Source organism: Brachybacterium timonense (assembly GCF_900258505.1).
Lineage (GTDB): Bacteria > Actinomycetota > Actinomycetes > Actinomycetales > Dermabacteraceae > Brachybacterium > Brachybacterium timonense.
Window position 1 is genome coordinate 2,754,004 of sequence record NZ_LT984895.1, and the last position, 115,343, is coordinate 2,869,346.

The following is a 115,343-nucleotide window of genomic DNA, read 5'->3' on the forward strand; positions in this document are numbered from 1 at the left end:
GGCCGCTGAACGAACGCATCGCCTCCGCGGTGGTGGGGCGCCTTGCCGGTGACCCGTCCGAGGTTGGTCTGCCGGCGCCGACGGTGCCGCTCACGCAGGATCGCGTGATCGTCTCCGACACCGTGCTGGATCGAGTGCGTGAAGGCCGGATCACCCCGATCGGTGAGGTCACCGGCATCACCGCCGACGGCGCGATCACGGGCAGCGGCGACGGCTACCGTCCCGACCTCATCATTCTGGCCACCGGTTATCGCTCCGGTGCGGACTATCTGCCGGACGATGTGGTGCCGTCCACCGAGTCGGGAGCCCCGGACCTGTTCCTCGGCGCATTCCCGCGTCATCGCGATGATCTGGTGATCCTGGGTCAGGTACGCGTCTCCGGTGGCATCCTGCCGGTGCTCGTGGAGCAAGCAGACATCGCGGCCTATCTGATGCGCGCCGTGATCGACGAGTCCGGCCCGCTGGAGGAGTTCCGACGAATCCGTGCAGGCGGCGACGCGTCGGTGCACGCCGCTGCCGAGAGCCCGGGGCGGCTGGCCCGACTGTGGGCACGCCGACGAGCAGCGAAGACCGCCGCGTCGACTCAGGTCGAACCGTACGTGCCGTTCACGGACCGGGAGCAGCTGCTGGGTCGTCTGCGGACGGTCCGCGGCCTGTTCGCCTGAGCACGATCGCGGCCGCCGCAGCGACCAGCACGGTTCCGCCGACGAGGGCTATGCCGCCGGTGCGCTGATCCGCCAGCGCGTCGGCGAGCCAGGGACGCCCGGTCGCACCGAACCAGCTGGCCGCGAGCAGTCTGTCGCCGACGGCGAGCGTGATGGCGGCGGCGAGCAGCACCGCCGCAGCTGCCGCAAGGCCGGGCCACGGCGAGCGAGCGCAGCGCACCGCCTGCACGGTGAGCACACCCGCCACGACGGCGAGGAGCATCAGCATGATGTGAGCTGCGTGCGAGGTCAGTGCCAGGCGCAGCGTGAATGGCTGCGCGTAGACGCCGATGAGCAGGAGGGGCCCCGCGGCGGCGAGAGCAGCGGCCAGCCAGGGCCGCGTCGGCAGCAGGTCACGCAGCCACGTGGAGCGCTGCACCGCGGCCCCCAGCAGCAGGCCCACCGCCAGCAGCAGCGCATGCAGCACAACATGGGCGCTGACCAGCACCTTGCTGTAGACCGCGAGCGGACCGCTGGTGACAAGCACGAGCAGCGCCACTCCCCCGACAGCGGCGAGGACATCAGCGCGGCGCCGGAGTGGTGCGGCGGGCCGCCAGAACCACAGCAGAACAGCGGCGGCTGCGGCGAGCCCTGCCGGGTCGGGACGCCACTGGCCCAGCACCGTGAGAAGAGTCGGTTCGGGCGGCAGCGGATAGCCGGACAGACGCGAGGCGGCGTCCACCGGCGGCGGCACTTCCACGGCGGGCGGCGGTGACGAGCTCATGGCTGCGGCAAGCGCGATCGCAAGTCCCATCAGCAGCAGCTCCATCACGGCGAGCCGCCGGTACGCGGTGATCGCGTGTCCCACTGGGGCGTCCGGGTCGACGCGGGCAGCGAGCTGCTGCCGCTGGGCGTATCCGAGCACCGCGAGCGTCAGCAGGAGCAGCGCCTTGACCACGCCGAGCTGCACGTACGGGCTGCTCAGGACATCCGCGGGTGCGGTCATCCGCACGCCGAGCGCCCACAGCCCGCTCACGCCCACCGCGATCCAGGCCACGAGTGCAAGGCGGGAGAAGCCACGCAGCACGGCGGCATCATCGCGCTGCGCGGGAGGCAGCACCTGCAGCACAAGCAGTCCACCCACCCAGACGCCGACGCCGAGCAGATGCACCGCCAGGGTCGAGGTCGCGGTCTCATGCGAGCTGCCACCGGCGGCATGGCCCGTCATGGCGGTCGCACATGCGGCTGCCCCCAGCAGGATCGCCACAGCACGGGCATGGGTCCGCGAGGTGCCGACGAGAGCGGCGGTGGTGGAGCCTGCCAGCAGCACCAGGCCGGTGAGCAGCCAGGACCCCAGGTCGGTCGCGACGAACACCGGCAGGTCGGAGCCGAAACGGTCCGAGGCCAGCGACTGGCCGGTCGCGAGCGCGTAGGAGGTGAGCAGACCGAGCAGCCGGGCGATCGTGGCGATCCCTGCGGCGACGGCAACGGTTCCCATCGCGCGCGTGCGGTCAGCGTCGGCCCTCAGCAGCCATCCGCCGATCACCGCGCCGCCCAGTGCGACGGCTGCCGCAAGATCAGCCACCATGGCGGCGATGGGTCCGGCGGTCCGCACCACGGGGCCGGCGTCAGCAAGCACGATGTTGTCCCCGGCGGCTCCGGCAGCCGCCAGCACGGCCACGACGGCCAACACCACCAGGGCGATCACACCGACGGCGCCGAGCCGGACGCGGCCTGCGGTCATGAGGCGATCACCACCCCGAGCCACAGCCCGGCCATGCACAGGCCGATCGTCAGCAGCGTGTACCCGGTGGCGAGCACGGACGAGCCACCGCGCGCGAGCTGTGCGGCATCGAGGGCGGCAGTCGAGAGCGTGGAGAGTCCGCCGCAGAAGCCGACGGCAAGCAGCAGGTAGGCGAGGGCGGCGGCGCCGTCGGCCGATCCGAGGTTCACCACCACCAGCCCCAGGAGGAAGCAGGCGAGCACGTTCGCGATCATCGTGGGCCACGGAATCGGCGGGGAGTCCGTGCGGCGCTGCCCCTGGGGAGCGCGCCGGGCCTGCAGAGTGCTGTACATGTCACCGATCCACCAGCGCAGTGCGGCACCGGCGCCGCCACCGATCCCCACCATGAGCACGCTCAGCAGTGCCGTCATGCTGTGCCCTCCTGGTCTGGATCCGTTGCGGACGTGATCGCTGCCTCCACGCGCGGGCGCAACGTCTCGTAGGTGCGCAGGGCGCGGCCGATCCGCGTGCCGAGCGCGAGCCCCAGCGCTGTCGCGGCGAAGCTGAGGATGAGCGTGACCATCCCGTAGATCGCGGCGAGCATCGAGAAGCCCGCCCCCACCATCGCCGATCCCTCCAGGACAAGGGTCGACATGGTGGTGAACCCGCCACAGAGGCCGGGGCCGGCGAAGGGCCGGACCCAGGCGCGCACGGGGCCGCGCACTTCGATCTCGCCGGTGAGCACGCCGAGCAGGAGGCAACCAACGACGTTCACCGCCAGGGTCGCGAGCGGCAGCTCGATCAGGGTCGGGGTCGTGGTGGAGGGCTCGATCAGCCCCAGCACCCACCGGGCGATGGCTCCGATCGCGCCACCGGCGGCGACCAGCAGTGCGATCCGCCAGCGGGCGAGCTGCTCGGGAACGGGGCCAGAACCGAGCACGTCATGCTCATCCTCCGGTTCCACCACGAGCGCGGCCATCTCCACGGTGTGCATGCGCACGTCCTCGCGGCGCGCACGGGCGCGAGCGGAACCGCTCGAGGGACTCGACGCGGAGTGATCGTCGTGGGAGCTCGCCTCCACCGGGCAGGCCCTCAGCCCCAGACGAGGCCCAGCGCGGGCTGCTCGAGCACGGCGGAGACGTCCCGCAGCAGCTCAGCGCCGAGGGCGCCGTCGATCAGGCGATGGTCGAAGCTTGCGGCGAGCTGGACCACCTTGCGTGGCACGACCTGTCCGTCGATCACGCGCGGCACGTCCTTGATGGCGCCGACGCCCAGGATCACGGACTCCCCCGGGTTGAGGATCGGGGTGCCGGAGTCGATGCCGAACACACCGAAGTTCGTGATGGTGATGGTGCCGTCGCGAGTGTCAGACACCGTGGTGCGACCGGCGCGGGCGGTGCGGGCGAGTTCGTCGATCGCGTCGGCCAGCTCGCGCAGCGTCATCAGGTGCGCATCCTTGATGTTCGGCACGATGAGGCCGCGCGGGGTGGCGGCGGCGATGCCCAGATTGACGTAGTGCTTATAGACGATCTCCTGGGCGTCTTCATCCCAGGAGGCGTTGACCTCGGGGTTGCGGCGGATCGCGACCAGCAGTGCTTTCGCCACCAGGGTGAGTGGGGAGAGCTTGACGTCCTTCCACTCGCGCGAGGCCTTCAGCTGCGCGAGCAGCTGCATACCGTCGGTGATGTCGACCTCGTTGAACACGGTCACGTGCGGGGCAGTGAAGGCGCTGGCCACCATGGCTTCGGCGGTGCGTTTGCGCACGGAGCGGATGGGCACGCGGGTGGTGCGCTCATCGGTGGTGACGCCGGGGAACGGCTGGTGGCGGCTGGACTTCATGGCGCCACCCAGGTCCTCGGGGGCCTGCGGGGACTCGTCGGGGAAGTATTCGCCGTCACGCACGGTGACGGTGTCGCCACTGAGGGAACGCTGCTGTGCACTGAGCACGTCCTCGCGGGTGACGGTGCCGTCGGGCCCGGTGGCGAGCACGTCGGCGAGCGCGATCCCCAGGTCTTTGGCGAGCTTGCGCACAGGTGGTTTGGCGAGGATGCGGTCAACGGGGACCTGCTGGTGCTGATCCGCGTCGTGGCCGTGGGTCGCGGCCGTGTTCGCACCGGGGGCGCGGCGACGTCGGCGGGTCGGTGCGGAGCTGCCGTACCCGACGAGCGTGCGCGGCTCCTCCTGGCTCTGCTGTGCTGGGCCGGACGGGGGAACAGGTGAGGATCCGCCCGCGGTGTCGATCTCCAGCAGTGGGGTGCCCACGGGCACCTCATCGCCGACGGCCACGAGCACCTTCACCACGGTGCCAGCCACATGGCTGGGCAGCTCGACAGCGCTCTTGGCGGTCTCCACTTCGACCACGGGGTCGTTGATGGCCACGGTGTCGCCCACAGCAACCTTGATCTCGAGGATCTCCGCCTCAGTGAGTCCCTCACCGGGGTCGGTCAGGGTGATCGGAACGATCGTCGCAGAAGCCATGGGGGAATCCTCTCACGCAGGCGGGGGCTGCTCAGGGCCGACGCTGCAGGGTGTGATCGAGCAGGGGCGTCAGTGGGCCAGGGCGCGGTCCACGCCGTCCAGCACACGGTCGAGGTCGGGCAGGTAGGCGTCCTCGACCCGCGCTGGCGGGTACGGGGTGTGGTAGCCGCCCACGCGGATCACAGGCGACTCCAGGTGGTAGAAGCACTCTTCGGTGATGCGGGCGGCGATCTCGGCGCTGAGCCCACCGGAGACCGGGGCCTCGTGCACGATCACGAGCCTGCCCGTGCGGCGCACGGAGTCGGAAATCGTGGGGATGTCCAGCGGGGCGAGGGAGCGGGCATCGATCACCTCGAGGTCCACACCGTCGGCGGCGGCTTCCTCGGCGCTCTCGAGCGCGAGCTGCACGCTGGGTCCCCAGGCGAGCAGTGTCGCGTCACGGCCCGAACGGCGCACCTGGGCGTTCCATGGCGAGAGGTCGGGCCGCTGGTCCGGGTCGACGTCGCCCTTGACCCAGTACCGGCGCTTGGGCTCGAGCATGATCACGGGGTCGTCGCACTCGATGGCCTGGCGGGTCATCCAGTAGGCGTCCTGCGCGGTGGCCGGGGCAAGGATCCGCAGGCCCGCGGTGTGGGCGAAGAGCGCTTCGGGGCTCTCAGAGTGGTGCTCGACCGCGCCGATACCCCCACCGTGCGGGATTCGGATCACGAGCGGCAGGCTGACGCGGCCGCCGGTGCGGTAGTGCATTTTCGCGACCTGGGTGGTGATCTGGTTGAAGGCGGGGAAGACGAAGCCATCGAACTGGATCTCGACAACGGGCCGGTAGCCGCGGAAGCACAGGCCGACGGCAGTGCCGACGATCCCGGCCTCTGCAAGCGGAGTGTCAACCACGCGCTGGGAGCCGAACTCGGCGTGCAGACCATCGGTGACGCGGAAGACGCCGCCGAGCACACCGATGTCCTCGCCCATCAGCATCACTTTTTCGTCGGCGCGCATGGCGTCGCGCAGTCCGGCGGTGATGGCCTTGGCGATCGGCAACGTGGTGGTGCTCATCGTGTGGCCTCCTGATCGGTGGCGTCCTGCTGCCCGTCGGCCCCAGCGGGGTCAGTGGCCTCGTCGTCGGCGAACTGCGCGGCGTACTCGAGGTAGGCGGCACGCTCGGCCTCCACGAGCGGATGGGGTTCGGCGTAGACGTGGTCGAAGATCGTGGCCGGGTCGGGGTCGGCCATGCCGTGGATGTGGTGGTGCAGCCGCATTGCGAGATCGTGGCCCTCCTCCTCGCAGGCATCCACGAAGGACTGGTCGATCTCGTCTATGCGCTCGAGGTGCCGACGAAGCCGCAGGATCGGGTCCTTGCGGGCCCACTGCTGCTCCTCGTCACCGGAACGGTAACGGGAGGGGTCGTCGCTCGTGGTGTGTGCGGCCATGCGGTAGGTGACGGCTTCGACGAAGCGCGGGCCCCCACCGTCGCGGGCGGAGTCGAGCGCGATACGCACTGCGGCGAGCGTGGCGAGCACATCGTTGCCGTCCACGCGCACCGAGGGAATGCCCCAGCCGCGTGAGCGCTGTGCAAGCGGCACACGAGTCTGCACGGCCGTGGGCACAGAGATGGCCCACTGGTTGTTCTGGGAGAAGAACACGACGGGCGCCTGTGTGGAGGCGGCGAAAGTGAAGGACTCAGAGACCTCACCCTCGCTCGAGGCGCCGTCGCCGAACAGGGCGAGAACAGCGGTGTCCGTGGTCGCATCGCCGGTGCCCACAAGGCCGTCGCGCTGCAGTCCCATGGCGTAGCCCACGGCGTGCGGGGCTTGGGAGCCGAGCACGATCATGTAGGGATGGGTGCGCAGGGCGACAGGGTCCCAGCCGCAGTGGGAGATGCCGCGGAACAGCTCCAGCAGTGTCATCGGCTCGATGCCGCGAGCCCAGGCCACGCCGTGTTCGCGGTAGGTGGGCACCAGGTAGTCCTGGGTGCGGGCGGCATGGCCGGCACCGATCTGGGCACCCTCCTGGCCAAGTGCGCTCGCCCACAGGCCCAGCTGGCCCTGGCGCTGCAGGCTGGTGGCTTCCAGGTCGGCGGCGCGGATCATCACCATGTCGCGGTAATAGCCGCGCAGGCGCTGCGGGGAATCCAGCGGCTCGGGGTCGTCGGGACTCGTGCCGGCGGCGAGCACCGCGTCCAGCTCATCGAGCGGGCTGCGGGCGCCGTCGGGGTCCAGGAGCTGGATCATCGGCTCCGTATCAGCCGGTGACGGGATCGAGGTTGAGAACACGCTCACCCGCCCCACCATAACCTACGGTCCCGTAGGGAGGAAGGAGGGGAAGAGGGAAGATCAGGTCGAGCGACGGAGATCAGTACCCGTGCGTCGGCCCCCACTGCGGCCTGGGCGTGTCCGGCCCGCGGTAGGGCTCGTCCTGGAACTCGGCCTGCAGGCGCGCGAGTTCGGCGCGCATCTCGGCGAGCACGTCGGCGTAGGCGGGGTCATCCACGACGTTGGTGAGCTCGGCGGGGTCCTTCTCCATGTCGTACAGCTCGTACTCGGCGGGGAGGATCTCATCAGAGGAGCCGGGCGCCCCCATGCCATCGCCGTAGTAGTGCACGTACTTGTAGCGCCGGGTGCGCACGCCGTAGTGGGCGGGAGCCCTGTGGTCGACGTCCAGGTGCTCCCAATAGCGGTAGTACATCGACTCGGGCCAGTCCGCTGGGTGTTCGCCGCGCATGATCGGCAGGAGTGAGCGACCCTGCTGCTGCGGCATGGCGGTATCGGCCTCTATGCCGGCGGCTTCGAGGAAGGTCGCGGCGAAGGACACATTGGTGCCGATCGCCTCGCACACGGAACCGGCCGGGATCTGGTCGGGCCAGCGCACCAGCATCGGCATCCGCAGGGACTCGTCGAACATCAGGCGTTTGTCGTACCAACCGTGGTCGCCAAGGAAGAAGCCCTGATCCGAGGTGTAGACGACGATGGTGTTCTCCGCGATGCCGAGCTCATCGAGCGTATCGAGCACCGTGCCCACACCGTCGTCGATCGCTTGCACGGTGCGGAGGTAATCCGCCATGTACCGCTGGTATGCCCATCGGGTGCGCTCGATGCGTTTCTCTTCGCCGCGCAGTTCCTCGGGGATCTCCTGCTTGAGGTCATGGGCGGTGAGGTGATCGGCGATCGACATGTGCAGGTCTTTGATCACCTGCGAGCGACCCGCGTGGTCATCGAACAGGGTCTCCGGCTCGGGAATGGCGCCCTCCGTGTACAACGACTCATGCCGAGGATGCGGCACCCAGGGACGGTGAGGCGCTTTGTGATGGATCAACAGGCAGAACGGATCCTCGGGGTGGTCGGCGCGACTGCGGCGCATCCAGTCCACAGACAGGTCGGTGATGATGTCGGTGGCGTACCCCTCGACGGTTCCTCGCCAGTCATCGGAATACATGACCGGGTCGCGGTATTCGCCCTGGTTCGGGAAGATCAGCCAGTCGTCGAAACCACGCGGATTGGACTGCTCGGACACCCCCAGATGCCATTTACCGAACAGCGCCGTGCGGTAGCCCGTGGCCTGCAGGGCTTCGGGGAACGACGGCAGCCGGTGGTCGATCTCCGTGCGGATGGTGGCACAGCCATTCACGTGACTGTACGTGCCGGTGAGGATCGAGGCGCGACTGGGCGAGCAGATCGAGTTGGTGCAGAACACCGCGTTCATGCGCACGCCCTCACGCGCGATCCGATCCAGGTGCGGCGTCGAGTTCAATCCGGCACCGTATGCGGAGATCGCATGCGCGGCGTGATCGTCGGACATGATGAAGACGATGTTCGGGCGGAACGGCGCAGCCATGGCTCTCCTTGCTCAGTCAGCAGCCCGCTCTCGCGTCGGCGCCGACGGGCCGGGCGGCGCATCCACTCTATGCGGATGCGTGGCGCCAGCCTCTGCACTACACCGCCGACCCACCACACGCGCGGCGCCAACGATCATGCAGCACGTGTCGGCACGCTGCATGATGCAACCCGCCACACACTCGCCGTCAACGCCACATTGACGCGTCATTGCTCCATTGACAGACTGGAGTCATGACGCGACCCGCTTCTGCCGTTGCCCACCCGAACTCCCCCGCAGTCATCCCGTCGTCGGCAGCAGGGGCCGAACAGCCCGATTGGCGTTCCATCGGGATCTTCTTCGCCGTCGCTCTGGCCGGGCTCACCGCAGCCTCATTGCCGTTCTGGTTCCTGGAAGGCGGGATCAGTCACCCGCTGTACGTGTGGCTGATCGCGCTCGGAATGTGCTCCCCTGCCCTGGGAACAGTTGTGGCAGTCGCCGACGCGCGCCGACGCGGACGCGCTGAGCGCTGGCGGGATGCCGTCGGGCTCCGCTTCCGCGGGCGCTGGCGAGCGATCATCGTGTGGAGCGTGGTCGGCGTGCTCACAGTCAGCGCCATCACTTTCGCAGGCGCCGCCGTCATGGTGCTGCGCGGCGTGCCCGGCGACCTGACCTTCCAGCACTTCCTTCAGACCACGACGGCCGCGGCGCAGGAAGCCGGCGCCGCGATCCCGCCCGCCGCGATGCTCGCCATCGTCCTCGGCGCCGTCGCGGTCAACATCCTCCTCTCCGCGATCCCGGCGCTGGGCGAGGAGGTCGGCTGGCGCGGCTGGCTCCATCGACAGCTCCTCAGCCTGGGCAGCTGGACGGCCATCGGCGTGGGCGGCACGATCTGGGCGCTGTGGCACCTTCCCATCCTCCTGCTGGGGCACAACTACCCTGGAGCCCCGCGCCCCTACGCGATCGGGATGTTCATCGTGTTCTGCTGCGCCGCGAACTACATGCTGGTCGCGATCACCGAGCGAGCGGGCGGCAACCCGATCCCCGCAGCCCTCACACACTCAGCACTGAACGTCACCTTCGCGCAGTTCACGATCATGGTCTCGGTGCCCCAGACAGCGGAGCATGCCTCGTGGTGGTTCGACGGCGTGACGGGAGTGGTGGGCATCGTCCTGCTCACGCTCGCGGGGCTTGTGCTCATGCCCCGCGCGCAGCGCACCGCTGCCAGCACCGGTGCCGTGTGAGCGAGCATCGAATGCCCTGACCTCGGGTGACGAGCTCTCGTAGACTCATGCAATGTCTCTCTCCCCGCAGGAGCACGTCATCCACGAGTTGATCGCCGCCCAGGCGCTCGTCATCGATGCGCTCTCCGACCGGCGGGGCGACGCAGGCAGTGCAGGCGATGCGGATGATGGCGTCCGGGACGCAGTTACCCCCGAGGGCAGTGCGTCCGCAGCGTCTTCCCCCGCTGCGGCGCCGCCGGCGGCTTCCCTTGCCGCTGCCGCACAGCTGATGGACACTGCCGAACGGGCGCTGCACCTGCTCGTCCAGGACAGCCGACGGCACGGGCTGACATGGGCGCAGATCGGCGAGAGCCTGGGCATCAGCCGGCAGGCAGCTCAACGCCGCTTCAGCGCCCAGGTGCCCGCGAAGATCACCGCTCCACGGCACGAGGTCCCGACCCAGGCGATCAAGCAGGCACGTGACCTGATGACGGATGCCGCGACCGGTCGCTTCGACCGGATCGACGCGTGCGCCTCCCCGAGCCTGCGCTCATCCATGCAGGGACTGAGTTGGCAGAGCGTCTTCGAACCGGCGCGCACCATCTTCGGAGACGTCGTCCGGCGCGACGAGCCCACAGCGCAGGTGATCGCCGGACTCTACCGCATCACTGCCCGGGAGGAACGCACGCTACGCGCCGTGGAGGCCGAGGTGCTGATGTCCGCTTCCGGGGCGCTCCTGGGCATGCACTACAACCCTGTGGACGCCGATGCCGCGGAGCCGACGCCCTAGGGGCTGGCCCCGCCCCGGCTCCGTCAGCTCTGCTCAGCCTTCGCCTGCTCCTGCGCCTCATACAGCGCATCGAGGTCCACCGGTTCCTGGTCCGCGTCAAGATCCTGCACCGGCAGGGGGCAGTCACCCAGGTCGTTGATCGGCAGGCGCTCGCCGCCGCGCTGCATCGACTCGTGGGCGATCACACCGGGCAGCGTGTAGCGGGCGGCCTGCCAGGCGTTGACCATCGGCTGCATGCCGTCGACCACGGCGCGGGCGAAGTCGTCGACCAGGAAGTGGTGTGCGCCCTCGTGACCGTTGGGCATGCCGCGGAACTCCTCGGGCAGCCGCTCCTGATGATGGGAGCGAGCAGCACCCGCGACGAAGGCATCGCGCAGCGTCGGCGAGAGGTCCGCGAGCCGGGGATCATCCAGGCTCATCGTGGCGTCGGTGCGGATCAGCTCCGTGACGTCCACAACCCGTTCTTTGTCATGCCAGTAGGTGACGTCGATGGTCTCCTCGAAGGAGGAGTCGGTGCCGAAGAAGCGGAAGCGGGACTCGCGCTTGTGGCTGGGGTAGCCCACGCGGCGCAGCTCATTGGTGCGGAAGGCGCCACCGCTGGCGGTGCCGAACAGGGCGAAGGCGTTGGAGACGTCGTTGCCGAACATGGAGACGTTCTTGTCGAACACGCCATCGCCGCGGGTGTCCGGGCGTCCGAGCGCGGAGACGGACACGGCATAGTCATCGATCGCCCCCATGATGCCGCCGAGCGAATGCGTGGGGTACAGCAGCGGCGGGTAGGACGCGGTGGCCTTCCAGCCCTCGCCACCGGAGTACTTGTAGGCGTCGTAGAAGCCCAGATCCATGTCGTGCACGTAGTCGCCCTCGGCGTAGAACACCTGGCCGAACACACCCTGGCGGTGCAGGCGGCGTGCGAGCACCACAGCAGCGTTGTACTGGCTGGTCTCACCCATCATGTAGACGAGTCCGGTGCGCTGCACCTCCTCGGTGATCGCACGGATCTCATCTTCCGTGATGGCCATCGGCACGGAGGAGTAGACGTGCTTGCCGGCGCGCAGCGCCGCCAGGGCATGTTCGCCGTGCGTCCAGCGCTGCGTGAAGATCGCGACGGCCTCCACGTCGGAGGCGAGCAGATCCTCGATGGTGTCGAAACGGCCGGCGATCTGCACGCCGCGATCCTGCAGGGCGTCGATCCGTTCAGGTCGCTCGTCCACGGCGTAGATGCCGTCGATCTCGGGGTGGGCGGCGAAGAGCTCCGCGAAGTGGGTGCCGAACTGGCCGATGCCGATGATGCCGAGGCGGAAGGACACGAGAGATCTCCTCGCTGAGAATAGGGCGGTCGTGGGACCAGCGTAGTTGCAGGTCGGCGCGGATTCGACCGCGGCAGTCCCGACGGGCAATGTCACGAGCGGAACTCGATAGCGGTGCGCTGCCCGCCTCGTTCAGATCTGCCGCCAGCGGCCCGAGCGCCAGACGTCGCGCCACGGCGGCACGGTGGTGCCGTGCCTCGCCATGAGAGCGCGCAACCGCCGGCGACTGCGCTGCATGCCGATGATGCCCAGCAGGAGCATCGGGATCTGCACTGCGAGAGCACGACGGAACGCCACCAGGTCGTAGGCACCGTCCGGGCACATCAGGTCCAACGCCAGTCCGATCAGCTGAATCGCGATGAGCGCACCCACGAAGCCGCCCATGATCACCACACCGGTGGCGGTGCCCAGGCGATGCTTGGCCAGGTCCGTGCGCGGGAAGTCGAAGCCGATACCTGACCCCGGCCCGCCGATCGAGAAACCGACGACGAGCACGACCAGCAGCCAGAGGGGCGCGGGTCCCGGCCACAGCACGGTGGCGGTCAGCGGGACGACGATCGAGATCACGACCAGGTACACCAGAGTCGAGCGGCGCAGCGGATGGCGCTGGGTGAGCGCACCGATCACAGGACCAGCCACGATCGAAGCGACCACCAGGACCGTCATGATCGCTGAGGCGGTGGTGCGCGGCAGCCCCTCCCCCGCGGTGAGATACGGGTAGCCCCACATCATCGCGAACACGATCCCGGGAAAGCCCGCCGTGTAGTGGGACCAGAATCCAAGTTGCGTGGCGGGATGGCGCAGGATCCGCCAGATTTGCGCCGGGATCCGTGTGACTTGCTGGCTGTGCTTCGGCCGACTGAGCGGCTGCGGTGAGGGGCGAACGAACAGCAGCGCAAGCACACCGGCAGCTGCGGCCACCACCGCGGTGGCGCGGAAGGCGGCGGACCAGCCGACGCTTCCCAGCAGAGCAACGAAGGGGACGGCGGAGGCGATCTGCCCGAACTGTCCAAGGATGCCGGTCAGCTGCGTGAACAGCGGCGCTCGACGGGGTGGGAACCAGGCCGGCACGAGACGAATCGCGGAGCCGAAGGTCAACGCGTCGCCGGCGCCCACCACGATCCGGGCGAGCATCGCCTCGGGCACAGTCTCCGCGCCGGACAGCAGCAGCTGGCCGCAGGTCATCAGGGCGGCGCCTGTGGTCAGCGTGGCCCGAGCGCCGAAACGGTCCAGCAGCAGCCCGGCCGGGATCTGTGCGAGCGCATAGACCGTCAGCTGCAGCACCACGAAGGTCGAGACGATGGAAGCCGAGGTCTGGAAGCGGTCCACCGCATCCAGGCCAGCGACACCCATGGTGGTGCGCTGCAGAACCGCCGAGGCGTAGGCGATCAGCGCGGTGCCCCAGACGACAGCGGTGCGCATCGGCGTGGACCCCGCGGGGGCATCAGCCCAACCGCCGGCGGCCGGCACGTCGTCCGCTGCCGAGGGGGTCTGATCGAGCCTGCTCATCGCATCTTTCTCACCACGTCGAATCGTTCACTATCCGGGGGCTCCGCATGGCTGCGACCAGCAGTCTCACATAGACGGCAGCTCGGATGGTGAGTCCTGCCCGGTGAGACGGACAACCTGGCGCTCCGACGGCCCGTCGACTCCTGACCATCCCGCACTCAGGCCTGCGAGCGCCACTGGCGGCAGATCTCCAGCAGCAGGTCGTTGGCCTCCGGCTCGGCGATGGTGACCCGCACCCCATCGGTCCCGTAGGGGCGGACCACCAGGCCATGCTCGTCGCAGAAGGCGGCGAACTGCCCGGTGTGCTCCCCGAGCGGGAAGAACACGAAGTTGCCCTGGGAGCGCGGCAGGTCCCACCCGTCGGCGGCCAGGGCGTCCTGCACCCGGTCCCGTTCGGCGCGCAGGGCGGCGGCCCGTCGGTCGAGTTCTTCGCACACGTCCGGCTGCAGGGAGGCGAGGGCTGCGGCCTGCGCGGGGGCGCTGGCGCCGAAGGGGATGGTCACGGCGGTGAGGGCTCGCGCCAGCCGCGGGTGGGCAATGCCGTAGCCGATCCGCAGACCAGCCAGGCCCTGCAGCTTCGAGAAGGTGCGCAGCAGAATCACATTCGCGTGATCGCGGAACAGCGCGGTGGTGTCGGCGACGGTGGCGGGCTCATGGAACTCCCGGTACGCCTCGTCGATGGCGACCACGACGTCTTGTGGCACCTGACGCAGGAAGCCGGCGATCGCCTCGTCGCTCAGTGCCGTGCCCGTGGGGTTGTTCGGGGTGCACAGCAGCACGAGCCGGGTCCGGTCAGTGATCGCCGCAGCCATCGCCGACAGGTCGTGCTCGTGCCTCGCGGTCAGAGGGACGCGGATGCTGGTGCCGCCCTGGGCGCCGACGATGATCGGGTACGCCTCGAAGGAGCGCCATGGGTAGACCACCTCGTCGCCCGGGTCGACGACGGCCCGCACCAGGTCGGCGATGACGGCGGTGGAGCCGGTCGAAACGCAGATCTGCTCGGGGGTGACGTCGTGACGGGCGGCGAGCGCCTCGCGCAGGGCGCGCACGCCCATGTCCGGGTAGCGGTTCGCGGCGGTCAGCGCCGCGGTCGCCGCCTCGAGCACGGCGGGGATGGGCGCGTAGGGCGATTCATTGGAAGAGACCTTATAGCGGCGTCGGCCGTCATCCACCGGTGGTTTCCCGGCCACATACGCGGGCAGGGCCTCGAGACAGGCGCGGGTACGGATGCGCTCGACGGGGGCCGACGGGCTGTCGCTGCGGTCGCTCTGACTGGGGGTGCTGGTCTCATTCATGCTGTCAGCGTAGGACGGTTGTGAGGGCGCGGGTCTGACGCGTCTCCCCGCAGCGGGCCTCACGCATGATCTGAGACCCGCACTCACAGTCGCCGAAGGGCAGCGTTCATTGTCATCTCCGACAATGGGGAGCGTTCCCCATCAGTCAGCCCAGGAGGAGCCATGCATGGATCCCTCACCCGCGCCGCGCACCGCTGCGCCGCTGTCAGCGCCACACTGGTTCTGCTGACCGCCTGCGCAGGCTCCGAGGAACCGATCCGCGCCGCCGATGCAGTGGCCCACTATGACGAGGTCGCCACCGCTATCGCCGCCACGGCGGCTCCCGACGCTGCGTGGACCTTCGCCGACTCCACGCGCCATGTCGCCGCCGATGGTTCCGGCACCTGCCTGTACACGCCCGGCGACTGGTCGATGGACAGCCCCCTGATCTCCGCTGACGCTCGGAGCTGGGACGACGTCCTCGGTGCGCTCGGCCCCTCTCTGGAGGGGTACGGTTTCGAACCGGTGGACTCGACCACCGAGCAGCAATCACGGCGCGTCCTCGAGACGACTGATGAGCACGGGGCGACCCTGCAGATCACGGAGGACGGAACTCTACGGATCCACAGCGCCCTGGTGGATGCCGACACATGCACCGACGCCACGCTCGGCCTCAGCTGATACTTCCGTCCCGACGCCCCGGGGCTTGCTAGTAATTCCGTCCCGACGCCCCGTGACCTGCTGACATGTCTCCCTCTACTGGGCATCACCGGAGTGCACCTGATGGAATGGCCCCATGCGCTTCCTTGGCTCCGTTGTGGTCACCGCTCTCGCTCTATGGCTCACCGCCCTCGTGCTGCCCGGCATGCAGCTCGGCACCGGCCAGGGTGATCCACTGGCCCGTGTACTGACCGTGCTGGCGATCGCCCTGATCCTGGGGCTCGTCAACGCGATCGTCCGGCCCGTGCTGTCGCTGCTGACGCTACCGATCACGTGCCTCACGCTGGGCCTGTTCCAGCTCGTCATCAACACGTTGATGCTGCTGCTGACCAGCTGGATCTCCGAGCAGCTAGGGCTCGCGCTGCACTTCGATTCCTTCTGGTGGGCGTTGCTGGCTGGCCTGATCATCGGCCTGCTGCAGGCGATCCTCAGCGGGGTGACCGGTCTGGGCCGCGAGTCCGATCGGGCTGAGCGGCGACGGCGTCAGCGGCGTCGGGAGCAGAGGCGGCAGGCCGACTGACCCATCGGCGCCCCTGACGGCACAGTGCGCGAGTGGAACAATGAGCCCATGCCGCATTCCTTCGCCGACATCACGCCGCCGATCGCCCTGACTCCGCTGGATGGCCGCTACCGGGCCCAGGTAGCGCCACTGGTGGACCACCTCTCCGAGGCTGCCCTGAATCGGGCACGCCTGGTGGTGGAGACCGAGTGGATGATCCACCTGCTCTCCCGCAGCGTGATCCCGCAGCTGCGGGCGCTCACCGCCGATGAGATCGCGCTGCTGAGGTCGATCCCGGAGGAGTTCGACGCCGACGGCATCGCCGAGCACGCCGCGATCGAGCGGGAGACCGTGCATGACGTCAAGGCCGTGGAGTACTACATCAAGCGTCGCCTGCAGGGCACGTCACTGGAGCCCCTGGCTGAGGTGGTGCATATCTACTGCACCAGCGAGGACGTGAACAATCTGGCGTATGCGCTGATGATCAAAGGGGCGGTGGATGACGTGTGGCTGCCGGCGCTGCACGAGCTGATCGGCGACCTCGCCTCTCTCGCACGCGAGACGGCCAGCGTGCCGATGCTGTCCCGCACCCACGGGCAAGCGGCGACCCCCACCACGCTCGGCAAGGAGCTCGCGGTGTTCGCGCACCGGCTGGCTCGGCAGGCGCGCCGCCTCGTGCACACCCACGCACTCGGCAAGATCAACGGTGCGACCGGCACGTACGCCGCGCACCAGGTGTCGGTGCCCACGGCCGACTGGCAGGAGATCTCGCGCAGCTTTGTCGAGCACCTGGGGCTGACCTGGAATCCGTTGACCACGCAGATCGAGTCGCATGACTGGCAGGCCGAGCTGTACGCCGATATGGCGCGCACAGGCCGGATCCTGCACAACCTCGCCACCGACATGTGGACGTACATCTCGCTGGGCTATTTCCGCCAGCGGCTGTCCGCCCAGGGCGGCACCGGCTCTTCGACGATGCCGCACAAGGTGAACCCGATTCGCTTCGAGAACGCGGAGGCGAACCTCGAGATCTCCGGGGCGCTGCTGGATGTGCTGTCCCAGACTCTGGTGACGTCCCGATTGCAGCGCGACCTCACCGACTCCACCACGCAGCGCAATATCGGGCCGGCCGTCGGGCATTCGCTGCTGGCGATCTCCAACATCCGCAAGGGCCTTTCCGGCCTGGACGTCGACGCCGACGCGATGGCACGCGATCTCGACGCCAACTGGGAGGTGCTCGGTGAGGCGGTGCAGTCGGTGATGCGCACCCTGGGTGTGCAGGGCACGCCCGGCATGGAGAACCCGTACGAACGCCTCAAGGAGCTCACCCGCGGCCATCGCGTGGACGGTGAGGCGATGCGCGACTTCATCCGTGATCTGGGTCTGCCGTCGGCCGAGCAGGAACGGCTGCTCGCCCTGACCCCCGCGACCTATATCGGGCTCGCGGAGCAGCTCGTGGACCAGTTGGACGTGTCAGAGCTGCCGGTCAGTCTAGGTGCACCCCGCATCCCTGAGGTATCGCCGACGAGTCGAGAGGGGCAGGCGTGAGCGAGGCGCAGGAGCCCGGCTACCACGACACCAAAACCGCCTATCTGCGGCGGCTACGGCTGATCGAGGGGCAGGTGCGGGGCCTGCAGCGCATGGTCGAGGAAGATACCTACTGCATCGACGTGCTCACGCAGGTTGCCGCGACCACGCGTGCGCTGCAGTCGGTGGCAACGGAGCTCGTGAACGACCATGTGCACCACTGCGTGCACCACGCTGCCGCGTCCGGGGATCCCGAGGAGCTGACCGCGAAGATCGACGAAGTGATGGTGGCCATCAAGCGGCTGCTGAAGTGAACGGGCCGCTCAGGAGAGTAGGACCTTAGCGGGGCCGCACAGAGACCACGTCGATGCTGGCCTCCTCACTGGCGGTGAGGACCAGACGCACGGCTGCTGCCACGGAGCCGGGCCGCAGATAGCGCTCGGCGTCGTACTGCCCACCTTCGAAGGCCACCAGTTCGTGCTGCATGTCCGTGTCGACTCGGCCAGGGTGCACGGAGCTGACTCGCACGCCGTGCTCCCGCTCCTCCTCGCGTAGCGCATCGGTGAGTGCCCGCAGCGCGAACTTGGACGCCGCGTACGCGCCGCCCGCCGCACCAGCGTTCCAGCCCGCACCGGAGTTCAGGGTCACCACGGTGCCACGCGCGGCACGCAGCGCCGGCAGCAGGGCGCGCGTCAGGGTCGCAACCGCGACAACGTTCAGGGCGAAAGACCGGGTCCACTCCCCCGCGGTGAGCTCCTCAATCGTGCCGGGCACGAGAACGCCCGCGGAATGCACGACGGCATCCAGCCGGGCATCGGGGGCGAGCAGCCCCGCCTGCTCGAGCGCGGCGCCGACAGCCTGCTCGTCGGTGAGGTCTGCGACCAGCGCCCGAGCGTCGGGCAGTTCGCGGGCGAGCTCCTCCAGGGCTGCGCTATCGCGGCCGGCGAGCAGCAGATCGTGATCGGGGGCGAGGTCCTCGGCAATAGCACGACCGATGCCGCGGGTGGCGCCGGTGATGAGGACGAGGGGGCGTGAGGTGGTGCTGTGGCTCATGCCCGTGAGTCTGTCACGCCACAGCAGGCGAGGCCACGGCACACGACCCCGCCCTGACCCACTACTCACCGCCGCGTCGGCCAGGACGTTCTCGGCGCTCTGGGGACGACGCTGAATCCGTCGCCGCCCCCACAGTGCTTTCGACGGGTTCTCCCCCGCGCTCGGTGGGACGATGGCGCCACAACAGTGGAAACTCAACGAGCAGACAGTTTCTCCCCCGCGCTCGGTGGGACGATGGCGCCATGGAACAGTCGCACGCCATGACAGCGCCCACGCGGCCGGGGGTGGGATGGAGTGGTCCGCAGCCGTGGCGGTGGTTCATCGGGGCAGAGATCCTCATCGTGCTGGGGCTGTCGCTAGGCCGCAGCGGGTACTACGCGGTGCTCGAACTGGTGGACGCACTCACTCGCGGGCCGCTGCGCGACCAGAGCACATCGTTGAACCCGTCGGTCTCGCCGCGGCCGTGGTTCGACCTGCTATACCAGCTCTCCGGCATCGTCTTCACGCTCGTGCCCGTTGTTCTCGTGCTCTTCCTGCTGCACATCACCGGGTCACAGGCGCTGCGAGCACTCGGCCTGGATCTGCTGCGCCCGATCGCAGACCTGCTGTGGGGGCTGGGGCTTGCCGCCGCGATCGGGATCCCAGGGCTGGGCGTGTACTGGCTCGGGCGCGTGCTGGGCGCCACCATGGAAGTGGTGCCCGCAGCCTTGGATCAGCACTGGTGGGCGATCCCCGTGCTCGTGCTGCAGGCGGTGAAGAACGCGCTCATCGAGGAAGTGGTGGTGGCCGGGTACCTGGTGGTGCGTCTGGAGCAGATCGGGTGGTCGCCCGCGGCGGTGCTCGCCGTCTCCGCGTTGCTGCGCGGCTCCTATCACCTGTATCAGGGCATCGGTGCGGGTATCGCGAACGTGGTGATGGGGCTCGTGTTTGCAGAGTTCTTCCGGCGCACGCGGCGCACCGGGCCGCTGATTGTGGCCCACACGGTGATGGACGTGGTGGTGTTCGTCGGCTACGCGCTGCTGGGGCCCGCACTCGGGCTGTGAGCATCCGGGCCGACGGGCGCAGCAACGGTGGCCGTCCGCGCCGGATGTACGCAGGGCGCTGCCGGCGTTCGGGTGAGGGCCGACGGTCGGGCGAGGGGCTGGTCCCTTCCCGCGCACGTCATTGCGTCAGATGATGCGCGGCTCCCCGGGGCCGTCGGTGACGATCGGCAGACCTGACTCGAGCCACTGGTCCATGCCGCCGCGCACGTCGATCGCCTCGAAACCGTTGAGGTTCAGCCACTGGGTGACCTGGCGGGAGCGGCCGCCGCTGCGGCACACCACATAGACCTCGCCGTCCTCAGGCAGCTGGTCCAGGTTCTCCAGGAGGGTGCTCGCCGGAAGGTGGCGGGCATTCGGGGCGTGCCCAGCGTCCCACTCGTTCTGCTCGCGCACGTCCAGCAGATGAGCATCCTGCGGCACCTCGGCGGGGGTGACTGCATCCAGATCCATGGTCGCAACCCTACGCGGCACGACGCCGGCCGGCACCTCCTCCACAGGGTGCCGGCCGGTCGTCGCCGTGAGGGCTGTTGCCCTCAGCCCTGCAGTGCGCCTCGGCGCACAAGCGGCGCCGCCACCAGAATCGAGCCGAGCACCATCGCATAGGCGGCGACGATGCCGAGCACGTACTGGATCAGAACACCCGGCTGGCTGAGCGCCGTGGACATGACGCTGGCGAGCACCAGCGCCACCATGCCGAATGCGAGCACGGAGCTCATCAGCAGCGGGATCATGATCTCCGCGAGCCGAGCGCGGTGCAGTTGGGCGACCTGCGCACCGGCCACATACTGGGCGCGCAGCACCGGCGCCTGGTCGATCACGCGGGCCGTCTGCGGCACTCCTGTCGCCACGGCCGCGAGCACCGCAGCGATCACCAGCGTGAGCATCCCGCCTGTGCGCAGCGCCGTGATCAACATGACGTCCTCAGCGGAGCTTGGCTCATTCAGTGTGGCCAACACCGACAGGAACCCGGCGATGATCATCGCGAAGGTCACCCCGGCCACAGCACGCCATCCCGCCCGCGGATCGGCCGCGAGCCGACGCGCACCCACCAACACTGCGGCGCTCCGGGCGAGGCGAGCAACGATCTTCGCGGTGATCCAGACGAGGAAGGGGCCAGCCACATTCACCGCAGCCACCATGGCCCCGAGAAGCACGATCATGAACGCCATGACCATCATCGCTCCGCCTTCCTCCGAGGCGAAGAGGGAACCCACCTGTGACAGCGCCACGAAAGCGATGGCGAGCACCGCCAGCAGCACCAGACGCAGCACGGACATCCGCACCACGCGCGCGTCACGGGCAACACCCAGCGGGCTGAGCACCACACCGGACAGGGCGATCCCCGCAGAGATCGCGGCCAGCAGCACCAGGCCGCCGATCAGCAGCGGATAGGACCACCAGGGCAGGAGCAGCTCCGCCACGGTGAACGCGGTGATACCGAAGTCCAGACCCGTCAGCGGCAGGGCGAGCAGCAGGTGCGCCACGAGCCCGATCACCGAACCGAGCAGGCACTGCACAACAACGTCCAGCACCGCCACAGAGCCGACCTGAGCCGACGTACCGCCCACCAGCCGCAAGGAGGCAAGGTCCTTCTCGCGGCGAGCAAGCGATAGACGCGCTGCAGAACCACCGAGGCCCACAGCGCTCGGCACCAGCAAGACAGTGGCGATCACGGCGCACATCACCAGGAATCCGGCCACCGATTGTTCGTCGCTGAGCTCATCGAGCGCCGCACCAGAATCCGGCAGACGGCCGATGAACGCACCCAAGCCACCGAGCACCGTGAGGGTGATCGCCGTGGAGACCGCGAAGGCGATGACGGGCAGCAGATCAGCAAGGGCACCACGGCGGCGCAGCAACAGCGGCAGCGCCTCACGCACAGCGCTGAGGCGGCTCCCCTGCTCAGTCACGGCCGTGCGGGAGGTCGCAGAAACAGAGGGCATGACGTCGGTGCTCATCGGGCACCCCCCTGAGTGCGATGGAACTCCTGGGCGATACGGCCATCACGCATGGCAACGGTCCGAGAGCAGGCAGACGCGACACTCGGATCGTGCGTGACCATCACCAGGCTCGCGCCGCTGATCTGGCAGGCGTCCACGAGCACCTGCAGCACAGACTGACCAGTCGCCTGATCCAGAGCACCGGTGGGCTCATCGGCGAAGACCACCGACGGCTGGCCGGCAAGCGCTCGGGCGATGGCCACGCGCTGCGCCTGACCGCCGGAGATCTGACCCGGGCGCCGATCCGCGAGGTCAGCGATGCCCAGGCGATCCAGCCAGGCGCGTGCCTCCGCGGTGGCGGCCCGGCGAGGTGTGCCCCCGAGCATGCGCGGCAGGATCACGTTCTCCAGTGCGCTCAGCTCCGGCAGAAGGCGTCCGTCCTGGAAGACGAATCCGAAGGCAGAGCGGCGCAACCGGGTGCGCTCGGCGTCGGAGAGCGTGGCAAGGTCGCGGCCGTCGTAGTGCACGCTGCCGGTGGTGGGCTGCAGGATCCCCGCCAGCACGTGCAGCAGGGTTGTCTTGCCGCAGCCGGAGGGTCCCATCACGGCGAGCGAATCGGCACGGGCAATCTGGAGGTCCACGCCGTTCAGGGCGCGCACGCCCTGGGAGCGGTCACCATAGGACTTGGTCAGGGCCGAGGCGGTGAGCACGGCACTGGGGCCGCTGTGGATCGAGCCCTGGGGGTGCGGGGCATGCGGGTGCGGGGCATGGGCGTGTGGGACATGAGGATGCGGGGCGGTCGCTGTGGTCATGCATCCAGGGTGCTCGGCCGCTCCCGGATGCGCGTCGGCCCCGAGGATGCATCCTCGGGGCCGACGTCAGACCGTGGGAGGAGTCAGCTCTCCTCCTGGTGGCACCGAATCATCCGAACTTGCCGGAGATGTAGTTCTCGGTCTGCTCATTCTCCGGATTGGTGAACATCTTCTCGGTGTCGTCAATCTCGATGAGGTGACCGGGTTTGCCGGTGCCAGCGATGTTGAAGAAACCGGTACGGTCCGAGACACGCGACGCCTGCTGCATGTTGTGCGTCACGATCACGATCGTGTAGTCCTTCTTCAGCTCGTGGATCAGATCCTCGATAGCGAGGGTCGAGATCGGGTCGAGCGCGGAGCACGGCTCGTCCATGAGCACCACCTCGGGCTTGACCGCGATAGTGCGGGCGATGCACAGACGCTGCTGCTGACCGCCTGAGAGGCCCAGGCCCGGCTTGTCGAGACGGTCCTTGACCTCCTCCCAGAGGTTCGCGCCGCGCAGCGAGCGCTCGACGAGTTCGTCGGCCTCACGACGCGGCAGGCGACGGTTGTTCAGCTTCGCGCCGGCCAGCACGTTGTCGCGGATCGACATGGTGGGAAACGGGTTCGCCTTCTGGAACACCATGCCGACGCGGCGCCGCACGTTCACGGGGTCGATGCCCGGTCCGTAGATGTTCTGGCCGTCGATCTCCACCGTGCCCTCGGCGTGGGCTCCGGGGATGACCTCGTGCATGCGGTTCAGGGTGCGCAGGAAGGTGGACTTTCCGCAGCCGGACGGGCCGATGAGCGCGGTCACCGAGCGCGGCTGGATTGTGACGTTGACGTCCTCCACGGCAAGGAAGTCGCCGTAGTAGATGTTGAGGTCCTCCACCTTGATGGGCTGAGGCATCGGGATTCCTTTCCAGGGGCGCCGAGCTGGGCTCAGCGGCTGAGCTTCGGCGAGAAGTAGTAGCTGATGACGCGGGCGATGATGTTGAGCACCATCACGATGATGATGAGGGTCAGGGCCGCAGCCCACGCATTGTCGAAGTTGACCGTCTCCGAGCAGGCGTGTTCGAGCCCCGTGGAGGGGTTCTTCATCGTGTCATTCGGGCAGGGCGCGGTGCCCTGCTTGTACATCGTGTTGATGTAGGTGGGCAGGGTCTGCATGCGTCCGTCGAACAGGTCCGCGTTCAGCGTGCGGACCGCACCGACCGTGAGCAGCAGCGGAGCCGTCTCACCGATGACGCGAGCGATCGCGAGGGTGACCGACGTGGCCAGGCCAGCGATCGCAGTGCGCAGCACCACGTTGACGATCGTGAGCCACTTCGGGGTGCCCAAGGCGTAGGCCGCCTCGCGCAGATCCAGCGGCACCAGTCGCAGCATCTCTTCACTGGAGCGCACAACAGTCGGGATCATCAGCACGGACAGTGCCACGGAACCCATCAGGCCCGTGCGCATGCCCGGGTCGCCGGAGATGATCGTGAACAGCGCCAGTCCGAACAGGCCAGCAACGATCGACGGGATACCCGTCATAACGTCCACCAGGAAGGTGATGCCGCGCGAGAGCAGCTTGAGCGGCCCCTGCGAGGCGTACTCCACCAGGAAGATCGAGGTGAAGAACCCGATCGGCACAGAGATCAGGGTGGCGCCCAGCGTCACCATCAGGGTGCCGACGATCGCGTGCATGATGCCGCCGTCGACCATACCGCCGTACACGCCCAGCTGATCCGAGGTGAGGAAGCCCGGTGAGAAGAACCGCTTGGCGCCGCGCCGCGCGACCTCCCACAGCAGTGAGACCAGCGGGAACATCGCCAGCACGAAAGCGCCGGTGATGACCAGGGTCATCAGTCGGTCCATCGCCCAGCGTCGGCCTTCACGCACCCGCGAGTAGACGTATGCGACCACCAGGTGGATCAGGAAGCCGACGAACACGAGCGCGAACAGCGAGAAGGCGTCCAAGACGAACAGCACGAGTGCACCGAGTATCGCGGACGCAACGCCGGTGAACAGCAGGTGATAGGTGGGCAGACGACGCTCGGAGTACTGAGCGCTGTCAGGCCGCGCCTTCTCGTGCTCCTCGCCCTGCCTCTGGGGACTGTGCGGAGTCTGAGTCGTAGCAGTCATCGGGCTCATCCCTTCTTTCGAGCGCTGACGATCGCCCGAGCGAGCGCATTGATGATGAAGGTGATGACGAACAGCACCAGGCCTGCGAACACCAGGCGAGCCATGTCCACACCGGTGGACTCACCCTGATGGGAGGCGATGAAGGCGGCGATCGTGGAGTGGCGGCCGGGCTCGAAGATGTGCCACGAGAAGGATCCGCCGGGCGAGAGGATCATGAGCACGGCCATCGTCTCGCCGAGCGCGCGACCCAGGCCCAGCATCGATGCGGCAATAACGCCGGAGGCACCGAAGGGGAAGACGACCGTGCGGATCATCTCCCAGCGTGTTGCGCCGAGCGCGAGCGCGGCTTCCTCCTGAAGGCGCGGAGTCTGCAGGAAGATCTCACGGGACACGGCCGTGATGATCGGCAGGATCATCACAGCGAGCACAACGGCAGCGGTGGCCAGGTTGCGCATCGGTGCCTGCGGCTCGCCGGCAAAGACCGCGAAGACCGGCTCTCCGCCCACGAGCGGGAGGAACCCAGGCCACGTCGGTTTGCTTCCGATCGTGTGGTTGATCAGGAAGTACAGCGGCTCGAGCTTGGGAACGAGCCACACACCGCCCCACAGGCCGAAGACCACGGACGGCACAGCGGCCAGCAGGTCGATCATGAAGCCCAGCGGTGTGGCGAGCTTGCGGGGGGCGAAGTGTGAGATGAACACCGCGATGCCCACCGCGATCGGCACAGCCAACAGCAGTGCCAGCAACGCCACGTACACCGTGCCGAAGACGAGTGGCGCGGTGTATTGGACGAGCGAGACCGCATCGGCGTTGCCCGTAAGCTCCTTCGACTCGCGGATGGCGGGCATCGCCTGCCAGACGAGGAAGAACGCCACGAGGAAAAGCGTGACAAAGATGAGGAGACCCGAGCCGATACTCAGGCCTTTGAAGACGGTGTCACCGGGGCGGGCACGACCGGAGAAGGTAGGAGCCTTCTCGGCGTCGGCGCTGGCCTCTGAAGCGGTCACGGGGAACCTTCCGGATGGGGGGAATGGAGACTGGGTGCTCTCACCATGACGGCGCCACCGCGGCCGCTCCCGCCGACCTCACAGGTCAACAGGGCGGCCGCGGTGGCGTCAGTGCCAGAAGTGGGTCACTTGGCCTTGATGGCGTCGACAGCCTTCTGCGCGTCCTCGGACAGGCCACTGGTGAGCGGGGCCGAGCCAGCGGCCTCTGCAGACTCGTTCTGGCCCTCATCCGACACGATGTAGCCGGCGTAGGCCTTCACCAGGTCAGCGGTCTCAGCATCCTCGTAGGTGTCGCAGACGACCAGATAGGAGATGAGCACCAGCGGGTAGGCGCCGGACTCGGTGGTCTTGCGGTCCAGCTGCACCACGTAGTCGAGCTCGGAGCGCCCCTCCTCGCGGGGGGAGACCTCAACGGCCTTCGCGGCACCCTCGGGGGTGAACGCGGTCCACTCCTCGCCCACCTTGATCTTGGCGGTGCCCAGGTCGCCAGCCTTGGAGGCGTCGGCGTAGCCGATCGCGCCGTCAGCGCCCTTGACAACCTCGATCAGGCCGGTGGTGCCATCGCCGGACTGGGTGCCGTCGATCGGCCACTCCTCGACGGGGCCGTGGGTCCACACGTCACCGGCGGTCTCGGAGAGGTACTCAGTGAAGTTCTCGGTGGTGCCGGACTTGTCCTGGCGGTTCACCGGAACGATCGGGGTGGAGGGGAGCTCGACGTCCGGGTTGTCGGCCTTGATCTTCTCGTCATCCCAGGTCTTGATCTCGCCCATGAAGATGCCGGCGATGGTCGCGGGAGCGAGGTTCAGCTCGTCCACGCCCTCGAGGTTGAACACAACGGCGATCGGGGAGATGTAGACGGGGATGTCCATGGCCTCGCCGCCGGCGCAGACGGACTCCTTGGCCTTCTTGAGCTCCTCCTCGTCCAGCGCGGCATCGGAGCCGGCGAACTTGAAGCCGCCCGCAAGGAACTGCTCGCGACCCTTGCCGGAGCCGGTCTCTTCGTAGGTCACGTTGGCCTCGGGGTTCTGGCCCATGAAGCCAGCGGTCCACGCACCCTGAGCGGAGCCCATGGAGGAGGCGCCGCCACCGGCGAGCTCGCCAGAGAGGTCGCCACCGCCAGCAGCCGCGCCACCGTTGTCCGAGCCGTTGCCGCCGCCGTTGCCGCCGTCGCCGCGATTGCCGCCGTCGCCGCCGCAGGCGGAGAGGGCGAGGCCACCCACGAGACCGAGAGTGGCGAGTCCGACGAGCTTGTTCTTGCGAACGTTCACTGCGTGTCCTTTCGGGGCCGGAGCCCAGTGACAGGAGGTTCTCGTGACGAGGGGACGTCGCCCGAGGTCCTTCTTCGACGTTTGTCGGGTGCGACGCTAAGGACCACAGATGACCGGTCGCCCCATTCGATATGAACGACGGGTTAACACGCTGCGCGACTCTGTGAACGAGCAGGTCAGAGTCTCTTTTTTAGAGATGTAGCGTGCATAACTATCCGATCACGAGGGTGCGCCCCTCCCGCATGCGGTGGTGGGCATCACAGCCGCTGGTGATGACCGCGGCGGAACGGGGTACGACCAGCCACCATCAGCCGCCGCAGCATCGCCATGCGCACGCGTAAACCCGCCGAGGTTCCCTCAGCCGATGTTTGGCAGGTGCCGTTCCACCGCCACACCACGGCCGCTCGGCGTGGTGTGCAGCACGAGTGCTTCACCGGCCGCCAGATACGGGTTCTCGCGCGGCAGCTCGAGGGCGACAGATCGGGTTGATGCCTGCGCGATCGCGCGGATCACGGTGGGGAGCACCGGGCGATGCGTGCAGATCAGTACGGGGCGCGCCTGCTCCAGCACCCGCTCGACCACCGCCGCGGTGCGCGAGGGACTCTTCTCGTGGCTCGCCTCTGTCAGCTCCGGCTTCTGCACGATCCGCAGCCCTTCTGCCTTGGCGAGCGGCCGCACGGTCTCCAGGCAGCGCGCCCAGGGGCTCGTCACCAGGGAGCGTGGGTCGAAGGCGTCGATCAGCGGCGGCAGCGCGACCGCCTGCTTGCGCCCCTTCGTGTTCAGCGGTCGCGTCTTCTCGCCCTTGCGCCACTTGGCGCGGGCACGCGCCGCCGCGTGCCGTTGAATGACGATCGGGGACGTCACGAGTTCATCCGCCTCGTGGTAGCGGCGCAGCGCCTGCAGTGGCACCAGGTCGGTCTGGCGTGTCATCACGGACTCGGCGTCGTCCACGGGGACCCAGCGCACCTGGTCGATCTCGCGGGCGTTCTGCGGGCCGGCGGCGGTCTGTGCCCGCACTGTCGCCGTCCAGTATTGGACGATCTTCGTGCGCCCATCGGGAAGCATGTACACCGACGCTGGCAGCGGACGGTGCAACCGCACGCGATGGCCGGTCTCTTCCTCCACTTCGCGCACCGCGGCAGCAGGGAACGTCTCTCGCTTGTCGAGCTTGCCCTTCGGGATCGACCAGTCGTCGTAGCGGGGTCGATGCACGAGCATCACTTCCAGCCCTGTTTTCCCTTCACGCCAGGTGAGCGCGCCGGCGGCAAGCACCGGTGCCGGGGCGCCTGCGTTCACCTTCATGCGGCACCACCAGGCCGCAGCTGCACATGGCGCCCGGAGACCTCAAAGCCCCAGCTCTCATACAGCGCCACCGCACCACCAGCCGAGCCTTCCACATACAGCGTCACCGCGGACTCACCGGCCTGCTCCAGCTGACGCAGCGCCGCGCCCAGCAGATGGGCCGCCACGCCGCGGCGCTGCGCCTGCGGGGCCGTTCCCACGGCGTAGATCTCCGCCTCCTGGCCGGGGACACGCTTGACCCACACGAAACCCAGCAGGTCTGCGCCGTCGTCGGGGCGGGCAACCAGCAGATCCTCGGCGCGGAACCATTCCTGTTCCATCCGTCGGCGCAGGTCCTCGAGACCCAGCGACCCCTGTTCGGGATGGTCCTGGAAGGCTGCTGCGTTGACGCGGACCCACGCCTCGGCATCGTGCTGCGGGTCGAAGATGTCCAGATGGGCGCCTGTTCCGTGCTCGTCGGCACGGATCGGTGGCGGATCGGGCACGGGCTGCTGCGCCCCCAGGGGCCGACGCATCGTCAGCAGGGTCCGAATCGGCTGCAGACCACGCGCTTCGAGGAAGGCCATCGAGGCCGGCAGCGCTCCGTGCGACCAGACCCGGGCGTCCGGGTGGTCGGCCAGGGCACGGTCGAGCAGTGCCTGCCCGTGGCCTCTCCGACGCTCGGCCGGGTCCACCATGCCCTGCACGGTGCCATCGGCCAGCACGCTCGTATAGCCGATCAGGCGGAGCGCCCCGTCGGCCGATCGCCCGCCAGCGGTCTCAGCATCGGCGGCTTCACCGTCGGGCTCTTCGACCAGCAGGTGCCGCGCGGTCGTGCCGTCCAGTGCGAGGACAGCGGCCTCGTCCAGTGCGGAGACACCGTCATGCATTCGCGTGCGATCCAGCAGGTCGGCCACAGCACGGCGACGGCGACTCGACAGACGGTCCGTCGAGATCATCAGGGTCCTTCCGGTCGGCGGTGCGCCGACCTGGGGCGGGTGCTCGTAGACTGCAACTCTAGCGCCGTCGGCACGGGCTCTTCGCCGCCCGCGGCACCGGCATGCGACCACGATGACCCGAGGCAGAGGGAGGCGCCATGACCTCGCCCGAAAGGGCTCCACTCGGCGCCGCTCTGGCCATCCTGCTCGCGCTCGCCACGCTCACCGGAGCGCCGTCGCCGATTCTCGTGGCCGCGGTCGCGGCATTCGGTTCCATCCTGGTGGGGTTCGGCTGGCCGGCGCTGCTGGAAATCCCCTCTGCGTTCGGGACGCGACTGATCGTGTGTGCGACCGGCGTCGCAGGAGCAGCGCTCGCACTGATCAGCGGCACTCGAGTCGACCCCTTGAGCGCCGTGGTGATGGTGACAGCATGCGGGGTGCTGGGCTCATTCGTTCACCAGATGCTGCGTCGCGACCGGCATGACCTGACGCATTCCCTCACCGGCACCGTAGCCGGGGTGATGCTCACGGGCCTCGGGAGCTGCTGGGTGTTGGCGCAGGCTACAGCCGTTGATCTGGGGCACGCAGGGATTGTGACCGCGATCGCCGCCGGCCTGGCTGGCGCCTTGCTGCTGGATACGACCGCTGTGCCGGCGCGGGCTCGGCTGCTGCTCTCTGTGCTGGCGGGAAGCTCCATTACCGCCGTCCTGGCCATGTCACTCGCCGCCGTGGGGGTGTGGGCCGCTCTCGCGCTCGGTGCGGTGACGACGGTCGCCGCCGTCGGCGCGCATCAATTGCTGGCTTCTCTCATCGTCTCCCGTGAGCCCGGTGCTTCCCTCGCGGTGGAGTCCTCCCCCGTGGTGACCGCCGGCGTCATCGCTCTTGTGGCGGCGACGCTGCTGGGCTGAGCACGCCCTGTCGACCGTCGGTACACTGGGCGCCATGTCTGCACTTTCCCTGTTCTTCCTGGCCCTTGTCGGTCTGGTCGGTCTGGGCACCGCCGCCTTCGCCGTGCTGGTCGTGGCCCGCCTGTTCGGCCGCTGACCCCATGCCGCTCCCGCTGGACCCCTCGCTTCCGCGTTCCCTCTACCCGCTCGCCTGGCTGATCGGTTCATGGGATGGGCACGGCGCTCTTCCCCTGCACGATCCTGACGGCCAGCGCAGTGAGCGTCTGCTCGAGCAGTCGCTGCAGTGCGTCGCGCAGGACGACGGCACGATGGCGTGGACGTGTCTCAGCCACGCGGTGGACGCCCCGGCACCACTGCCGCCCACGAGCGCTTTCGCTCGGCCAGAGACCACACCGTCGCCCCACCCAGGCACAGGGGAGCGGACGCTGCTGTTGCGCGAGCGCGGCGTGTGGACTGTGGGCGACCCGCTGCCCGGACAGGATCTCGAGGCGGCCCGGGCGGCGAAGCCCGGCGAGGCCGCCGGAGTCATTTCTTTCGGCGTTCAGGCTCGTTTCGAGGCCGACGGCGTGAGGACCGTGTGGGACGGCGAGGCCCGCGGGCCACGCATCCGCCTGGTGCTGCGCGATGAGACGGGCCGCGTCGAGGCGACCCGTCTGTTCGGCACCGTCGCCGGACGACTCATGTGGCTGTGGGAGCGTCGTGCGCTGGATGCACCCGACGTCGAGAGCAGCGGAGAGGCCACCGACGAGAACGATCTCGTCCCCTACATGTCTGTGGAGCTGGATCGTGCCTGAGCCATTGCTGCGCACGGGGGCCGTACTTGAGACCGAGGGGCCGGATGCTGGTGTTGCCGCCCACTACGGCTCCCCCACCCGGGAGCAACGCCGCCTGCTGATGGGGCGGGCGCTCGTGGATCTGGGCCAGTTCGAGATGCTCGAGGTGAGCGGACCGGATGCCCGCCGCTGGCTGACCACTGTAACCTCCCAGGTTCTCGAGGGCACTGAGGTGGGGTCCAGTGCACGCCTGGCGGTGCTGACGCCGAAGGGGCGCGTCGAGCATCTGGCTGATGCCGTCATCACCGCCGACGACGCGGTGCTGCTGATCCTCGACCACGGCTGCCGCGCACCCCTGCGCAGCTACCTCGAATCGATGCTGTTCGCGGCTCGTGTGGAGCTGGCTGACCGGAACGACCTGCGCGTGCTCGGCGGTGTTCATCCCGCTGCGCAGATCCGGCCCGAGCTTGAAGCGGTGACGGTCTTCCGCGATGACTGGCCGCAGGTCGCCGCCGGCGGCGTCCCCTACGGACCGGATCCTGAGGACCCCGTCGGTGTTGTGCTGAGCGTCGTGGATGATGCCGCAGCCCGGGCGCTGCCGTGGGAGCCGGATCAGCTGGCCGGCATGCTCGCCTGGGAGGCGTTGCGCATCGCAGACCATCGCCCCCGCGCCACAGCAGAGGTGGATGAGCGCACGATTCCTCATGAGCTGGACCTGCTGCGCCAGTGGGTGCACACCGCCAAGGGCTGCTACCGCGGGCAGGAGACCGTGGCGAAGGTGCTGAACCTGGGGCAGCCGCCACGACGCCTCGTGATGCTGCACCTGGACGGGTCACAGGATGTACCGCTGCGGGCGGGCGGCGCTGTGCTGCTCGGTGGTGCCGATGGGAAGAACGTCGGCCGTGTGACCTCAGTGGGCACACATGCCGATCTGGGACCGATTGCCCTGGCCGTGATCAAACGCGCGGTGCCTGTGGATGCGCCACTGAGCGTGCAGATGTCCCTGGGCACCGACGGCGGCGAGGAACAGATCGCTGTCGTGGATGCGGCCCAGGAACCGGTTGTCCTTCCTCGCGACCACGGTGAGCGACCGGCCACCGCGCGCCTGTGACGGAGCCTGCCGGCGCCGCACCCGTGCTGAGCGCCGTGCCATGGCCGGTTCCTCTGGGCTTCCGATTGGTGGAGAACACGGGTGTGCATCGGCGCCGCCTGGCATGATGGCCGCCATGGGCGCGGATACTGAACACTCGGGCACGGAGGATGCCGACAGATCAGCGGATCGCGTTGCGGCCGAGTCCCAGCATCGGGCGGAGGTGATCGCCGCGCAGGAGCAGGCGCTCCACCGGGCACGGCAGGCCGAGCATGAGAAGGCGACAGTGAAGATCCGCACCGCCATCGAGAAGTTCCGCGCAGCCGGCATCGAGCCGATCCCGCTGCGCGCCCGCCCCTACACCGGTTCCGGCACGATCCGCACCGCTCTGCGCGGCTGGTATCTGAAGACCGATCAGTCGCTGGGCATTGACGAGGATGGCCGATTTTACGTGCTGCGTGTCGACGGCGGTATTCTCTCGCGTCTGCGTGGAGCCACCCCGGAACCATCGCTCGCCCCACTGGTGGTGGGTCGTGGCGCGCGCGACGGCGAGACCTTCGATATCGACGAGCTGCTGCAGATGCGGCTCGAGGATCCGGTGCGGCCATGACCTCGACATCGCGAACAGGTGGCACATCGCGGCGGCCCTCATGGCGCACCACTATCGGCAGTGCGCTGGACTCCTGGTGGCGCACCGGCGCGCGCCGCGGCCGCAGCGACGCGCTGAACATCGCCCGTGCGGCTCTTGCGGCCGCTCTCGCCTACGCACTCAGTCATCTGCTGTGGGGCCACCAGTACCCGTTCTTCTCCTCGATCGTCGCGTTCATCGTCCTTGGCGTCGGTATCGACCGGAAGATGCGCAAGACCCTGGAGATGGGCCTGGGCGTGATGATGGGCGTGCTGCTCGGTGAACTCGCCCGCTCCACGATCGGCCCGGGGACCTGGCAGATCGCGGTGGTGATCTTCACCGCCGGAATGCTTGCGCGCCTTCTGGACCCCGGCATCACCTTCGCGTTCCAGATGGCGATCCAGTCTCTGCTGGTGATGCTCATGCCCGTCACCCCAGGCATGACGCCCGGTGCGCGTGTCCTGGACGCCATCACCGGACTCGTCGTTGCATTGGTGATCCATCTCCTCCTGTCCGGCGACCCACGGCGGCTCCAGCGCCGCGCAGCCGACTCATTCTTCGAGGAGCTGGAGGACGCCCTCGCTGCTCTTGCGGGCGCTGCCCGCAGCGGTGACACGACCGTGGTGCGCGCCACGCTTGTGACGCTGCGTGAGCGCTCACAGAAACACACCGATGCCTGGCGCTTGGCCAATGAGGCCGCGAATGAGATGGCGACCTTCGCCCCGGGAGCGGTGCGCCATGCGCAGGATGTGGAGCGTCTACAGCACCTGCTCGTGGGCTCGGACCGCGCGATGCGGAATATGAGGGTCATCGCGCGACGCCAGGCGGAGTTTCTGGAAGCTGTGCAGGGCGGCGCGCACACGACACTGTCGGACGCGCTGATGCTGGCCCGCGACGCTGTCACGGCGCTGCGCTCGAGCATGGGTGAGCGGGGCGACACAGACTTCACGGAGGTGCGCCGCGAGTTGCGTCTGTTCTGCTCCTATCTCACCCCGGAGATGCTGCTGAAGAGCGACGACGGGGAACGTCTCGGACGCGTAGGCCATTTCGAAGGTGTGGCGCTGGTGATGCAGCTGCGGTCGCTCGCGATCGATCTTCTGCAGGCCACCGGGCTGGATTCGGCCGCCGCGAACCGTTTCCTGCCCAGCCTGCTGGTGGCGGCCGATGGTGACGCGATGGGACCCAAGCCGCTGACCCGCGAGATGCGGGCCGTGGAACCGCCTGCCACCACGGCGGCGCTCGAGCTGTTGATCACGGATCGATCGGATCCGGATCGTCGGCACTGAACCCGTGCCCGGGCGATCAACGGTCAGCCGGTTGCGCTCGTTATTCTTGCCTGATGGTCGCCCTGATTCAGACGTGGATCTTCGCCGCCCTCGCCGTTGTGCTGTTCGCGGTGCAGGTGTGGGCGTTCGTTAACGCCCTGCGGTTCCGGCCGGACGCCTATGTGGCCGCGGGCAAGCGCACAAAGGGTTTCTGGCTGCTGCTCACCGGGCTGTCGATGCTGCTCGGTTTCCTGTCACTGCCGTCCCCGATCGGGGGGAGCAGCGCCACCCCGCTGCTGATGATCATCGGGATTGTGATCGCGGGCGTGTTCCTCACCGATGTCCTGCCGGCACTGCGCACCGTGATGGAGAACTCGCGCCGCAACCGCTGGTGACCTCTCGCGCGCCACACTCTCACAGCATGGCGCCCGCCCCGATCACTCGGGGCGGGCGCCATCTACCGTTCAGGTGCCGACGCGAGCTCCTCGACGGCCCCGCCTCGGCGCCGGATCAGGCCTGGTGAGAACCAGCGGAACGCAGGTTCTCGCATGCCTCCACGACACGCGCAGCCATGCCGGCCTCGGCCTTCTTGCCCCAGGAGCGGGGGTCGTAGGTCTTCTTGTTGCCCACCTCGCCGTCGATCTTCAGCACGCCGTCGTAGTTCTGCATCACGTGCGCAGCAACGGGGCGGGTGAAGGCGTACTGGGTGTCGGTGTCGATGTTCATCTTGATGACGCCATTGTCGACGGCCTCGCGAATCTCTTCGAGAGTCGAGCCGGAGCCACCGTGCATCACCAGGTCGAACGGCATGTCCTTGCCGTACTTCTCGCCCACAGCCTTCTGGATGTCCAGCAGGATCGAGGGGGTGAGCTTCACGTTGCCCGGCTTGTACACGCCGTGCACGTTGCCGAAGGTCAGCGCCGTGATGTAGCGGCCCTTCTCACCCAGGCCAAGGGCCTCGACCGTCTTCATGCCGTCCTCGACGGTGGAGAAGAGCTTGTCGTTGGAGACGTTGGCCTCGTAGCCGTCTTCCTCACCGCCGACGACGCCGACCTCGATCTCGAGAATCTTCTTGGCCTCGGTGGTCTTGGCCAGCAGACGCTGCGCGATCTCGAGGTTCTCATCGACCGGCACGGCCGAGCCGTCCCACATGTGCGACTGGAACAGCGGATCCAGGCCCTTCTTCACACGGTTCTCGAGGTCCCACTCGATGAGGGGCTCGACCCAGGTGGGGAGGTTCTCCTTGGCGCAGTGGTCAGTGTGCAGCGCGACGGTGACCGGGTAGTTCTTCGCGACGGCGTGCACGAACTCGGCAAGCGCCAGGGAGCCGGCGACACGGTCCTTCACGGTGGAGCCGGAGAGGTACTCCGCACCGCCGACGGACACCTGGATGATGCCGTCCGAGTTCGCCTCGGTGAATCCCTGCAGCGCCGCGATCGCGGTCTGCGAGCTGGAGACGTTCACCGCGGGGTAGGCGAACTTGCCGGCCTTGGCGCGGTCGATCATCTCGGCATACTGGTCAGGGGTTGCGATGGCCATTCGGCTGCTCCTTCGTTCATCAGGGGAACGCTCGACGAGCCGGCGGCGCAGGACTTCCCGCGCAGGCCCGTCCGTGCTCCCTCATCATCCCACAGCCGAGCTCGCGACGAGCGGGACTGCGGTGATGAAAGCGAGGGAGTGACAGGGCGCGTGCGTTGATGCTGGTCTGCTGCCGGTTCGCCGTGGACCTGCTGCCTACCCCGCTGGTTTCTGTACCAGCTCGTCTGTGTCAGCTCGAGACCGGTTCGCACCGCTCCGGTCGCGGCCTGCTACTGCTGAGGGCTGTGCTGACCCACCCAGGTGTGCATAGCGATCGCTGCGGCGGCGGCAACGTTCAGCGAGCGGGTCGAGCCGTACTGGGTGATCGCGACCGTGAGGTCAGCGATCTCGAGCAGTTCCTGGCTGAGTCCCGGGCCTTCCTGCCCGAAGACGAGCACGCTGCGTTCAGGCAACGGCGTGTTCTCCAGCGGGAGCGCTCCGGGCACAAGGTCGACGGCGACGATGCTGCGCTGTTCCGCGTGCGCCCAGTCGCGCAGGTGAACGGCGTCGGGGTGGTGGATTTCGTGCTGGTAGCGGTCGGTCACCATGGCGCCGCGTCGATTCCAGCGGCGTCGCCCGACGATGTGGAAGGCCTCTACGGCGAAGGCGTTCGCGGTGCGGACGATGGAGCCGATGTTGGCGTCGTGCTCGAGGTTCTCGATCGCCACGTGGAGGACGTGCCGATGCTGGTCAAGATCCGCCACGATCGCTTCACGGCGCCAGTAGCGGTAGCGGTCGACCACGTTGCGGCGATCGCCGTGCTCGAGAAGGTCGGGGTCAAGCCGCGGATCATCAGGCCAGGGCAACGGGTGAGGGCCAACACCGACCTCGCGTTCCTCCGTGCCGTTCACGCGATCGTTCACGCGCGCGGCTCCCCTGGATGCTCCGGCTCGCTCCGCTGGTCATTCGGCTCGGCGCACTGGCCGTCGCGCGTCCCTGCCTGGTCGCCCCGCCCCGTCGGCGCCAACGGGCTGCTTTCCTGCGCGCCGGCGTTCTCCCTGCGTGCTTTCTCCCGATCCAGGCGAGCGTTCTCCTCGGCATCTGGGTCAGGCAGGCCCAGCTGCCGTCGGCGCTTCTCGCGGCGGATCAGCGAGATGAACCACCACAGCAGGAGCAGCAGAATGATCACGTACACGACCTTGGATAGGACGTTCGTGTACGGCTCGATCACGTGCCAGTTGTGGCCCAGGGTGTAGCCGAAGGTCACGAAGATCGCGTTCCAGATGCCGCTGCCGAGCGCCGTCAGCAGCGTGAACTTTCCCAGAGGCATGGCGTACAGGCCGGCTGGAATGGAGACCAGTGAGCGGATTCCAGGGACCATACGGCCGAAGAAGATGCCCTTCATGCCGTGTTTGTCCATCCACTCGACCGTGCGGTCGTAGTCCTCGACGTGGATCAGCGGGAGGCGGATGAAGACGTTTCGCAGCCGCTCCGGGCCCAGCAAGCGCCCCAGGCCGTACAGCAGCCAGGCACCGGTCACCGACCCGACGATCGACCACAGCAGGATGCCAATGAAGGTGTTGTCCGGTCCGGCTGCAGTGACGCCCGCCAGTGGCAGGATCACCTCCGAGGGGATCGGCGGGAACACGTTCTCGAGGAAGATGAGCAGCGCGACGCCGAAGCCGCCCAGGTCGTTCATCGTGTTCACGGCCCAGTCGACGATGTTCATGCATCCTCCGCAGGTCGAGTCTCAGCTGCCTCGCCGTCGGCTGCGCGGATGCGCGGGCGGGCCGCAGACCATGCTAGAGCCCCGCCACTGGCTACTCTCTGCACATGACCTTCAACCCGAATGCGGAGATCCGCTCCGACAACGTCAGCCGCGGTGGCTCGGGCGGTGGTTTCCGACCCGGTGGTCGCGGCGGTATCGCGATCGGCGGCGGCGCCGGTGGCTGTCTCCTGCTCGTGCTGGTGCTCGTGTACGCCCTGATGGGCGGCAACCCACTGGACCTGCTCGGTGGTGGCGGCGCAGCGCCGCAACAGCAGGAGCCGGTGGCGGAGGGCGGACGTCTGCAGGAGTGCGAGACCGGCGCGGATGCCAATGAGCGCGATGACTGCCTGGTCCAGGCCACGGTCGAATCGGCGGATTCGCTGTGGTCGCAGCTCGCTCCGGACAGCGGGATTCGTTTCCAGGAGCCGCGCGGCCGGGTGTTCTCCGGTCAGGCGCAGACGGGGTGTGGGGCTGCCTCGGCGGACGTCGGCCCCTTCTACTGCCCGGCTGACAGCACGATCTATGTCGACGTCAGCTTCTACCAGCAGCTGGAGCAACATTTCGGGGCCGACGGCGGCCAGTTGGCGAAGGCGTATGTGGTGGCGCATGAGTACGGCCATCACATCCAGAACCTCGAGGGCACGCTCACGCGGGTCGACCACAACGACACCGGCCCGCAGGGCGCCATGGTGCGGCTCGAGCTGCAGGCCGACTGCTATGCGGGGGTGTGGGCGCATCATGCGTCCGACACCGTCGACGATGAGGGCGTGCCGATGCTGGAACCGCTGACGCGCGAGGACGTCGCCTCAGCGCTGTCTGCGGCGTCTGCTGTGGGTGATGACCACATTCAGGGTGAGGTCGCCGGTGGTCAGGTGATCCCCGATACGTGGACGCATGGTTCCTCGGAGCAGCGCCAGGGCTGGTTCATGCGCGGGTACGAGAAGGGCACTGTGGCCGCATGCGACACGTTCGCGGCGGATCAGGTCTGAGCAGCTGCCGGCCGAGCGCCCTGCCGTCGGCCTGGATCCCCAGCGCCGTTCGGGCGCGCGGTCGAGCGGGGCTCAGATCTCCAGTTCGGCGATGTCGTAGGCGGCGAGGTAGCGGTATCCGGCCTGTTCAACAGCGCGCCGGGAGTCCTCACTGCGGTGCACGATCACGGCGACTGCGGCGATCTCGGCTCCGGCGTCGGCGAGCGCTGAGCAGGCGGTGAGCACGCTGCCGCCGGTGGTGGAGGTGTCCTCGACGGCGACGACACGCCTGCCTGCGACGTCGGGCCCCTCGATCCGGCGCTGGAGACCATACTCTTTCGTGGTCTTACGTACGACGAACGCGTCGATCGGGCCGGTGCGTTCCGGGTCCGCTGCGGCGGCGTGCATGATCGCGGTGCCGACGGGGTCGGCGCCCAGAGTGAGTCCGCCGACGGCCTCGATGCCGGGCACGACTCCCTCGCGGCGCAGCAGATCCAACATGACCCGGCCGACGAGTGGCGCGGCCTCATGGTGCAGGGTGATGCGGCGCAGGTCAACGTAATGATCGGCCTCCTGCCCGGAGGACAGCACGACGTGGCCGCGCACAACGGCAAGGTCGCGAATCAGGCAGCGCAGGCGCTCACGGTCCTCTGCCGCACCGGGGCGCTCCTGGTCGGGATTGCCTGCACCGAGGCCGGTCGTGGACGGATCGGGGGCGAGGGTGGAGCGCTCAGGCTGCGGGTCAGCGAGGTTCGACATGCCGCCAGCGTACTGCCGGACCGCGAGACCGCAGGGCTGTCAGACGTGTGCCGGGCAGCGAATCAGTCGGGAATCCCGCGCACTGCAGGGTCAGGAGTCGTCGCACTGCCAGGGGGCGTGCAGGTCGCGGGCGCTCGCGCGGCGCCGTGACCGGCGCAGCGCACGACGCCCGAGGCGGGCGGACCAGGCCGGGCCGGTCAGCAACCGCATCAGGCGGCGCGGAGCGATGCGGGAGACCTCCCCTGCGGTGCGGTACGTGATCGAGGGAATGGACAGCACCTGGCCTTTCGCAGCGTCCTTGAGTCCCTGTTCCACAACGAATGGCGCTTTCAACCAGCCCACGCGCGGCAGCCCGTCCATGCTGATGGCGGCGCGCTCATGGAACTCCGTCTGCACGAATCCGGGCAGCAGTGCGGTGGCGGTGACGCCGGTGCCCTTCAGCTCCACCGCAAGGGACTCTGTGAAGACGGTGACCCAGCTCTTGGAGGCGGCGTAGGGCCCGGCAGCGGTGTAACCGGCGAGCGAGGACACATTGATGATGGCGCCTCGTCGGCGCTGCACCATGGTGCGGGCGGCGGCGTGGGAAAGCACGAGCACGGCACGCATCAGGGTGTCCATCTGCTTTTCGTGGTCCTGGATGCCGACCTCGAGGAATCCGCCGCGCAACCCGTACCCGGCGTTATTGACGAGCAGGTCGATGGGGGCGACGGGATCGGTGAGCCGCAGCGCGACTTTCTCGAGCCGAGCCCGGTCGGAGAGATCGGCGGGCAACACCTCGATCTGCACGTCGTGGGCGTCGGTGATCTGGGCGGCGACAGCTCGCATCCGTGCCTCGTCACGGGAGACGAGGACCAGGTCGTGGCCGGTGCCCGCGAGCTGCCAGGCGAACTCGAGCCCGAGCCCGGAGGTCGAGCCGGTCACCAGTGCGCGGGTCATGCCTCTCAGCGTAGTGCGCGGCGGTCCGCACGGGCAGCGGTGCGACACAACCGGGCAAAGCCGCAGCAGGGACGTGGCAGGGACGTGCGCTGCGGGCTGCGGGGAGGGCCCGTAGGATCGATCGCATGCGCATCGCCACCTGGAATATCAATTCATTGCGTGCCCGCACGGATCGTGTGCTCGCCTTCCTGGAGCGCCATCAGGTCGACGTGCTCGCCCTGCAAGAGATCAAGGCGAAGCCCGCGCAGCTGGACCTGTCGGTGTTCGAAAGTGCCGGTTACGAGACGGCGGCACACGGACTGAACCAGTGGAACGGCGTGGCGATCCTGTCCCGGGTGGGGCTCACCGATGTGCAGACTGAGCTGCCGGCGCTGCCGGTGTGGCCCGCGGATGATTCCGGCGTGGTGGAAGCACGCTCACTGGGTGCAACCGTGGGCGAAGGGTTGCGGATCTGGTCGCTGTATGTGCCCAATGGCCGGGAAATCGATCATCCGCACTACCAGTACAAGTTGCAGTGGCTGGAGGCGTTGCGCGCCGAGGGAGCACGCGCATTGGCGGAGGATTCGCAGGCGCGGATCGCGCTCGTGGGTGACTTCAACGTGGCGCCGCAGGATGAGGATGTGTGGTCGATGGAGTACTTCGAGGGCCGCACGCATGTGACCGAGCCGGAGCGGGCTGCGTTCCGCGCCGTAGTGGAGGCCGGTTTTGCCGACGTCGTGCGCCCTGAGCATCCGGGACCGGGTGTGTATACGTACTGGGACTATCAGCAGCTGCGCTTCCCGAAGAAGGAGGGCATGCGGATCGACTTCGTGCTGGGCTCCCCCGCGCTGCAGTCGGCTGTGCGCGGCTCTTTCATCGATCGGGAGGAGCGCAAGGGCAAGGGGGCGTCCGATCATGCGCCCGTGGTGGTCGATCTGGAGTTCTGAGCCGAGGCCGACGACCGACGGGTCGACACGAGAAGAGCGGCGTCGCAGTGGCTGCGGCGCCGCTCCCAACGAGCGCGGATGCGGGATCAGGCGTGTTTCGTCGTCACGGTCCGCTGTCGGCTTCTCCGTGACCGGTCCGTTACGGGGACCAGTCGCACGTGGGTTCCGGATCCGCTGTCTCGTCGTTGTGGGAAGAACACTACTCCTGTGACGCATACCACGCAAGCCCTCGGTGACCTGCGCGCTCACTCGCCGTTCCTCCCCAAGACCGCTTGTCCCCGATCCGTCGGCGGGAGCTGAATCGGGTCGTCGAATCCGCGACGGTGGCTGCATGACCAGCACAGCTGCACCGTCCTCCCGCCGGGATCGCACCACACTCAGGCGGGATGGCGCCCCACCTTCACCGCCCGGGGACCATCGTCCTGATCGGACGATCTCGCACGTCCGGCCTGCTCGCTCATTTCCTTCGGTGCTGACGGCAAGTCCCCGCGCGGGCGGTCGTCCAGACAGCAGTCGCGATGCCGACGTGCCGCCCACGGTGCTCTGGTGCGGAACCGACGCGCAACTAGGTGCTGCAGTGCGGGATCACGCGATGGCTGCAGGCGTATCCCTGCGCACGAGCGTAGGTGAACCCACGATGGGGTCCGGCACTGAGGGCACGACCCTGCTCATCACCGATGCGCAGAGCCTGGACAGGATGCCGCGCGCCGAGGGAACCCGCCCCCGCCTGGCTGTCCTCATCCCCGACGGCGCACATGATGTGGGCGTGTGGCGCGCAGCGCTCACCCGCGGCGCACGCGCCGTGGTGTCTTTACCCTCGCAGTCCGATGAGCTGCTGGCTCTGCTCACCGAGCATGCGCGCCCGCGCCGCAGCACCCGCATCATCGGCATCGTGGCAGGCTGCGGCGGGGCAGGGGCCTCAAGCTTCGCCGCCCGCCCCGCCGCGGCCGCCCGTGCCCACGGGCCGGTGGTGCTCGTGGACGCTGATCCCACTGGCGGCGGTCTCGACACCCTGATCGAGGCGCCTCCGTTGCGCGGAGTGAGCTGGATGGACATCGCCGCTACGGGCAGCACGGACACCGATGCGCTGCGGGAGTCGCTGCCGCAGATCGACGACGTACGTCTGCTGTGCACGCATGAGAACGGCCCCGCCGTCGATGAAGCCTCCCTGGATCGTGCCCTTGCCGCGCTGAGCTTTACCGGCGGAACTGTGGTAGTCGACCTCGCCCCCACTCTGGTGCCCGCGGCGGCAACGCATCTGGACGAGCTGATGCTGCTCAGCCCGTGCTCGGACCATGCCGTGCGGGCTGCGCAGCGCCGCCAGGCGAGCTGGCGAAACAGCCCGCTGCGCGGCGGGCTGGTGGCGCGACGCCGTGGTGACCTTCACCCGCACGATGTGGCCGCGGAACTGCGCCTACCCCTGCTGGGGACCTTCCGTGACTCCCCCGGTGCTGTCCCGCTACTGGATGTACGACGCGGCGGGGCGGACCGCCTGTGCCGGCAACTACTGAAGGACGCCCGATGAGCGCCCGCGAGCTAGCCAGCATCGACCTGGACTCCCTGCTCGATGCTGTGCGCGAAGACCTCGTGAGGAGCCCCGGCGCGATCGACGTGGCCCGCGTGGCTCGTCTGCTGCGCGCTGGGGACCAGGTGCTCGGTGCGGCCGACGTGCTCACCGCAGCCGAGCTCGTACGCGATCACCTCGACGGACTCGGCCCACTGCAGGATCTGATCAGCCCCGGCGTCACAGATCTACTGGTCAACGGTGATGGCTCTGTGTGGATCGACGGACGCGACGGCCTGCAGCGCACCGATCGCGTCATGACGGCGCAGCAGGCTCGCGACCTGGCTGTGCGTCTGGCCGTTAGTGGTGGTCGCCGGCTGGATGACGCAATGCCGTGGGCGGATGCCCACCTGCCCTCCGGCATCCGTTTCCATGCACTCCTGCCGCCGCTGTCCCCCACCGGCCCGGTGCTGTCATTGCGCCTGCCCGCCGCCGAACCACTGCGGATGGATGACCTCGAATCCCTGGGGGCCTTTCCCGCGGTGATCGGTGATCTGCTACGGCGCATCGTCGCGGCGCGCGTGCCGTTTCTCGTCACCGGCGGCACGGGGACGGGGAAGTCGACGTTGCTGGGCGCCATGCTCGCCGCCGTTGATGCGAATGAACGGATCGTCATCGTGGAGGACGCCCTGGAGCTGCAGGTCGATCATCCGCACGTGGTGAGCCTGCAGTCACGTCACGCGAATAGTGAGGGCGCTGGCCTGGTCGACCTCTCCGAGCTGGTGCGACAGTGTCTGCGCATGCGCCCAGATCGCATCGTGCTGGGCGAATGCCGCGGAGCCGAGATCCGGGACCTGCTCCAGGCGCTCAACACGGGACACGAGGGCGGCTGCGGAACCATCCATGCGAACACCGCAGCCGATGTACCAGCACGCCTCGAAGCCCTCGGTGCCCTGGCTGGGCTCGACCGTGAGGCACTCGCCGCGCAGGCTGCGAGCGCCCTGGATCTCGTGATCCACCTGGGCCGTACGGCGGCAGGGCGCTGCCTCCAGGAGATCGCCGTGCTGCACCGGGCCACATCCGGTGCCCTCACCTGTACGAGCGCCCTCACCGTTCACGAGGGCGAGATTCGTCAGGGTCCCGCGGCTGCGCAGTTACAGCACCTGCTCACGACGGGCTCAGGCATTGGGCCAACAATGCGGCTCGCCCGGACCGGGCGGAGGGCAGCATGACGGTGTTGCTCTGCGTGGCTGTCGCGACCGGTCTGCTCGCCACATGGGTCACCGCCCCTGGGCACAGGCCACCGGTCGCAGCGGCCGGCCCGCGGCGTGCGCGGCGGCAGGTGAGCAGCCCGCTGGATGTGGCACGCATGGTCGAAAGTCTTGCGACCGTGATCGGCTCTGGCACCGCCCCGCGCACTGCCTGGGCGGCGGTCTCCCGGACACTACCCGTCGGCCCGCTGCGCGACCTCGCCCAGACGATCGCGGCCGGGGCACACCCGGCACACGCCATCGCCGGCCCGGTGTCACAGATAGGTGGTGTGCGTTCCCTCGCAGCGGCCCTCGCGGTATGTGAACGCAGCGGCGCCCCCGCAGCCGACGTGCTGCACACTCTCGCCGATGCTCTGCGCGACCTGCACGATGCGGCGCTTGCCCGGCGCAGCGCCTTCGCCGGTCCGCGCTCCACCGCCAGGATCCTACTGGTGCTGCCCGTAGCTGGCGTGGGCCTGGGCATGCTCCTCGGCGCCGATCCGCTGCAGTTGCTGACGTCCTCAATGACAGGGCATCTGCTGGCCATCACCGGTGGTGCGCTCACACTCATGGGGTGGTGGTGGATGCATCGGTTACTCCGGCGCGCCGATCCACCTGACCGCAGCGGAATCGACGCTTCGGTACTGCTCGAGCTGATTGCCGGTGCGCTGCGTGCCGGGCTGCCTGCCGCGCATGCCGTCCGATCCGTTGGGGACGTACTCGATCACGCCGATGGCGAGCATCTGCGGGCCTATGCCGCTGCCCTGACCGCCGGAGTGCCCCCGCAGACGGCCGGGACGCGTCTACCGGATCATCTCGCCCCCTTGACCACAGCCATGGTGCTCAGCAGCGAAGCCGGGTCTGATCTGTCCCGGGTTTTGCGCAGCGCCGCGGTCGATTCCCGTCGCGGCCGTGCCCGCGATGCCGAGGCACGTGCAGCCCGCCTCGCCGTGCAGCTTGTGCTGCCCACCGGTCTCACGCTGCTGCCCGCCTTCATTGCCCTCGGGATCGTGCCCACCGTGATCTCGCTGCTGGGCGGTTCGCTGTCGACCTCATTCCCCGGGGCGTCCTGATGATGACCGCGCCTGATCGTTGCCCGCTGACCCCCGCCCCCGGCGGTGGTCATTCGACGCGGCATCCCGAAGCGGTCCACAAGCTGCCGGGATCCTCCCGGCATCGGCGCCCTGGGCGCCTCGTGGGTGGTGCTGCCGCCCGCCCCGGCCAGCACCCGCTGGCCGGCCACCGGGTGCATGCCGCCACTGTGGCGGATCACCCTGATCGAAGGAGAAAAGTGATGACCCTGACCATGACCCGCTGGCGCCGCGCTCTGCATCAGCGCCTGCTCGACGAACGCGGTGCCAGTACCGCGGAGTACGCGATCACGGTGCTCGCAGCCTGCGGATTCGCTGCCGTGCTGGTGGCGCTGCTTGCCTCCGGCGAGGTGCGCGAACTGCTGATGAGCATCATCACGGCCGCCTTGTCCAAGGGGCAGTGATGCGTGCGCGGACCCGGTCGTCGCGTCTGTGCGACGACCGGGGGTCCGCCACCGCGGAGACGGCAGTCGTGCTGCCCGTGGTGGTGATGATGGTCGCACTGCTGATCCTCACGGGTCTCGGCATCGGTGCCCACGTTCGACTCGAGTCCGCCGCCCGCGCGGCCGCGCGGGAGATGGCGCGCGGGGAAAGCGAGCAGTCCGCTGTCGCCACGGCCCGACGCATCAGCGGCGACGACGTCTCGGTGACCATCAGCGCAGACGGCGTCTGGGTGAGCGTGCAGGTGCGTCGTGAGCTGCGGGCACCCGCGGGTCTGCTCGCCGGCGCGGCCTGGTCCATCGATGCCGATGCACAGGCACGGCGCGAGCCCCACCTGGTCGGTGACGGGGGTGCCTCATGAGCATGTCCGCAGCCGCCACCACCGCCTGGATCGGCACGGCAACCACCGCCGTCCTGGGGCTCGCCCTGCTGGGCTCCGGGGTGACAGCCCAGGCACGGGCCGCAACCGCCGCGGATCTCGCCGCACTGGCCGGCGCTGATGCACTCGCTGCCGCCCACCCCATGCCCTGCGTCATCTCCCAGGAGGCTGCTGCCCGCAACAGCGCACAGCTCATCTCCTGCCACGTGCACGGCCGCGACGTCGTGGTGACGGTCGCCGTTGAGACTGACGCCCTGCCGCCGCAGACGGCACGCGCCCGCGCCGGGCCCGGCCCAACCGACCTGCCCACCGGACCAGATGAGCCGTAACTGTCCGTCGGGCCGTCACGGCATCGCGGGGCTTGGCCACATCAGGGCTGCATGAGGCCTAAGAGTCTCTGCGCCTCAGCCTTGGAAAGTGGCTCGTTGCCGTTGCCGCACTTCGGGGAGACGATGCAGGCCGGGCAGCCGTCCGCGCACGGGCACGCCTGGATCATGTCGGCCGTGGCCCGCAGCCAGGCTCCGGCGTCATCGACGCCGCGTCGTGCAAAGCCCGCTCCGCCCGGCGCACCGTCGTACACGAAGATCGTCGCCTCACCGGTGTCCTCGTGCAGGGCGGTGGAGACTCCACCAATGTCCCAGCGGTCGCAGGTGGCCAGCAGCGGCAGTAAGGAGATCGCTGCATGCTCCGCGGCGTGCAGCGCCCCGGGCAGCTCACCGCCGGGCAGGCCAGCGCGTTCGGTGAGGTCCCGCGGGATCACCCACCACACGGCCTTCGTGGTCAGCGTGCGCACCGGCAAGTCGAGCGGATGGTTGGCGAGCACTGCCTGCGTGTACACGTCACGCACCTGGTAGCCGGTGACTTGTTCGCTCACGTCCACGGTGCCGAAGCACAGCTCGACCCCGTCGGCCCACGCTGTGTGCTCATCGACCTGTCGAATCCGGATTGAGGAGGTGGACTGCGGATGCGTCGTGTGCAGCGGGTCTTCCCGGTGCACGAACGCCACGGCTCGTTCCACGTCGAGCTCGTCGACCACATAGCTGCGGCCCTGGTGCACATGCACCGCGCCGGTGTGCACCTGGGTGTGGGCGCTCGCGGCATCGACCGTGCCCAGCAGAGTGCCGTCGCCGCGCTCGACGATACGCACGGGTTCGCCGCCGCTGCCCCGCAGGTCGGTGAGCTCATGGGCTGAGTCGAGCATCGTCCAATACCAACCGGTGGGGCGGGCACGCAGCACACCGCGGGCCACCAGGGTGTCCAGCAGCTCACGGCTCGTCGGACCGAAGATCTCCTCCTGACCAGAACGGATCGGCAGCTCGGAGGCGGCCGCGCACAAGTGTGGGGTCATCACATACGGGTTCGCCGGATCGAACACGGCGGCTTCCACGGGCGCGCCAAAGACTGACTCCGGATGGTGCACCACGTAGGTGTCCAGCGGATCCTCACGCGCGATGAACACAGCGAGCGCCCCGCCGTTGCCATCGTGACGTCTGCCAGCGCGGCCGAACTGCTGCCACAGCGACGCTCGGGTGCCGGGCCAGCCCGCCACGAGCACTGCGTCCAGGCCAGCGATGTCGATGCCGAGCTCCAGCGCGTTCGTGGAGGCGAGTGCCAGCAGATCACCGCTGCGCAGCGCGGCCTCGAGTGCACGCCGCTCAGCGGCGAGATACCCGCCGCGGTACGCCGCCACCGCCTGCGCCCGCTCGGCGAGCCCCGCGCTGGATCGGGCCCGAGCCAGCTCATTCAGTCGCCGCCGCGCGGCGGACGCCACCAGCTCGGCGCCACGACGCGAGCGCGCGAACACCAGCGTGCGCACGTCCTGCGCCACCAGGTCCGCCAGCAGCGCCGCCGATTCCGTCGTCGCCGAGCGCCGCAGCACCCGCTCACCGGCCCCGGACTGCCCCGCCGGAACACGCTCACCGGCCCCGGGCTGACCCGTCCGAACCGGCTCCCCGGCCACGTCCTGGCCGTCGGCCGCGGACGACGCGCGCGAACCTGCGGCACTGCTTGGCTCAGCCCTGCCACCATCGCGCTCTCGCGTGCCGGGCTCCCACAAGCCGACGGTGAGGCCCGCACGCGGAGAGCCGTCCTCCGTGACCGCGGTGACGGGTCGGCCGATCAGGCGCGACGCCGACAGCTCCGGGTTCGCCGTCGTCGCCGAGGCAAGCAGAAACGCAGGCTCCGCGTGATAGTGCTCCGCGATGCGTCGCAGGCGCCGCAGCACCATCGCCACGTGGCTGCCGAACACGCCGCGGTAGGTGTGGCACTCATCGACGATCACGAAATGCAGCGCACGGAAGAAACTCGCCCACTGCTCGTGGCCGGGCAGGATCCCGAAATGGAGCATGTCGGGATTGGTCAGCACGATCGAGCCGTGGCGACGCACCCAGCGCCGCTCCTCGGTGGGGGTATCGCCGTCATAGACCGCCACACGGGCATCGCGGATGCACGCCCCGTGGGCCATGGCGGTGATGGTGGTGAGCTGATCGGCGGCGAGCGCTTTCGTGGGCGCCAGGTAGAGGGCGGTCGCACGCCGCGAGGACGAGTCGAGTTCACGCGCACCCACGGCAGTGAGAGTGGGCATCAGGTAGGCGAGCGACTTCCCGGAGGCGGTGCCGGTCGACAGCACGACGTCTTGCCCGCCATGGAGCAGATCGGCGGCGGCGACCTGGTGAGTCCAGGGGGCGGTGATGCCGCTGGCCTCGAGCTGGTCCCGCAGCCGCGGATCAAGCCATGCGGGAAACGGCGCCGTGCGGCCAGGCCGCGCCGGCATCTGCTCCACATGCGTGAGGCAGCCGGTGCGATCAACCGGAAGGGTGAGGCCCTCGAGCAGGGATCGTGCACGGTGCGACTGCATCCCCGCCTCCTTCCGGGCACTGCACAGAACCGTCGAACGGCACCCTGACCTGCACGGTCATCACGGCTCATCGGCCGTTGGCGCCTGGTGCACAATCGTAGACATGACCTCTGACATGCCAGCGCCACCACAGCTGGATGCACCGCTGATCCGTGCGCTGCGCCAGGATCTTCAGGCTGCTTCGTACACCGTTGAACGCGTCGAAGACCTCATGGGGCCGGTCGCTGCCGCGGCGCTGCGCCGCGATGATCCGGCGCCGGCTCGACGTGCGCTGCGTCCCCTGGCGGACCCGGCAGCGCTCCTGCTGCGCCTGCTCACCCTCGGGGACGTGCTCACCACGGCTCAGGTGGATCAGGCACTGCCCGCCCTCGGTGCTCAGGGCGCGGCACGCCTGGGTCTCGTCGGCCCGCATGACGCGGACACGTGGGTGGCGCAGATCGACCTGTCCGCATACTCGGCACAGGACGACATCGGCGAGATCCACTGGTGGATCGCCTCGGACCGCGCTGAGCTCGCCACCGGCGAAGCGCTTGGATCCGAGCATGTGCTGGGGGTGGGCGGCGCCTCGCTCACCCTGGCGCGGATCACGCCGCGTGACCGCGTGGGCACCGTGCTGGACCTGGGCTGCGGCAGCGGTATCCAGGCGCTGCACGCTTCCCGTCATGCCGATCGGGTGGTCGCCACCGACCTTTCGCAGCGGGCGCTCGCCTTCGCGGCGTTCACCGCCGAGGTGAACGAGATCGAGCTCGACCTGCGCCACGGTTCCCTGTTCGAGCCGGTGGCCGGTGAGACCTTCGACCTGATCGTCTCGAATCCGCCGTTCGTCATCACGCCGCGCAGCGCCGACATCGAGCAGTGGACATACCGCGATGGCGGCCGACCGGGTGACGTACTCCTTGCTGAGATCCTTCACGCCCTGCCCAACCACCTCACCGCTGAGGGCCGCGCCGTGATGCTCGGCAACTGGGAAGTGTCCGCAGGGGCGCCGTGGAGCCAGCACCCGCGCACCTGGCTCAAGCCGGTCACCGCCGCAGGCATTGACGCACTGGTGATTCAGCGTGAGAGCGAGGATCCCGCGCAGTACGCCACGACCTGGGCGCGCGATGGCGGTGTGACGCCGCGCGATGCCGCTTGGCAGCCGATGATCGAGGCGTGGCTGAATGACTTCGCCGCCCGGGACGTCGAGCAGATCGGCTTCGGGTACCTGCTCTTAGGCCGACGCCCCGATACCGCATCCGGCGCAATGCGCGTGATCGAGCGCCCGGGAACCGGGTCCGGCACCCTCGCGCAGCATCTGCAGATGGCCTTACGCATGACGGGGACGCTCGCCGAGCTGAGCGATGAGGACCTGCTGGCGAGCCGGCCGGTGCGCGCCCAGGACGTGGTGGAGCGACGCCACCTGCAGCCGGGTGCCGCGGATCCGATGCTGATCGAGCTCGTGCAGGGCGCAGCTTTCGCTCACACCGTCGCTGCGGATCAGGTGCTCGCGGCCGTGGTGGGGGCTCTTGACGACGGTTCCCTGACTCTCGCGCAAACACTCGGTGCTGTGTGCGCGCTCACGGATCTGCCACTGCAGGAGACGCAGCCGCGGGTCCTGGAGGCCATCCGTGATCTGCTGGCTGAGGGCATGATGCGACTGTGAACACCCGCAGAGTCCTGAATCGAGCGTGTACCGTGTGGCACCATCGAGCCGACACCCCATAAGTACGGGATCCCGGACAATCCGCCGGGAGGCATCGCGCACGCCGCGATGAGGAAGGAACAGATCTGGTGACTGGTCAGAGGCATCTGGTGATCGTGGAGTCGCCCGCGAAGGCGCGGACCATCGGTCGCTATCTCGGGGATGACTTCGCGGTGGCCGCCTCCGTGGGCCACATCCGTGACATCCCGGTGCCACGCGACCTTCCCGCCGAGATGAAGAAGGGCCCGTACGCGAAGTTCGGGGTCGACGTCGACAACGGCTTCGAGCCGTACTACATCGTCAGCGCGGACAAGAAGAAAACCGTCACCGATCTCAAGAAACTCCTCAAGGACGCCGACGTTCTCTACCTCGCAACCGATGAGGACCGTGAAGGCGAGGCGATCGCCTGGCACCTATTGGAGACCCTGAAGCCCAAGAAGTCGCTGCCGGTCAAGCGCATGGTGTTCCACGAGATCACACGGGATGCGATCCAGGAGGCGCTGACCACCACGCGTGACATCGACCAGCACCTGGTCGACGCGCAGGAGACTCGCCGCATTCTCGATCGGCTGGTGGGATTCGAGCTGTCACCCGTGCTGTGGCGGAAGATCAAGCCGTCGCTGTCTGCCGGACGTGTCCAGTCGGTGGCTACCCGTCTGGTGGTCCAGCGAGAGCGGGAGCGGATGGCATTCATCGCCGCCGACTACTGGGATGTGACCGGGAGCTTCACTGCTGAGGCCCCGGCAGAGGACACCACCGGCTTCACGGCACGGATCGCCACGGTGGATGGTTCCCGCGTGGCCTTCGGATCTGATTTCACGGACGCTGGTGAGCTGAAGCCGAAGTCTGCCGGCGCGGTGGTGCTCACGGAGTCGTCGGCCGCAGAGCTGGTGGCGGCACTGGATGGTGCCCCAGCCACGGTGAGTTCGCTGGAGTCGAAACCGTACACGCGCCGCCCCGCCGCACCGTTCACCACCAGTTCGCTGCAGCAGGAAGCGAGCCGCAAGCTGCGCCTGGGGGCGCGTCAGGCGATGCGGGTGGCGCAGTCGCTGTATGAGAACGGCTACATCACCTACATGCGAACCGACTCGGTGGCGCTGTCCACCGAGGCGATCCGCGCATCGCGGACGCAGGCCGCGGAGCTGTACGGATCGCAGTTCGTGCCCGACAAACCGCGCTACTACCAGACGAAGTCACAGAACGCGCAGGAGGCGCATGAGGCGATCCGCCCGGCTGGCGACTCGTTCCGCACGCCCGCGCAGGTGGCTGGTCAGCTCAGCGGCGATGAGTTCCGCCTGTACGAGCTGATCTGGAAGCGCACCATCGCCTCGCAGATGGCCGACGCGAAGGGCACCACCTCCACCGTGGAGCTCGCTGTCGAGCAGGGGGGCCGCGCCGCCACGTTCCGCGCCTCCGGCACAGTGATCACCTTCCGCGGCTTCCTCGCGGCCTACGAAGAGGGCCGGGATGCCTCCCGCTATGAGGACAGCGGCTCCGATAAGCGCCTGCCGCAGATGCAGGAGGGGCAGCAGCTGCGTACAACAGCACTGGAGACCGAGGGGCACACCACCACGCCTCCGCCGCGATACACGGAGGCTTCGCTCGTGCGTGCACTGGAGGAGCGCGGCATCGGCCGTCCTTCGACCTACGCGTCGACGGTCGCGACCGTGCAGGATCGCGGCTATGTGTTGCGCCGCGGCTCCGCCCTGGTGCCCAGCTGGACGGCGTTCTCCGTGGTGCGGCTGCTGGAGGAGCATTTCGGTGAGTTCGTCGACTATGACTTCACCGCGCAGATGGAGCAGCAGTTGGACCGCATGGCCCGCGGTGACCTGGGACGTGCCCAGTATCTCGAGGAGTTCTACCGCGGCGATGGCGAGGATGGGCCGCTAGGCCTGAAGGTCATGGTGGACCATCTGGGTGACATCGACGCCCGGGAGATCAACTCGATCCCCGTCGGTGAGGGCATCACGCTGCGCGTGGGCCGCTATGGCGCGTACGTCGAACGCCCCGCCCTGGACGATGCCGGGAACCCAATCGACGGGGTGGATCCGCAGCGCGCTTCCGTGCCTGATGACATCGCTCCCGATGAACTGACTGCCCAGAAGGCGCGCGAGCTGCTCGAGCGCGCCAAGGATGATGGCCGCGTACTGGGTCAGGATCCCGAGACCGGCCACGACATCGTCGCCAAGGACGGCCGCTACGGCCCCTACGTGACCGAGGTACTGCCTGAGGTCGAGGGCACGCCGAAGTCGAAGCGGCCCAAGCCCCGCACGGCCAGCCTGTTCAAGACCATGGACCTGGCCACCATCACGATCGAGGATGCACTCACGCTCCTGAGCCTGCCGCGAGTGGTGGGCACCGGCGAGGACGGCACCGAGATCACCGCGCAGAACGGCCGCTACGGCCCGTACCTGAAGAAGGGCACGGACTCCCGCTCGCTCGAGAGCGAGGAGCAGTTGCTGACGATCACGGAGGAGCAGGCCCGTGCGATCTACGCCCAGCCGAAGACACGTGGACGCGCCGCCGCGAAGCCGCCGTTGAAGGAGCTCGGCACGGATCCGACCAGCGAGAAGCCGATCGTGGTCAAGGACGGCCGATTCGGTCCGTACATCACCGACGGCACCACGAACGTGACGCTGCGCCGGGATGACTCCCTGGAGTCACTCACCCATGAGATCGCGGTCGAACGCCTGGCGGAGAAACGCGCCAAGGGCCCGGCTAAGCGGTCTACCCGCAAGGCGCCAGCGAAGCGAAGCACGACCCGGAAGTCCGCCTCGAAAAAGTGAGCGCCCGGGGCGTGGACGAACGTCCCGACACGAGCACATGACCGCCGTGACGCCGGTTAGGCAGATCACCGTTCGGTGATCTGACGGACCTTACTGTGTGTCAGCGGGCCCATAAGGGCTTATGGTGGGCGCGAGTCTCTCAATGACGAAGGCCTACGAAGGAGTCAACATGAATTCTCGTCTCACTCGCCGCAGCCTCTTCGCTGGCGCTGCCACTACCACCGCAGCCGTCGGCCTCACGGGGTGTCTCGCCTCGGGCGATAGCGGCGACAAGGGAGGCGGCGGTGCTGCCGGCGGCGGCACCGACGGTCCGGTCACAATCCTGGGCGCTTTCGGCGGTCAGGAAGAGGCCGGGTTCAAGGAGTCGCTGAAAGCGTTCCAGGAAGAAACTGGCATCGAGATCCAGTACACGCCGGATCAGGACTTCACCACGACCGTGCGCCAGCGCATCTCTGCCGGCGACGCCCCGGACATCGCGATGTTCCCGCAGCCGGGCGGTCTGCTCGAGCAGGCCGAAGCCGGTACCGCGGTGCCGCTGGATGACGTGCTCGACCTGGGCAAGCTGAAGGAGACCCTGATCCCGGGCTTCCTTGAGTCCGCCACGGCGGAGGACGGCAAGGTCTACGGCGCCCCGATGCGCATGGCCTGCAAGTCCCTGATCTGGTACCCGAAGAAGGCCTACGAGGCCGGCGGCTACTCCACTGAGCCGAAGACGATGGAGGAGCTCGCGCAGATCACGCAGAAGATCAAAGACGATCTGGGCATCGCCCCGTGGTCGGACGCGTGGAACGCCGATCAGGCCACCGGATGGGTGGGGACCGACTGGCTGGAGGAGATCATGCTCCGCCTGCATGGCCCCGACGTGTACGACCAGTGGACCAAGCATGAGATCCCCTTCAACGACCCGCAGGTGCTGGAGGCCTTCGCGGAGCTCGAGAAGATCCTGCTGGCCGACGGCAACGTGTTGGGCGGCGCCACCACCATCGTGAACACCCCGTTCTCCGAGGCCCCGCTGCCGCTGTTCGAGGACCCGGCGCGCGCCATGCTGGTGCGCCAGGGCAACTTCGTGACCGGCTTCTTCCCGGAGGAGATCCTCTCCGCGATGGACGAGGAGGTGGGCGTGTTCGCCATGCCGACCTACGAGGGTGGCTTCGACGGCCAGCCGATCCTCGGTGGCGGTGACCTGGTGGCGCTGTTCAACAAGGAGAAGGAGGACGCCAAAAAGGTCCTCGAGTTCCTCACCTCGCCCGACTTCGGTGGCCCGTGGGCGAAGGCCGGTGGCTGGCTGAGCCCCCACAAGACCTTCGACGAATCCAACTATGCGGATGAGACCACCCGTCGGATCGCGAAGATCGCTGGCGACGCTAAGATGTTCCGCTACGACGGATCCGATCTCATGCCCAACGCCGTCGGCGGCGGCACCTTCTGGACCGGCATGGTCGAGTGGGTAGAGGGCACCAAGACTGCTGAGCAGGTCGCCCAGGAGATCGAAGACTCGTGGCCGCAGTGACGAAGGACGATTCGCCGACGGGGGACGCGCCCGCTCCCCCGTCGGCGCTGGCTGAGCGCGCGCCCTCGCGCAGTGGAGCCAGGCCCCTCAAGATCCTGATCGGCGTCGTCGGGCTCGTGGTCACCGTCTGGGCGATGGCCAACCTGTTCCTGGCGATGGCACTGTACAAGCAGTGGTTCCTCAATTCCACCGTGCTGATCGGCATCCTGGGCCTCGTGGTCGGGATCGGCGGCGCCATGCTGCTGTTCCGCTTCCTGAACATGACGATCGAGGGGCTGCCGTCGCGGCTGGGTGAAGGCCTGATCCCCTACGCCTTCCTGCTGCCGGGCTTCTCCTTCATCGGTCTCATGCTGATCTACCCGACGATCCAGACCATCGTGTATTCGTTCGCGAACGCGAATTCCACGGACTGGGTCGGGTTCAAGAACTACAAAGACATCTTCCAGGACGCTTACTTCCGCAGCGCCCTGTTCAACAACCTGCTGTGGATCCTGATCGTTCCGATCATCACAGTCGGCTTCGGTCTGGCGGTGGCGGTTCTCGCAGACAAGCTCTCCGCCACAGGCGAGAAGGTCTCCAAGTCGATGGTCTTCTTGCCGATGTCGATCAGCTTCGTGGGCGCTTCGACGATCTGGGGTCTGGTCTATGCGGTCAACTCCCCCGGCGCTGCGCAGACGGGTCTGCTCAACGCCGTGGTGGTGGCTCTCGGCGGCGATCCACAGCCGTGGCTGCAGATCGACACGGCGCGGCTGAACTCACTGCTGCTGATGGTGATCCTGATCTGGCTGCAGACGGGCTTCGCCATGGTGCTGCTGAGCTCGGCCATCAAGGCGGTGCCTGAGGACACGGTCGAAGCGGGGCGCATCGACGGCGCCTCGGAGTTCCGGATCTTCTGGTCGATCGTGTTCCCGCAGGTGCGCGCCACGTTGCTGGCCGTGTTCATCACGGTGCTGATCCTGGTGCTGAAGGTCTTCGACATCATCTACGTGATGACGAACGGCCGGAACAACACCGATGTGATCGCGAACCTGTTCTTCCGCCGTCTGTTCGTGGACGGCAATGCCGGGCATGCCTCCGCGATCGTTGTGGTGCTGCTGATCCTGATCATCCCGATCCTGATCTACCAGGTGCGGGCGTACAAGGCGCAGGAGGCGAACCGATGATGGGACGCATGAAGGATGGGCGCCCCCGCTCGCTGGTCGCGATCATCACCATGGTGGTGCTGTCGATCCTGTGGACGGTGCCGACGGTGGGACTGCTGGTCACGTCCTTCCGTGATCGTGTGTCGGTGGCCCGCACCGGATGGTGGACGGCGCTCGTCGACCCGCTCGGCGCGGGATGGACGATGGACAACTACGCCCGCGTGTTCCAGAGCACCTCGCTCGGTAGCTCACTGGTGAACTCGATCGCGGTGGCGATCCCCGGAACGGTTCTGCCGATCATGTTCGCGGCGTTCGCCGCCTACGCGTTCACGTTCATGAAGTTCCCCGGGCGGGAGCTGCTGTTCGTGATCATCGTGGCGCTGATGGTGGTGCCGATCCAGGTCGCCTTCCAGCCGATGCTGAACCTGCTCGGACCGCGCGGTCTGGGCATCTCCGGCGAGTTCGTGGCCGTCTGGCTGCTGCACACCGGTTTCGGTATGCCGCTGGCGATCTACACGCTGCGCAACTACATGTCGAGTCTGCCGAGCTCCGTGGTGGAGAGCGCGAAGATCGACGGTGCCTCGCATTTCCAGACGTTCTGGCGACTCGTGGCACCGATGTCTATGCCGGCTATCGCTGCGTTCGCCACGCTCCAGTTCATCTGGGTGTGGAACGACCTGCTGATCGCGAAGCTGTTCCTCTCGGGCAGCACGGCCACGGTGATCGTGGATCTGCAGCAGATGCTGGGCACGCAGGGTCAGGGCCAGGAGCTGTTGACCGCCGGCGCCTTCGTCTCGATGGTGATCCCGATGATCGTGTTCTTCTCCCTGCAGCGTTTCCTGGTGCGCGGTATGACGGCCGGCTCTGTGAAGGGCTGACCGCCTCTGCTGTATTCGGGCGTGACTCGTGACGGCCTCCGGCGCTGAGCCGGGGGCCGTCGCAGTCTGTATCGCGCCGTGCGGGACGCGCGGCGTTGAGGAGAGTCGTTGCTCTGCTGGGGGGCGGGATCGGTTCCTCACGGGACGCGCGCCGTCCCGTTCGTCAGGGGGCACCGCTAGATTGGACGTATGTCCGCGCAGACCCTGTCCCTGCCCCCGCACGGCGTGCTCGACCCTGCAACTGCTCCGCCGCTGCGTTGGGGCGTCATCTCTCCTGGCTCCATCGCTGAACAGTTCACTGCCACGATGCATCGCGCAACGGCGTCGCGCGTGGTCGCGGTCGCCTCTCGCTCCCAGGACCGTGCCGACGCGTTCGCCGCGAAACACGGCATCGAGGCGGCCTTCGCAGGCCCTGAGGCCATGCTCGCCGCGGGCGGTCTCGACGCGGTGTACATCGCCTCGCCGCATGCGCAGCATCACGAGCTCGCCCGCCCCGTGCTGGAGGCTGGGGTGCCGGTGCTGGTGGAGAAGGCGTTCACACTCAACGAGTCGCAGGCTCGTGACCTGCTTGATCTGGCGCAGCAGCGCGGCGTGTTCGCGATGGAGGCCATGTGGGCCCGTTTCCTGCCGCAGTACGGGCTGCTGCGTGCAGTGATCAGCGAGGGACTGATCGGTGAGGTGATCCAGGTCGAGGCGGATCACGGGCAGGCGTTCCCGGAGGCTCCGGCTCACCGTCTGTACGCGCCGGAACTGGGTGGCGGTGCCCTGCTGGACCTAGGTGTGTATCCGCTGTCTCTCGCGCAGATGCTGCTGGGTGACCTGCAGGATCCGGCGATCCGTGGGGAGCTGACCGCGACGGGTGTGGATGCGTTCGCGGGGGTGGTGGCGCGCGGTGAGCGCGGCGGCTGGGCGGTCGTGTCCACGACGCTGCGGGCACGCACGGCAAACCGTGCGGTCATTGCGGGCACGCGTGGCCGCGTCGTGCTGCCGTCACCGTTCTATGCGCCCGGCGATGTCGAGGTGGTGCTCGATGATGGCCGCACGGCCTCGTGGTCCCATCCCGGGGACGTGGACGACGGTATGGCGTTCGAGATAGCGGAGGCCGCGCGCTGCATCACGGCAGGCGAGTCGCAGTCTGCGCTGATGACGTGGAAGGACACGCTCAGCGTCATGCACACGATGGATGCGGTGCGCTCGGCGCTCGGCGTCACCTACCCGGGGGAGGCACACTGATGAATGCCGTTCCAGCGCTGCCTTTCGACGCGGACCGTCTGCAGCTGGATGTTCCCACGCCGCGCACGCCGCGCCGCGGCATGTTCCTCTCCTTCGAGGGCGGGGATGGGGCTGGCAAGTCCACTCAGATGGCGATGCTGCGCCGGCATCTGATCGAGGAGCGCATGGTCTCTGAAGATCTGGTGCTGTCCACGCGTGAGCCCGGCGGCACCGAACTGGGAGAGCAGATCCGTTCTCTGCTGCTGCATGGTGGTCACGTCGATGAGCGCGCGGAGGCGCTGCTGTACGCGGCTGATCGGGCCCATCACATCGCCACGGTGGTGCGTCCTCATCTGGCGCGCGGTGGGCTGGTGCTCGCGGATCGCTATATCGACTCATCCATCGCCTATCAGGGGGCGGGCCGCCTGTTGGAGCCGTCGCAGATCGCGGCGCTGTCACTGTGGGCCACTGACGGCCTCATGCCGCATCGCACGATCCTGCTGGACCTTGACCCGTCGGTGCTGAACGAGCGGCGGGAGGCGAACAGCCAGGATCGTCTCGAACAGGCCGGTTTCTCCTTCCATGACGCTGTGCGTCAGCAGTTCCTCGCGCTCGCTGAGGCCGATCCTGAGCGGTTCACCGTGATCGATGGTTCCCTGCCGCGCGAGGAGGTTCACCGCCGCGTGCTGGAGTCGATCGATGATCTCCTCGAGACCGTGGATCCCACCTTCGAGCCGCCCACGCCGGTGTCTCATCGGGACGAGCTGTGAGTGTGTGGGCTGAGGTCGTCGGCCAAGAGCCGGCGGTCCAGCAGTTTCGCCGTGCGGCCTCTCCGGAAGGATCCCTTGCGCAGGCGTGGCTGGTGACGGGTCCGCCCGGTTCTGGGCGCTCCACGGCTGCTCGGGCGTTCGCTGCCACTCTGCAGTGCGAGGAGGGCACAGGCTGCGGCCAGTGCCAGGCGTGTCGAACCGTGACTGCTGGCACGCATCCCGACGTCACGGTGGTGACCACGGACAAGCTGTCGATCTCCAAGGAGGAGGTGCGGGGCCTTGTGCTCACGGCGCAGCAGGCGCCGGCCACGGGGCATCGTCGCGTGGTGATCGTCGAGGATGCGGATCGGATGAGCCCGGGCACCTTCAATGTGCTGCTGAAGGCCATCGAGGAGCCGCCGCCGCTGACAGTGTGGATGCTGTGCGCGCCGTCCGCGCAAGATCTGGCGCCGACGATCCGCTCACGCTGCCGTGTGGTGACGCTGTCTCTTCCCTCGCCACAGGTGGTAGCTGACCTGCTGGTGCGCCGTGATGGGGTGGATCCTGACCGAGCTGAGCGGGCTGCGCGCGCAGCGCAGGGGCATATCGGGCTCGCCTTGCGATACGCGACGCAGGACGGTGCGCTGGCTGCTCGCGAGGACTCGGCGCGAGAGCTGCTCGGGCTCCGCGGTGTCGGGCAGGCAGTGCTGGCGGCGCAGGCTCTCGTGGAGCGCGCCACGGCGGAGGCGAAGGAGCATGCCGACGCGGTAGCAGCCGAGGAACGTGAGCATTTCCTCCGTTCGGCAGGGATCGACGACGGCCGGGTGCCGCCCGCTCTGCGTTCGCAGGTCAAGCAGCTGGAAGAGGATGCGAAGCGTCGGCAGACCCGGCTTGTGCGTGATGTGCTGGACCGCTACCTGCTGGATGCCCACTCGGTGCTGCGCGATGTGCTGATGCTGCAGCTCAACGCGGGGCGGGAGCTGGTGAATCCGGGGGTTCGCCAGGACATCGAGGCGACGGCAGGGCGCGGATCGGCGCTCGTGACGGTGGAACTGCTCGATGCTGTGCAGACCAGTCGCAGGCGCATCGCCGGAAATGTGCCTCCGTTGCTCGCTGTCGAGGCGCTGCTGGCGCGCGTCGCGATCAGTCTTCGCTGACCTGCGTGCCCTCGGCGTTGGCATCAGCATCGTCCGACGGTGCGCCGTCGGCGTTGGCCTCGTAGGCGACGTCAAGCTCATCCACAACGACGCCCGTCGCGCGGGGGATCTCCCGGTCCCTGTCCTCCTGGCCGGTTTCCGAGTGCGCGCCGCAGCCGTAGCCCAGGTGCACCACGCGACCGTCGGCCGGGGACCATTCGTTCGTGCACACGCCGAACTCGCTGCGCAGCGATCCGGACAGCAGCATGAGGAAACCGCAGCTGGAGCACGGTGCAGGGATCGTTCCGCGGCGGCGACGCTTCGAGACGGGACGGGGCCCGAAATCGCTGTTGACCCACCGATCGGCGGCGTCGGTGCGACCTTCGCGGGACAGCACGCGCACGCGCCCTAAGCCGAGCTCCCACTGCGCGAGCCGGTCGGCGTCCTCGTCACCGGTGGCCTCATAGCCCTGTTCGAGTCGATCGTCCTGCTCCCGGTAGGGCAGCAGATCGTCGGCGCCGACGTCCTCCGGCTTCAGCCGCTCCGCCCACGGCTGCCATGCGGGTGCGAGCAGCGCATCCTCGCCTGGCAGCAGCGCGGTCTCGGAGACGGTCGCTGTCTTGGCCCGCGGTGCACGAGAGAGCACAACGATCCACGACCAGCCGTGGTAGCCGGGCATGGTGCACTCGAAAACATGCGTGACCAGGCGATCGCTGCCGGCCTCCACGCGCAGATGCTCGCCGACCTGGCCGGGCTCGGTGACCTCCTCAAGGGCCTCGCGCGCCAGGTCGACAGCGGCAGCGCCGATCGCGTCGAGCTTCGGCTTCGCCGTGCGCGGGCGACGCGGAGCGGTCGGTACGGCGGAAGAGTCCGTCATCGGGTCAGGCCTCGAAGTTGTCGGCGACAGCGCGCATCACCGTGGCGATCTTCTGGGAATGGCCGCGGTCGGGGTAGCGGCCCTGACGCAGCCCATTGGATGCGTCATCGAGCAAGCGAATCAGGTCCTCGACCATGCCGGCCATGTCCTGCGGCTTCGGACGCCGGGCGCGCATCACCGACGGCGCAGGGTCGACCAGTTGCAGCGTCAGAACCTGCGGGCCGCGTCGACCGTCCACCATGTCGAAGTCGACCTTGGTGCCGGGACGCAGCGTCGTCACACCGCCCGGGAGGTTCGAGGCATGCACGTACACGCTCTGACCGTCCTCGTCGTCGAGGACGAAGCCGAAGCCCTTGTCGGCGTCGTAGAACTTCACCTTGCCACGTGGCACTCGGATCCCGTCCTTGTCTGGTGCTCTGACATCCGCTGGATATGGGGCACGGCGCCTCGACGGCGTACGTGGAACCTGCGGTGTGTGCTGCTTGTTGTCTGTGTGCTCTGTGCGGGCGCCACGCGGGCACCAGCGACGGTCCAGTCTAATCGACCCGTGCTGGGAGGACCAGACGATGGCGGTGTCACATCAGCGTCGCAGATGCGCGGGGATCTCCTGCGGGGCACGCAGCACTCTCCCGCCTCGGGGAGCCGGCGCGTCGGCATCCTGCGGTGTGGGGGTGAGCTGTGCCCATCCTGGCAGGCCGACGCCAGCGAGCACGGCATCGAGGATGAATGCGGTGAGCCCCCACACCAGCACGTCGTCGGGAAGATCGAAGAGGGGGCCGACGCTGCGACCGTCGAGCAGCCCGCCACCGCGTCGGCCGAGTTCGCTGAGCGAGCCTTCGCCCACGAGCGGCACCCACACCACACGCTCCACCTCAATGGGATCCACCACACTCACCGGCGGCTGCTGCGACGCCCAGGCGAGCACGGGTGTGACCAGACGGCCGCGATGCGGCATCGGCACCGGGGCGAAGGCCCCGAGAACCTGCACCTGCTCGGGGTCAAGCCCGACCTCCTCACGGGCCTCGCGCAGTGCTGTGGCCATCGCATCGGCATCCTGGGGCTCGACCCCGCCGCCGGGCAGCGCGAACTGTCCGGGCTGCGAACGCAGCGTGCGCCCCCGCTCATGCAGGAGCACGCGCGCCTGCACCAGGGACGTGCCGGTGATGAGCACGAGCACGGCACTGTGCCGCATTGACGGCGCATCAACCAGTGCAGCCTCGTCGCGGTGCAGCAGTTCCTGCATGCCATCCGTCGCCGAGCCGTCAGCACGCGCAGCCAGATCGGCAAGGAAGGCCGGCACGGATAGGGCCTGAGGCGCATCCGGCTCCTGGGCTGCGGGGCACAGGTCAGCGAGCACGCAGCGGCCGCACTGCGGCGCACGGGCGGTGCAGACCCGTCGGCCGTGCAGGATCAGTCGCAGCGACAGGTCAGCACCGTCCGTGTACGGCACGGCGCTGTCGGTCGTCTCCCGCTCACGCTGCGCGAGCACGTCCTTTTCGACTCGCTGCGCATCGCGCGAGGACGTCCATCCGAGGCGAGCGGCCAGCCGCATGACATGGGTGTCGACCGCCAGCGCGTCCTGCCCGAACCACACGCCCCGCACCACCAGAGCGGTTTTACGCCCCACCCCGCTGAGCGCCTCGAGCGCCTGCTGGTCCTCGGGGACCTCGCCACTGTGCCGCTCGAGCAGCTGCGCGGCGAGCGAACGGATCCGATGCGCACGGGTGGGACCCATGCCGAGCGGCCGCAGGAGAGCAGCCAGGCCGTCCTCATCGGCGCTGGCGAGCGCGGAGGCATCCGGCCAGCGGGAGAAGAGCTCACCGGTCACCGCGTTCACGCGCTGGTCGGTGGTCTGGGCGGAGAGGACCGTCGCCACCAGCAGTTCGAAGGCGCTACTGTACTCAAGCTCGGTGCGGGCGATCGGATAGGCGGCGGCCAGGCGCGCGGCGACCTGACGCAGCGGCGCGCTCGGGCACCCGGACGCTGGTGCAGCTGCAGTGGTAGGCATCCTCTGACTCCTCCCCTGGGGCTCTCAGGCGCCAGTCGGCGGGACCACACGGGCTCGTCCTCGCCTATACGCCGCCGCGGCGCGATAGTCTGCACTCATCGTGTGATTGCGACCACCGTGTCGGTCGTCGTGTCACCGGCACGCGAAACTGGTCCCGACCGACGGGACCCGAACCCCAGGAGGACCCGTGGACGAGAACATCGTACGGTCAGCGCCGCTGTTCGCGGCCCTTGATGAGGACGGCAAGCAGGCTGTGCTGGCTTCCATGACCCAGGAGGATTTCCACCGCGGCGCGGTGATCTTCCGCGAGGGAGATCCCGGCGATCGGCTATTCATCCTGGGGTCAGGCAAGGTGAAGGTGGGGCACGCCTCGGGCGATGGCCGCGAGAATCTGCTGGCCGTGCTCGGCCCCGGGGAGACGCTCGGTGAGCTGTCGATGTTCGATCCGGGGCCGCGCAACGCAACCGCCACCGCGGTGGCGGAAACCACGCTGTATTCGCTGTCCCAGCAGGACCTCTACCGGGTTCTCGCGCAGCGTCCCGAGGTGGGGCGTCATCTGCTGGCCTCGCTTGCGCGTCGCCTGCGCAAGACCAACGAGTCCCTGGCAGACCTGGTGTTCGCTGACGTCCCCGGGCGCGTGGCGAAGAACCTTCTGGATCTCGCTCAGCGCTTCGGTCGCCAGACCGACGACGGCATCATGGTTGCTCACGGGCTGACCCAGGAGGAGCTCGCGCAGCTGGTGGGCGCTTCCCGTGAGACTGTCAACAAGGCGCTTGCCGACTTCGCCTCCCGCGGCTGGATCCGGCTGGAGGCACGCGCCGTGCTGCTGGTGGACATGGAGCGTCTGCACCGCCGCGCACGCTGAGCACCCTCGCGCAACCGCGCTTTCTGAGGAACGAGCCCGCTCCCCCGCCCCGGGGTGCGGGCTCGTTCATGTGCGGGGGCTGAGGTGGTCGAGCGCCGCACGGATGTTCCAGCGCGCCGCCTTCTCCTTCTCCGGAGGCAGATCCGGCCCGTACACGGCGCGCAGCAGCCTGTCCATCGTGAGGATGCCCGCGGTGCGGGCGCGACGCACCTGCTCCAGACGCTCTTCTCGGTGGGCAATGGCCTCGTCGATCACGGTCAGCGCGTCCAACGGGGAACTGCTCTGCGGGCCGTGGCCGGGATGCAAGCTGCCGATGCGGCCATCAAGTGCCATGGCCCGCAGGATCGCGAGGGACTGGAGGTATTCGGCAAGCACACCACCGTCGTCGGGCACGACCACGGTGGAGGAACCACCCAGCAGGGTGTCACCGGTGAGCATACGGCCGCCCTCAAGCAGCACACCGATCGAGTCACCTGTGTGGCCCGGCAGGTGCACCACATGCCCCACGGTGCCGTGGTCGCTCGTAAGTTCCGATGGCACCGGTCGGGCTCCGTGGACGAGCGCAGGGTCCGCTGCCCACAGCGGTACCTCGCAGCCGCTGCGGGCTGCCAGCTGCCGAGCAAGCGTAGCCGCGCCGGCGGCATGATCGGCGTGGTGGTGGGTTACCAACACACCCATGGGCCGTCCGGGACGCGGCATCGCCAGGAGAACGTCGGCCAGATGCTCGGGATCCCGCGGACCAGGGTCAACGACCCACGCCTGGTCGCCGTCTCGAATCACATAGGTGTTGGTGCCCTCGAGCGTCATCGGGCCGGGGTTCGGAGCCGTCAGCTGGATGAGGTCGACGCTCGGCGCCCCGGGCAGACGAGGAGGCAGCTCATCCATCCGTGCTCACCTTTCTACGAGCGCTCACGGTCACGCGTACGCCCGCACTGTTCAGGCCGCTGCTGCGGCAGCGCCCGCCTCGTGCGGGGCGACCTCGACGGTCAGCTCGAGCTCAACGGGGGCATCCAGCGGCAGCACAGCCACGCCCACGGCGCTGCGCACATGCTCCCCGGCGGCAGCGAATACCTCCCCGAGCAGGTCGCTGGCCCCATTGACCACGGCGGGCTGGCCGGTGAACGCGGGATCCGAGGCGACGTACCCCACCACCTTCACCACCCGCACAATGCGGTCAAGATCGCCGATCACGGACTCGATGGCAGCCAGGGCGTTCAGGCAGCAGATGCGGGCCAGGTCCTGCGCCTGCTCGGCTGTGACGTCGGCGCCCACCTTTCCAGTGCGCGGCAGCGCTCCGTCGACAAGAGGCAGTTGGCCGGACGTGGTCACCTGATTCCCGACCTGCAGGGCCGGGACATAGGAGGCCACGGGCACAGCGACCGAGGGAAGCGTGTGGCCGAGATCGGTCAGACGGGAACGGATGCGGGAGATCGTCATCGCTCAGACCTCCTCGAGAGGCCGCTTGAGGTAGGCGACCAGGGATTCAGGGTTGGGTCCGGGCACAACCTGCACCAGCTCCCAGCCCTCGTCACCGTAGTTGTCGAGGATCTGCTTGGTGGCGTGGATCAGCAGCGGGACGGTCAAATACTCCCAGCGGGTTCGTGTAGTCATGGCACGAGCCTACCGGCGCAACCTCAACCGCCGACGGCCTCGACGCGCACCCGCTCGAGCACGGCACGCCAGTCACGCACGTGAGGGTGGCGCCGCAGCAGTCGCCGGCGTTCACGCTCGGTCATTCCTCCCCACACGCCGAAGTTGATCCGGTTGTCGAGTGCGTCCGCCAGGCATTCGGTGAGCACTGGGCAGTCGGCGCAGGCGCTTTTGGCGGCATGCTGCTCCGACCCCTCGACGAAGAAACCCTCTGGGTCGCCATTCGCGCAGTTCCCTCGTGCGGCCCAACTGCGGTCCTCGGTCCTCGGGATGCTCCCGATCGTCATGGACGTCCCCCTTGTGAATCGTCGTCGATCCGTGCGTTCCGGCCACATGCTAGGAAAGGCGACCGCGACCTGCAACGCGATGACGCGCTTGGGGACAACTGCCAGGCGGTCTCGCCGCGCGGATTCGGTGAAGATATTCGCGGCCGTGGCGCGTTTCATGGAGGACATGGCCTCGACCTCGTACGCTGTCGGCATGTCCCAGACCGCTTCCGGCAGCCCCGCCCACCGCTCGCTGCCTGCCGCCCTCGCGCAGACCGTGTACCTGCTGCTCGGTCTCTTGGCCGTCGCCGGACTCGGCGGCGTGCTTATGGCCGCGTTCTTCCTGCCTGCAGTGTCGGTCACCTCTGCGGCTGCGGAAGATGGAGTCGCCCTGTTCGAGTCGTATCCGGCCGAACTGGACGTCGCTCCCCTGAACGAGGCCAGCCGCATTGAAGCGGCCGACGGTTCACTCCTGGCCACGTTCTACTCCGAGAACCGGATCATGGTGCCGCTGGAGGAGATCTCCCCGCACATGCAGCATGCGGTGATCGCGGTCGAGGACCGACGTTTCTACGAGCACGGCGGTATCGACCCACGCGGCATGCTCCGCGCTCTGGCGAACAACGCGGCGGGCAGCGGTGGCACCCAGGGCGGTTCAACCCTCACCCAGCAGTACGTGAAGAACGCGCTGTTGATGGACGCGGTGCAGCGCGGCGATCAGGAAGACATCAAACGCGCCACCGAGCAGACCTATGGCCGCAAGCTGCGTGAGGCAAAGCTGGCGATCGCGCTGGAGTCGGACCCTGAATGGTCCAAGGAGAGGATTCTCAACTCTTATCTGAACGTGGCTCAGTTCGGCCCGTCGCAGTACGGCGTCGAGACCGGTTCACTCCACTATTTCTCCAAGAGCGCGAAGGACCTCAATCCGGGTGAGGCGGCCCTGCTGGCAGGCATCACCAACGGCCCCAACCAGTACGACCCGGTCAAACACCCTGAGGCGGGGCAGAGGCGCCGCAATGAAGTGCTGGCCGATATGAAGCGCGATAAATACATCACGGAGGAGGAGTACACGAAGTACTCCCAGCAACCCGTCGAGGAGATGCTGAAGATCCAGAATGTGCGCGCCGGCTGCAGCGATGCAGGCGCCGACGGGTTCTTCTGTGACTACGTCACCCGAACTCTGCTGAATGACCCGTCGTTCGCACCGACGTACGACGAGCGCCGCAAGCTGCTGTACGGCGGCGGTCTGACGATCAAAACCACGCTGGACCGCGGCAAGCAGAAGAAGGCGGTCGACATTCTCAACCGGAAGGTTCCCGCCGATTCGGAGAGCGGCTTCGGCCACTCGATCGTCACGGTCGAACCGGGGACCGGCAAGGTGCTGGTGATGGCGCAGAACCGCACCTTCAACCCGCATCAGGAGACGAAGCCAGGCGATACGGCCGTCAACTACAACGTGCCGAAGGCGCTCGGCGGCGGCAATGGTTTCCCCGTCGGCTCGACGTTCAAGCCGTTCGTGTTGCAGAACTGGCTCGAGTCCGGGAAGTCCATCTACGACAGAGTCGGCACAAAGCGTGAGGCAATGCCGTCGTTCCCCGCGAAGTGCCTGCCCCGCGGAGCCTGGCGTGAACGCCCCGGATATAACCCGGACAACGCGGTGTCCGTATCCCTCGCACCGATGGAGACGGTGCTGAACTCCACCAAGTTCTCCGTCAACACGTCGTATGCCAACATGGCGCGGCAGCTCGACCTGTGCGACATCGCCGAAGGCGCGCGGAAGATCGGCGCCGTGCCCGCATCGTTCAACCCGTACTCGGAGAACACGTGGAAGATGCCGATCGAGGAGATGTACAAAACGGAGCTGGCCCCGTCAGTGGTGGTGCTGGGCGAGCTGCGTATCTCTGCACTGGACATGGCCAGCGCTTACGCGACCTACGCCGCGGAGGGCAAGTACTGCAAGCCCACCCCGATCACTGAGGTGATCGATCGCGACGGAAAGCCGCTACCGGTCAAGAGTGAGAACTGCGAGCAGGCCATGAGCAAAGAGGACGCCGACCAGATGGCGTGGGTCCTGCAACAGGATCTTGAGGATCCTCGCGCAACCGGCCGCGGTCGCACCATCCCTGGCCATCCGGCAGGCGGTAAGACCGGGACGTCCGGCCACCAGTTCCACACCTGGTACGTCGGCTTCACTCGTCAGATGTCCACCGCTGTGTGGTTCGGCCACCCGCAGGCGAACATCCGGCCAGGTGGCTGGTCGGTCGACGGCGAGTACCTGCGGTCAGGCCACGTCTGGGGGAACACGGTGTCCCTCCCCACGTGGCAGGAGTACATGACCGCAGCCAGCGAAGGGTTGCCGTCGGAACCGTTCCCCGCCGCACCCTCGACGGATAGGACGCCCCCTGGCGACTCGGTGCAGAAGGGTGTCGTGCCCGACGTCGCCGGAATGGTGCTGTCGGAGGCGCAGGGCGCCCTGACGGCCGCCGGATACAGCCACAAGGTCGAGAAGGTTCCCAGCGACACGGTGGAGAAGCACCGCGTGATCGGCACCGAGCCGGCACCCGGCACGAAACTGCCGGAGGGCCAGTCTGTGGTGATCCGACAGTCGACGGGGCCGTGATGCGTGCACGAACAGCTCTCGCCCTCGGGACGGGTGGCGGCGCCCTGGCTCTCGCGGCCGGAGCCCACATATGGGCGTGGCATGTAGAGATCAACCGGTTCACGCTGCGCGAGGTGGCACTGCCGATCCTGCCGCCGGGCACGCGCACGATACGGGTTCTGCACATCAGCGACATCCACCTGATGCCGGATCAGGAGCGCAAGCTCGCGTTCCTGCGCCACCTGAGTTCACTCAAGCCGCATCTGGTGATCGACACCGGCGACAACATCGCCTCCGCTGCGTCGATCCCACCGCTGCTGGATGCCCTGGACCCGCTGCTGCACCGTCCAGGCGCTTTCGTGATGGGCTCGAACGACATGTTCGAGCCGGTCCCGAAGAACCCGTTGCGCTACCTCCTGCCGGATGCACGTCCAAAGGGGCTCTCCGAGCGCACGGACTTCTCGCTACCTGTGGAGCGTCTGGCTGAGGGCTTGTCCGCTCACGGCTGGAAGAACCTCACGAACACGCGTGCCCGGATTCACCTGGATGGGCTCGAGGTACAGCTCGTGGGCGTGGATGATCCGCATCTGGATCGCGACACCATGCCGCCCCCCGACGGTGCTTCGAGCGCGGTCGGCGGCCCCGCAGTGCTGCGGTTAGGCGTCGCTCATGCGCCATACCAGCGCGTCCTCAACGCCTTCGTGGCCGATGGCAGCGACCTGATCCTCGCGGGTCACACCCATGGCGGCCAGCTGGGCATCCCGGGCGTGGGCGCGATCGTCACGAACTGCGATCTGCCACGCCAGCAGGCCAAGGGACTGTCCGACTGGCGCGGCGTTCCGCTCCATGTGAGCGCGGGCCTGGGAGCAAGCCCCTATTCGAACGTCCGCTTCGCAACCCCGCCGGAGGCGACGCTGCTGACACTGCGCGCTCGCGCGAGGTGACGCTTCGGACGCAGCGTGGTCGCGAGAGGTGACGTTTCAGACGCGATTCCGGCTAACGTGGGCCGGCCTGACGTTGCGCGCTCGCGCGAGGTGACGCTTCGGACGCAGCGTGGTCGCGAGAGGTGACGTTTCAGACGCGATTCCGGCTAACGTGGGCCGGCCTGACGTTGCGCGCTCGCGCGAGGTGACTGCGGGGGCGGTAGCGCTCGCGACGTGTGGCCGCGACGAGAAACCTCCTCGAGGCGACACTGCTCACCGGGTCCGCCCCGGGCCGGCACCCCTTGCGGCGGCGTTGATCACAAGGTCGACCGGGGCACTCGGCTGTCCATGGGGCGGCGCTGATCGCACGGTTGACCGGGGCACCCGGCCGCTCGTGAGGCGACGTTGCTCACGTTACATACCGCAGTGCGGCAACATCGTGGCCGCATGACGGCCAACGCTGGTAGCATCGTCCCTCGGCAACCCGTTCGACCATGCCACGATCGCATGATTGAGCGGTTGCGTCCCTCGGGGTGTGGCGCAGCTTGGTAGCGCGCTTCGTTCGGGACGAAGAGGCCGTGGGTTCAAATCCCGCCACCCCGACCCTGTGTGGTGTCTCAGGACATCGGAATAGCCCGAACCCGCGTTTCGTGGGTTCGGGCTTTCTTCTTTTGTGTCTGGGGTTGGTAGTCGCGGGTGGGGTCGATGGTGAGTTCTCGCAGGATCTCGCCGGTTGCGGCGTTGATGATCTTGATGTCGAGGTCGTGGACCAGGATCAGGACGCGGGTTCGGGCATGGGTTCGGCCGATGCCGATGTGGTGCAGGCAGCCGTTGACGCGGAGGGTGACTTTCCCGCTGGTGTCGATGATGTCGGCACGTACCCTGTCGTGAGGATTCGCGGTGTTTTCGCTGGCCGGGGTGGCTTTGGGTCGGCTGGTGTAGATCGTGGCGGGAACGGCCTGGTGGGGCAGGGAGCGGTGGGGGCGTTCGTGGTTGTAACGGTGGCGGAACGCATCCAGGAGGGTCTGGAGCTCGGTGATGCTGGCCGGTTGGGTCGGTTGAGCGCGTAGCCAGTTCTTCAGGGTCTGTTGGAAGCGTTCGACTTTGCCTTGAGTCTGGGGGTGAGCGCCGCGTCCGTTGATCTGCCGGATCTGCCATTGCGCCAGGAGTGTTTTGAATCGGCCCAGGTTTGATGCCGCTGCTGTTTGAGTCCGAAAGGATGGACAGCATGCCGAAGAAGATCGATCCCCAGCTGCGCGCGAGGTGCGTGCGGCTCGTGCGCGAGCACCAGCAGGAGTACCCCACCCTGACCGCCGCAGTCACCGCAGTCGCCCGGCAGGAAGGCGTCTCTCGCGAGTCCGTGCGGCGCTGGCTCGCGCAGGCCGAGGTCGATGACGGAATCCGCCCAGGCATCATGAGCGAAGAGTCTGCCGAGGTCAAGCGACTGAAGGCCGAGAACAAGCGGCTGCGGGAGGACAACGAGATCCTCCGCCGGGCGTCGATTTTCTTCGCGGGGGAGCTCGACCCCCGAAACCGCTGATCTGCGCGTTCATCGACGAGATGAGAGCCGAAGGGTATGCAGTCGAGTCGATCCTCCGCGTCCTGCGCCAGCAGGGCCTTGCGATCGCTGCACGCACCTACCGGGCCTGGAAGAATCCGGCGCGGATCGCGGCCCGCACCGTCACAGACGCTCTGGTCGAGGATAAGATCCGCGACCTCGCCTGGAGGACCAACCCCGTCACCGGGCTCATCCAGATGACGCCGGAGGGCCTCTACGGGCGGCGGAAGTGGGTCGCGCTGCTCCGCCGTCAGGAAGGCCTGGCCGGCACCTCCCGTGGGGCGGTGGACCGGGCGATGCGCACCCTCGGCCTCGAAGGTATTCGGCGGGCGAAGAAGCTGCGCACCACCATCCCGAACCCTAACGGGAAACGGGCGGGTGACCTGCTCAGTCGCGACTTCACGGCCCCGGCTCCGAACCTGGTCTGGGTCACCGATTTCACGTACGTTCGCACCTGGGCCGGGTTCGTGTACGTCGCGTTCGTCGTCGACGTGTTCGCTCAGCGGATCGTGGGCTGGCACGCGTCCTCGAGCATGCGCACCGATCTCGTCATGACGCCACTGCGGATCGCGCTGTGGCAGCGAGAGCGCGAAGGAAACCAGGTCTCACCAGGCTCTTTGGTGGCGCACAGCGATGCCGGATCGCAGTACACGTCGATCCGGTACACCGAGCACCTCGACCTCGAGGGTATCGCTCCCTCGATCGGGACCGTCGGCGATGCGTTCGATAACGCGCTTATGGAGACGGTCAATGGGCTGTTCAAGACCGAGTGCATCCGCACCACCGTCTTCCACCACGGCCCGTTCCGGACGCTCTCGGACGTCGAGTTCGCGACTGCCGGCTGGGTCGACTGGTACAACAACCGCCGCCTCCACGGCTCCCTGGGGATGCTGACCCCGGTAGAGTCCGAGACGCTCCACTACGAGGCCCTCGCCCGAGAGCCCGAACCCGCAAAGTAGCGGCAGAGAACCTGGGCCGGTTCATTNCCCAGGAGTGAACCGGCCCAGGTTCTCTGCCGCTACTTTGCGGGTTCGGGCTCTCGGGCGAGGGCCTCGTAGTGGAGCGTCTCGGACTCTACCGGGGTCAGCATCCCCAGGGAGCCGTGGAGGCGGCGGTTGTTGTACCAGTCGACCCAGCCGGCAGTCGCGAACTCGACGTCCGAGAGCGTCCGGAACGGGCCGTGGTGGAAGACGGTGGTGCGGATGCACTCGGTCTTGAACAGCCCATTGACCGTCTCCATGAGCGCGTTATCGAACGCATCGCCGACGGTCCCGATCGAGGGAGCGATACCCTCGAGGTCGAGGTGCTCGGTGTACCGGATCGACGTGTACTGCGATCCGGCATCGCTGTGCGCCACCAAAGAGCCTGGTGAGACCTGGTTTCCTTCGCGCTCTCGCTGCCACAGCGCGATCCGCAGTGGCGTCATGACGAGATCGGTGCGCATGCTCGAGGACGCGTGCCAGCCCACGATCCGCTGAGCGAACACGTCGACGACGAACGCGACGTACACGAACCCGGCCCAGGTGCGAACGTACGTGAAATCGGTGACCCAGACCAGGTTCGGAGCCGGGGCCGTGAAGTCGCGACTGAGCAGGTCACCCGCCCGTTTCCCGTTAGGGTTCGGGCTGGTGGTGCGCAGCTTCTTCGCCCGCCGAATACCTTCGAGGCCGAGGGTGCGCATCGCCCGGTCCACCGCCCCACGGGAGGTGCCGGCCCGGCCTTCCTGACGGCCGAACAGCGCGACCCACCTCCGCCGCCCGGAGAGGCCCTCCGGCGTCATCTGGATGAGCCCGGTGACGGGGTTGGTCCTCCAGGCGAGGTCGCGGATCTTATCCTCGACCAGAGCGTCTGTGACGGTGCGGGCCGCGATCCGCGCCGGATTCTTCCAGGCCCGGTAGGTGCGTGCAGCGATCGCAAGGCCCTGCTGGCGCAGGACGCGGAGGATCGACTCGACTGCATACCCTTCGGCTCTCATCTCGTCGATGAACGCGCAGATCAGCGGTTTCGGGGGTCGAGCTCCCCCGCGAAGAAAATCGACGCCCGGCGGAGGATCTCGTTGTCCTCCCGCAGCCGCTTGTTCTCGGCCTTCAGTCGCTTGACCTCGGCAGACTCTTCGCTCATGATGCCTGGGCGGATTCCGTCATCGACCTCGGCCTGCGCGAGCCAGCGCCGCACGGACTCGCGAGAGACGCCTTCCTGCCGGGCGACCGCGGTGACTGCGGCGGTCAAGGTGGGGTACTCCTGCTGGTGCTCGCGCACGAGCCGCACGCACCTCGCGCGCAGCTGGGGATCGATCTTCTTCGGCATGCTGTCCATCCTTTCGGACTCAAACAGCAGCGGCATCAAACCTGGGCCGATTCACAGGTGACCACAGGCGCCCCCACGCGCCACCACCACCCCGCTCCCTGCAGCCGCCGCTGCTCCGTACGCACCCACATCGACAGCGGGTAATCGCCACCCCGCTCCCTGCACGCGCCGCCACCACAGCGCCCCTCTAGCCGCACGCACCGCCTCCGCTTCCTCACCCCCGAGACCCACCGCCGACGCGCGACCGCCGCGGAGCGTCCCACGCCGCCACCATTCACGCGAATAACACCGCTGTAACTAGCACACGTGCCTCACATTGGCGAGAATGACACGGCGGTAGTTCACGCTTGTTGGCAAATTCTTGGCAAAGTCGTGGGCTCGGCGTCGCAAACAACCCTGATATCTCCCTGGGTACTAGCCCTACAGTGGCTGGCGGTGCCGCCTGTATCTGGGGCACCAGCCGGGCGCCGCCTCCCGTCACGCGCTCGGCGCTTCCTCCACTTCCCTGGGTGACGGGCACTTCGACGAGGTCGACCGCGGATCTGCCTTGAATGACCGCGACCGCCGCTCGGCGTGGTGACGGCGACGGAGAAAGCGATACGCCCGATGATCCGTACAGCGCCACGAGGCACGCACCGTGCAGACGGTCCTGCCGTGATCGACTACCGAGGGCTGGCGAAACCCGTCGGCCGCACAGTAGGCGGGGTGGCCGTGCTCGGCGCCGTCGCCGCCGGCACCGCCTTCGACGGAGCCGACTCCGCCCGCGCCCTGACTCCGACCACCACCGGCGCCCATCAAGCCATTGGTGGACAGCCCGCGTCAGCAGCTGGTGCGAAGACTCTGCCGAACGTCAAGCTCCGTCAGGGCGCCCGTGGGGAAGCGGTGCGCAGCCTGCAGGGGCGTCTGAACGATCACGGCCAGTCGCTGCGCGTTGATGGCAAGTTCGGCCCGGCCACGAACCGCGGCGTGCGCTCCTTCCAGTCGAAGAAGGGCCTGCAGGTCGACGGGGTGGTGGGCATCCGCACCCGGACCGCGCTGAACGGCACTGCTGCCAGTGCCAGCAGCTCGGATCGTCCGAAGCTGCGCCGTGGTGACCGCAACGACGCCGTGCGCACCCTGCAGGAGAAGCTGAACGCCGCCGGCGCCAGCCTGAATGTCGACGGCAAGTTCGGCCCCTCCACCAACCGCGCTGTGCGCAGCTTCCAGTCAGCCGCCGGCATCGGCGTTGACGGCGTCGTGGGCCCGCGCACCTGGAAGAAGCTCGACAGTGGCTCCGNCGGCGCCAGCCTGAATGTCGACGGCAAGTTCGGCCCCTCCACCAACCGCGCTGTGCGCAGCTTCCAGTCAGCCGCCGGCATCGGCGTTGACGGCGTCGTGGGCCCGCGCACCTGGAAGAAGCTCGACAGTGGCTCCGTGCGTATCAGCACCGGCGGCGCCTCGCGCGGCACGGACCGCTCCGCACCTCCCGCTTCGTCCTCCTCCATCGATGGCAGCGCCATCGCCAGCGCCGCGCGCAACCAGGTCGGCTCCCCCTACGTGTGGGGCGCTTCCAGCCCGAGCATCGGTTTCGACTGCTCCGGCCTGGTGCACTACGCGTACAACGCCGCTGGCGTCGACGTCCCACGCCGCACCGCAAAGGGCTACACCTTCGGTGGCCGCATCATCTCGAAGTCCGAGGCGCAGCCCGGCGACCTGGTCTCGTTCACCAAGAACAATTACGGTCACATCGGGATTTACTTGGGCGACGGTCGCATCGTCGATGCGTCGGGATCCCGCGGCCGTGTGGTGGAGCGCAGCATCTGGAATTCACCGCACGTGTTCGTCACCTATCGGTGATGACTCCATGAGCCACGGATGGCCTGCTCGACGCTGATGCGTCACTGGGAAGGGGCAGGGCGCCCGTGAATGGGCCCGGTCAGGGATTCGTCCCTGGCCGGGCCTTTGTCGTATGCGGGAGGCCGACGGGGCGTACGTATTAAGGAGGTCGACTGGGTGCGCGGATTCGAGAGGTCGACTGGGTGCGCGGATTCGGAAGGCCGACAGGACGTGCGGATGAAGAGTGTCGGTGTGACGTGGCAGACTGGTCGCATTGTCTGCTCCGCACCCCTCGAAGGAGAGCTTCGGCATGTCCGACCCGATCGCACTCATCCCCCTTCCGCAGTCCGTTGTCTGGTCCGACGGGGTGTGGGAGTCCGCCGACCCGTGGGGGGAGCTGTCCGTCGGCGTATCCGAGGACCTGCCGCGAACCGAGTACACCCTGTCGATCTCGCCCTCCGGTGCGGCGCTGACAGCAGGCAGTGAGGCCGCTCTGGCCGACGGCCGCAACACGTTCGCGCAGATCCTCGCGGGGTCACAGGGCGCGATCCCGGCCGTCACGATCCATGACCACCCCAAGTACGCCTGGCGCGGAATGCATGTCGACGTGGCCCGTCATTTCCTCGAGGTCGCCGAGCTCGAGAAGCTGATTGACGTGATGGCGCTGCATCGCCTGAACGTGCTGCACCTGCACCTGACCGATGATCAGGGCTGGCGTGTGGAGATCAAGGGGTATCCGCGTCTGACGGAGGTGGCCGCCTGGCGCGACCAGACCCTCGTGGGTCATATGCGCGGCGATGAGCAGGACTGGACGTTCGACGGTGTGCGCCACGGCGGCTTCTACACCCAGGAGCAGCTGCGCAGCCTGGTCGAGTACGCCCACAATCGCGGCATCATGATCGTGCCGGAGATCGATCTGCCCGGGCACATGCAGGCCGTGGTCGCCGCCTACCCGGAGTTCGGCAATGTGCCGGGTCGGCAGCTGGGCGTGCGCGAGGTCTGGGGCATTTCCGATCACGTGCTGGGCGTCTCGGACGAGGTGTTCGCCTTCCTGCGTGATGTCCTCACGCAGGTGGCGGACATCTTCCCCGCACCGTTCCTGCACATCGGTGGCGACGAGTGCCCGCGTGTGGAGTGGGAGCAGTCCACCGAGGCCCGCACCCGCATGAACGAGTGGGGTATGACCCGGGTCTCCGAGATCCAGGGCCGTTTCACGTCGTTCGCCACCGAGGTGCTCAAGGAGAAGGGCAAGCGTGTGGTGGCGTGGGACGAGGTGCTGGATTCCCCGTTGCCGGATGACACGGTGATCATGAACTGGCGCCACGGCAATGGCATCAAGGAAGCTACCTCGCGGGGCTTCCAGACCATCATCGCCAATAACGAGCACACCTATTTCGACCACTACCAGGCTGACCCGAAGCAGGAGCCGCTGGCGATCGGTGGGCACACCACCCTGAAGGACGTCTACACCGCCGAGTTCTCCCCCAAGAAGCTGACCGAGCAGGAGGAGTCACTGATCGTCGGCCTGCAGGGTCAGCTGTGGTCGGAGTACATGCCCACCGCGGAGCACATGCAGTACATGGCGTTCCCCCGTATGTGCGCGCTGGCTGAGCGCGCCTGGGGCTCGCCGGAGCAGAGCTTCGAGGAGTTCGAGGAGCGCCTGCGGGAGCACCTGCCGCGCCTGGACGCCTTCGGCGTGCGCTACCGCCCGCTGGACTGACACGGACGTGGCTTCCTCACATCGGGATGCGCACCCGTACGGGCGCTCCGCCGATGATGTCCGTCGGCGCACCGCTCGTGTGCAGCGCACGCGGCGGCTGCGCATCACGCAGCTGGTGGTGTTCTCCGCGTTAGTGATTGCCATCGTGGTGATCGGGGCGTATGCATTGACGGTGTTCCGTGAGCCGTCGGCTGAACCAGGTGTGATTGCTGAGAAGACGTTCAAGCCGAAACCTGGCGAGGTGCAGTGCCCGCCGGACGGCGCGAAACCTGCGTCACCGAAGGATGTCGAGGTGCGGGTGTTCAACGGGACGGGTCGTGACGGCCTGGCTGGTGAGGTCACATCGCAGCTGGCTGAGCGTGGTTACACGATGGCGGAAGCCGGAAACACAGCAAAGGCGGGGGCGCCTATCACCCTGGTGTATGGGCCGACGGGCTACCTGGCAGCGATGTCCGTGGCGGCGCAGTTCGGCGGGCCCGAATCGGTCTCGCTCCAGGTGGATGATCGCGAAGGAACCGGGGTGGACGTGTTGCTCGGTGACGGCTTCCACGAACTCGCAGAAGCCACCGCGGCAACGGCACTGCTCGGTCAGCCGGTGACGGCGCCGAAGGGCTGCGTCTCACCCTGACGTCGGGGCATCCGCCGCGTCCCTGGCGATCGGCGCCGCCTCCATGCCGTGTTCACGGCGCCCGTGTCACCACCTCGTCGCGCCTGCGTCACCGTGCACACGCCCGTGCGCCGCCCCGCTTCTCCAGGTCAGTCAGAGAGGTCGCTGCGGTCGGCGCCCATGCGGTGGCCGATCCACAGCGACGCCACCCCGGCACTGATCAGGAGCATCACGATGGTGCCGTACGTCAGTGCGGTGGGCGCACCCGGCAGGATGCCGGCCAGCAGCGTATTGATTCCGATCCGTGAGTCGGTCCGCTGCGTCGTCGTCGGGCTGACTGTGGGATCCACTGTCACCTGCAGGCGCGCCCGCGAGGGCACGCCCTCGGTATCGCGCACCACGTAGTCGATCGACGTGGTGGTGCCCACGAATCCGTCGGCCGGAGTGAAGGTGACCGCGCCGCTCGAGCCAATGGTGTACACGCCCTCGCCAGCGATGACGATGCGCTGGCCGGCGCCGCCATCCAGCTCGGCGAGGTTGGTGGCTTGCAGGCTCTGCAGTTCGAGCGTCTCGGGGCGCAGTGGCTTATCGGCACTGGCCGCGGTGTCGTTGGCAAGCGGTTCGACCACGACGGAGGTATCCGGGGCGGTGCGTACCTCGTCGTCGCGCATGGTGGGCACTGCGCTGGTGATGACGGCGGTCAGCTCGGAACGGGCCGTGCTGTCGGCGTAGACACCTTGGGCCGTTATGCCCACAGGGCTTGCCGCGCCCATGAGGGAGCCGGTCGGCGCCATGGTGACGGTGCGGGCCTCGGCGTTGATCGTCCAGACGCCTTGGTCAGGCACGTCCACGCGCAGCCCATCCTCGGAGAGCTGTGCCCCCTCGGGCAGGCGCTCGGGGTCGAAGCGCACCGTTTCCGGGCTGACCTCCAGGGAGCCGTCGGACAGGTCGAAGACGACGTCGGTGCCGGGGGTACCAGCCTCGATACGGTCGACCAGCAGTGGGTAGGCGGTCGAGAGCAGCCCTGGAGCGGCCTCGTTCCCGTCAGTGTCGGTGCCGGTGATCATCATCGGGGAGGCGAAGCGCACGTCGGCGCTGTCCGGCTGGAAGGTGACGGTGGCAGTGGAGCGATCCAGCGTCCACACGCCCTGCCCGGGGACGGTCACGGTCGTGCCGCCGTCGGCCACGGTCATGCCGTCCTCGCCTTCGGGCGGTTCGAGCCGCAACGTGGCCGGGTCGACGTACTGCTGTGCTTCCCCGACGGACAACACGATCGGCTGCCCGTACGGTGCTGAACGGTAGACGTCGGAGATGATCGGCAGGGTGACCTGGGCGCGGCCGGCTGCGACCGGCAGACCGCGTGCGTCACGCACGAGGTAGCTGACGATGTCAGGCTGCTGACCCAGACGGGCGCTGACGGGGATGAATCCGATGCCGGAGCCGTCGGCGGAGACCTGCCACATGCCCTGCTCGGGAACTGCCATGCGGTCGCCGGTTTCGGAGAGGGTGGTACCGGGCGTCTGGCTATCGAGTTGGAGCTGTACTGAACCGCCGCTGGGCGGCTTCCCTGGCAGCGGCACGAGTGCCTTCTCCCCCGCTGTTGCGCGGACCTGTGCGTCTGCTGCCTTGAGTGTGCTCACGGTGATCTGGGCCGGTTCGGACAGGCTGCCGCCGTTGCCGGGGATCTGCAGCGCGATCGGGGTGGTCGCTTCGCTGGCACCGATGTCGGGCGTGAAGATCAGGTCTGTGCCGATCAGCGACCAGGTGCCCTCGCTTGCGATCGCGAGGCTGCGGGCGTCCTCTGCGGGGGTGATTCGTTTCTTCTGCGCGGCGTCGATCCCGTCGGGAACGACGAGTCGTGCCTGGTCGAGCACCAGCTCGGGGTCGGCGTCGTCGTCTGTGAGTGCGGTGAGCGGGATGCGGGTGACCATGCTGGGGCCGACGGCGACGGACGTGGTCTCTAACGGCAGTGCGAACGGGCCGGTCTCCCCCAGCGCCTGGGCGGGAACGGTCACGAGCGAGCCGAGCACCAGGAACACTGTGCCCACGATGAGGCCGCGAAGGGCGGCGGTCCGGCGCAGAGGGTGGAGCACCCGGTCAGAGTAGCAACCTGGTCTGAAGCGGCCCGACGTCACGTGGCGAGAATCGGTCGTTCTCACGCCTCCTCGTGGCCGAGTGCGGCGCCTAAGCTGAGGTCATGGCTGAGGAGATGGTGGGGAACGCCGGTCGCATGCGCGATGACGCTGCAGAGTCCGGATGGGCCGAGCCGCACGGGGACTCCACGGAGCCCGGATGGGCCGGGTCTGACGAGGGCGCTGTGAAGCCCGACCAAGCGCCGCCTCGGGAGGTGGCCGCTCTGGATGTCACCGTGCTGCCCACGGTGCAGGAGCTGCTGGAGCTCGCGCTGGAGCCGCTGGCGGCATGGATGCCGCATCAGCGGTGGTTCGCCCACAAGACCGCGGGCGCACCGGAGCTGGAGGTGGCCGGCTGGGTGCAGCTGCCGTCGGCCCCCGACGCGCTCGTGCTCGACGTGGTGCTACGCGCCTCGTTCTCGTCGGCCGAGGCGGCGCTGTACCAGGTGCCGCTCGTGCTGCGTCATCCCGCTGCGCTGGATCCGGCGCAGGTGGACGACGGTTCCGAAGTGTGCACGCTGGACGTGCCAGGTGGTCCGGTGCGCGTCGAGGATGCGGCACGCGATGCCATGGGCCGGGCCTCGATCGTGCAGCTCCTGCTTGCTGGCGCACCAGCTGTGGGGTCGAGCGCACGCATCAGCGTGCAACGCTCCCAGACGGCCGCCCGTTTCCCGGTGGCGTTCAGCACGCGCCTGCTGGGCGGCGAACAGTCGAACTCGTCGATCATCGCGGAGGCGCCACCGGCAGTCCCGCTGATCCTGAAGATGTTCCGGGTGCTGGCCGACGGGGAGAATCCCGATGTGGTGCTGCAGAGCGCGCTGACCGAGCGCGGCAGCAGGCGTGTTCCGCCGGTCCTGGGGTCGGCGCATATCGAGGTGGGTGGGATCCGCTCGCATGCCCTGTTCGCCCAGGAGTTCTTGCCGGGCGTGGAGGATGCGTGGCGCACTGCTCTGCGAGAAGCGGCCGACGGCGCGGACTTCACCGAGGGGGCGCGTGAGCTGGGCGCGGCGCTGGCGGCGGTGCATCGTGATCTGGCGGCCGCGCTGGGAACGGTGCCCGCCGACGATGCTGTGCGTCAGGGCATGGTGGAGCAGATGGAGCAGCGTCTGGACGGGGTGTGCGCACAAGTGCCGCAGGTGGCGGCTCATCGCGCGGCGCTGCACCGTCTGCTACATGATGCGGCGCGTGTGCCGTGGCCGCCGATGCAGCGGATCCACGGTGACCTGCATCTGGGGCAGGTGCTGGCCACGCCGGATCGGGGCTGGGTGCTGCTGGATTTCGAGGGTGAGCCGCTGCGGCCGCTTGAGCAGCGTTCGCAGCCTGATTCTCCGCTGCGGGATGTGGCGGGGATGTTGCGGAGCCTGGATTACGTGGCGGGCGCGGTCGCACTGGAGCAGGGCCGGGATGTGTCGGCGTGGTCGCTGGCGGCGAGGGCTGCGTTCGTGGAGGGCTACGGCACGGTCGACGGGCTCGATGAGCCTGGCGTGGCGACGCTGCTGGCGGCGTTCGAGGCGGACAAGGCCGTGTATGAGGCGCTGTATGAGGCGAGCAATCGACCTGACTGGCTGCCGATCCCGCTGGGGGCGCTGCAGCGGATCAGTGAGGCTGCCGAGGTGGCGGGGTCAGCGGGCTGATCGGTGTGATCGGGCTGGTGGTGCGCAGTTCCTGCAGGGAGCCGGGCAGGAACGGGGCGCTGTAGGCGCGCAGGGCCAGGCGTTCACCAGCCACGAGGTCCAGCCGTGCGCCTTTCGCATCGGTCCACACATAGGTGCCATCGGGAGCTTGCGGCGCGGGCTCGAAACCAAGATCGGCGACAGCCCGGCCCACGGCGTCGACGGCTCGCGCGCGAGCGAGATCACTGGACTGACCGGTGTCGATGCCGACGAGCAAAGCGCTGACGTGGCACATGGTCTCGACGCCGCACCAGGTGCTGCCGGAGTTGCGGTCGCGTTGCGGGCGCGCCTCCTCCCAGGTGTACAGGGAGGAATCGGCATCGAGAACGGCATCGACGGCGGCGGCCAGCACATCGCGCACCTGCTGGTGGGCGTCGTCCTGGTTGAGGGGTTCAGCGGCTGCGGCGGAGGCGCGATGCTCACGGAAGGGCAGTGCCGACATCACTGCGCACCTCCCTCGTGCTGTCTTGCCCGGTCACTCCGGTCCACCGTCACCGTCCATCCAGGGTAGACCTGCCCGTGGGGCGCGCGTCATGGGGAGAAGTCCCCATGGCGCCGCGCGTCTGGGAAGGGACAGCGGTATCTGTCTCGCCGGATTCTCCGGGCGGCGGCCGACGCAGCCGGGACCCGCGGTCACCCCTCGACGGGGACGAACTCGATCGGGGCGACCTGGCTGTACCGGTCTTCGCGGATCGACACCACGCCCACACCACCGATGAACGGGGCGAGGGCCTGCGGGTTCTTGCCAGGGTTCGCGAGCATCACCTGGAAGCCGAAGTGGCGGAAGGACTCCATGGCGGCGGTGATGAACTTCCCGGCGCCCTTGGAGAACGCCTCATCGATGATGATCGGCGCGTAGCGCGGAACCTCGTGGCCGGTCCCGGCCAGCTGGTAGCGCAGCGCGGCGGCCAGGCAGAAGGTGGTCAGTCGCTCGTTCTGGCCACCGGAGAGAGGGCCACCGGACTCGTGGGCGTGGACCACGGTGCCGTTCGCGTCGACCTCTTCGGCATGGAAGTGCACGTGGCGGCGCACGTCGAGGAGGGCACGGGAGACCTGGTCATCGCGGGTGCGGGCGGCAGCGATCATGTCCATGAGGTGGCGCAGGGACACGAACCGCTGCTCAGCCAGTTCACGGTCCTGGCTGATGTCGTGGACGGCGGAGTCCGCTACGGCATCCTCGAGGGTCTGCTTGAACTCGTCGAGCGCTGCGAGGTGCACGGGACGCATGGACAGCTGCAGGTAGCGCCCGGCATGGAACTCCACCTGTGCCAGCAGCGCGTTGATGCGCTGCAGGCGTTTGCGGATTTCCGCGGGCTCGCGGGCGATCGCAGTGGCGAGCGCCTGCACGTCCCCGAGGGTGTTGCCGGTGAAGAACTCGAAGAAGCGGTCCTCCACCTCCGGCAGTTTCTCCTGCTCAATGTTCTCGAGGATCTGCAGGTAATCGCCGGCAGCATCGAGGGTGGTGTCGGTGTCTCCGGCTTGCGCCGGCCAGCGGCGGGAGAACTCGCGCATGGCGGTGCGGATGTCTTCCTCGGCGCGGGAGGGGCGACGGGGGAGATCCATCAGCTCCGCATCCAGCGTGGCGGAGGCGTCCTTGGTGACCTGGTCGATGGTGGACAGCACCAGGGTGGGGCTGATCGCGTTGAAGCGTTCCGCGAGCTCGGCCTGGACGTCGTCGGGGAGGGTGCGCTCTGCGGTGCGTTCGCGGGCAGCGGCCAGGCGTTCGTCGGCGCGTTCGGTCTGCTCGCCGAGCTTGCCGGCGGTGCGCACCACGTCCAGCAGTTCCTCGTCGGCGTCGGCGATGGAGCGTTCCACGTCCTCGATCTGACGGGCGAGGTCAGCGAGGGCCTCGGATCCGGATTCGGCGGCCCGCACCATGTCCCGCAGGTTCGCGATACGGCGCGCCACCGAGGCGGCGTCCACGTCATCCCAGGTCACGGCCGCGATCGCCTGGAGGGCGAAGAGGCGTTCCCGTCGGCGTTCTTGGGCGGTCTCCACGTCACGACGTTTGGCCTGCGCTTCGAACAGTGCCTGCTCGGCGCGGGTGCGTTCTGCTTCGAACACGGCGCGCTTGGCACGGTTGTCGAAGCCGAGCACCCACTGGGAGCGGTCGTTGATGAAGCGGTCCGCGTTCTTCTCGTGGCGGGAGGCGGAGTGTTTGATCTGGCCGGAGCGCAGCACGGCGCGTGGCAGACGGGTGAACTCCTCGAGGCTCTCTGCGCACACGTAGTCCATGCGGCTGGCGATCTCGCCGGTGAGCCAGGCGTGGAATTCGCCGTCCTTGACGTCGAGCTTCGCGGCGAGGGTGCGTTCGTCGATCGCGCGGGCGGGGCGTTTGAGGTCAGTGTTCACGCGGTTATAGGAGATGCGCCGACGCAGCTTGGTGCGGTCGATCACGGCGGCAACGTCCCGGTAGGCGCGCTCGGGAACAAGGATGGAGCGGGCAAGCCCACGCAGCGCCTGCTCAGCGGCGGCGGTCCATTCCTCTTGGCCCTCGCGCACCTGCAGCAGTTCCGCGGCAAACGGCAGCTCGGTGGGGGCGAGCCCCACCTCCTGGGCCACGTGGTCGCGTAGGGCCACGTCTTCGCTGTGCAGGTTGGAGGCGCGGTGGGTGAGGGAGTCGAGTTCGGCGCGGGTGGCTTGCAGGCGGCCGGCGAGCTCGCGCACTTGGGCTTCGGCGTCCCAGCGTTCGGTCTCCGTCTGTTTCTCTTGCTCCTCCAGGTCGCGGCGCAGGGCGGCAACGTCCCGCTGGGTGGCGAGGAAGAGGTCCTCGCTGATGGGGGTGCGCAGGTCGACGGTGGCGAGCTGGGCGGCGAACTCGGTGGCGCGCTCCTTGCGTCGGTCGCGTTCGACCTCCAGGCCCGCGATCTGCTGTTTCCAGTCGTCGATCTCGCCGCCGCCGGCGCGGCGCCGCTGCTCCTTCAGCTGGGCGAGGTCTGCGCGGGCTTCGGCAACATCCTGGGTGAGGCGGCGCTGCTGGGCGTCGGTGCGGTCCTTCTCCAGCTGCAGGCGCTCTTGTTCCTGCTCGAGCAGCCGCACCAGATGCTGGGCGGCGAACAGGTCGATGTCGGCGCGGCGGTCAACCAGCTGACCGCCGCGGGTGCGCATCTGCGTCCACGACGTGTGGGCATCGCGCAGGGTGCGCAGCAGGTCCCGTTGCTCGCGGGCGGTCACGAGGGCCTCATGGACTTCGGAGAGGTTGGTGAAGTTCGCGAGGGCTTGATCCGCGAGATCGTAGGTGCGCGGCTCGTCGAGCATGTAGTCGCGCAGCAGAGCGTTGACGTCACCCAGTTCCTTCGCGGACTGGATCTTGTGCAGCAGCCCGAGGGCTTTCTCGTCAGGGATGCCGAGAACCTGGCAGAACGCGGCACGGTATTCGCGGAACTGGCGGAAGGTCTGGGTGCCGGGGTGGGCGGCTTCCAGTTCCTTGCCGGCGATCTGCGTGGTGACGAAGGGCCGCAGATCGGTGACGTCCAGCGGGGTGCGGGCGATCAGGTACAGGCTCTTCACGTCCGAATCGGACGTGTGGCCGGCGTGCAGCAGCAACAGGCGGGACAGCTGCACCACCCCGCCGCGCCCATCGCTGTAGCGCAGGGTGAGCACGGACAGAGTGGTCTTCTCGCGCAGCACCTCCTGGCTGAACTCGCCGGTGGCGGCGTCGTAGTGCATCGCCCAAGCACCGCGCACATAGGAGGCGACGGTGCGGCGGTACTTCGAGCGGGCCGGCCCGGCGTCGGAGGCCGCGGCGTTGAAGTGCAGCGATCGCGGCGGGGTGAGCAGCGCGCTGATGGCGTCCAGCAGCGTGGACTTGCCGGTGCCGGGGCCGCCGGTGAGGAAGTAGCCCTTCGGGGAGATCTCCAGGTCATGCGTGCCATGGAAGGTGCCCCAGTTGGAGACCTGAAGGTGGGTGAGCCGCCACTGCCCGGGGTGTGGATGCTCGGGGTCCGGTGCGACGGCGTCGTCGGAGCCATCGGCGGGGGTCACGCCGGGCAGGTCGAGGGTGTCGGGTGCGGATGCCACCTGGACAGGGTACCGGGGTGGGGCGGGGGTGGGGTCCGCCGAGCACCCTCAGTACCCGAAGGCCAGCGGCGCCTGCGGGTCGGTTTCGACCCAGATCGCCTTGGGTTGGGAGTACTCCATCAGACCGTCGTGGCCGCTGGAGCGTCCGTGGCCGGAGGCCCCGAAACCGCCGAAGGGTGCCATCACGTCGATCGTCTTGTAGCTGTTGACCCAGATCGTGCCTGCTCGCAGCTGGCTGGCTACGCGATGTGCACGGTCCACGCGCCCGGTCCAGACAGCGCCCGCGAGGCCAAAGCGTGTGGCGTTGGCCAGTGACACGGCTTCGTCTTCGGTGTCGAAGGGGATGACGGAGACCACCGGACCGAAGACTTCTCGCTGCGCGATCTCGTCGGTGTTGTCCACTCCCGCAAGGATCGTCGGCGGGTAGAAGAAGCCGGGCCGGTCCAGCTGCTCTCCCCCGGCGACCACCTGCGCAGAATCAGCAGCCTGATCGACCATTGCGCGGATCCGATCGAGCTGGGCCCGGTTCTGCACGGGCCCGATCTGCGTGTCCTCATGCAGGGGGTCGCCGACGGTGATCGACCTGGCGAGCGCCCCGAAGCGTTCGAGGAACTCATCGTGCACGCTGCGCTGGAGGAGCAGCCGCGACCCGGCTACGCAGCTTTGGCCGGTGCCGGAGAAGACGGCGGCCGCTGCGCCGCCCACGGCACGGGAGATGTCTGCATCAGCGAAGACGATGTTGGCGGATTTCCCGCCCAGTTCGAGCACGGAAGGGATGAGCTCACCCGCCGCGGCCGCGGCGATGCGGGCACCGGTCTCGGGAGACCCGACGAAGACGACCTTGCTGATCCCGGGGTGCGTCACGAGACGCTGGCCAGCTGTGTGGCCCAGACCTCCGATCACGCTGACCAGGCCCGGCGGCGCTCCAGCAGTTTCGATGAGCCGAGCCAGAACAACCGATGTGAGAGGGGTCAGCTCCGAGGGCTTGAGCACAACACCATTGCCAGCGGCCAGCGCGGGCGCGATCTGCCACCCAGCGGTGAACACGGGAGCGTTCCACGGCGTGATCTGACCCACCACGCCGTACGGCTCACGCAGCGTGTAGGTCAGGTGGCTCGTAGGCACGGGGATGACGTCGCCGTGCTGCTTATCGGCCCACCCGGCGTAGTACTCGAACATGTCGGCGACCTTGGTGGTCTCTCCACGCGCTGCCGCCAGAGGTTTGCCTGCAGTGATGCTCTCCAGCTGGGCGATGGCGTCGAGGTTCTCCCGCACGGCGTGCCCAATGGCCGTAAGTACCCTGCCGCGGGCAGATGCCGTCTGTGACCACCAGATGCGCTGAGCTTCATGGGCCGCATCTACAGCTTGATCAACGCTGGCGGCTGCTCCGTCGCGGTACGTGATGAGCGGCTGTCCCTGGGCGGGGTCCTCGAGCGTGATCTCCTCACCGACTCCGTGGTGGACAGAGCCGTTGATCCAGCTGCCGGGTTCGCCTGTGCCGATCAGTGTGCGCAGCTGCTGCTGCACGATCTCTGTGCTGTTGGTCTGCGTCATGCCTGCTCCACCATCCTGTTGAAGTCGTCGCGCGGCCCGGTCCTCTCCAGGAGCTCGTGCCACATGGCTGCTGTCGCTCGGGCGACGTCACTGCTGCTGCCTGACTCCTCCGCCAGGTCGAGGGCGAGGTCGACGTCTCTGGCCATGAGGCCAACGGGGAACCCGGAATCGAAGCTGCCGCTGAGGACCCAGCGCGGCAGGTTCACTTCGGTCACGGCGCTTCGACCCGAGGCTCCGTTGATCGCGTCGAGCAGACGCGCCGGGTCGATCTTCGCGTCGGCGGCGCAGGCCAGAAGGGTTTGGGCTATGGAGAGGTGCGTGGCGCACAGCAGGTTGTTCAGCAGCTTCGCCGTGTTTCCGGCGCCCGTGTCGCCGACGTGGTGCACCGTGGTGGTGATTGGTTCGAGCGCGTCGACCACCTCCTCGAGTCGCTCTGCCGGGCAGCCGAGGAACGCAGTGAGGGCACCTGCAGCAGCACCGCTGGGGCCGCCGCTCACCGGCGCGTCCACGAGGAGGTGGCCAGCCTCGTGCAGACGCTTGGCACGTTGCCGGGTGTCGTCGGGCGGGCAGGTGGAGGCGTCAATGATGATGCGCGGCTGCTTCTGCGCCTCGATCAGTGGCACCAGCTCGTCTACCTGTGCGCTCCCTGGCAGGGATAGAACGACTACTGGTGCGTCGGCGATCGCGTGGGTTGCCTCGACACGGTCGACTCCCTCGGGTGTGGGGACGGGACCGGGGTCGACACCGAGCACGTGGTATCCAGCGCGCACGAAGCTCGCCGCTATGCCCTTTCCCATCTGGCCGAGCCCCACCACGGCTCGCGTGCGTCGCGGGTCGGTGCTGGTCATGTTTCTCCTTCGGGTGTCGATGGCTCTGTACAGCGAGGGGTAAGGGGGTGGCGCAGTCAGGATCCGGTGAGTCCAAGAATGAGCTCGGCGATGAGAGCTGAACCGACGTACGTGCCGATGAACACGAGGATCGCGATGACGAAGATCTTCCAGCCCGACGTTTTCATCAGGTTCATCTCGCGGGCGGTGATAGCGAAACCGGCGTAGGCAAGCGGCGGTACCGCAAGTGCGAGGAAGTCGATGCCCACCACGAGAGGCAGCACGGCCTGCGACCAGGGCAGCATGGGCAGGGTCAGCGCGATGGCCACCAGCGAGATCCAAGCAACGGACGGCAGATAGAACGGCACATACTTCGTAAGCAGGATCCCCACGACGCAGATGCCGTACAGCACGGCGATGCCGAGGAGCACGTCAACCACGGACAGATCGGTGGCGATCATCTGGATCGGAACCGCGACCAGGGAGACGATCGCGAGGTCGCGCAGCGTTTCCGGCAGATTGATCTTCTTCTCGTCGCCGGGGGAGAACTCCTGGTCGTCGATCTCGTCTGCCGAATTCCGCTCGCTGGCGGGGGTGGCGTCTGCTGTGCTCATGCCGGGTTCTCCTCAGTGCTCTGGGGGCTCTGCGCGTCGCGGTGCGCGGGAACCTGGTTTCCGGGGTCGTGGGGGCGCACCTTCCGATAGAGCCATTCGACGAGTGGCAGCGCCACGAAGAGACTCACGTACATTCCGGTGGCGTACGTGAGGAGGTTGCTGGTTCCTGCCAGCGCGGTGATGCTGTCAGCAGATTCGGGCTCCGCCGCGGCGAGCGCTCCCGCGCAGGCGGCCATCATGGAGCCGGACCCGACTCCGCAGGCCATGGCAAGTGCTTCGACTCGGAAGACGCCAGCTGTGGCCAGAACGGATGCGATGACGGCGAAGATGAAGGTGCCGAACAGTGTGCCCATCACGTAGACGCCGAGCACACCGGTGCCTTCCGGGCTACGCAGCCCGTAGCGATCTGCGACCAGGGCTATGTTGGGCTCGCGGGCCACGGAGTGCACGGCGCCGATGGATTCCCGGCCCATACGGAGGATCCAGATCGCGACGGGGAACGCCACGAGGATCGTGCCCAGGTTGCCGAGCTCCTGGAGAAGAAGCGCGGGGCCTGATTTGACCACGAGCTCAATGCCGGGACCAATGTCTGTTCCGAACTTCGCGATGAACGGCATGATGGCCACGATGATCAAGGGGCCGGCGCCAACGGCGCGTTTGGCCGGAAGGACTCGCCGGATCGCCGGCATGACGTTCGGGTTCAGCACTGCTGCGAACGCGAAGGCGAACAGCATCGGCAGCAGCAGGATGGTGCCGATGCCGATCGGAATCTTGATGATCCCGATGAGCTGGGCGATCAGTCCCAGAACGAGGACTGCGAGGTGGATGGGCCAGAGGCGGGCCGCGGTGCGCGCTGCATCCATGGAGTCTCCTCATCGTCGAGTTCTCCCCGACCCTAGAGACGCACGCAATGCTACACAAGGCACCGATTTCGGCGCGAAGTGTTGCCTCTCAGGCAACACCAGACTGGTCGAACCAGCTGATGCATGCGGACAGCACGTGCTGGGCAGCTGGTGGGAGCTCGCGGCCGCGTCGGGTCAGGACTGCGGCTTGCACGCCGCGCAAGTGTTCGTCGTCGATGTCGAGAAGCTCGACCTCGCTGTCTGTGGTGAAAGCTGGCGGCAGGAGCGCGACAAGATCTGTAGCTCGGATCGCCGAGATCAGCACCTGCCGGGAGGCGCTCTCGAGCCGGACAGGCATGGAGATGCCGTGGATCCGTTCGAACTCGTCATGCAGGGTGCGCAGCCCGAATCCCACCGGCAACACCGTTGCCGGGACACCGTCCAGATCGCGCGAGCGCAATGGCGCACGGTGACGGGTAAGCGGATGGCCAGGCCGGACCGCGAGGCCCATGGGTTGGGGTGATGTGCGGTGGACGGTCACTGACGCGCCTGGCCGAGCATGGAGCACAACGGCGATATCGGCGTCGTCGCGTTCGAGCGCTCCCGTGAGTTCGTCTGTCCCTCCGATGTGGACGTATTGGATGATGCCGGGAAGCTCCTGGAGAAGCGGCGCGACCACATTGTCGCCTGCAGCGGCGATGAAGCCGAGCCCGAGAGCGAGCGTTACCGTCCCCTCATGTCCGGCGGTTGCTTGGTGGAGCTCTGCTGCCATGCGAGCGTCGAGGTCGGCTCGTTCGCGGGCATGCCGCACGACAACCTCTCCGGTGGCGGTGATGCGGGTTCCGGCGGCGCTTCGCTCGAACAGTGCTGTGCCCAGGCGGCGTTCGGCTGCGGCCATGGAGCGTTGGATCGCGGAGGGAGCGATGCCCAGGGCGCGAGCGGCTGCGCGTATTGATCCGGCGTCATCGATGGCACGTGCGTACCGCAGCGTGCGCTCATCCAGCATGGGCTCGTCCATGACCGGCATGGTGGCACGAGAATGTGCTTCTTACTCCGCGCGGGTGGGCTCCTCCTGTGTGCGCGGTGCATGCCGGTCGGTGTCGGGATGCGTGGGTGTGGCGCGTCCGGTCACGGCGTAGTCGCTGGGCATGGGCTGTGTGAGGCCAACGTCGCTTCCGCCGCCGCGGACGGTCTCGAAGAATCCTCGGCCGAACAGATCAATGATCTCCCTCTGCGGATCACCGCCCCGTGTCGCGATCGCGCTCATCTTTTCGTGCGCTTCAGCGCTCGCGTACACGGCGCTGAGGACGAGGCGGTGCAGCTGGGGGCTGGTGAGGAACTGTTCGAGGCTGTTGGCACTGGCTTGGCCACGCAGCATCGGGTCCTCGAGCAGTTTGCGGACGATCCCGTGGTACCACAGCTCCCCATCGTCACGGCTGACGTCCAGACCCAGATCGGAGAACAGCTCGTTGAGGCGGTCGATGACCTCATCGATCGGACCACGCTTCTTGTCTCGGGGTCGGGCCCCGCCGATCGCGCCGATGCCGCGAAGCTTGGCTTTCTCGGTGAGGGTGATGTCGGCAGTGCCGCGGTTCTGCTGGGTGATGGAGACGAGTTCGACGTCGGAGATGTCCACGAACTCGCCGCTGGATTCGATGCGCAGCAGCTTGACGAGTTCGCGCAGGAAGATCGACCGACGGTGGTGGTCGGTGTCGGCGAAGGCGTAGATCTGGGCGAGGAAGTCGTAGAGCTTCACGTAGGAGCTCATGTCCTTGCGGGCGATCTCGAGCTCGGCAAGACGGTCACGATCTGTGCGGGCGGCCGCGGCGTGGTGCTCGTCTCGGAACCGGTAGGCGATGGGTTGGAGGATCGCGATGTATTTCTCCTGCCCCTGGCCGGGCTTGTGGTGAGCGTACACGTCGGCGAAGGCGTCGACGTCCTCGGCGTTGTAGATGCCAGCGTCGTCGAGCTTGTCGGCGAGGTCGTGCAGGAGGTTCGGGTCGGTGACTTTCTCGAGGTCTGCGCCGTCGTAGTAGGGCTTGAAGGCTTTCTCGATGGTCTCTTCGGAGTTGACGAAGTCGAGAACGTAGGTGGTGTCTTTCCCGGGCGCGGAGCGGTTCAGGCGGGAGAGGGTCTGCACGGCGAGCACGCCGTCGAGCTGTTTGTCGACGTAGAGGGCGCACAGTTTGGGCTGGTCGAAGCCGGTCTGGAACTTGTTGGCGACGATCATGACCTGGTAGCCGGGCCCTTCGAAGGTGCGGGCGAGGTCGCTGCCTGCACCGGGGTTCATGCTGTGCTCGGTGACTTTCTCCAGCCCGTATTCGGGGTCGGTGATGTCACCGCTGAAGGCCACGAGGGTGCCCAGGTCGGTGTAACGGCAGCGGGTGATGTACCGATCCATGAGGGTCTTGTAGCGCACGGCGGCGGCGCGGGAGTCGGTGACAACCATGGCCTTGGCGGTGCCGTCGAGCAGGTGGGCGACGTTCTCCCGGAAGTGCTCGACGATGATCTCGACCTTCTGGGAGATGTTCGTCGGATGCAGTTTCACCCAGCGCATGAGGGTTTTGCTGGCTTCGGACTGGTCAACCTCACGGGATTCGCCCGGCTCGAACTCTCCGTTGCGGCCCTTCCGGGCGAGGGTGAAGGCGGTGTCGTAGTTCGTGAAGTTCTTCAGAACATCGAGGATGAAGCCCTCTTCGATGGCCTGCTGCATCGTGTAGCGATGGAAGGCCGTGGGGACGGGGCGGCCGGCCTCGTCCACCTGGTCATGCTGGGGGCGGCCGAACAGTTCGACGGTTTTGTCCTTCGGAGTGGCGGTGAAGGCGAAGAAGCTGATGTGTTCGGGCCGGCCCGTGGCACTGACTTCAGCGGCGAGCACGGTCTCAGTGTCGACCTCTCCCCCGTCGGCGAGGTCGGCCTGTTCGGCGGGGCTGAGCACCTGCTTGAGTGTGGTGGCGGTGGATCCGCTCTGGGAGGAGTGGGCTTCGTCGGCGATGACGGCGTAGCGGCGGCCGACGAGGGTCTGGTCGCCTTTGAGCAGGTCGAGCACGGCGGGGAAGGTCTGCAGGGTGACCACGATGATGCGGTTGCCCTCCAGGAGCGTTTTCTTCAGCAACGCGGATTTGCTGCTGGTGCCCTGGTCGAGCCGTTTGCGGTCGATGCCGACGACGGTGCCGGTGGTGCGTTCTAGTTGGCGGACGGCGCTCTGCAGCTGGTCATCGAGCACGGTGCGGTCGGTGACGACGATGACGGAGTCGAAGATCTTGGTGTTGTCGGCGCCGTGGGCGGAGAGCAGCCGGTGGGCGGTCCAGGCGATGGTGTTGGTCTTGCCGGAGCCGGCGGAATGCTCGATGAGGTAGGACTGCCCGGCGCCCAGGGTGTGGACGTCGCGCAGCATCTGGGTGACGGCGTCCCACTGGTGGTAGCGGGGGAAGATCAGCGTGTGCTTGGTTCTGGCGCGGCCGCCCGGTGCTTCAACCTTGTCGGTGCGGACGAACACGAATTTCTGGAGGATCTCCAGCCAGGTATCGCGCTGCAGGATCTGTTCCCACAGGTAAGCGGTGGCGGAGCCGTGCGGGTTCACGGGGTTGCCGGCGTGGCCATTGTCCCCGCGGTTGAAGGGCAGAAAGGCGGTGTTTTTCCCGGCGAGTTTTGTGGTCATGAAAACTTCACGGTTGGAGACAGCGAAGTGGACCAGCGCCCGGGTGCCGAAGCCAAACAGCGGGCTGGCTTTGGGGTTGCGCAGCCGGTACTGCTTCTTGGCGAGGCCGACGGACTGTGTAGCGTCGGTTTTCAGTTCGATGGTGGCAACGGGGATGCCGTTGAGGAACAGCACGAGGTCGACGGATTCGCCGGTGCGCGGGTCGAAGTGGACCTGCCGCATGACCCGTAGCCGCATCCGCGCGTAGGCCTCGGCTGCGGCAGGGTTGAGGTCGGTGGCGGGCCGGGGTTCAGTCATCCGCAGCGTGGTGGAGGTGTCGATGCGGAAGCCTCGGCGCAGCACGGCGAGGGTGCCGCCGCCGGCGTCACCGAGCGGCTTGGAGAGGACAGCGGCGAGGCGTTTTTCCAGCTGTTCACGCTGCGTCTGCTGCACGGCCGGGGTGGCCTCCGGACGGACCACCTGCGCGTAGTCCTCAGGCTGGTTTTCCGATAACCAGCCGTGGACGTCGTCAGGGAACAGGGCGAGCTGCGCGTCGTACCCAGTGTCGTCGGGTGAGTACAGCCAGCCGTGCTGCGACAGGTAGTCGCAGATGAAGGTCTCCAGCTCGATCTCGTTGTGGATGGCCATGGCAGCTCAGTCCTCCGTGGGGATCTCGATCTGGCCGGTGACAGCCGCGGTGATCAACGCCGCGCGACGCTCCTGCGCGAGCTCGATGAAGCGTTCGGCCTTGGCGATCAGGGTGTCGATCTTGGCGGTTACCCCCCTTGCAAAGATCACGATCTCCCGCTGTTCATCGACCGGGGGCAGCGGCACCCGAAGAGCGCAGATGTCCCCCATTCCGATAGTGCGAAGCGTAGATCCATCCGTCAGCGATTCAAGGTGATCTTGCATGGCATCCGACAAGACAAGATGCAGGTACTCGGGCAAAATCTCCGGACCACACGTCCACGTAGCAAAATGCTGCGAAGTCGCCATGTCACGGCCCATGATCGCTGTTCGGCCGATCGTGGCGTCCCTCGAGAGCACCACCGTTCCAGCCGGCAGGATCCGTGCTGAGCTCGACGCAAGGCCACGCTCACTGATCAATGTGTGGGTCTCCGACAGAAACGTTATTCCGCGCATTGCTCCGACGTCACGAAGGCTGATCCAAGGAATCTTCGCATCAACCCATAGTTCAGGTCGCGACTTTGAAGGTGTATGCCCGGAGCCAAGTCGGCTCACCGCAAGCAGCGGGACGAAACGCCAGTGAATGGGAAGCTGCCCCGCCCACTCATCCGGCGCTGAGGCGGTCCTGGCATCGCTATCCACACCGCGCAGAGCAACGTGCTTACGAACTGCCTGACGGCGTTCCACGAGCAATGTGAGGAGCCGCCGCTGCTTCTCGATCAGGGTGTCGATCTTGGCGGTCTCGCGGTCGAGGTAGTCCGCGATTCGCTGCTGAGCATCGGAATCTGCTGCGGGGATCCGCAGGCGCCCAAGCTTCTCAGCCGTGAGGTGGGCAATTGAAACGGCATCGCAGTAGACGGAAAAGTAGCCAGAGTGCCTGATGGATGACAGCACATAGGTGAGAAAACGCCCATCCGCCCCATGCCGAGGACGAAGGCGATTCACTGAGTTCTGGAAGATGACTCCGGGCAGGTCTTCTCGCAATACCACCGCACGCCCAACACTGCCGCCCTCGCTTACGACAACATCGCCGGCACGAAGGTCGAGATCTGAAGCTTCGAAGGGACTAGCCCACATTCGCTTCATGCCGCCCAGATCGAGCTCGCTGTCTTGGATCGACGCCGACCGAAGATATGGGACTTCCACGTCTCCGTCACGTTGCGAATGCGGCTGGAGCATCTTCCCGAGAACCACATCGGCCAGGGAGCTGAGTGGCACCGAGGACTCAACATTGAGTGCTTGGACCGTCACCCCTCCACCTCCTGCAGCAGCTCGATGATCTCGCGGCTGAGCTGGTGGAGCTCGGCGTCGATCTCCGCGAGCGGACGCGGCGGAACGTACTTGTAGAACAGTCTCGTGAACGGAATCTCGTAGCCGATCTTGGTCTTGGTCTCGTCGATCCAGGCGCCCTCAACATACGGGGTGACCTCAGCGTCGAAATAGTCGTGGATATCAGTGCCGAAGGGCACTAGCTCCGTGTCCCGCAGGGACGTGTCCGGCTGGGGCTTGCCCTTTGCGTCGGTGACGACCTTCGCCTCCGGGTCATGCACGCCGATCGCACCTGCCAGAGCCTTCACGAGCGCGGCCCCCGTCGGCCCCTCATGGGCGGCGAGCACGTTCTTCAGATCCCGGACGAAACCCGGCTGGAAGTCCCAGGTCTTGCCGCGCAGGTCCTGCAGGGCCTTCTCGACGGCGTCACGCTCGTCGGCGCTGAGCTTGGTCACCTGCCGGGTGGCGAGGGCTGCGGCGGTGGTGACGTCATCCACCTCGAAGCGCAGCTGCAGGGGGCGTTCCACCGTGATCTCGCGGTACCCGAACTCACCGGGCGTGAGGACCTTCGAGAACTCCGCGTTCTCCTCGGTCTGAGCGTCGAAAGCTGCGTAGATCGCGAGGATCCGATCCCGGTTCGGTTTGGCCAGCTCCTTGTTCTTCGAGCCGACGTTGCGGCGCAGTTTCGTGAAGAAGGTGCGGGCGTCGATCAGCTGGACCTTGCCGCGCCTGGCTGCAGGCTTGTTGTTGTCCAGGATCCACATGTAGGTGGCGATCCCGGTGTTGTAGAACATGTCGGTGGGCAGGGCCACGATCGCGTCCACCAGGTCCGACTCCAGCAGCCACCGGCGGATCTCGCTCGGGCCAGAGCCGGCGCCACCGGTGAACAACGGGGAGCCGTTCAGCACGATGCCGGCGCGGCCGCCACCCTCAGAGACCGGGCGCAGCTTCGAGGCGACCAGCTGCAAGAACAGCATCTGGCCATCCGAGATCGCCGGGGTGCCGCCCGGGAAGCGGTTGATCGCACCTCCTGCCGCAACCTCCTTCTCGACGGCCTCACGGGAGGCCTTCCAGTCACCGCCATAGGGCGGATTGGAGAGCACATAGTCAAAGCGCGATTCGTAATGTGCGTCGTTCCTCAGGGTGTCGCCGCGAGCGATGTTGTCCGCATCCTGGCCCTTGCCCAGCAGCTCTGATTTGCAGATCGCGTAGGACTGGTCGTTCAGCTCCTGCCCATACAGCGCCACCTGGGCCCGCGGGTTCATCTCCGTCAGACGCTCCTCCATCAAGGAGAGCATCCCGCCGGTGCCTGCCGTCGGGTCATAGACAGACCGCACCGGGTAGCCGGAGAGCACATCATCATCCGGGGCCACCAACAGGTCCACCAGCAGCTTCACCGCATCACGCGGGGTGAAGTGCTCACCGGCCGTCTCGTTCGAGGCCGCCGCGAAACGACGGATCAGATCCTCGAACATCGTGCCCATCTGGGCGTTCGAGACAACGTCCGGGGACAGGTCGATGCTTGCGAACTGCTGGAGCACCAGCAGGAGCCGGTCATGCTCATCGAGCTTCGCGATCGTCTTGTCGAACTCGTAGTAGGTAAACAGGTCAGCCACATTGGTGCTGAAGCCGTCCACGTACGCTTTGAGGTTCGTGCGCAGCGAGTCCGGGTCCTCCAGGATGCGCGCCAGCGTGAACGGGCTCGCGTTGAAGAACGTCAGGCCCGTCTTCGTCTCCAGCAGGTTCGCGAGGGCGAACTCGGGGATGTCCTTCTGGGCGAAGGCGCTGAACGTGTCGCGATGCGGTTGCATCACCGCTTCGAGACGACGCAGGATCGTCATCGGCAGCACCACATCGCCGTACTGGTTCGGCTTGTAGACGCCGCGCAGCTGATCCGCGATGCCCCACACGAACGCAGAGAGGTTGGTGGGTGATGCAGACATGCGCGGGACTCCTTGAGGACAGGCGTGGCGGGCACAGCGATATGCCCCGTCGGCGCAGTGCGGCGCCGGAAGGTCCAGGGTATCGGTGGTGGTCTCAGCCCGCGGGCGCCCTCGTTGGCACCAGGGCTTCCACAGGGACGCAGGCTCGAGGCTGAGCACAGATGACGATGCAGTTGATTCCCGCCGCCCCGGAGTCCGGGCTGCTGTTGAAGCGGAACGCAGAAACCCACGCCGAAGCGCGGGTCTCTCGAGTGGCGCTCTGGAGACTGTTTCACTCCCGCTACCGCACCCGACGCTACGACCGCCCGCATGCGTAGGCAAGGCGTCTATCTCAATACGTGCCTCCCGCAAGGACGCCACGCCGTCGGCGCCGACCACCTCCGGGACCTAGGACTGATAAACAGACTTGCAGCGCAGATAAGTTCTCTATCACCGGAGTGGTGACGCGTAACGCCGCCGGCCCTCTATGAATCCTGCCGTCCAGGGAGGCACCCCATGTCAACAGGTGCGCTCGTCGCCGTACTCATCGCGGCCATCGCCCTCATCGTCCTGCTCATCGTCAAGTTCAAACTCCACGGTTCGATCGCCCTGGTGATCGCTGCTTTCGCGGTAGCAGTCGCCACTGGCGTCACACTGTCGGAGATCACCACAGTCATCGAGAACGGCGTCGGAGGAACACTCGGCTTCCTCGTGCTGATCATCGGCTTCGGTGCAGTGCTCGGAAAGATGCTCGAGATGAGCGGCGGGGCCGAGCGTCTCGCGGCCTCACTGGTGGGCGCATTCGGAGAACGCAGAGCGCCGCTGGCTATGGCCCTTCTCGGGCTCATCGCCGGCATCCCGGTGTTCGTCGAAGTGGGCTTCGTTCTCCTGGTGCCGCTGGTCTTCGTTGTGGCCCGAAAGGCGGGCGTCTCACGCATCGTGGTGGGCGTGCCGCTGGCGATCTCGCTCATGACGGTGCATTGCATCCTTCCGCCCCACCCGGCAGCCACCGCCATCGCCGGGACCCTCGGCGCCGACATCGGCATGGTCATCCTGCTCGGCCTCGTCGTGGCCACCGCCGCCGCAGCGGTCGCCGGCCCGATCTTCGCCCGTTTCGTACTGCCCTCGATCACGCTCCACGAGGCTGCTGCCGACGGACCCGGCTCCCCCGCGGTTCCCGGCAACGCCACGGGGGTCAGCTCTGCCGACTCTGATTCCGTCGCAGCACACATCGACGAGGATGTCGATCCTCGCCGTCTCCCGGGTTTCGGGATCACCTTGTTCACGATCCTGCTGCCTCTGCTGATCATGGTGGGCCGCACGATCCTTCTCCTCTTCATTGACGAAGGCAGCTCTGTCGGCGGCCTGATCTCCTTCATCGGCAACCCGATCACTGCGCTGCTGATCTCGGTGCTCTTCTCCTACTTCTCGCTCGGACTGAACCGGGGCATGAAGCTCGCCGACGTCTCCACCGTCACTGACAGCGCTTTCGGCCCCATCGGCGGTGTGCTGCTGATCATCGGCGCAGGGGGCGGTTTCAATGCCGTTCTGGAGGCTTCCGGAATCGCTAAAGCGCTCGCGACCTCCCTCGGGGGACTGCCGATCAGCCCAGTCATCGTTGCTTGGCTCATCGCTCTCGTGCTGCATTTCGCGGTCGGTTCCGCGACCGTCGCAATGATCAGCGCGGCCGGCATCGTGCTCCCGATGATCTCGGCCGATCCGGGGCTCTCTCCCGAGATCCTTGCCCTTGCTATCGGTGCAGGCGCCATCGGCCTGACCCAGGTCACCGACTCCCTGTTCTGGATGTACAAGGAGTACATGAAGATCAGCGTCGCCGACGCGTTCAAGACTCTCACGCTCGGCACCACGATCAGTTCTGTCGTCGCACTTCTCGCCGTGCTCGGACTCAGCGTCGTCGTCTGATCTGCGTCGCTGCCTCACTCACCCCCGTCATCCCGACCACCTCACCCCAAGGAGGACACCATGACCGCCACCGTCGCTGGACGCTCCCTCGAATCCTGGATCACGGACTTTCCGCTCATCACTCAGTTGCAAGAGATGAACGAACTGGCCTGGTTCAACCCTGAAATTGCGCCGACGGCCGCCGAGGGCATCGCGGACGTCGGCCTCACGACATCGGACATCAAGGAAGCGTCTGCTCGCCTGAAGCGCTTCGCCCCGTACATCCAGAAGGTCTTTCCAGAAGCTGCTGCGACCGCTGGCATCATCGAGTCGCCACTGCAGGCGGTGCCTTCGCTTCGCCAGCAGATCGAAGCACGCAACAACGTCCGCATGCCGGGCGCATTGTGGGCAAAGCTCGACTCCATGCTTCCGATCTCCGGTTCCATCAAGGCACGCGGCGGAATCTACGAGGTGCTCAAGCATGCTGAAGAGATCGCTCTCAAGCACGAACTGATCACGATCGAATCGGACTACAGCGTCCTCGACTCTGACGAAGCCCGTGAGGTCTTCGGGAAGTACCGTGTCGCCGTCGGCTCCACCGGCAACCTGGGGCTGTCGATCGGCATCATGAGCGCGAAGCTCGGCTTCCGCGCCAGCGTGCATATGTCCTCCGATGCCCGCCAGTGGAAGAAGGACAAGCTGCGCTCTCACGGCGTCGAGGTCGTGGAGTACGACTCCGACTATTCGATCGCTGTCGCCGCAGGCCGCAGGCAGGCCGAGGGCGATGACTCTATCTATTTCGTGGACGACGAGAACTCGACGAGCCTCTTCCTCGGGTACGCCGTCTCCGGTCATCGTCTCGCAGGCCAGCTCCAGGCGATGGAGATCGAAGTCAGCGAAGAGAATCCCCTGATCGTCCACCTTCCATGCGGTGTCGGTGGCGGACCCGGCGGCGTTGCCTTCGGCCTCAAGATCGAGTTCGGCGATGCAGTGAGGTGCGTCTTTGCAGAGCCCACTCACTGCCCGTCGATGCTGCTGGGCGTCATGACTGGCGCACATGATGCCGTGGCTGTGCAGGACTTCGGCATCGATAACGTCACGGCAGCAGACGGGCTCGCCTGCGGGCGTCCCTCCGGGTTCGTCGGAAAGGCGATGGGTCGACTGATCGACGGCTATTACACCGTGTCTGATGACGAGATGTACCGCCTCGTCGCGCAGGCATACGACACGGAAGGGCTTCGGATGGAGCCCTCGAGCGCGACCAGCCTGCTCGGCCCCGCGCATGTGGCCGCCGCCACCGACTATCGGGAGCGGATCGGCCTTGACGATGAGAAGCTCGCCCGCGCAACCCACATCGCCTGGATCACTGGCGGAAACATGGTGCCGGAGGATGAGATGAACAGCTACATCGAGACCGGGCACAACCTGCTTGGATAACGCTGGCCTCACGCCCCGGAGTCCGCAACTGCGGCTCCTGACGATGACGCGGCACCTCCCGGCGGGCTATCGCCGGGAAGGGCCGCGTCATCGGTCCGACAGGCATCAGCCGCATTACTTTGCTTGGACCACAAGGAGGACTCAGTGTCTGACGCCATCGCCAGCGTTCCCGGTACCCGGGAACAGGCAGACCAGGAACATGTACGCAGTTTCATCCCGCTCGTCGAGTTCCTTGGCCACGTGGTTGATCGTCACACCGAAGTCGTGCTGCATGACCTCACTGAGGTCGAAAGCAGCGTTGTCGCCATCGTCAACGGTCACGTCAGCGGACGGACTGTGGGCTCACCAGCGACAGACCTCGTGCTTCGCATGCGCCAGAGCGATAGCACAGAACCATTCGTCAGCGGTTACAAGGGGATGGCCGATCGCGGCCGGACTGCGCTGCGCTCCTCCACATTCTTTATCCGACGCGACGGTCGACTCGTAGGCATGCTCTGCGTGAACAGCGACGAAACGATCTTGAACAAACTCAACGACGTCGTCGGCGAACTCCTCACCTCCCATCGGATTGCGCCATCACCGGACGAATCCGACACAGCTCAGGCTGCTCAGGACGAGCCGGAGACCCTCGCCGCCTCCGTCGCAGAGATGACTGAAAGCGCAGTTCAACGCGCCATCGCACAGCTCGGAATACCTGTGGAACGGCTCACCCCGCATGATCGAAGCCAGCTGGTGCGCACTCTGGAAAGCAAGGGCTTCTTCCAGCTCCGGGGGGCCGTAGCTGAAGTGGCCCAGCAACTCAGCATCTCCGAACCCACGGTCTACCGCTATCTCCAACAGGTCCGGCGCGAAACGGAGTCGCGCTGATCCCCCTGCGACGATCACCGCACCGGTTGACAGCTCCCGCCCACTGCCTCAATCGCACTCTTGAGCTGCGTCTCTCAGGTCAGCTCACATTCTTTGTGGCGACGGTGCCGAGCAGACTCACTTTCGAGCACGCAGCTCAGCACGCCGAGAGCCCTCCCGACCCAGTGGCCGGGGGACCTTCGCGCTCCCGTTACGGGAAGAACTGGGGCACCGACGGTTCGGCGGGGTAGGCGTCCCCCATTTGATCGGGTGTTGGGGACAGCAACGAAGGGTCTACGCACCCCGGCGGGTGGGCAGACCCTTCGCGGATGGGGATCAGCCCTGGACGCCGCTCGTGGAGATCATCGTCGCGCCGATTTCGGCGGACCCATCGATCACGTCTAGCACCACGGCGGCGCCAGCGGGGCTTGTGAACCGCGTGCTGAGGGCGACGTCGTCCACGTAGAGCGTGGCGATGTCCTCGTCGAGGACCAGCTGCAGCCTGTGCTCGTGCCCGTCGGTGAGGTTCGGCAGTGGTCGCTCGAGGCCGCGGTTGTCGAGCTGTCCCCAAGGCCAGTTGGGGCGCTTGTCGAACTCGAGGCGATGCTCATCGATGACTAGCGAGAACTGGTAGCCGACGTCGGTCGCGGTGTCCTCGCCGAAACGCAGATTGACCTCCCGGGTGCCTGGAGCAATCTTCAGCGTCGTCTCGAGAAGACACGGCTGCGGCACAGACACAGCCAAGACCCGCTGGGTCAAGCCGTCGTCCCGCGAGAGCGTGAAGGGCTCGACGGTCGTCACCGTGGAGGCGGCGAGATGCTCGCGTACTGCGTCGGGCATTTTCGTGCCCAGCGTGCCGTCCTCGCGCACCACGATCTGGTGGACGACGAGGGTGCCACCCCATTGCCAGGTCTTGGTGTCGTCGTCATCCCAGCGGGTGGCAACCCAGCCGACGAGGTAGCGATTCTCGCCATCGGACACGGAGCGCGCCGCGTAGTACGGACGTCCATCGAAGGCATCGTCATCGGTCGCCTCCCACGGCCCATAGAGGGAGCGAGAGCGACGGTAGATCGTCTTGGACTTATCGCTGTACTCGGTAACCAGGTGGTACCACCAGTCACCCTCGCGGAACACATCGGGCATCTCATGCATGGTGAACAGCCCCGGAGCCCAGAAGTCGCCTTGGAACTCCCAGTTCTCGTGGTCGGTCGAGGTGAAGTAGACCGTCGAGCCGCTCAGTTGTGTCTTGGGCCCAGCCTTGCGTGTACCGAGGATCATGACCCACCGGTCGGCGTCCTCGTCGTAGATGACCCACGGATCGCGCCAGTCGTCGGGGTCGTACCCCTCCTGGGGGGCGACCAGCGACTTGTTGGTCTTACGCCAGTGGATCAGATCGTCGCTCTCGGCGATCATGAGAACCTGGGAAGGCTTGCCCTCCGCCGCGAAGTGGTCGCGGTTGAAGCCGGTGTACATGGCGTAGAACGTCCTGTCGGCCTCGAAGATGGAGCCGGCGTAGATGAACTGGTCCTGGTCGTGCTCTCCTCCGCGAACGATCGCCTCGCCGAGGTCCTCGTATTCGACGAAGTCGGTGGTGCGAGCGAGGGCCCAGCCGAAAGGCTCACAGTCCGGGAGCGGACCGGGGTTGCGGCCGTCGCGCTGATGGAAGAGATAGAACGCGCCGTCGTGGAAGAACGGCATGCAGTCTCCGAACCAGGTGCCGGGGTGCTGGTAGTGGATGTCGGGCATGATGCGGATCAGTCCTTTGTTCTTGTGGGTTGGCATCGGGTTGGAGCCACAGCTCCTGTGCGGGCCCGGCGGCTTGCCGGCCCGGGTCAGATTCGCGTGCCGCCGAGGCTGGAGGCGAATACGCGCTGGAAGGCGAGGAAGACGACCACGGTGGGTAGGGAGACGAGTAATGCTCCGGCGAGGACGACGGGTGGGCCGACCGTGCCGTAGTTGCTCTGCAGGCCCGCAAGAGCCGCCATGACGGGGCGGATCTGCTCGCTGTAGCTGAGGGTGATGCCGAACAGGAGCTCGTTCCACACCCACACGAACTGGAAGATGAACGCGGCGGCAAGGGCCGACCTGCTCAGCGGGAGGTGGAACCGTGTGAACACGCGCCACCAGTTCGCGCCGTCCAGCTGCGCCGCCTCGGCGACCTCTGGGGGGATGGTGAGCATGTGGTTTCGCATGATGAAGAAGGAGAAGGGGATACAGGTGGCGATGTAGATCAGCAGAAGCCCCAGCCGCGTGTCGTAGAGCCCGCTCTCTGCGTAACCGGTGAACAGTGGTCGCAAGAATGCTTGCGCGGGGAACAGCGACCCGGCGTAGATCAGCCAGAACCAGAAGACTCGCCGCCCTCCAGGGATCGCTGTGAGCGCGAACCCGGCGAACGCCGCCACTAGAACGGCGAGGCACCCGGCGACCACGGCGTACGCGAAGCTGTTGAGCATCGACGGGCCGAGCTGCGCGGCCTCCCAGGCCGCGGCCATGTTCTCGAGGATGGCCGGGCCGCCCGGGAACCAGCGGACGTCTCCGGTGTATGCATCGTTGGGGGTGAAGGCGTTGACGACGATCAGGTAGGTGGGCAGGAACCAGATCAGCGCGAGCAGGACGACGATGAGGGATCGGAGGGTCTTCACGGGATGCTCCTCAGTGTGTGCGCAGCTGTTTGCGCAGGTAGGCGACGGAGACGGCGACGACGATGATGGTCAGGACCACAGCGATGGCGGCTCCTGAACCGGGGCGCTGGAGGACGAAGCTCTGCCAGTACATCGACACCGCCAGGGTCTCGGTGGCGCGGCCCGGTCCGCCGTTGGTGAGCACCCAGATCAGGTCGAAGGACTTCAGGCCGTTGGCGAGGCTGATGCCCATCACGACAGCGGTTGAGGTGCGCAGCTGGGGCACGACGACCAGCCGGAACCGGCGGATCCCATCGACGCCGTCGAGCGCGGCGGCCTCGATGGTCTCTCGCGGAATACCCTGGAGACCGACCAGGTAGAGGATCACGGCCACCCCAGTGGCCTGCCATGAGTTGGCGATGATCAGAGCGATCGTGTTACCGGGCCAGTTCAGGAGCCAGGGCTGGGCGAGGGCGCCGAGGCCGATCCCTCGTAGCAGGGAGTTCAGGGCGCCGGTGTCCTGGAGGACGAAGTTCCACACGACGGCTACGGCGGTCCCCGAGAGTGCGTAGGGCAGGACGATCGCGAGGCGCGCGTACTTGCCCCATGACACAGAGTTGGTCAGGGCGGCGATCGCGAGCCCGAGACCGACGGGGATCACGACGGTGCCCAGCAGCCAGAACAGCGTGTTGATGCTCGAGCGGACGATCACCGGGTCGGTGACCAGGCGGGCGTAGCTGGAGAGACCGGCGAAGGACGGATCCACTACGGCGTCGTCGAGGAAGCTGCGCCCGAACGTAAGGGCGAAAGGGAGTAATGCGAACAACCCCACCAGGAACACAGCCGGGGCGATGAATAGCAGGCGCGGCCTGCCACGGACTATGCGGTCGCGGCGGCGCTGGGCAGAGAGGACGTCACGGCGGTCGGTGACGGAACTCATTGCGTTGCCTCCTGCCAGTAGGACCATTCGGACTCGGCTTTGCGCTGGAGAGATTCGAGGACCGCTCGAGGGTCAGAGGGGTCGGCCATGAAGCCGCCGAGATCCTGCGTCACTCCCACCACCAACGGCGGTGGCGAGTTCTCCCAGTAACGGTTGACGACGTCAAGGTTCTGGTCCCGGATAGTGCTCTGGAGTCGCTGGCTCACGGGGTCGGACCACGTGACTTGCTGGTTCGCACTGGAACCATTGAGGAAGGCGGACCAGGGCTCCTGAACTTCCGGAGCGAGCCAGGAGGCCAGCGCTTCAGTCGCCTCGGCGCGACGCCGAGAGCGCTCCGGAACCACGAGCCCTGCAATCTCCGTGACTACGGTCGGGGAGGAGTCATTCACGGCTGGAAGCAGAAACGCGTCGAATTCGGTCTCGGGCTCCATGCCTGCGAGCTCCATTGACTGGGTGCTCCAGCTAACAGGGGTGGGTTGCATTCCGATGCGGCCTGAGGCGAGCATCGAGGGGAAGTTGTCGCTGACTGAATCCGCGCTCGTATGCAGCCCGTCTCGGATCATCTGCTGCCACAGCTCCATGAGCCCCATTGCCTGATCGTCCAAGAAGGAAGCCTCGTTCTGAGACAGCGCACGATACCAATCGGCGTCATAGGCAGCAGCCAGCATGCTGAACCAGTTCGCCACTGGCCAGATGTTCATCTGAGTTGTCCCGATGGGAGTTACTTCTGCAGCCTTAAGGGCTTGGCATACGTCGAGGAACTCACCCCAAGTTGACGGAGGCACAAGATCAAGTTCCTTGAATACCCTCACGTTGTAGAACATGACGTAGTAGCCCTGAATGAGAGGCATACCAAAAATGCCGCCATCGAACGCAAAGTCTTGACGCATTTCGTCATCGAGCCACCCCGCGCCGACAGAGACCTCCCACGCTGAGCTCATTTCTGCTAGAGCCCCGGTGCGGGCGAGATCACGCATTCGATATCCACTGCCCCACTTGACGAGGTCGGGAGGATCCTGCGTCTGCAACAGAGAACGAATGACCTGCTCATACGAGGATGCATTAGGGATCGTCTGAGGCGATAAACCCCACCCCGTCTTCTGCCGCAACACATCCCCCGCCGCCAGGTACCCTGGCTCCCACGACGCGGCGTCATTGAAAAACTGCAGGTCGCCCGTTTTGTCATCATCTGTCGTGCTGCTGCAGGCGGTAGCGGTCCCAGCCAGTCCCAGGGCGCTAACGGTGGCTAAGAAGCGGCGTCGTCGCATACTTCCTCACTCTTTTCGATCGGTCTACGTCACCGCGAAGCACCTGTGCTGCGCTCATGACATCTTTGTCTTAAGTCTCCGGCTACAGGCGTCGCTTCGCCTAGGCGCCGTCCGGAGCCTCACCCTCGTGAAGTGCGCTCTTGACCTCAACGCTCCTGGCAGGGCAGCCTGACATCGTTGACATATTTTGCCGCCCCTCGCTCCCGCGAAAGAGCACTAGGAGGTCGTCCATGACCCGTCTTCGGCCAGCCACCATCCGCGATGTCGCCCATCGCGCAGGCGTCAGCACGAAGACTGTCTCTCGAGTCATCAACCGTGAGATCTACGTGGCCGAGAGCACCAGAGCACGAGTGCTCAGGGCCATCGAGGTCCTCTCGTATCGCCCAAACCCTGCTGCGCAAAACCTACGGCGGACCACTTCACAGTCAATCGCCGTAGTTGTGGAGGACATTTCCGAGCCATTTGCTGCCGAGGTCACTCTGGCGGTGGAGCACGCTGTTGACGAAGGCACGACCGTGATCGTCTCGTCAAGCATGGGAGATCCCCTGCGCGAGGGAACCATCCTCGCAACACTCGCCGCACGCCAAGTCGACGGAATCATCCTCGCTCCGACTCAGGCGCCGAGGCCGCAACTCCTTCATCGGATGGGGCGTACCGCCGTGGTCTGCGTGGATCGCCCCTTGCCGGGTGAGCCAACCGATGTGGTGTTATCGGATAACGTGCGCGGAATGCAGGAGGCTGTCGAAGCGCTGCTGGAGAAAGGTCATCAGCGGGTTGCCTACTTGGGTGACTCTCCCCGTGTGTTTACTCAGGTTGAGCGGTTGCGCGGATACCGGGCGGCGCTAGCAAACCACGATATCGATTCTGATCCCGCTCTGATCTACGAACACCGACCTGACGTTGAGCGCACACGTCGCCATCTGGCATGGCTCACTAAGCTTCCGAACCCTCCAACCGCCATAGTCTCGGGAAACTCGTTGACCACATTGGCGATGATCCGCGCTGGCTTTAATGCCGGGACTGACTCTTTTATCGGCTTCGATGACTTTCCTCTTGCCGATTTTGTCTGCGGTGGCGTCAGTGTGGTCGCGCAAGACGCCGCCGCTCTCGGGGGTGAGGCGACTCGAACCCTCCTGCGTCGCATAGCGAACGATGCAGCGCCCTTGAAAACCTCGCGCCTCGCGACCCGGCTCGTCCTGCGGTGACGGGCTGTGCCCACACGGGTCCACCCGGGCTGACTGAAGCGTCCTGAGTTTGGTTCCGAGGCTCGGCAGGGAGAATCGGGCCCTTCGGAGTTGAGTGTGGGCGCGCCGAGCGGCGTTGAGCCACGGGGGATTTCCGGATCCCCCGCTCCCCCGACGCACCCACGAACCTGGCCCGTCGGCTGACTCTGGAGGCACCGCGATAACCGAGCTCGCCCGCAGCCTGGTCCGCTTCGCGCCGACCGGCCGCGGAATGTGCATCGAGCCATTCGCCGTGAGCGAGGCCGTCAACCAGTACACGCAAGTGGTCGGCGCCGTCATCGCCACGATGACCACGTGCGCAAGCTTGAATGGGACGGCGGCCCCACCAACCAGCACGACACCACGTTCAGCTCGTCACCCACGGCGTCGTCAGCATCACCGGCGCGCAGCTCGCCGACGACAGTTGCGCGTGAACCGGGTTAACTGACCAGTGCGTCGTTCTGCGCGAGCATGCGATAAGGGTCCGCGCCAGCATTGAACTGACGATCAGCCTCGACTTCGATCTCCCTCAGCGCCTCACGAAATGTCGATGCGGGCAGGTATCGGGACCCGCGCTTCTGCCCGATCTGTTCGAGCACGCCGGCACGCACCAGAGCAGCAAGCTCCCGTGACGCCGTGTTGGCCGAGACGCCCGCAACCTCCCGGTACTGCGCATTGCGCAACGGCCAGCCTTCGAACACCAGCTCCAAAGCCGGTCCGGAGCGTTCAGGCGCCCGTTCCTCAGCGATGAGCGAGTCGACCATTTCAGCGACCCGGTCTCCACGCCACAGTCGCCGCTGGACCGTGATCGCCTGGCGGTAATGGGCGGTGATCATGAACTCGAGCCAGGCGTGCGCATCCTGGCCAGGAGACCACCGACCGCCACCGACCCGGGCGAGGACGTCGTAGTAGTCAGCGGTGTTGCGGCCGAGATACTCCTCCACGGAGACGAAATCCGCCTCCGTGATCCCCGCGCGGAACAGCTGCATCGACTGCAGGATGCGTGACATGCGCCCGTTGCCGTCCGTGAAGGGATGGATCATGACGAGGTTGAGGTGAGCCATCGCCCCGGTGACCACGGCATCCCTCAGCGATTGCGGCGGCTCGCCCAGGGACGCAAGGAGCTCGTCGACGAGCCCGGGCACCACGTCCGCATCCGGCCCGGTGTACGCCGTGCGCTGACGTGCCTCATCGATCACGTAGACGTCGCCCCGGCGGATCTGCCCAGGGCGCTTCGACAGGTCGTACTTCTGCACCATGAAGTGCATGGCAAGCAGTGTGGAGAGATCGAAGGGCCGGCCTTGCTCGCCCGAGAAAATCCGAGCAAAGGTCATCGCATCCGAGTAGCCCTGCACCGCGAGCCACTCCTCAGTGATGCCCTTTTCACCCTCGCCGCCCTCCACGATGGCCAGTGCTTCGTCGGCCGAGACGTTGATGTTCTCGATGCTGTGCGACGCCCTCAGAGCACGGGCGCGCGCTTACCTGGCGAGGGTGCCCTCCCAGCTGCGCGGCCGGGCGAGGTGCAGGCGCGCTCTATCGCGCAGCTCATCGACAGCTGCCAGCACTGCTTCGTCATCCTGCGACAGGCGGGGCGCCCGGAAGATCGCCTTCGGCACCATCAGATAACACCTCCATGTCAGTTAATAACTGACATGGTGATGGTAAGCGACCCTGCCCACGCGCACCAGGTGCGCATGCTTGTCCCGTCAGCCGCTCACGAATCGACAGTCTCCTGCGACATCCTGCCTGGGCCGTCACCACTTCACGCGAGAGCGAGCCCCACGACCACCTGGCCCTGCCGAGCCGCCAGCTGCCTTGTCAGCGCTCGTCGCCACGGCCCGTTTGTCGGACTCCACCCGTACGCTGATCATCACCGAGGGAAGGAGAACGATGTCTGCTGTCGCCCAAGCGCTCACCTACCGTGCTCTCTTCCGTGACCAGAACGCGCTGACCCTGCTGCGCACCGATCACGCACCGCTCACCCTCGGCCTGCTGGGCACCCATCTCGGCGGCGATGTGCGCACCCTACCCGCCGCCGATCTCTACGATCTGCTCGACGAGGACCTCGATGAGCTGCGCCTGCGCGGAATCGACATGCCCCGCACCGCCCAGCAATACTGCGCAGCCTGGGTCCGCGACGGGTTCCTCACCCGGCGGGCGCATCGAGAAGCACGCACCGAGGAGTTCTCCCTCACGGAAAACGCTCATCGCGCCCTGCGCCTGCTCGACCAGGTCAGCACACCCCGTGACGCCGTCACCCGGTCACGGCTCAGTCTCTTGACCGACCGGCTCCTGCAGCTGGCCCGCGACACCGACGATAACCCCGCCGCTGCGATCAGCTCCCTGCGCGCCGAGCAGCGCCGCATCAGCGAGGAGATCGCGGCCATCGAACGTGGCGGCGTCACCCCGATGTCCACAGCCCAGGCGGTCGAAGCTGCCAACGAGCTGTTCGCTCTCGCACTCGACGTCCCCTCCGACTTCGAACGCGTCCGCAGTGAGCTCGATCGCCTGCACAAGCAGTTGCGCGTCGACCTCATCGAGCATGACGGGCCGCAGGGGGAGATCCTGGACCAGCTGTTCCTGGGCGTCGACGCCATCGAACAGTCCGACGCCGGGCAGTCCTTCACCGCCTTCCACTCCCTGCTCATCGATCCCGTTCAGGAGGCCCGCTTCTACAACTCCGTCGATGACCTGTCCACACGCTCGTTCGTGAACACTTTCGGCACTGAACGCATGGCGTACCTGCAGTCCTACCTGCTGCGTCTACGACGGGAATCCTTCCAGGTGCATCACGCCATGCTTGATCTCTCACGGTCGCTGCGCGACTTCGTGCGCACCCGGCAGTTCGAAGAGTTCCGCGAGCTCGCTGACCGGCTGCGCAGGCCCCAGCGCCTGGCCGCCGAGGTCGCCGGTCATGTGCGCGCCCACCAACGACTGGACACACATCTGACCCTCGCCACCTTCACCCCGCGCTCCATCGGCCAGCTGCAGCTGTACTCGCCATCGGAGACGACCGCTGAACTCCCCGAGCCCCCAGCCGACGTCCCCACCGTGGACCTGGAGGCGTTGCGGCAGGCCATCCGCGAATCCGAGATCGACCTGGTGGAGCTGACCCGGAACGTCGACGCATGCCTTGCTCGACGAGGTTGCCCTGTCACCATCGCAGACGTTCTGGCTGACTATCCGGCCACGCAAGGACTCGCCTCCGTAGTCGGTCTGCTCGTCCTGGCCCACCGTCACGGCGAAACCGTCCCACCTGACGAATCCGCTCCCCGCCTACAGGGCGACGCCCCCGGCAGCCCGCCGACACAGACCGTCCGCTGGAGCGTCGTCTCGACAGGCGAGGAACGCACCGCTCGAATCACCGCTCTCCGCTTCACCACCCCTCTGGAACAGGCCGCCCATGGATGACCACGTCCCTGAATCCTCCCGCATCACGCTCTGGCCCGGGGACCCCGGGAGCCTCCCCCTCGATGTCCGTCGCACCTTGATCGCTCTGTTGCGCGGCCCCTACCTGTCGCACCGCAAAGACCCGATTCTCTGGTCGGCTCTGTGCGCTCACGAAACAGTGATCCGCGAACGCCTCGGTGACCTGCTGCTCAGCCTCGCGATCGACGCTGATGCCGAAGTCGCTTTCTGCCGCAACCTCGAACCGGACCCCGATTTCACCGGTACTGTCCCCACCGTCCTGCGCCGCCAGCAGCTGACGTTCGTCGACTCCGCGCTGGTGCTCCATCTACGTCAGCTGCTTCTGCGCGGCGCCGCCCGTGGCGAGCGCGTCATGGTCGGGCTCGACGAGATCACCGCTGCCATGCAGGTCTACGCACCTGCCGCCGGCAACGATGAGGCACTGTTCGCCAAACGTCTCAACGCTGCGATCGATCGAATGCGGAAGTACTCGATTCTTCTGGACACAGACACCGAACAGCGGTGGGAGGTCTCCCCCATCCTCGGGCTGATCCTGACGTCAGAGGAGATCAGCGGCATCGAGGCCGAGTATGAAGAGCTGAAACACACCGGCCAGGAGCCGACGGGCACTGTGGCCGACGAACCGTTGACAGACACCGGCCCAGCCGCGCCCGCGCAGAAGGACGACACAGCATGACGTCTCCAGAGCTGCCGCTGAACGATCACCTCCACCCAGGTCAGATGCGCCTGGCCCGGATCCAGGTCCACAACTGGGGAACATTCGACGGTTCCCACAGCATCGATGTGCCCCGCGCAGGTCTGCTCATCACCGGCGAATCCGGATCCGGGAAATCCTCGCTGCTGGATGCGCTCAGCGCGGTGCTCATGCGCCCCGGCGAGACCCGCTTCAACGCGGCCGCACAGGACGGTCCCAGCGGAGACAAGGACCGCACCCCGCTGAGCTATGTCCGCGGCGCCTACCGCCGCCAGAGCGACGACGAGACCGGTGAGGTGCGTCCCGGCTTTCTGCGGTCAAGCGCCACCGTCTCCGGCATCGCCCTGACCTATACCGACGGACGCGACCGCGTCGTCAGTGCTGTGCGTGTCTTCCACATCGCCGGACGTTCGACAAGCACCTCGGATCTGCGTACCGCGTATCTCCTGCTCCCCCGCGCCGCGGAACTCGTGGAGGTGCTGCGCCTGTGCGCTCATGGGATTGATCTGCGTCGGCTCCGACGTGCGCTTTCCCCCACCGCCGCCAGCACCACCTACCCAGATTTCGGGGCCCATCTGCGCCGTCAGACAGGAATCGGGACAGCCGAAGCGCAGCGGCTGCTGCATCGCACCCAGTCCGCGAAATCGCTGACCTCTCTCGACGATCTTCTGCGCTCCTTCATGCTCACCACGCCGCGAACCTTCGTCCAGGCCGAGGCGGCCGTCGACCAGTTCCGAGCACTTCAGGACGCCCACGCCGCCGTGGTCGACGCCCGTGACCAGATCACGGTGCTGCATCCGCAGCGCGAGGCCTGGCAGGCTCATCGCTCAGCGACGGCTGCCTACGACCAGCTGGTGCGACTTGAGGAGGGCCGGGATGCCTACCGGTACCGCACGCTCCTGGATCTGGCCGAACAGGACCGCCGGCGCCTCATCACCGAACGTCAGGCAGCAACCGCCCGTTTGGAAGCTGCACAGCAGCGCCGCAACGACGCCCGGCACACCGAATCCCGGGCACGCGAGGCACTCCTTCGCGTCGGCGGCAGCCACCTCGAGAGCCTTGACCGCGAGATCCAGCGTGCGAACGATGACCTCGACCGCATCGGCCGTGCCCTCGACCGCCTCCAGCAGTCGTTGGAGGTCATCTCCTCACCACTGCCCACAACACCAGCGGAACTTGCAGCCGCGCAGGATCTCGCGCGCCGCGAACGCGACCGTCTGACTCGCGAAGCACAGGAGCAGATCGATCAGTCCGGGCCGGTCCATGTGGCTCGCGAACAGTCGCGCAACCGAATCGCTGAACTTACGACCGAGATCCGCTCACTGGCGACCCGTCGGTCGAACCTCCCAACCGATCTCGTCACCATCCGCGACCAGATCGCACAGAAGGTCGGCGCCACCCCGTTCGCCCTCCCCTTCGCGGGAGAACTCATGGATGTTCGCGACGCTTCCTGGCAGGGCGCCGTGGAACGGCTCCTGCGGGGATTCGCCACGACGATCCTCGTCCCCGATGATCTGTATCCCCACGTCGCACAGACCGTCGAAGCGACGTTCTGGGGCCGACGGATCGCCTACGAGCGGATGCGGGAACCCCGCCCCGGGGCCGACGAAGGCCGCACCAACGGACGGGTGCTCTCCGTACTCACGCTGGCAGACACCCCCGCCCGGGCCTGGCTGCGGCAACGAATCTCCAGCGGTTTCCCGCATGTCCTCGTCGACACGATCGAGGAGCTGGGCCGCCACGAGAGGGCCCTCACCCGCGGTGGCCAGATCAAGAACCGTGACCACCATGTCAAGGACGATTCCTCCGCCATCACCGACCGCAGCCGGTGGCTCATCGGCACCACCAACGACGCACTCATCGAACTGCGCCGGGATGAGCTGGCCGCTGCACGCGCCGACCTGCAGCGCGCCGATCAGCAGCTAGGAGATCTGGGCAGACAAGGCGAGGTACTGCGCCGACAGATCACGGCCATGGAACAGCTCACCCAGGTCGCGTGGGAAGAGATCGATCGCGTAGGCGTCACCACCCGCCTGGAGGCCCTCACCGCTGAACAGGCACGGCTGCGGGACACCACGTCGGTACGCGACGCAGAGAATCAGCTGCGCGAAGCCAGCGCCGCACTGCACACGGCAGAAGAAGAACAGAACGAGGCTCACGGCATCGTGCGCGACCTCGACCGGGAGATCACTGCAGCCGAGGAGGATCTCGACACCGCCCGCGCAACTCTCGACGGCATCGTGATCGATGACGCGGTGCTCGCCGAGCTCAACCGTCGCGCACTCCGTCACGTCCGGCGCACGATCACTCGCGCAAACCTGCTGGACGTCCTGACCACAGTGAGCAACGAACTACGCAGCGAGATGGACACGCACCGCGGCGTCATACAGCGCACCGAAGGGGAACTCGCGCGGGCACGGGTGCGGTACATGCAGCGCTGGCCGGAGCGATCCGTGAACCTCGTGGACGCCCTCGAGGGCACCCCGGATTTCCTGCGCCTGCTCGAACAGCTCGAACGCGACCGCCTCCCCGAATTCGAGGACCGGTTCCGCCAGCTGCTGCGCACGCAGTCGCAGAACAACATCGGGCAGCTGCGAGCCGAGCTCTCCACCGCGATCCGGGACGTTCACCAGCGTCTCGAACCGGTCAACGCGTCCCTGGCCATGAACGATTTCGATACGAACCGGGGCACTCGCCTACGTCTGGTCGCCCGAGCCAAGCACTCCGACGAGGTCAAGGAGTTCCTCTCCGACCTGCTCCGTATCACCGAAGGTGCATTCCACAGCGAGACAGAGCTCTCCGAAGAAGCGGATGAGCGGTTCGCCAGGATGGACCGACTCATGCGCCGTCTCGGGTCCGTGGAGACCACCGACGTCCAGTGGCGCAAACGGGTCCTCGACTCCCGTCGCCACGTCGAGTTCGAAGCCCAGGAAATGGACCGTGACGGCACCGTGGTCGATATCTATGAAGGAGCCGGTGGCCGCTCCGGAGGCCAGCGGCAGCGACTGGTCACCTTCTGCCTCGCTGCAGCACTGCGCTACCAGCTACCACTGTTGGACGGGCAGATCCCTCAGTACGGGCTGGTCGCACTGGATGAGGCCTTCGACAAGACCGATATGAACTTCACGCGGGCCGGACTGGACGTGTTCCGGTCTTTCGGGTTCCAGATGCTGCTGGCGACGCCGCTCAAGATGCTGCAGACCATCGACGAGTACGTTGGCGGGGCCGTCGTGGTGAGCAACCTCGATGGCAGAGCCTCCCGTCTCGCGGCGGTAACGGTCGCCGACCTCACCGGCGGGGGGGGCCGGACGCGATGAAACCGCCCGCCGATATTCGGGCCACCATTGCCTCCCGATGGAAGCGGTCCGCGGCGGCCTGGCTTGCTCACCCCGATCAGGTCGAGGTCGACGTTCCGCTGCATCCACCATCGGGGACGGGTTTCCTGGCCGATCCCACCGGAGTCGCCTCATGGATCACCAGCTGGTCCAGTGCCTCAGAAGCGACGGCCTCGGGTGTGGTGTGGGAGGAGCGGCGTGTCGCCCAGTTCGGCACTCATCGCCTGCCGACGCGGTGGCGTCGCCACGGTGCCACCGCGGTACGTGCCGCCGCCGACTCACGGACCCGCGAGGAGTGGGGGCGTATGGAGACCCTCCATCGCGCGGCCCTCGAGATGTTCCATGAGGCCTGCGAGGCGGCTGACACCCGCGGTAGGGCAGCCGAAGAGCCCGCTGGCCGTGTTGAGACACCGGCCGCGCCCGAGCGCCTGGCCGCGGCACTGGTCAGGCACCGAGCACGCTGGCTGCAGCTGGATGATGACAACGCTCGTCTTGTCCTGCATGCGGCCGGCTGGTTCCTCGTGAACCCCGACAGTGGCCTGCGGATACGCCAGGTCCCGCTGGAAGGGATGCACACCAAGTGGTTAGCGCAGCACCAAGCGCTCGTGCGTAGCCTGATCGCGGCCATACGTGCGGACGGGGATAGCGGGCTCGGTCTCGCCCAGCCCTCGCGCTTCCATGACGTCGTGCTCTTGGACCCCGCGCTGCGCTGTGCAGAGTCCGGAGAGCGGCCGTGTCTACCTCGGGCGATGCGCTTGGATGTGCATGCTCTGCAGGACCTGGAACTCCATCCGCGAGCGGTCATCATCTGCGAGAACTCCGAGACGACCCAGGTGCTGCCCGACCTGTCAGGTGCCGTGGCCCTCAGCGGCGATGGGTACGCCCTCAGCGTGCTCGAGGTGCCGTGGGTGCAGGATTCCCCGGTTCTCTACTGGGGAGACATCGACACCGACGGTCTGCAGATCTTGGACCGCGCCCGCAACCACCATCAGCGCATCACGTCGGTCCTCATGGACCGTGCCACCCTTGCACGGTTCGACGCCATGACCGGTCATATCGCACCCGTCGCGCCCGCAGCGACCACTCAGCTCACAGCCGATGAGCGCGCGCTGTACGAGGACGTGGCCCGCCTCGGTACACGGTTGGAGCAGGAACGGATCGAGCTCGGGTATGCCGTTGACGTTCTACGACGGGAGCTCGCTCGCGTTGCCGGGGCCTGACCTGAGCGCACCACGGTTCCGCCATGCATCAGGGCGTTTGCCCGGACGAGCTTGTCCACTGCGCGACGGACCGCAGCGAAACCTACCACGCTGACCCTCGGGCGATCGGCCGTAGCCCGAAAGGTGTCCCAGGCTATTCACCGCGAATGCCCCGCGGTCGATCCGACCGCGATCACTCCACGACGTCGATGCCCGCGCCGTCCTTGCAGATCGCGGTGACGCGCAGAGTCCCGTACGACGGGATCTCGATGGTGTCGCCGACGACGTACTTCGCTGCCTTACCGGTGCCCCGGCCCCCTTCGGGCTTGGGGTCCACCATCCAGGAGAGGTTCACGAACGGCGGTTCGGCGGTGGCGTCGAAGGAATACATCTCGAGCTCGGCCCGCACACCGTCGGCTGTCTCCGGGAGCGCGGGATCAGTGCCGCGGGTGCCGCCGATCAGGCGATAGGGGGAGTCTGCGCACATGGTCGCTCCTTCGTCGTCGGCCGTTTCCTGCTGGTCGCCGCTGATTGGTACGGGGTCCTCGCTAGCCAGGCCGCACCCGGACAGCGGCAGCGCGACAAGAGAGCCGGCTGCAAGGACTGCTATTCGCTCTCTCATCACTGTCCTTCGAACCGGGAGCCGCGACGGATGCACATGTCGAGCTCGCTCTCCGCGATCACCAGTGGCTCCGCATGCGGACCCGAAGGGATGACGAACTCATCGTGCTTCTCGCACGAACGCGGCGAAGACGATGAGCGACGCAGCATGCGCAGAACTCCACACACGCACGATGTGGCACCGGGATTCAGTCGCCTTAGTACTGCGCGACATGCTTCCTCCCGGCCTCCCGGGGGCGCATCCGAAGACACTTCCGGGCAGTTGCCACACGCACCATAGCTCACCACCGGACCAGACTCTCCCCGCGCGCCAGCAGTCGATACGGGTCCACTGCGACCAGAAAGA

Annotated in this window: 99 protein-coding genes, 1 tRNA gene and 2 pseudogenes (1 of these 102 running past the window's edge); 48 read left to right on the forward strand and 54 right to left on the reverse strand. The window is 67.3% G+C overall.

The window, feature by feature from the left end; genetic code table 11:
• Positions 1-665, forward strand: the end of a protein-coding gene (locus C8271_RS12290) for a flavin-containing monooxygenase (protein WP_245921130.1). Its footprint begins 757 nt before the window's first position; the window shows 665 of its 1,422 coding nt (coding positions 758-1,422); its start codon lies beyond the left edge, outside the window; it ends in the stop codon at positions 663-665.
• Here C8271_RS12290 and C8271_RS12295 read toward each other — a convergent pair.
• The 7 genes from C8271_RS12295 to C8271_RS12325 form a co-directional block, all read right to left on the reverse strand.
• A complete protein-coding gene (locus C8271_RS12295) occupies positions 607-2,388 on the reverse strand; it encodes a CopD family protein (protein WP_106507534.1) in 1,782 nt (593 codons plus the stop codon). The genes C8271_RS12290 and C8271_RS12295 overlap by 59 nt on opposite strands.
• Positions 2,385-2,798, reverse strand: coding sequence for a fluoride efflux transporter FluC (locus tag C8271_RS12300; protein WP_106507535.1), 414 nt, complete (start codon positions 2,796-2,798; stop codon positions 2,385-2,387). The genes C8271_RS12295 and C8271_RS12300 overlap by 4 nt, the downstream gene beginning before the upstream one ends.
• A complete protein-coding gene (locus C8271_RS12305) occupies positions 2,795-3,361 on the reverse strand; it encodes a fluoride efflux transporter FluC (protein ID WP_106508061.1) in 567 nt (188 codons plus the stop codon). Before C8271_RS12305 ends, C8271_RS12300 begins: the two co-directional genes overlap by 4 nt.
• 98 nt (positions 3,362-3,459) lie before the next feature.
• On the reverse strand, positions 3,460-4,845 hold the full coding sequence (locus tag C8271_RS12310) for a dihydrolipoamide acetyltransferase family protein (RefSeq protein ID WP_106507536.1): 1,386 nt from the start codon (positions 4,843-4,845) through the stop codon (positions 3,460-3,462).
• Positions 4,846-4,914: 69 nt separating this feature from the next.
• Entirely contained in the window at positions 4,915-5,898 is a 984-nt protein-coding gene (locus tag C8271_RS12315) for an alpha-ketoacid dehydrogenase subunit beta (protein WP_106507537.1), read from the reverse strand.
• Positions 5,895-7,121, reverse strand: coding sequence for a thiamine pyrophosphate-dependent enzyme (locus C8271_RS12320; protein ID WP_245921131.1), 1,227 nt, complete (start codon positions 7,119-7,121; stop codon positions 5,895-5,897). The genes C8271_RS12315 and C8271_RS12320 overlap by 4 nt, the downstream gene beginning before the upstream one ends.
• A gap of 73 nt (positions 7,122-7,194) precedes the next feature.
• Positions 7,195-8,673 (reverse strand): sulfatase family protein, encoded by a 1,479-nt coding sequence (locus C8271_RS12325; protein WP_106507538.1) that lies wholly within the window; start codon positions 8,671-8,673, stop codon positions 7,195-7,197.
• Positions 8,674-8,906: 233 nt separating this feature from the next.
• Here C8271_RS12325 and C8271_RS12330 point away from each other — a divergent pair, with 233 nt between their 5' ends.
• Together C8271_RS12330 and C8271_RS12335 are read left to right on the forward strand one after the other, a co-directional pair.
• Positions 8,907-9,896 (forward strand): CPBP family intramembrane glutamic endopeptidase, encoded by a 990-nt coding sequence (locus C8271_RS12330; RefSeq protein WP_106507539.1) that lies wholly within the window; start codon positions 8,907-8,909, stop codon positions 9,894-9,896.
• A 52-nt stretch (positions 9,897-9,948) separates the two neighbouring features.
• Positions 9,949-10,665 (forward strand): hypothetical protein, encoded by a 717-nt coding sequence (locus C8271_RS12335; protein WP_106507540.1) that lies wholly within the window; start codon positions 9,949-9,951, stop codon positions 10,663-10,665.
• A gap of 23 nt (positions 10,666-10,688) precedes the next feature.
• On the opposite strand, the gene C8271_RS12340 is transcribed toward C8271_RS12335, so the two are convergent.
• From C8271_RS12340 to C8271_RS12350, 3 genes are all read right to left on the reverse strand, one after another.
• The gene (locus tag C8271_RS12340; RefSeq protein WP_106507541.1) at positions 10,689-11,975 is read right to left on the reverse strand and encodes a Gfo/Idh/MocA family protein; all 1,287 of its coding nucleotides are present in this window, start codon (positions 11,973-11,975) and stop codon (positions 10,689-10,691) included.
• 132 nt (positions 11,976-12,107) lie between these two features.
• Entirely contained in the window at positions 12,108-13,484 is a 1,377-nt protein-coding gene (locus C8271_RS12345) for an MFS transporter (RefSeq protein ID WP_245921132.1), read from the reverse strand.
• Between the two features lie 158 nt (positions 13,485-13,642).
• Complete coding sequence (locus C8271_RS12350) at positions 13,643-14,779, reverse strand: histidinol-phosphate transaminase (protein WP_106507542.1); 1,137 nt, start codon at positions 14,777-14,779, stop codon at positions 13,643-13,645.
• Between the two features lie 162 nt (positions 14,780-14,941).
• Between C8271_RS12350 and C8271_RS12355 the strand changes: the two genes are divergently transcribed.
• The 4 genes from C8271_RS12355 (at position 14,942) to C8271_RS12370 (ending at position 17,818) form a co-directional block, all read left to right on the forward strand.
• Positions 14,942-15,439 (forward strand): hypothetical protein, encoded by a 498-nt coding sequence (locus C8271_RS12355; RefSeq protein ID WP_106507543.1) that lies wholly within the window; start codon positions 14,942-14,944, stop codon positions 15,437-15,439.
• Positions 15,440-15,554: 115 nt separating this feature from the next.
• Complete coding sequence (locus tag C8271_RS12360) at positions 15,555-15,998, forward strand: phage holin family protein (RefSeq protein ID WP_106507544.1); 444 nt, start codon at positions 15,555-15,557, stop codon at positions 15,996-15,998.
• A 48-nt stretch (positions 15,999-16,046) separates the two neighbouring features.
• On the forward strand, positions 16,047-17,525 hold the full coding sequence (purB, locus tag C8271_RS12365; RefSeq protein WP_106507545.1) for an adenylosuccinate lyase: 1,479 nt from the start codon (positions 16,047-16,049) through the stop codon (positions 17,523-17,525).
• Positions 17,522-17,818, forward strand: coding sequence for a metal-sensitive transcriptional regulator (locus C8271_RS12370; protein WP_106507546.1), 297 nt, complete (start codon positions 17,522-17,524; stop codon positions 17,816-17,818). The genes purB and C8271_RS12370 overlap by 4 nt, the downstream gene beginning before the upstream one ends.
• A 25-nt stretch (positions 17,819-17,843) precedes the next feature.
• Here the strand turns inward: C8271_RS12370 and C8271_RS12375 are convergent, their stop codons facing one another.
• On the reverse strand, positions 17,844-18,557 hold the full coding sequence (locus tag C8271_RS12375; RefSeq protein ID WP_106507547.1) for an SDR family oxidoreductase: 714 nt from the start codon (positions 18,555-18,557) through the stop codon (positions 17,844-17,846).
• A gap of 242 nt (positions 18,558-18,799) precedes the next feature.
• Here C8271_RS12375 and C8271_RS12380 point away from each other — a divergent pair, with 242 nt between their 5' ends.
• Positions 18,800-19,600, forward strand: a complete 801-nt coding sequence (locus C8271_RS12380; protein WP_245921133.1) for a CPBP family intramembrane glutamic endopeptidase — start codon at positions 18,800-18,802, stop codon at positions 19,598-19,600.
• Positions 19,601-19,726: 126 nt separating this feature from the next.
• On the opposite strand, the gene C8271_RS12385 is transcribed toward C8271_RS12380, so the two are convergent.
• The 9 genes from C8271_RS12385 to mshD all read right to left on the reverse strand — a co-directional run bounded on the left by C8271_RS12385 (position 19,727) and on the right by mshD (position 28,973).
• Positions 19,727-20,050: a rhodanese-like domain-containing protein gene (locus C8271_RS12385; protein WP_106507548.1), complete on the reverse strand. Its 324-nt coding sequence runs from the start codon at positions 20,048-20,050 to the stop codon at positions 19,727-19,729.
• Positions 20,051-20,133: 83 nt separating this feature from the next.
• Positions 20,134-21,558: an FtsX-like permease family protein gene (locus C8271_RS12390; protein ID WP_245921134.1), complete on the reverse strand. Its 1,425-nt coding sequence runs from the start codon at positions 21,556-21,558 to the stop codon at positions 20,134-20,136.
• Complete coding sequence (locus C8271_RS12395; protein ID WP_106507549.1) at positions 21,555-22,352, reverse strand: ABC transporter ATP-binding protein; 798 nt, start codon at positions 22,350-22,352, stop codon at positions 21,555-21,557. The genes C8271_RS12390 and C8271_RS12395 overlap by 4 nt, the downstream gene beginning before the upstream one ends.
• Positions 22,353-22,461: 109 nt before the next feature.
• Positions 22,462-23,241 (reverse strand): phosphate ABC transporter ATP-binding protein PstB, encoded by a 780-nt coding sequence (gene pstB / locus C8271_RS12400; RefSeq protein WP_106507550.1) that lies wholly within the window; start codon positions 23,239-23,241, stop codon positions 22,462-22,464.
• Positions 23,242-23,273: 32 nt separating this feature from the next.
• On the reverse strand, positions 23,274-24,458 hold the full coding sequence (gene pstA / locus C8271_RS12405) for a phosphate ABC transporter permease PstA (protein WP_106507551.1): 1,185 nt from the start codon (positions 24,456-24,458) through the stop codon (positions 23,274-23,276).
• A gap of 5 nt (positions 24,459-24,463) precedes the next feature.
• Complete coding sequence (gene pstC, locus C8271_RS12410) at positions 24,464-25,465, reverse strand: phosphate ABC transporter permease subunit PstC (protein WP_106507552.1); 1,002 nt, start codon at positions 25,463-25,465, stop codon at positions 24,464-24,466.
• A 125-nt stretch (positions 25,466-25,590) separates the two neighbouring features.
• Positions 25,591-26,733 (reverse strand): phosphate ABC transporter substrate-binding protein PstS, encoded by a 1,143-nt coding sequence (locus C8271_RS12415; protein ID WP_106507553.1) that lies wholly within the window; start codon positions 26,731-26,733, stop codon positions 25,591-25,593.
• A gap of 357 nt (positions 26,734-27,090) precedes the next feature.
• Positions 27,091-28,035, reverse strand: a complete 945-nt coding sequence (locus tag C8271_RS12420; protein WP_106507554.1) for an NUDIX hydrolase — start codon at positions 28,033-28,035, stop codon at positions 27,091-27,093.
• Positions 28,032-28,973 (reverse strand): mycothiol synthase, encoded by a 942-nt coding sequence (mshD, locus tag C8271_RS12425; protein ID WP_106507555.1) that lies wholly within the window; start codon positions 28,971-28,973, stop codon positions 28,032-28,034. The genes C8271_RS12420 and mshD overlap by 4 nt, the downstream gene beginning before the upstream one ends.
• 137 nt (positions 28,974-29,110) lie before the next feature.
• On the opposite strand from mshD, the gene C8271_RS12430 reads away from it, so the two are divergent.
• The 6 genes from C8271_RS12430 (at position 29,111) to C8271_RS12460 (ending at position 34,011) form a co-directional block, all read left to right on the forward strand.
• Positions 29,111-29,860: a hypothetical protein gene (locus C8271_RS12430; protein ID WP_106507556.1), complete on the forward strand. Its 750-nt coding sequence runs from the start codon at positions 29,111-29,113 to the stop codon at positions 29,858-29,860.
• Positions 29,861-30,000: 140 nt separating this feature from the next.
• Entirely contained in the window at positions 30,001-30,654 is a 654-nt protein-coding gene (locus C8271_RS12440) for a heme-binding beta-barrel domain-containing protein (protein WP_106507558.1), read from the forward strand.
• Entirely contained in the window at positions 30,647-31,744 is a 1,098-nt protein-coding gene (gene ygfZ, locus C8271_RS12445) for a CAF17-like 4Fe-4S cluster assembly/insertion protein YgfZ (RefSeq protein ID WP_342751953.1), read from the forward strand. Before C8271_RS12440 ends, ygfZ begins: the two co-directional genes overlap by 8 nt.
• Before the next feature lie 115 nt (positions 31,745-31,859).
• Positions 31,860-32,333, forward strand: a complete 474-nt coding sequence (locus C8271_RS12450; RefSeq protein WP_245921135.1) for a hypothetical protein — start codon at positions 31,860-31,862, stop codon at positions 32,331-32,333.
• A complete protein-coding gene (locus C8271_RS12455) occupies positions 32,330-33,637 on the forward strand; it encodes an FUSC family protein (protein WP_106507560.1) in 1,308 nt (435 codons plus the stop codon). Before C8271_RS12450 ends, C8271_RS12455 begins: the two co-directional genes overlap by 4 nt.
• Positions 33,638-33,690: 53 nt before the next feature.
• A complete protein-coding gene (locus tag C8271_RS12460; RefSeq protein WP_106507561.1) occupies positions 33,691-34,011 on the forward strand; it encodes a DUF2516 family protein in 321 nt (106 codons plus the stop codon).
• A gap of 115 nt (positions 34,012-34,126) precedes the next feature.
• Here the strand turns inward: C8271_RS12460 and fbaA are convergent, their stop codons facing one another.
• From fbaA to C8271_RS12475, 3 genes are all read right to left on the reverse strand, one after another.
• Positions 34,127-35,155: a class II fructose-bisphosphate aldolase gene (gene fbaA, locus C8271_RS12465; protein ID WP_106507562.1), complete on the reverse strand. Its 1,029-nt coding sequence runs from the start codon at positions 35,153-35,155 to the stop codon at positions 34,127-34,129.
• A 269-nt stretch (positions 35,156-35,424) separates the two neighbouring features.
• A complete protein-coding gene (locus tag C8271_RS12470) occupies positions 35,425-36,057 on the reverse strand; it encodes a TrmH family RNA methyltransferase (RefSeq protein WP_170957892.1) in 633 nt (210 codons plus the stop codon).
• A complete protein-coding gene (locus C8271_RS12475) occupies positions 36,054-36,863 on the reverse strand; it encodes a DedA family protein (protein WP_106507563.1) in 810 nt (269 codons plus the stop codon). Before C8271_RS12475 ends, C8271_RS12470 begins: the two co-directional genes overlap by 4 nt.
• A 104-nt stretch (positions 36,864-36,967) precedes the next feature.
• Here C8271_RS12475 and ypfJ point away from each other — a divergent pair, with 104 nt between their 5' ends.
• Positions 36,968-37,891, forward strand: a complete 924-nt coding sequence (ypfJ, locus tag C8271_RS12480; RefSeq protein ID WP_106507564.1) for a KPN_02809 family neutral zinc metallopeptidase — start codon at positions 36,968-36,970, stop codon at positions 37,889-37,891.
• Positions 37,892-37,963: 72 nt separating this feature from the next.
• Here the strand turns inward: ypfJ and C8271_RS12485 are convergent, their stop codons facing one another.
• Both C8271_RS12485 and C8271_RS12490 read right to left on the reverse strand, forming a co-directional pair.
• Positions 37,964-38,629: an orotate phosphoribosyltransferase gene (locus tag C8271_RS12485; protein WP_106507565.1), complete on the reverse strand. Its 666-nt coding sequence runs from the start codon at positions 38,627-38,629 to the stop codon at positions 37,964-37,966.
• Between the two features lie 90 nt (positions 38,630-38,719).
• Entirely contained in the window at positions 38,720-39,565 is an 846-nt protein-coding gene (locus C8271_RS12490) for an SDR family NAD(P)-dependent oxidoreductase (protein WP_106507566.1), read from the reverse strand.
• A 125-nt stretch (positions 39,566-39,690) separates the two neighbouring features.
• On the opposite strand from C8271_RS12490, the gene C8271_RS12495 reads away from it, so the two are divergent.
• The 7 genes from C8271_RS12495 (at position 39,691) to C8271_RS12525 (ending at position 45,485) form a co-directional block, all read left to right on the forward strand.
• Positions 39,691-40,491: an exodeoxyribonuclease III gene (locus C8271_RS12495; protein WP_106507567.1), complete on the forward strand. Its 801-nt coding sequence runs from the start codon at positions 39,691-39,693 to the stop codon at positions 40,489-40,491.
• Between the two features lie 433 nt (positions 40,492-40,924).
• Positions 40,925-42,016, forward strand: a complete 1,092-nt coding sequence (gene ssd / locus C8271_RS12500) for a septum site-determining protein Ssd (RefSeq protein ID WP_425428213.1) — start codon at positions 40,925-40,927, stop codon at positions 42,014-42,016.
• Positions 42,013-43,227, forward strand: a complete 1,215-nt coding sequence (locus C8271_RS12505) for a TadA family conjugal transfer-associated ATPase (RefSeq protein ID WP_106507569.1) — start codon at positions 42,013-42,015, stop codon at positions 43,225-43,227. Before ssd ends, C8271_RS12505 begins: the two co-directional genes overlap by 4 nt.
• Complete coding sequence (locus C8271_RS12510; protein ID WP_106507570.1) at positions 43,224-44,318, forward strand: type II secretion system F family protein; 1,095 nt, start codon at positions 43,224-43,226, stop codon at positions 44,316-44,318. Before C8271_RS12505 ends, C8271_RS12510 begins: the two co-directional genes overlap by 4 nt.
• Positions 44,319-44,539: 221 nt before the next feature.
• Positions 44,540-44,740, forward strand: coding sequence for a DUF4244 domain-containing protein (locus C8271_RS12515; RefSeq protein ID WP_106507571.1), 201 nt, complete (start codon positions 44,540-44,542; stop codon positions 44,738-44,740).
• The gene (locus C8271_RS12520; RefSeq protein ID WP_106507572.1) at positions 44,740-45,138 is read left to right on the forward strand and encodes a TadE family type IV pilus minor pilin; all 399 of its coding nucleotides are present in this window, start codon (positions 44,740-44,742) and stop codon (positions 45,136-45,138) included. The genes C8271_RS12515 and C8271_RS12520 overlap by 1 nt, the downstream gene beginning before the upstream one ends.
• Positions 45,135-45,485 carry an Rv3654c family TadE-like protein gene (locus tag C8271_RS12525; protein WP_106507573.1) on the forward strand — a complete coding sequence of 117 codons (351 nt, stop codon included), beginning with the start codon at positions 45,135-45,137 and terminating at the stop codon, positions 45,483-45,485. Before C8271_RS12520 ends, C8271_RS12525 begins: the two co-directional genes overlap by 4 nt.
• 41 nt (positions 45,486-45,526) lie before the next feature.
• Here the strand turns inward: C8271_RS12525 and C8271_RS12530 are convergent, their stop codons facing one another.
• Positions 45,527-48,013 carry a DEAD/DEAH box helicase gene (locus C8271_RS12530; RefSeq protein WP_106507574.1) on the reverse strand — a complete coding sequence of 829 codons (2,487 nt, stop codon included), beginning with the start codon at positions 48,011-48,013 and terminating at the stop codon, positions 45,527-45,529.
• Positions 48,014-48,116: 103 nt separating this feature from the next.
• On the opposite strand from C8271_RS12530, the gene C8271_RS12535 reads away from it, so the two are divergent.
• The 8 genes from C8271_RS12535 (at position 48,117) to C8271_RS12570 (ending at position 59,128) form a co-directional block, all read left to right on the forward strand.
• Positions 48,117-49,655: a DUF7059 domain-containing protein gene (locus C8271_RS12535; RefSeq protein ID WP_106507575.1), complete on the forward strand. Its 1,539-nt coding sequence runs from the start codon at positions 48,117-48,119 to the stop codon at positions 49,653-49,655.
• A 128-nt stretch (positions 49,656-49,783) separates the two neighbouring features.
• On the forward strand, positions 49,784-52,480 hold the full coding sequence (topA, locus tag C8271_RS12540; RefSeq protein WP_106507576.1) for a type I DNA topoisomerase: 2,697 nt from the start codon (positions 49,784-49,786) through the stop codon (positions 52,478-52,480).
• Between the two features lie 169 nt (positions 52,481-52,649).
• Positions 52,650-53,990 carry an ABC transporter substrate-binding protein gene (locus tag C8271_RS12545; protein WP_106507577.1) on the forward strand — a complete coding sequence of 447 codons (1,341 nt, stop codon included), beginning with the start codon at positions 52,650-52,652 and terminating at the stop codon, positions 53,988-53,990.
• Positions 53,978-55,153 (forward strand): carbohydrate ABC transporter permease, encoded by a 1,176-nt coding sequence (locus tag C8271_RS12550; RefSeq protein ID WP_342751954.1) that lies wholly within the window; start codon positions 53,978-53,980, stop codon positions 55,151-55,153. The genes C8271_RS12545 and C8271_RS12550 overlap by 13 nt, the downstream gene beginning before the upstream one ends.
• Positions 55,150-56,010, forward strand: coding sequence for a carbohydrate ABC transporter permease (locus C8271_RS12555; protein WP_106507578.1), 861 nt, complete (start codon positions 55,150-55,152; stop codon positions 56,008-56,010). The genes C8271_RS12550 and C8271_RS12555 overlap by 4 nt, the downstream gene beginning before the upstream one ends.
• Before the next feature lie 189 nt (positions 56,011-56,199).
• The gene (locus C8271_RS12560; RefSeq protein WP_106507579.1) at positions 56,200-57,243 is read left to right on the forward strand and encodes a Gfo/Idh/MocA family protein; all 1,044 of its coding nucleotides are present in this window, start codon (positions 56,200-56,202) and stop codon (positions 57,241-57,243) included.
• Complete coding sequence (gene tmk / locus C8271_RS12565) at positions 57,243-57,992, forward strand: dTMP kinase (RefSeq protein WP_106507580.1); 750 nt, start codon at positions 57,243-57,245, stop codon at positions 57,990-57,992. The genes C8271_RS12560 and tmk overlap by 1 nt, the downstream gene beginning before the upstream one ends.
• On the forward strand, positions 57,989-59,128 hold the full coding sequence (locus C8271_RS12570) for a DNA polymerase III subunit delta' (RefSeq protein ID WP_106507581.1): 1,140 nt from the start codon (positions 57,989-57,991) through the stop codon (positions 59,126-59,128). Before tmk ends, C8271_RS12570 begins: the two co-directional genes overlap by 4 nt.
• On the opposite strand, the gene C8271_RS12575 is transcribed toward C8271_RS12570, so the two are convergent.
• The 3 genes from C8271_RS12575 to C8271_RS14230 all read right to left on the reverse strand — a co-directional run bounded on the left by C8271_RS12575 (position 59,115) and on the right by C8271_RS14230 (position 61,992).
• Complete coding sequence (locus C8271_RS12575) at positions 59,115-59,984, reverse strand: DUF3027 domain-containing protein (protein ID WP_106507582.1); 870 nt, start codon at positions 59,982-59,984, stop codon at positions 59,115-59,117. The two genes, C8271_RS12570 and C8271_RS12575, sit on opposite strands and share 14 nt — an antisense overlap.
• Positions 59,985-59,988: 4 nt before the next feature.
• A complete protein-coding gene (locus tag C8271_RS12580) occupies positions 59,989-60,375 on the reverse strand; it encodes a cold-shock protein (protein WP_106507583.1) in 387 nt (128 codons plus the stop codon).
• A gap of 189 nt (positions 60,376-60,564) precedes the next feature.
• Complete coding sequence (locus C8271_RS14230) at positions 60,565-61,992, reverse strand: NUDIX domain-containing protein (RefSeq protein WP_245921136.1); 1,428 nt, start codon at positions 61,990-61,992, stop codon at positions 60,565-60,567.
• 187 nt (positions 61,993-62,179) lie between these two features.
• Here C8271_RS14230 and C8271_RS12595 point away from each other — a divergent pair, with 187 nt between their 5' ends.
• Complete coding sequence (locus tag C8271_RS12595; RefSeq protein ID WP_106507584.1) at positions 62,180-62,857, forward strand: Crp/Fnr family transcriptional regulator; 678 nt, start codon at positions 62,180-62,182, stop codon at positions 62,855-62,857.
• Positions 62,858-62,923: 66 nt separating this feature from the next.
• Here the strand turns inward: C8271_RS12595 and C8271_RS12600 are convergent, their stop codons facing one another.
• The 4 genes from C8271_RS12600 to C8271_RS12615 are packed head-to-tail and all read right to left on the reverse strand — an operon-like array spanning position 62,924 to position 64,794.
• Entirely contained in the window at positions 62,924-63,742 is an 819-nt protein-coding gene (locus C8271_RS12600; RefSeq protein WP_106507585.1) for an MBL fold metallo-hydrolase, read from the reverse strand.
• Positions 63,743-63,793: 51 nt separating this feature from the next.
• Positions 63,794-64,294 carry a RidA family protein gene (locus tag C8271_RS12605; RefSeq protein WP_106507586.1) on the reverse strand — a complete coding sequence of 167 codons (501 nt, stop codon included), beginning with the start codon at positions 64,292-64,294 and terminating at the stop codon, positions 63,794-63,796.
• A gap of 3 nt (positions 64,295-64,297) precedes the next feature.
• Complete coding sequence (gene sp36 / locus C8271_RS12610) at positions 64,298-64,468, reverse strand: Sp36 family protein (protein WP_106507587.1); 171 nt, start codon at positions 64,466-64,468, stop codon at positions 64,298-64,300.
• Between the two features lie 23 nt (positions 64,469-64,491).
• Positions 64,492-64,794 (reverse strand): WhiB family transcriptional regulator, encoded by a 303-nt coding sequence (locus C8271_RS12615; protein WP_106508070.1) that lies wholly within the window; start codon positions 64,792-64,794, stop codon positions 64,492-64,494.
• Positions 64,795-64,987: 193 nt separating this feature from the next.
• Between C8271_RS12615 and C8271_RS12620 the strand changes: the two genes are divergently transcribed.
• From C8271_RS12620 to C8271_RS12630, 3 genes are all read left to right on the forward strand, one after another.
• The gene (locus tag C8271_RS12620) at positions 64,988-67,393 is read left to right on the forward strand and encodes a penicillin-binding protein (protein ID WP_106508071.1); all 2,406 of its coding nucleotides are present in this window, start codon (positions 64,988-64,990) and stop codon (positions 67,391-67,393) included.
• Positions 67,393-68,316 carry a metallophosphoesterase gene (locus C8271_RS12625; protein ID WP_106508072.1) on the forward strand — a complete coding sequence of 308 codons (924 nt, stop codon included), beginning with the start codon at positions 67,393-67,395 and terminating at the stop codon, positions 68,314-68,316. The genes C8271_RS12620 and C8271_RS12625 overlap by 1 nt, the downstream gene beginning before the upstream one ends.
• A 508-nt stretch (positions 68,317-68,824) precedes the next feature.
• Positions 68,825-68,898 (forward strand) — tRNA-Pro (locus C8271_RS12630).
• A 14-nt stretch (positions 68,899-68,912) separates the two neighbouring features.
• On the opposite strand, the pseudogene C8271_RS12635 reads toward C8271_RS12630, so the two are convergent.
• Positions 68,913-69,473: pseudogene (locus tag C8271_RS12635) on the reverse strand (integrase core domain-containing protein); the annotation flags it as partial.
• Between the two features lie 50 nt (positions 69,474-69,523).
• Between C8271_RS12635 and C8271_RS12640 the strand changes: the two are divergent.
• Positions 69,524-70,812 (forward strand): IS3 family transposase gene (locus C8271_RS12640; protein ID WP_106508074.1). Its coding sequence is split into 2 segments (ribosomal slippage): positions 69,524-69,797 and positions 69,797-70,812, totalling 1,290 coding nucleotides; the frame shifts between segments, so codons are not numbered across the junction.
• Positions 70,813-70,871: 59 nt separating this feature from the next.
• Here C8271_RS12640 and C8271_RS12645 read toward each other — a convergent pair.
• Positions 70,872-72,160, reverse strand: a protein-coding gene (locus C8271_RS12645; RefSeq protein WP_106507588.1) for an IS3 family transposase whose coding sequence is annotated in 2 segments (ribosomal slippage) — positions 70,872-71,887 and positions 71,887-72,160 — 1,290 coding nt in all. Because the reading frame shifts where the segments join, the coding sequence is not laid out codon by codon here.
• A gap of 606 nt (positions 72,161-72,766) precedes the next feature.
• Between C8271_RS12645 and C8271_RS12650 the strand changes: the two genes are divergently transcribed.
• The 3 genes from C8271_RS12650 to C8271_RS12660 all read left to right on the forward strand — a co-directional run bounded on the left by C8271_RS12650 (position 72,767) and on the right by C8271_RS12660 (position 76,323).
• On the forward strand, positions 72,767-73,996 hold the full coding sequence (locus C8271_RS12650; RefSeq protein WP_106507589.1) for a C40 family peptidase: 1,230 nt from the start codon (positions 72,767-72,769) through the stop codon (positions 73,994-73,996).
• 289 nt (positions 73,997-74,285) lie between these two features.
• On the forward strand, positions 74,286-75,695 hold the full coding sequence (locus C8271_RS12655; RefSeq protein ID WP_106507590.1) for a beta-N-acetylhexosaminidase: 1,410 nt from the start codon (positions 74,286-74,288) through the stop codon (positions 75,693-75,695).
• Positions 75,696-75,702: 7 nt separating this feature from the next.
• Positions 75,703-76,323 carry a LytR C-terminal domain-containing protein gene (locus tag C8271_RS12660; protein WP_106507591.1) on the forward strand — a complete coding sequence of 207 codons (621 nt, stop codon included), beginning with the start codon at positions 75,703-75,705 and terminating at the stop codon, positions 76,321-76,323.
• 128 nt (positions 76,324-76,451) lie between these two features.
• On the opposite strand, the gene C8271_RS12665 is transcribed toward C8271_RS12660, so the two are convergent.
• Entirely contained in the window at positions 76,452-78,395 is a 1,944-nt protein-coding gene (locus tag C8271_RS12665) for an Ig-like domain-containing protein (protein WP_106507592.1), read from the reverse strand.
• Positions 78,396-78,499: 104 nt separating this feature from the next.
• Between C8271_RS12665 and C8271_RS12670 the strand changes: the two genes are divergently transcribed.
• The gene (locus C8271_RS12670) at positions 78,500-80,068 is read left to right on the forward strand and encodes a maltokinase N-terminal cap-like domain-containing protein (protein WP_245921138.1); all 1,569 of its coding nucleotides are present in this window, start codon (positions 78,500-78,502) and stop codon (positions 80,066-80,068) included.
• Here C8271_RS12670 and C8271_RS12675 read toward each other — a convergent pair.
• From C8271_RS12675 to C8271_RS12720, 10 genes are all read right to left on the reverse strand, one after another.
• On the reverse strand, positions 80,031-80,549 hold the full coding sequence (locus C8271_RS12675; protein WP_106507593.1) for a hypothetical protein: 519 nt from the start codon (positions 80,547-80,549) through the stop codon (positions 80,031-80,033). The genes C8271_RS12670 and C8271_RS12675 overlap by 38 nt on opposite strands.
• 191 nt (positions 80,550-80,740) lie before the next feature.
• Entirely contained in the window at positions 80,741-84,127 is a 3,387-nt protein-coding gene (locus tag C8271_RS12680; protein ID WP_106507594.1) for an ATP-binding protein, read from the reverse strand.
• 48 nt (positions 84,128-84,175) lie between these two features.
• Positions 84,176-85,681: an aldehyde dehydrogenase family protein gene (locus tag C8271_RS12685; RefSeq protein ID WP_106507595.1), complete on the reverse strand. Its 1,506-nt coding sequence runs from the start codon at positions 85,679-85,681 to the stop codon at positions 84,176-84,178.
• Positions 85,678-86,529: an NAD(P)-dependent oxidoreductase gene (locus tag C8271_RS12690; RefSeq protein WP_106507596.1), complete on the reverse strand. Its 852-nt coding sequence runs from the start codon at positions 86,527-86,529 to the stop codon at positions 85,678-85,680. The genes C8271_RS12685 and C8271_RS12690 overlap by 4 nt, the downstream gene beginning before the upstream one ends.
• Before the next feature lie 56 nt (positions 86,530-86,585).
• Positions 86,586-87,122, reverse strand: coding sequence for a hypothetical protein (locus tag C8271_RS12695; protein ID WP_212591349.1), 537 nt, complete (start codon positions 87,120-87,122; stop codon positions 86,586-86,588).
• Positions 87,119-87,985: a DUF3100 domain-containing protein gene (locus C8271_RS12700; protein ID WP_106507597.1), complete on the reverse strand. Its 867-nt coding sequence runs from the start codon at positions 87,983-87,985 to the stop codon at positions 87,119-87,121. The genes C8271_RS12695 and C8271_RS12700 overlap by 4 nt, the downstream gene beginning before the upstream one ends.
• Positions 87,986-88,073: 88 nt before the next feature.
• On the reverse strand, positions 88,074-88,982 hold the full coding sequence (locus C8271_RS12705) for a LysR family transcriptional regulator (protein ID WP_170957894.1): 909 nt from the start codon (positions 88,980-88,982) through the stop codon (positions 88,074-88,076).
• A 30-nt stretch (positions 88,983-89,012) separates the two neighbouring features.
• Positions 89,013-92,252, reverse strand: a complete 3,240-nt coding sequence (locus tag C8271_RS12710) for a type I restriction endonuclease subunit R (protein ID WP_106507599.1) — start codon at positions 92,250-92,252, stop codon at positions 89,013-89,015.
• A 6-nt stretch (positions 92,253-92,258) separates the two neighbouring features.
• Positions 92,259-93,542 (reverse strand): restriction endonuclease subunit S, encoded by a 1,284-nt coding sequence (locus C8271_RS12715; protein WP_106507600.1) that lies wholly within the window; start codon positions 93,540-93,542, stop codon positions 92,259-92,261.
• Positions 93,539-95,503 carry a type I restriction-modification system subunit M gene (locus C8271_RS12720; RefSeq protein WP_106507601.1) on the reverse strand — a complete coding sequence of 655 codons (1,965 nt, stop codon included), beginning with the start codon at positions 95,501-95,503 and terminating at the stop codon, positions 93,539-93,541. The genes C8271_RS12715 and C8271_RS12720 overlap by 4 nt, the downstream gene beginning before the upstream one ends.
• A 495-nt stretch (positions 95,504-95,998) precedes the next feature.
• Between C8271_RS12720 and C8271_RS12725 the strand changes: the two genes are divergently transcribed.
• The gene (locus C8271_RS12725) at positions 95,999-97,405 is read left to right on the forward strand and encodes a GntT/GntP/DsdX family permease (protein WP_106507602.1); all 1,407 of its coding nucleotides are present in this window, start codon (positions 95,999-96,001) and stop codon (positions 97,403-97,405) included.
• A gap of 60 nt (positions 97,406-97,465) precedes the next feature.
• Entirely contained in the window at positions 97,466-98,821 is a 1,356-nt protein-coding gene (locus C8271_RS12730) for a D-serine ammonia-lyase (protein WP_106507603.1), read from the forward strand.
• A 141-nt stretch (positions 98,822-98,962) separates the two neighbouring features.
• Here the strand turns inward: C8271_RS12730 and C8271_RS14235 are convergent, their stop codons facing one another.
• Positions 98,963-99,142, reverse strand: coding sequence for a hypothetical protein (locus C8271_RS14235; RefSeq protein ID WP_245921139.1), 180 nt, complete (start codon positions 99,140-99,142; stop codon positions 98,963-98,965).
• On the opposite strand from C8271_RS14235, the pseudogene C8271_RS14530 reads away from it, so the two are divergent.
• Both C8271_RS14530 and C8271_RS14240 read left to right on the forward strand, forming a co-directional pair.
• Positions 99,086-99,295, forward strand: a pseudogene (locus C8271_RS14530) (PAS domain-containing protein); the annotation flags it as partial. The gene C8271_RS14235 and the pseudogene C8271_RS14530 sit on opposite strands and share 57 nt — an antisense overlap.
• 15 nt (positions 99,296-99,310) lie before the next feature.
• Positions 99,311-99,688, forward strand: a complete 378-nt coding sequence (locus tag C8271_RS14240) for a helix-turn-helix domain-containing protein (RefSeq protein WP_245921140.1) — start codon at positions 99,311-99,313, stop codon at positions 99,686-99,688.
• Positions 99,689-100,003: 315 nt separating this feature from the next.
• Here the strand turns inward: C8271_RS14240 and C8271_RS12740 are convergent, their stop codons facing one another.
• From C8271_RS12740 to C8271_RS12755, 4 genes are all read right to left on the reverse strand, one after another.
• A complete protein-coding gene (locus tag C8271_RS12740; protein WP_106508077.1) occupies positions 100,004-101,413 on the reverse strand; it encodes a glycosyl hydrolase family 32 in 1,410 nt (469 codons plus the stop codon).
• 86 nt (positions 101,414-101,499) lie between these two features.
• Entirely contained in the window at positions 101,500-102,309 is an 810-nt protein-coding gene (locus tag C8271_RS12745) for a carbohydrate ABC transporter permease (RefSeq protein WP_106507605.1), read from the reverse strand.
• 10 nt (positions 102,310-102,319) lie between these two features.
• Entirely contained in the window at positions 102,320-103,228 is a 909-nt protein-coding gene (locus tag C8271_RS12750; protein WP_212591350.1) for a carbohydrate ABC transporter permease, read from the reverse strand.
• On the reverse strand, positions 103,225-104,496 hold the full coding sequence (locus C8271_RS12755) for an ABC transporter substrate-binding protein (RefSeq protein WP_106507607.1): 1,272 nt from the start codon (positions 104,494-104,496) through the stop codon (positions 103,225-103,227). The genes C8271_RS12750 and C8271_RS12755 overlap by 4 nt, the downstream gene beginning before the upstream one ends.
• 230 nt (positions 104,497-104,726) lie before the next feature.
• On the opposite strand from C8271_RS12755, the gene C8271_RS12760 reads away from it, so the two are divergent.
• Positions 104,727-105,701 carry a LacI family DNA-binding transcriptional regulator gene (locus C8271_RS12760; RefSeq protein ID WP_106507608.1) on the forward strand — a complete coding sequence of 325 codons (975 nt, stop codon included), beginning with the start codon at positions 104,727-104,729 and terminating at the stop codon, positions 105,699-105,701.
• 458 nt (positions 105,702-106,159) lie between these two features.
• On the opposite strand, the gene C8271_RS12765 is transcribed toward C8271_RS12760, so the two are convergent.
• On the reverse strand, positions 106,160-107,122 hold the full coding sequence (locus C8271_RS12765; RefSeq protein WP_106507609.1) for a Fic family protein: 963 nt from the start codon (positions 107,120-107,122) through the stop codon (positions 106,160-106,162).
• 75 nt (positions 107,123-107,197) lie between these two features.
• Positions 107,198-107,338, reverse strand: a complete 141-nt coding sequence (locus C8271_RS13905) for a hypothetical protein (RefSeq protein ID WP_170957896.1) — start codon at positions 107,336-107,338, stop codon at positions 107,198-107,200.
• Between the two features lie 271 nt (positions 107,339-107,609).
• On the opposite strand from C8271_RS13905, the gene C8271_RS12770 reads away from it, so the two are divergent.
• Genes C8271_RS12770 through C8271_RS12785 form a run of 4 tightly spaced genes read left to right on the forward strand, consistent with a single transcriptional unit; the run spans position 107,610 to position 114,397 of the window.
• A complete protein-coding gene (locus C8271_RS12770; RefSeq protein WP_106507610.1) occupies positions 107,610-109,130 on the forward strand; it encodes a DUF3375 domain-containing protein in 1,521 nt (506 codons plus the stop codon).
• Positions 109,123-109,824 (forward strand): DUF4194 domain-containing protein, encoded by a 702-nt coding sequence (locus tag C8271_RS12775; RefSeq protein ID WP_106507611.1) that lies wholly within the window; start codon positions 109,123-109,125, stop codon positions 109,822-109,824. Before C8271_RS12770 ends, C8271_RS12775 begins: the two co-directional genes overlap by 8 nt.
• Positions 109,821-113,159, forward strand: a complete 3,339-nt coding sequence (locus tag C8271_RS12780) for an ATP-binding protein (protein ID WP_106507612.1) — start codon at positions 109,821-109,823, stop codon at positions 113,157-113,159. Before C8271_RS12775 ends, C8271_RS12780 begins: the two co-directional genes overlap by 4 nt.
• Positions 113,156-114,397 (forward strand): Wadjet anti-phage system protein JetD domain-containing protein, encoded by a 1,242-nt coding sequence (locus C8271_RS12785; protein WP_106507613.1) that lies wholly within the window; start codon positions 113,156-113,158, stop codon positions 114,395-114,397. Before C8271_RS12780 ends, C8271_RS12785 begins: the two co-directional genes overlap by 4 nt.
• Positions 114,398-114,569: 172 nt before the next feature.
• Here C8271_RS12785 and C8271_RS12790 read toward each other — a convergent pair whose 3' ends face one another.
• A complete protein-coding gene (locus C8271_RS12790) occupies positions 114,570-114,998 on the reverse strand; it encodes a hypothetical protein (RefSeq protein ID WP_138774579.1) in 429 nt (142 codons plus the stop codon).
• Positions 114,999-115,343 lie beyond the last annotated feature (345 nt).

Excerpts from the sequence above, each read along its gene's own strand:
- C8271_RS12620 (WP_106508071.1), top strand. The coding sequence starts at position 64,988 with ATGTCCCAGACCGCTTCCGGCAGCCCCGCCCACCGCTCGCTGCCTGCC.
- C8271_RS12710 (WP_106507599.1), bottom strand. The coding sequence starts at position 92,252 with ATGGCCATCCACAACGAGATCGAGCTGGAGACCTTCATCTGCGACTAC.
- mshD (WP_106507555.1), bottom strand. The coding sequence starts at position 28,973 with ATGATCTCGACGGACCGTCTGTCGAGTCGCCGTCGCCGTGCTGTGGCC.
- C8271_RS12515 (WP_106507571.1), top strand. The coding sequence starts at position 44,540 with ATGACCCTGACCATGACCCGCTGGCGCCGCGCTCTGCATCAGCGCCTG.
- C8271_RS12525 (WP_106507573.1), top strand. The coding sequence starts at position 45,135 with ATGAGCATGTCCGCAGCCGCCACCACCGCCTGGATCGGCACGGCAACC.
- C8271_RS12700 (WP_106507597.1), bottom strand. The coding sequence starts at position 87,985 with ATGGATGCAGCGCGCACCGCGGCCCGCCTCTGGCCCATCCACCTCGCA.
- ypfJ (WP_106507564.1), top strand. The coding sequence starts at position 36,968 with ATGACCTTCAACCCGAATGCGGAGATCCGCTCCGACAACGTCAGCCGC.
- C8271_RS12785 (WP_106507613.1), top strand. The coding sequence starts at position 113,156 with ATGAAACCGCCCGCCGATATTCGGGCCACCATTGCCTCCCGATGGAAG.
- C8271_RS12450 (WP_245921135.1), top strand. The coding sequence starts at position 31,860 with ATGGGCGCGGATACTGAACACTCGGGCACGGAGGATGCCGACAGATCA.
- C8271_RS12350 (WP_106507542.1), bottom strand. The coding sequence starts at position 14,779 with ATGAATGAGACCAGCACCCCCAGTCAGAGCGACCGCAGCGACAGCCCG.
- C8271_RS12695 (WP_212591349.1), bottom strand. The coding sequence starts at position 87,122 with ATGAGCACAGCAGACGCCACCCCCGCCAGCGAGCGGAATTCGGCAGAC.
- fbaA (WP_106507562.1), bottom strand. The coding sequence starts at position 35,155 with ATGGCCATCGCAACCCCTGACCAGTATGCCGAGATGATCGACCGCGCC.
- C8271_RS12520 (WP_106507572.1), top strand. The coding sequence starts at position 44,740 with ATGCGTGCGCGGACCCGGTCGTCGCGTCTGTGCGACGACCGGGGGTCC.
- C8271_RS12440 (WP_106507558.1), top strand. The coding sequence starts at position 30,001 with ATGCCGCTCCCGCTGGACCCCTCGCTTCCGCGTTCCCTCTACCCGCTC.
- C8271_RS12705 (WP_170957894.1), bottom strand. The coding sequence starts at position 88,982 with ATGGACGAGCCCATGCTGGATGAGCGCACGCTGCGGTACGCACGTGCC.
- C8271_RS12615 (WP_106508070.1), bottom strand. The coding sequence starts at position 64,794 with ATGACGATCGGGAGCATCCCGAGGACCGAGGACCGCAGTTGGGCCGCA.
- C8271_RS12380 (WP_245921133.1), top strand. The coding sequence starts at position 18,800 with ATGGAACAGTCGCACGCCATGACAGCGCCCACGCGGCCGGGGGTGGGA.
- C8271_RS12730 (WP_106507603.1), top strand. The coding sequence starts at position 97,466 with ATGACCGCCACCGTCGCTGGACGCTCCCTCGAATCCTGGATCACGGAC.
- C8271_RS12770 (WP_106507610.1), top strand. The coding sequence starts at position 107,610 with ATGTCTGCTGTCGCCCAAGCGCTCACCTACCGTGCTCTCTTCCGTGAC.
- pstA (WP_106507551.1), bottom strand. The coding sequence starts at position 24,458 with ATGACTGCTACGACTCAGACTCCGCACAGTCCCCAGAGGCAGGGCGAG.
- C8271_RS12740 (WP_106508077.1), bottom strand. The coding sequence starts at position 101,413 with ATGCCCGACATCCACTACCAGCACCCCGGCACCTGGTTCGGAGACTGC.
- purB (WP_106507545.1), top strand. The coding sequence starts at position 16,047 with ATGCCGCATTCCTTCGCCGACATCACGCCGCCGATCGCCCTGACTCCG.
- C8271_RS12485 (WP_106507565.1), bottom strand. The coding sequence starts at position 38,629 with ATGTCGAACCTCGCTGACCCGCAGCCTGAGCGCTCCACCCTCGCCCCC.
- C8271_RS12345 (WP_245921132.1), bottom strand. The coding sequence starts at position 13,484 with ATGAGCAGGCTCGATCAGACCCCCTCGGCAGCGGACGACGTGCCGGCC.
- C8271_RS12575 (WP_106507582.1), bottom strand. The coding sequence starts at position 59,984 with ATGACGGACTCTTCCGCCGTACCGACCGCTCCGCGTCGCCCGCGCACG.
- C8271_RS14230 (WP_245921136.1), bottom strand. The coding sequence starts at position 61,992 with ATGCCTACCACTGCAGCTGCACCAGCGTCCGGGTGCCCGAGCGCGCCG.
- C8271_RS12790 (WP_138774579.1), bottom strand. The coding sequence starts at position 114,998 with ATGAGAGAGCGAATAGCAGTCCTTGCAGCCGGCTCTCTTGTCGCGCTG.
- C8271_RS12545 (WP_106507577.1), top strand. The coding sequence starts at position 52,650 with ATGAATTCTCGTCTCACTCGCCGCAGCCTCTTCGCTGGCGCTGCCACT.
- C8271_RS12315 (WP_106507537.1), bottom strand. The coding sequence starts at position 5,898 with ATGAGCACCACCACGTTGCCGATCGCCAAGGCCATCACCGCCGGACTG.
- C8271_RS12360 (WP_106507544.1), top strand. The coding sequence starts at position 15,555 with ATGCGCTTCCTTGGCTCCGTTGTGGTCACCGCTCTCGCTCTATGGCTC.
- C8271_RS12330 (WP_106507539.1), top strand. The coding sequence starts at position 8,907 with ATGACGCGACCCGCTTCTGCCGTTGCCCACCCGAACTCCCCCGCAGTC.
- C8271_RS12675 (WP_106507593.1), bottom strand. The coding sequence starts at position 80,549 with ATGTCGGCACTGCCCTTCCGTGAGCATCGCGCCTCCGCCGCAGCCGCT.
- C8271_RS12390 (WP_245921134.1), bottom strand. The coding sequence starts at position 21,558 with ATGAGCACCGACGTCATGCCCTCTGTTTCTGCGACCTCCCGCACGGCC.
- C8271_RS12750 (WP_212591350.1), bottom strand. The coding sequence starts at position 103,228 with ATGAGTTCCGTCACCGACCGCCGTGACGTCCTCTCTGCCCAGCGCCGC.
- C8271_RS12310 (WP_106507536.1), bottom strand. The coding sequence starts at position 4,845 with ATGGCTTCTGCGACGATCGTTCCGATCACCCTGACCGACCCCGGTGAG.
- C8271_RS12685 (WP_106507595.1), bottom strand. The coding sequence starts at position 85,681 with ATGACGCAGACCAACAGCACAGAGATCGTGCAGCAGCAGCTGCGCACA.
- C8271_RS12305 (WP_106508061.1), bottom strand. The coding sequence starts at position 3,361 with ATGCACACCGTGGAGATGGCCGCGCTCGTGGTGGAACCGGAGGATGAG.
- pstB (WP_106507550.1), bottom strand. The coding sequence starts at position 23,241 with ATGCCTCAGCCCATCAAGGTGGAGGACCTCAACATCTACTACGGCGAC.
- C8271_RS12655 (WP_106507590.1), top strand. The coding sequence starts at position 74,286 with ATGTCCGACCCGATCGCACTCATCCCCCTTCCGCAGTCCGTTGTCTGG.
- C8271_RS12295 (WP_106507534.1), bottom strand. The coding sequence starts at position 2,388 with ATGACCGCAGGCCGCGTCCGGCTCGGCGCCGTCGGTGTGATCGCCCTG.
- C8271_RS12670 (WP_245921138.1), top strand. The coding sequence starts at position 78,500 with ATGGCTGAGGAGATGGTGGGGAACGCCGGTCGCATGCGCGATGACGCT.
- C8271_RS12600 (WP_106507585.1), bottom strand. The coding sequence starts at position 63,742 with ATGGATGAGCTGCCTCCTCGTCTGCCCGGGGCGCCGAGCGTCGACCTC.
- C8271_RS12530 (WP_106507574.1), bottom strand. The coding sequence starts at position 48,013 with ATGCAGTCGCACCGTGCACGATCCCTGCTCGAGGGCCTCACCCTTCCG.
- C8271_RS12495 (WP_106507567.1), top strand. The coding sequence starts at position 39,691 with ATGCGCATCGCCACCTGGAATATCAATTCATTGCGTGCCCGCACGGAT.
- C8271_RS12325 (WP_106507538.1), bottom strand. The coding sequence starts at position 8,673 with ATGGCTGCGCCGTTCCGCCCGAACATCGTCTTCATCATGTCCGACGAT.
- C8271_RS12355 (WP_106507543.1), top strand. The coding sequence starts at position 14,942 with ATGCATGGATCCCTCACCCGCGCCGCGCACCGCTGCGCCGCTGTCAGC.
- C8271_RS14240 (WP_245921140.1), top strand. The coding sequence starts at position 99,311 with ATGCTCTGCGTGAACAGCGACGAAACGATCTTGAACAAACTCAACGAC.
- C8271_RS12460 (WP_106507561.1), top strand. The coding sequence starts at position 33,691 with ATGGTCGCCCTGATTCAGACGTGGATCTTCGCCGCCCTCGCCGTTGTG.
- C8271_RS12490 (WP_106507566.1), bottom strand. The coding sequence starts at position 39,565 with ATGACCCGCGCACTGGTGACCGGCTCGACCTCCGGGCTCGGGCTCGAG.
- C8271_RS12625 (WP_106508072.1), top strand. The coding sequence starts at position 67,393 with ATGCGTGCACGAACAGCTCTCGCCCTCGGGACGGGTGGCGGCGCCCTG.
- C8271_RS12775 (WP_106507611.1), top strand. The coding sequence starts at position 109,123 with ATGGATGACCACGTCCCTGAATCCTCCCGCATCACGCTCTGGCCCGGG.
- C8271_RS12505 (WP_106507569.1), top strand. The coding sequence starts at position 42,013 with ATGAGCGCCCGCGAGCTAGCCAGCATCGACCTGGACTCCCTGCTCGAT.
- tmk (WP_106507580.1), top strand. The coding sequence starts at position 57,243 with ATGAATGCCGTTCCAGCGCTGCCTTTCGACGCGGACCGTCTGCAGCTG.
- C8271_RS12300 (WP_106507535.1), bottom strand. The coding sequence starts at position 2,798 with ATGACGGCACTGCTGAGCGTGCTCATGGTGGGGATCGGTGGCGGCGCC.
- C8271_RS12385 (WP_106507548.1), bottom strand. The coding sequence starts at position 20,050 with ATGGATCTGGATGCAGTCACCCCCGCCGAGGTGCCGCAGGATGCTCAT.
- C8271_RS12780 (WP_106507612.1), top strand. The coding sequence starts at position 109,821 with ATGACGTCTCCAGAGCTGCCGCTGAACGATCACCTCCACCCAGGTCAG.
- C8271_RS12375 (WP_106507547.1), bottom strand. The coding sequence starts at position 18,557 with ATGAGCCACAGCACCACCTCACGCCCCCTCGTCCTCATCACCGGCGCC.
- C8271_RS12720 (WP_106507601.1), bottom strand. The coding sequence starts at position 95,503 with ATGTCTGCATCACCCACCAACCTCTCTGCGTTCGTGTGGGGCATCGCG.
- C8271_RS12535 (WP_106507575.1), top strand. The coding sequence starts at position 48,117 with ATGACCTCTGACATGCCAGCGCCACCACAGCTGGATGCACCGCTGATC.
- C8271_RS12725 (WP_106507602.1), top strand. The coding sequence starts at position 95,999 with ATGTCAACAGGTGCGCTCGTCGCCGTACTCATCGCGGCCATCGCCCTC.
- C8271_RS12420 (WP_106507554.1), bottom strand. The coding sequence starts at position 28,035 with ATGAAGGTGAACGCAGGCGCCCCGGCACCGGTGCTTGCCGCCGGCGCG.
- C8271_RS12395 (WP_106507549.1), bottom strand. The coding sequence starts at position 22,352 with ATGACCACAGCGACCGCCCCGCATCCTCATGTCCCACACGCCCATGCC.
- C8271_RS12455 (WP_106507560.1), top strand. The coding sequence starts at position 32,330 with ATGACCTCGACATCGCGAACAGGTGGCACATCGCGGCGGCCCTCATGG.
- C8271_RS12605 (WP_106507586.1), bottom strand. The coding sequence starts at position 64,294 with ATGACGATCTCCCGCATCCGTTCCCGTCTGACCGATCTCGGCCACACG.
- sp36 (WP_106507587.1), bottom strand. The coding sequence starts at position 64,468 with ATGACTACACGAACCCGCTGGGAGTATTTGACCGTCCCGCTGCTGATC.
- C8271_RS12755 (WP_106507607.1), bottom strand. The coding sequence starts at position 104,496 with ATGCGACGACGCCGCTTCTTAGCCACCGTTAGCGCCCTGGGACTGGCT.
- C8271_RS12335 (WP_106507540.1), top strand. The coding sequence starts at position 9,949 with ATGTCTCTCTCCCCGCAGGAGCACGTCATCCACGAGTTGATCGCCGCC.
- C8271_RS12555 (WP_106507578.1), top strand. The coding sequence starts at position 55,150 with ATGATGGGACGCATGAAGGATGGGCGCCCCCGCTCGCTGGTCGCGATC.
- C8271_RS12690 (WP_106507596.1), bottom strand. The coding sequence starts at position 86,529 with ATGACCAGCACCGACCCGCGACGCACGCGAGCCGTGGTGGGGCTCGGC.
- C8271_RS12430 (WP_106507556.1), top strand. The coding sequence starts at position 29,111 with ATGACCTCGCCCGAAAGGGCTCCACTCGGCGCCGCTCTGGCCATCCTG.
- C8271_RS13905 (WP_170957896.1), bottom strand. The coding sequence starts at position 107,338 with ATGGTGCCGAAGGCGATCTTCCGGGCGCCCCGCCTGTCGCAGGATGAC.
- C8271_RS12475 (WP_106507563.1), bottom strand. The coding sequence starts at position 36,863 with ATGAACATCGTCGACTGGGCCGTGAACACGATGAACGACCTGGGCGGC.
- C8271_RS12760 (WP_106507608.1), top strand. The coding sequence starts at position 104,727 with ATGACCCGTCTTCGGCCAGCCACCATCCGCGATGTCGCCCATCGCGCA.
- C8271_RS12560 (WP_106507579.1), top strand. The coding sequence starts at position 56,200 with ATGTCCGCGCAGACCCTGTCCCTGCCCCCGCACGGCGTGCTCGACCCT.
- C8271_RS12510 (WP_106507570.1), top strand. The coding sequence starts at position 43,224 with ATGACGGTGTTGCTCTGCGTGGCTGTCGCGACCGGTCTGCTCGCCACA.